This window comes from Rahnella bruchi (assembly GCF_003614975.1).
Taxonomy (GTDB): domain Bacteria; phylum Pseudomonadota; class Gammaproteobacteria; order Enterobacterales; family Enterobacteriaceae; genus Rahnella; species Rahnella bruchi.
In genome coordinates, this window is the sequence record NZ_QZWI01000002.1 from 171,537 (window position 1) to 286,879 (window position 115,343).

The 115,343-nt window shown below is 52.4% G+C and carries 100 protein-coding genes, 4 tRNA genes and 1 other RNA gene; 59 read left to right on the forward strand and 46 right to left on the reverse strand.

What is annotated here, in order from left to right; all coding sequences use genetic code 11:
- Positions 1-38 precede the first annotated feature (38 nt).
- A complete protein-coding gene (gene rssA, locus D5398_RS06240) occupies positions 39-950 on the reverse strand; it encodes a patatin-like phospholipase RssA (RefSeq protein ID WP_120506831.1) in 912 nt (303 codons plus the stop codon).
- A gap of 149 nt (positions 951-1,099) precedes the next feature.
- Between rssA and D5398_RS06245 the strand changes: the two genes are divergently transcribed.
- The 4 genes from D5398_RS06245 to D5398_RS06260 all read left to right on the forward strand — a co-directional run bounded on the left by D5398_RS06245 (position 1,100) and on the right by D5398_RS06260 (position 2,929).
- Positions 1,100-1,564: a YchJ family protein gene (locus D5398_RS06245; protein WP_120506832.1), complete on the forward strand. Its 465-nt coding sequence runs from the start codon at positions 1,100-1,102 to the stop codon at positions 1,562-1,564.
- A 44-nt stretch (positions 1,565-1,608) separates the two neighbouring features.
- Positions 1,609-2,457, forward strand: a complete 849-nt coding sequence (gene purU, locus D5398_RS06250; RefSeq protein WP_101076920.1) for a formyltetrahydrofolate deformylase — start codon at positions 1,609-1,611, stop codon at positions 2,455-2,457.
- A 213-nt stretch (positions 2,458-2,670) separates the two neighbouring features.
- A tRNA-Tyr gene (locus D5398_RS06255) sits at positions 2,671-2,755 on the forward strand.
- Between the two features lie 44 nt (positions 2,756-2,799).
- Positions 2,800-2,929, forward strand: a non-coding RNA gene (locus D5398_RS06260) — RtT sRNA.
- A 70-nt stretch (positions 2,930-2,999) separates the two neighbouring features.
- Here D5398_RS06260 and D5398_RS06265 read toward each other — a convergent pair.
- From D5398_RS06265 to D5398_RS06275, 3 genes are read right to left on the reverse strand one after another with little or no spacing between them, the layout of a single operon-like run.
- Entirely contained in the window at positions 3,000-4,832 is a 1,833-nt protein-coding gene (locus tag D5398_RS06265) for an ABC transporter ATP-binding protein (protein ID WP_120507004.1), read from the reverse strand.
- A 16-nt stretch (positions 4,833-4,848) separates the two neighbouring features.
- Complete coding sequence (locus D5398_RS06270) at positions 4,849-6,282, reverse strand: M81 family metallopeptidase (protein ID WP_120506833.1); 1,434 nt, start codon at positions 6,280-6,282, stop codon at positions 4,849-4,851.
- Positions 6,283-6,294: 12 nt separating this feature from the next.
- Positions 6,295-7,434, reverse strand: coding sequence for an ROK family transcriptional regulator (locus D5398_RS06275; protein ID WP_120506834.1), 1,140 nt, complete (start codon positions 7,432-7,434; stop codon positions 6,295-6,297).
- 235 nt (positions 7,435-7,669) lie between these two features.
- Here D5398_RS06275 and D5398_RS06280 point away from each other — a divergent pair, with 235 nt between their 5' ends.
- From D5398_RS06280 to D5398_RS06295, 4 genes are read left to right on the forward strand one after another with little or no spacing between them, the layout of a single operon-like run.
- On the forward strand, positions 7,670-9,214 hold the full coding sequence (locus tag D5398_RS06280) for an ABC transporter substrate-binding protein (RefSeq protein WP_120506835.1): 1,545 nt from the start codon (positions 7,670-7,672) through the stop codon (positions 9,212-9,214).
- A 27-nt stretch (positions 9,215-9,241) separates the two neighbouring features.
- Positions 9,242-10,162 carry an ABC transporter permease gene (locus tag D5398_RS06285; RefSeq protein WP_120506836.1) on the forward strand — a complete coding sequence of 307 codons (921 nt, stop codon included), beginning with the start codon at positions 9,242-9,244 and terminating at the stop codon, positions 10,160-10,162.
- Positions 10,162-11,028, forward strand: coding sequence for an ABC transporter permease (locus D5398_RS06290; protein ID WP_120506837.1), 867 nt, complete (start codon positions 10,162-10,164; stop codon positions 11,026-11,028). The genes D5398_RS06285 and D5398_RS06290 overlap by 1 nt, the downstream gene beginning before the upstream one ends.
- Positions 11,025-11,954: an ROK family protein gene (locus D5398_RS06295; protein WP_120506838.1), complete on the forward strand. Its 930-nt coding sequence runs from the start codon at positions 11,025-11,027 to the stop codon at positions 11,952-11,954. The genes D5398_RS06290 and D5398_RS06295 overlap by 4 nt, the downstream gene beginning before the upstream one ends.
- 40 nt (positions 11,955-11,994) lie before the next feature.
- Here the strand turns inward: D5398_RS06295 and nac are convergent, their stop codons facing one another.
- From nac to D5398_RS06310, 3 genes are all read right to left on the reverse strand, one after another.
- The gene (gene nac, locus D5398_RS06300) at positions 11,995-12,921 is read right to left on the reverse strand and encodes a nitrogen assimilation transcriptional regulator NAC (protein WP_120506839.1); all 927 of its coding nucleotides are present in this window, start codon (positions 12,919-12,921) and stop codon (positions 11,995-11,997) included.
- Positions 12,922-13,270: 349 nt separating this feature from the next.
- Complete coding sequence (locus D5398_RS25610; RefSeq protein ID WP_244216718.1) at positions 13,271-13,414, reverse strand: hypothetical protein; 144 nt, start codon at positions 13,412-13,414, stop codon at positions 13,271-13,273.
- Positions 13,415-13,490: 76 nt separating this feature from the next.
- Entirely contained in the window at positions 13,491-14,390 is a 900-nt protein-coding gene (locus tag D5398_RS06310) for a GntR family transcriptional regulator (protein ID WP_120506840.1), read from the reverse strand.
- A gap of 192 nt (positions 14,391-14,582) precedes the next feature.
- On the opposite strand from D5398_RS06310, the gene D5398_RS06315 reads away from it, so the two are divergent.
- From D5398_RS06315 to vapC, 9 genes are all read left to right on the forward strand, one after another.
- Positions 14,583-15,401: an ABC transporter substrate-binding protein gene (locus D5398_RS06315; protein ID WP_120506841.1), complete on the forward strand. Its 819-nt coding sequence runs from the start codon at positions 14,583-14,585 to the stop codon at positions 15,399-15,401.
- Between the two features lie 58 nt (positions 15,402-15,459).
- A complete protein-coding gene (locus tag D5398_RS06320; protein WP_120506842.1) occupies positions 15,460-16,173 on the forward strand; it encodes an amino acid ABC transporter permease in 714 nt (237 codons plus the stop codon).
- A 10-nt stretch (positions 16,174-16,183) separates the two neighbouring features.
- Entirely contained in the window at positions 16,184-16,927 is a 744-nt protein-coding gene (locus tag D5398_RS06325; RefSeq protein WP_120506843.1) for an amino acid ABC transporter ATP-binding protein, read from the forward strand.
- Between the two features lie 83 nt (positions 16,928-17,010).
- A complete protein-coding gene (locus D5398_RS06330) occupies positions 17,011-18,174 on the forward strand; it encodes a M20 family metallopeptidase (protein WP_120506844.1) in 1,164 nt (387 codons plus the stop codon).
- An 11-nt stretch (positions 18,175-18,185) separates the two neighbouring features.
- Complete coding sequence (locus tag D5398_RS06335; RefSeq protein WP_120506845.1) at positions 18,186-19,283, forward strand: mandelate racemase/muconate lactonizing enzyme family protein; 1,098 nt, start codon at positions 18,186-18,188, stop codon at positions 19,281-19,283.
- Positions 19,280-20,464 (forward strand): M24 family metallopeptidase, encoded by a 1,185-nt coding sequence (locus D5398_RS06340; protein WP_120506846.1) that lies wholly within the window; start codon positions 19,280-19,282, stop codon positions 20,462-20,464. The genes D5398_RS06335 and D5398_RS06340 overlap by 4 nt, the downstream gene beginning before the upstream one ends.
- Positions 20,465-20,498: 34 nt before the next feature.
- A complete protein-coding gene (locus D5398_RS06345) occupies positions 20,499-21,419 on the forward strand; it encodes a dihydrodipicolinate synthase family protein (RefSeq protein ID WP_120506847.1) in 921 nt (306 codons plus the stop codon).
- Between the two features lie 203 nt (positions 21,420-21,622).
- A complete protein-coding gene (gene vapB, locus D5398_RS06350) occupies positions 21,623-21,856 on the forward strand; it encodes a type II toxin-antitoxin system VapB family antitoxin (RefSeq protein WP_120506848.1) in 234 nt (77 codons plus the stop codon).
- Complete coding sequence (vapC, locus tag D5398_RS06355; protein ID WP_120506849.1) at positions 21,856-22,275, forward strand: type II toxin-antitoxin system tRNA(fMet)-specific endonuclease VapC; 420 nt, start codon at positions 21,856-21,858, stop codon at positions 22,273-22,275. The genes vapB and vapC overlap by 1 nt, the downstream gene beginning before the upstream one ends.
- On the opposite strand, the gene D5398_RS06360 is transcribed toward vapC, so the two are convergent.
- Positions 22,261-23,463, reverse strand: a complete 1,203-nt coding sequence (locus tag D5398_RS06360; RefSeq protein WP_120506850.1) for a glutamine amidotransferase-related protein — start codon at positions 23,461-23,463, stop codon at positions 22,261-22,263. The genes vapC and D5398_RS06360 overlap by 15 nt on opposite strands.
- A gap of 204 nt (positions 23,464-23,667) precedes the next feature.
- Here D5398_RS06360 and D5398_RS06365 point away from each other — a divergent pair, with 204 nt between their 5' ends.
- The 6 genes from D5398_RS06365 to D5398_RS06390 all read left to right on the forward strand — a co-directional run bounded on the left by D5398_RS06365 (position 23,668) and on the right by D5398_RS06390 (position 30,695).
- Positions 23,668-24,876: a pyridoxal phosphate-dependent aminotransferase gene (locus D5398_RS06365; RefSeq protein WP_120506851.1), complete on the forward strand. Its 1,209-nt coding sequence runs from the start codon at positions 23,668-23,670 to the stop codon at positions 24,874-24,876.
- A gap of 161 nt (positions 24,877-25,037) precedes the next feature.
- Positions 25,038-25,113, forward strand: a tRNA-Asn gene (locus tag D5398_RS06370).
- Between the two features lie 131 nt (positions 25,114-25,244).
- Positions 25,245-25,943 (forward strand): RluA family pseudouridine synthase, encoded by a 699-nt coding sequence (locus D5398_RS06375; RefSeq protein WP_120506852.1) that lies wholly within the window; start codon positions 25,245-25,247, stop codon positions 25,941-25,943.
- Positions 25,944-26,142: 199 nt separating this feature from the next.
- Positions 26,143-27,462, forward strand: a complete 1,320-nt coding sequence (gene shiA, locus D5398_RS06380) for a shikimate transporter (RefSeq protein ID WP_120506853.1) — start codon at positions 26,143-26,145, stop codon at positions 27,460-27,462.
- Positions 27,463-27,582: 120 nt separating this feature from the next.
- Positions 27,583-29,031, forward strand: coding sequence for an AMP nucleosidase (locus tag D5398_RS06385; RefSeq protein WP_120506854.1), 1,449 nt, complete (start codon positions 27,583-27,585; stop codon positions 29,029-29,031).
- A gap of 233 nt (positions 29,032-29,264) precedes the next feature.
- A complete protein-coding gene (locus D5398_RS06390; RefSeq protein WP_120130895.1) occupies positions 29,265-30,695 on the forward strand; it encodes an EmmdR/YeeO family multidrug/toxin efflux MATE transporter in 1,431 nt (476 codons plus the stop codon).
- Positions 30,696-30,814: 119 nt separating this feature from the next.
- Here D5398_RS06390 and D5398_RS06395 read toward each other — a convergent pair whose 3' ends face one another.
- On the reverse strand, positions 30,815-31,291 hold the full coding sequence (locus D5398_RS06395; protein WP_120506855.1) for a DUF805 domain-containing protein: 477 nt from the start codon (positions 31,289-31,291) through the stop codon (positions 30,815-30,817).
- A gap of 63 nt (positions 31,292-31,354) precedes the next feature.
- Positions 31,355-32,425 carry a LacI family DNA-binding transcriptional regulator gene (locus D5398_RS06400; protein ID WP_120506856.1) on the reverse strand — a complete coding sequence of 357 codons (1,071 nt, stop codon included), beginning with the start codon at positions 32,423-32,425 and terminating at the stop codon, positions 31,355-31,357.
- A 278-nt stretch (positions 32,426-32,703) separates the two neighbouring features.
- Here D5398_RS06400 and D5398_RS06405 point away from each other — a divergent pair, with 278 nt between their 5' ends.
- Positions 32,704-33,960, forward strand: a complete 1,257-nt coding sequence (locus tag D5398_RS06405; protein WP_120506857.1) for a maltoporin — start codon at positions 32,704-32,706, stop codon at positions 33,958-33,960.
- A gap of 255 nt (positions 33,961-34,215) precedes the next feature.
- On the opposite strand, the gene D5398_RS06410 is transcribed toward D5398_RS06405, so the two are convergent.
- The 6 genes from D5398_RS06410 to D5398_RS06435 all read right to left on the reverse strand — a co-directional run bounded on the left by D5398_RS06410 (position 34,216) and on the right by D5398_RS06435 (position 41,454).
- On the reverse strand, positions 34,216-34,533 hold the full coding sequence (locus tag D5398_RS06410) for a PTS sugar transporter subunit IIB (protein ID WP_120506858.1): 318 nt from the start codon (positions 34,531-34,533) through the stop codon (positions 34,216-34,218).
- 79 nt (positions 34,534-34,612) lie between these two features.
- A complete protein-coding gene (locus D5398_RS06415; RefSeq protein WP_120506859.1) occupies positions 34,613-36,682 on the reverse strand; it encodes a beta-galactosidase in 2,070 nt (689 codons plus the stop codon).
- A gap of 64 nt (positions 36,683-36,746) precedes the next feature.
- Positions 36,747-37,958, reverse strand: a complete 1,212-nt coding sequence (locus D5398_RS06420) for a glycoside hydrolase family 53 protein (RefSeq protein ID WP_120506860.1) — start codon at positions 37,956-37,958, stop codon at positions 36,747-36,749.
- A gap of 4 nt (positions 37,959-37,962) precedes the next feature.
- The gene (locus D5398_RS06425) at positions 37,963-38,814 is read right to left on the reverse strand and encodes a sugar ABC transporter permease (protein WP_120506861.1); all 852 of its coding nucleotides are present in this window, start codon (positions 38,812-38,814) and stop codon (positions 37,963-37,965) included.
- 14 nt (positions 38,815-38,828) lie between these two features.
- Positions 38,829-40,130 (reverse strand): carbohydrate ABC transporter permease, encoded by a 1,302-nt coding sequence (locus tag D5398_RS06430; RefSeq protein ID WP_162940732.1) that lies wholly within the window; start codon positions 40,128-40,130, stop codon positions 38,829-38,831.
- Positions 40,131-40,227: 97 nt separating this feature from the next.
- Positions 40,228-41,454 (reverse strand): extracellular solute-binding protein, encoded by a 1,227-nt coding sequence (locus tag D5398_RS06435; RefSeq protein ID WP_120506863.1) that lies wholly within the window; start codon positions 41,452-41,454, stop codon positions 40,228-40,230.
- A gap of 276 nt (positions 41,455-41,730) precedes the next feature.
- On the opposite strand from D5398_RS06435, the gene D5398_RS06440 reads away from it, so the two are divergent.
- The 4 genes from D5398_RS06440 (at position 41,731) to D5398_RS06455 (ending at position 47,208) form a co-directional block, all read left to right on the forward strand.
- Positions 41,731-42,834: an ABC transporter ATP-binding protein gene (locus D5398_RS06440; protein WP_120506864.1), complete on the forward strand. Its 1,104-nt coding sequence runs from the start codon at positions 41,731-41,733 to the stop codon at positions 42,832-42,834.
- Positions 42,835-42,987: 153 nt separating this feature from the next.
- On the forward strand, positions 42,988-44,139 hold the full coding sequence (locus tag D5398_RS06445) for an ABC transporter substrate-binding protein (protein ID WP_120506865.1): 1,152 nt from the start codon (positions 42,988-42,990) through the stop codon (positions 44,137-44,139).
- A 51-nt stretch (positions 44,140-44,190) separates the two neighbouring features.
- A complete protein-coding gene (cirA, locus tag D5398_RS06450) occupies positions 44,191-46,164 on the forward strand; it encodes a catecholate siderophore receptor CirA (protein WP_120506866.1) in 1,974 nt (657 codons plus the stop codon).
- 84 nt (positions 46,165-46,248) lie between these two features.
- Positions 46,249-47,208: a D-2-hydroxyacid dehydrogenase family protein gene (locus D5398_RS06455; protein WP_120506867.1), complete on the forward strand. Its 960-nt coding sequence runs from the start codon at positions 46,249-46,251 to the stop codon at positions 47,206-47,208.
- A 63-nt stretch (positions 47,209-47,271) separates the two neighbouring features.
- On the opposite strand, the gene tmaR is transcribed toward D5398_RS06455, so the two are convergent.
- A complete protein-coding gene (gene tmaR, locus D5398_RS06460) occupies positions 47,272-47,604 on the reverse strand; it encodes a PTS system regulator TmaR (protein ID WP_120506868.1) in 333 nt (110 codons plus the stop codon).
- Between the two features lie 157 nt (positions 47,605-47,761).
- Positions 47,762-48,859: an FUSC family protein gene (locus D5398_RS06465; protein ID WP_120506869.1), complete on the reverse strand. Its 1,098-nt coding sequence runs from the start codon at positions 48,857-48,859 to the stop codon at positions 47,762-47,764.
- A 75-nt stretch (positions 48,860-48,934) separates the two neighbouring features.
- On the opposite strand from D5398_RS06465, the gene D5398_RS25765 reads away from it, so the two are divergent.
- Together D5398_RS25765 and sbcB are read left to right on the forward strand one after the other, a co-directional pair.
- Positions 48,935-49,069 (forward strand): hypothetical protein, encoded by a 135-nt coding sequence (locus tag D5398_RS25765; protein WP_279634999.1) that lies wholly within the window; start codon positions 48,935-48,937, stop codon positions 49,067-49,069.
- Positions 49,070-49,086: 17 nt separating this feature from the next.
- Positions 49,087-50,514, forward strand: a complete 1,428-nt coding sequence (gene sbcB / locus D5398_RS06470; RefSeq protein WP_120506870.1) for an exodeoxyribonuclease I — start codon at positions 49,087-49,089, stop codon at positions 50,512-50,514.
- Between the two features lie 578 nt (positions 50,515-51,092).
- Here sbcB and D5398_RS06475 read toward each other — a convergent pair.
- Together D5398_RS06475 and D5398_RS06485 are read right to left on the reverse strand one after the other, a co-directional pair.
- Positions 51,093-52,469, reverse strand: a complete 1,377-nt coding sequence (locus D5398_RS06475) for an APC family permease (protein ID WP_120506871.1) — start codon at positions 52,467-52,469, stop codon at positions 51,093-51,095.
- Positions 52,470-52,931: 462 nt separating this feature from the next.
- On the reverse strand, positions 52,932-54,356 hold the full coding sequence (locus D5398_RS06485) for a glutamine synthetase family protein (protein WP_120507005.1): 1,425 nt from the start codon (positions 54,354-54,356) through the stop codon (positions 52,932-52,934).
- Between the two features lie 340 nt (positions 54,357-54,696).
- Between D5398_RS06485 and puuD the strand changes: the two genes are divergently transcribed.
- From puuD to D5398_RS06500, 3 genes are read left to right on the forward strand one after another with little or no spacing between them, the layout of a single operon-like run.
- Positions 54,697-55,500: a gamma-glutamyl-gamma-aminobutyrate hydrolase gene (gene puuD, locus D5398_RS06490; RefSeq protein ID WP_120506872.1), complete on the forward strand. Its 804-nt coding sequence runs from the start codon at positions 54,697-54,699 to the stop codon at positions 55,498-55,500.
- A gap of 4 nt (positions 55,501-55,504) precedes the next feature.
- The gene (gene puuR / locus D5398_RS06495; protein ID WP_120130865.1) at positions 55,505-56,062 is read left to right on the forward strand and encodes an HTH-type transcriptional regulator PuuR; all 558 of its coding nucleotides are present in this window, start codon (positions 55,505-55,507) and stop codon (positions 56,060-56,062) included.
- 50 nt (positions 56,063-56,112) lie between these two features.
- Positions 56,113-57,426 carry an NAD(P)/FAD-dependent oxidoreductase gene (locus tag D5398_RS06500; protein ID WP_120506873.1) on the forward strand — a complete coding sequence of 438 codons (1,314 nt, stop codon included), beginning with the start codon at positions 56,113-56,115 and terminating at the stop codon, positions 57,424-57,426.
- Between the two features lie 46 nt (positions 57,427-57,472).
- Here D5398_RS06500 and D5398_RS06505 read toward each other — a convergent pair whose 3' ends face one another.
- Positions 57,473-57,667 (reverse strand): hypothetical protein, encoded by a 195-nt coding sequence (locus D5398_RS06505; protein ID WP_120506874.1) that lies wholly within the window; start codon positions 57,665-57,667, stop codon positions 57,473-57,475.
- A gap of 194 nt (positions 57,668-57,861) precedes the next feature.
- On the opposite strand from D5398_RS06505, the gene D5398_RS06510 reads away from it, so the two are divergent.
- Positions 57,862-59,589: a potassium/proton antiporter gene (locus D5398_RS06510; RefSeq protein WP_120506875.1), complete on the forward strand. Its 1,728-nt coding sequence runs from the start codon at positions 57,862-57,864 to the stop codon at positions 59,587-59,589.
- A gap of 45 nt (positions 59,590-59,634) precedes the next feature.
- Here D5398_RS06510 and osmE read toward each other — a convergent pair whose 3' ends face one another.
- Positions 59,635-59,967 carry an osmotically-inducible lipoprotein OsmE gene (osmE, locus tag D5398_RS06515; RefSeq protein ID WP_120506876.1) on the reverse strand — a complete coding sequence of 111 codons (333 nt, stop codon included), beginning with the start codon at positions 59,965-59,967 and terminating at the stop codon, positions 59,635-59,637.
- 254 nt (positions 59,968-60,221) lie between these two features.
- Here osmE and D5398_RS06520 point away from each other — a divergent pair, with 254 nt between their 5' ends.
- On the forward strand, positions 60,222-60,821 hold the full coding sequence (locus tag D5398_RS06520; RefSeq protein WP_120506877.1) for a cupin: 600 nt from the start codon (positions 60,222-60,224) through the stop codon (positions 60,819-60,821).
- A 7-nt stretch (positions 60,822-60,828) separates the two neighbouring features.
- On the opposite strand, the gene D5398_RS06525 is transcribed toward D5398_RS06520, so the two are convergent.
- From D5398_RS06525 to D5398_RS06545, 5 genes are all read right to left on the reverse strand, one after another.
- A complete protein-coding gene (locus D5398_RS06525) occupies positions 60,829-62,388 on the reverse strand; it encodes a methyl-accepting chemotaxis protein (protein ID WP_415838464.1) in 1,560 nt (519 codons plus the stop codon).
- A gap of 163 nt (positions 62,389-62,551) precedes the next feature.
- The gene (locus D5398_RS06530) at positions 62,552-63,622 is read right to left on the reverse strand and encodes an ABC transporter ATP-binding protein (RefSeq protein WP_120506879.1); all 1,071 of its coding nucleotides are present in this window, start codon (positions 63,620-63,622) and stop codon (positions 62,552-62,554) included.
- Positions 63,615-65,384 carry an ABC transporter permease gene (locus D5398_RS06535; protein WP_120506880.1) on the reverse strand — a complete coding sequence of 590 codons (1,770 nt, stop codon included), beginning with the start codon at positions 65,382-65,384 and terminating at the stop codon, positions 63,615-63,617. Before D5398_RS06535 ends, D5398_RS06530 begins: the two co-directional genes overlap by 8 nt.
- 76 nt (positions 65,385-65,460) lie before the next feature.
- Positions 65,461-66,549 (reverse strand): ABC transporter substrate-binding protein, encoded by a 1,089-nt coding sequence (locus D5398_RS06540; RefSeq protein ID WP_120506881.1) that lies wholly within the window; start codon positions 66,547-66,549, stop codon positions 65,461-65,463.
- 198 nt (positions 66,550-66,747) lie between these two features.
- Positions 66,748-67,638 carry an SDR family oxidoreductase gene (locus D5398_RS06545; protein ID WP_120506882.1) on the reverse strand — a complete coding sequence of 297 codons (891 nt, stop codon included), beginning with the start codon at positions 67,636-67,638 and terminating at the stop codon, positions 66,748-66,750.
- Between the two features lie 118 nt (positions 67,639-67,756).
- On the opposite strand from D5398_RS06545, the gene D5398_RS06550 reads away from it, so the two are divergent.
- Entirely contained in the window at positions 67,757-68,701 is a 945-nt protein-coding gene (locus D5398_RS06550; protein WP_120506883.1) for an AraC family transcriptional regulator, read from the forward strand.
- 59 nt (positions 68,702-68,760) lie between these two features.
- Here D5398_RS06550 and D5398_RS06555 read toward each other — a convergent pair.
- Positions 68,761-68,848, reverse strand: a tRNA-Ser gene (locus tag D5398_RS06555).
- A gap of 195 nt (positions 68,849-69,043) precedes the next feature.
- Positions 69,044-69,131, reverse strand: a tRNA-Ser gene (locus tag D5398_RS06560).
- A gap of 269 nt (positions 69,132-69,400) precedes the next feature.
- Here D5398_RS06560 and yccA point away from each other — a divergent pair.
- Positions 69,401-70,066 (forward strand): FtsH protease modulator YccA, encoded by a 666-nt coding sequence (gene yccA / locus D5398_RS06565; protein ID WP_120507006.1) that lies wholly within the window; start codon positions 69,401-69,403, stop codon positions 70,064-70,066.
- Positions 70,067-70,173: 107 nt separating this feature from the next.
- Entirely contained in the window at positions 70,174-70,503 is a 330-nt protein-coding gene (gene tusE, locus D5398_RS06570; RefSeq protein WP_120506884.1) for a sulfurtransferase TusE, read from the forward strand.
- Between the two features lie 6 nt (positions 70,504-70,509).
- Here the strand turns inward: tusE and yccX are convergent, their stop codons facing one another.
- Positions 70,510-70,788, reverse strand: coding sequence for an acylphosphatase (yccX, locus tag D5398_RS06575; protein ID WP_120506885.1), 279 nt, complete (start codon positions 70,786-70,788; stop codon positions 70,510-70,512).
- 98 nt (positions 70,789-70,886) lie between these two features.
- On the opposite strand from yccX, the gene rlmI reads away from it, so the two are divergent.
- Together rlmI and hspQ are read left to right on the forward strand one after the other, a co-directional pair.
- Positions 70,887-72,080 (forward strand): 23S rRNA (cytosine(1962)-C(5))-methyltransferase RlmI, encoded by a 1,194-nt coding sequence (rlmI, locus tag D5398_RS06580; RefSeq protein ID WP_120506886.1) that lies wholly within the window; start codon positions 70,887-70,889, stop codon positions 72,078-72,080.
- A gap of 136 nt (positions 72,081-72,216) precedes the next feature.
- The gene (hspQ, locus tag D5398_RS06585; protein ID WP_120506887.1) at positions 72,217-72,534 is read left to right on the forward strand and encodes a heat shock protein HspQ; all 318 of its coding nucleotides are present in this window, start codon (positions 72,217-72,219) and stop codon (positions 72,532-72,534) included.
- A gap of 99 nt (positions 72,535-72,633) precedes the next feature.
- Here hspQ and D5398_RS06590 read toward each other — a convergent pair whose 3' ends face one another.
- Entirely contained in the window at positions 72,634-73,047 is a 414-nt protein-coding gene (locus D5398_RS06590; protein ID WP_120506888.1) for a CoA-binding protein, read from the reverse strand.
- Positions 73,048-73,236: 189 nt separating this feature from the next.
- Here D5398_RS06590 and D5398_RS06595 point away from each other — a divergent pair, with 189 nt between their 5' ends.
- Together D5398_RS06595 and D5398_RS06600 are read left to right on the forward strand one after the other, a co-directional pair.
- A complete protein-coding gene (locus D5398_RS06595; protein ID WP_120506889.1) occupies positions 73,237-73,887 on the forward strand; it encodes a DUF2057 family protein in 651 nt (216 codons plus the stop codon).
- 117 nt (positions 73,888-74,004) lie between these two features.
- Positions 74,005-74,466, forward strand: a complete 462-nt coding sequence (locus D5398_RS06600) for a methylglyoxal synthase (protein ID WP_120506890.1) — start codon at positions 74,005-74,007, stop codon at positions 74,464-74,466.
- 70 nt (positions 74,467-74,536) lie between these two features.
- On the opposite strand, the gene helD is transcribed toward D5398_RS06600, so the two are convergent.
- Positions 74,537-76,591: a DNA helicase IV gene (helD, locus tag D5398_RS06605; protein ID WP_120506891.1), complete on the reverse strand. Its 2,055-nt coding sequence runs from the start codon at positions 76,589-76,591 to the stop codon at positions 74,537-74,539.
- Positions 76,592-76,784: 193 nt separating this feature from the next.
- Here helD and D5398_RS06610 point away from each other — a divergent pair, with 193 nt between their 5' ends.
- Complete coding sequence (locus D5398_RS06610; RefSeq protein ID WP_120506892.1) at positions 76,785-77,246, forward strand: YccF domain-containing protein; 462 nt, start codon at positions 76,785-76,787, stop codon at positions 77,244-77,246.
- 36 nt (positions 77,247-77,282) lie between these two features.
- Positions 77,283-79,424 (forward strand): YccS family putative transporter, encoded by a 2,142-nt coding sequence (gene yccS / locus D5398_RS06615; protein WP_120506893.1) that lies wholly within the window; start codon positions 77,283-77,285, stop codon positions 79,422-79,424.
- A gap of 27 nt (positions 79,425-79,451) precedes the next feature.
- On the opposite strand, the gene D5398_RS06620 is transcribed toward yccS, so the two are convergent.
- The gene (locus tag D5398_RS06620) at positions 79,452-80,084 is read right to left on the reverse strand and encodes a TfoX/Sxy family DNA transformation protein (RefSeq protein WP_120506894.1); all 633 of its coding nucleotides are present in this window, start codon (positions 80,082-80,084) and stop codon (positions 79,452-79,454) included.
- A gap of 216 nt (positions 80,085-80,300) precedes the next feature.
- Here D5398_RS06620 and sulA point away from each other — a divergent pair, with 216 nt between their 5' ends.
- Together sulA and ompA are read left to right on the forward strand one after the other, a co-directional pair.
- Positions 80,301-80,807 (forward strand): SOS-induced cell division inhibitor SulA, encoded by a 507-nt coding sequence (sulA, locus tag D5398_RS06625; RefSeq protein ID WP_120506895.1) that lies wholly within the window; start codon positions 80,301-80,303, stop codon positions 80,805-80,807.
- A 357-nt stretch (positions 80,808-81,164) separates the two neighbouring features.
- On the forward strand, positions 81,165-82,241 hold the full coding sequence (gene ompA / locus D5398_RS06630) for a porin OmpA (protein WP_120506896.1): 1,077 nt from the start codon (positions 81,165-81,167) through the stop codon (positions 82,239-82,241).
- A gap of 122 nt (positions 82,242-82,363) precedes the next feature.
- Here the strand turns inward: ompA and matP are convergent, their stop codons facing one another.
- Positions 82,364-82,822: a macrodomain Ter protein MatP gene (gene matP, locus D5398_RS06635; RefSeq protein WP_120506897.1), complete on the reverse strand. Its 459-nt coding sequence runs from the start codon at positions 82,820-82,822 to the stop codon at positions 82,364-82,366.
- A 210-nt stretch (positions 82,823-83,032) separates the two neighbouring features.
- On the opposite strand from matP, the gene D5398_RS06640 reads away from it, so the two are divergent.
- Together D5398_RS06640 and fabA are read left to right on the forward strand one after the other, a co-directional pair.
- Entirely contained in the window at positions 83,033-84,799 is a 1,767-nt protein-coding gene (locus D5398_RS06640; protein WP_120506898.1) for an AAA family ATPase, read from the forward strand.
- 68 nt (positions 84,800-84,867) lie between these two features.
- Positions 84,868-85,386: a bifunctional 3-hydroxydecanoyl-ACP dehydratase/trans-2-decenoyl-ACP isomerase gene (gene fabA / locus D5398_RS06645; RefSeq protein WP_120130840.1), complete on the forward strand. Its 519-nt coding sequence runs from the start codon at positions 84,868-84,870 to the stop codon at positions 85,384-85,386.
- 188 nt (positions 85,387-85,574) lie between these two features.
- Here fabA and rmf read toward each other — a convergent pair whose 3' ends face one another.
- From rmf to rlmKL, 6 genes are all read right to left on the reverse strand, one after another.
- Positions 85,575-85,742, reverse strand: coding sequence for a ribosome modulation factor (gene rmf / locus D5398_RS06650; RefSeq protein ID WP_013574871.1), 168 nt, complete (start codon positions 85,740-85,742; stop codon positions 85,575-85,577).
- Positions 85,743-86,017: 275 nt separating this feature from the next.
- The gene (pqiC, locus tag D5398_RS06660; protein ID WP_120506899.1) at positions 86,018-86,587 is read right to left on the reverse strand and encodes a membrane integrity-associated transporter subunit PqiC; all 570 of its coding nucleotides are present in this window, start codon (positions 86,585-86,587) and stop codon (positions 86,018-86,020) included.
- Positions 86,587-88,239, reverse strand: a complete 1,653-nt coding sequence (gene pqiB, locus D5398_RS06665; protein ID WP_120506900.1) for an intermembrane transport protein PqiB — start codon at positions 88,237-88,239, stop codon at positions 86,587-86,589. The genes pqiC and pqiB overlap by 1 nt, the downstream gene beginning before the upstream one ends.
- Entirely contained in the window at positions 88,226-89,491 is a 1,266-nt protein-coding gene (gene pqiA / locus D5398_RS06670) for a membrane integrity-associated transporter subunit PqiA (RefSeq protein ID WP_120506901.1), read from the reverse strand. The genes pqiB and pqiA overlap by 14 nt, the downstream gene beginning before the upstream one ends.
- A gap of 83 nt (positions 89,492-89,574) precedes the next feature.
- Positions 89,575-91,479 (reverse strand): ABC transporter ATP-binding protein, encoded by a 1,905-nt coding sequence (locus D5398_RS06675; RefSeq protein ID WP_120506902.1) that lies wholly within the window; start codon positions 91,477-91,479, stop codon positions 89,575-89,577.
- A gap of 5 nt (positions 91,480-91,484) precedes the next feature.
- Complete coding sequence (gene rlmKL / locus D5398_RS06680) at positions 91,485-93,605, reverse strand: bifunctional 23S rRNA (guanine(2069)-N(7))-methyltransferase RlmK/23S rRNA (guanine(2445)-N(2))-methyltransferase RlmL (protein ID WP_120506903.1); 2,121 nt, start codon at positions 93,603-93,605, stop codon at positions 91,485-91,487.
- A gap of 110 nt (positions 93,606-93,715) precedes the next feature.
- Between rlmKL and D5398_RS06685 the strand changes: the two genes are divergently transcribed.
- Complete coding sequence (locus D5398_RS06685; protein WP_120506904.1) at positions 93,716-94,819, forward strand: YcbX family protein; 1,104 nt, start codon at positions 93,716-93,718, stop codon at positions 94,817-94,819.
- Between the two features lie 140 nt (positions 94,820-94,959).
- On the opposite strand, the gene D5398_RS06690 is transcribed toward D5398_RS06685, so the two are convergent.
- Positions 94,960-95,505, reverse strand: coding sequence for a cell division protein ZapC (locus D5398_RS06690; RefSeq protein WP_120130833.1), 546 nt, complete (start codon positions 95,503-95,505; stop codon positions 94,960-94,962).
- A 184-nt stretch (positions 95,506-95,689) separates the two neighbouring features.
- Positions 95,690-96,700, reverse strand: a complete 1,011-nt coding sequence (pyrD, locus tag D5398_RS06695; protein WP_120130832.1) for a quinone-dependent dihydroorotate dehydrogenase — start codon at positions 96,698-96,700, stop codon at positions 95,690-95,692.
- A gap of 314 nt (positions 96,701-97,014) precedes the next feature.
- On the opposite strand from pyrD, the gene ssuE reads away from it, so the two are divergent.
- The 5 genes from ssuE to ssuB are packed head-to-tail and all read left to right on the forward strand — an operon-like array spanning position 97,015 to position 101,385.
- Positions 97,015-97,596, forward strand: a complete 582-nt coding sequence (ssuE, locus tag D5398_RS06700; protein ID WP_120506905.1) for an NADPH-dependent FMN reductase — start codon at positions 97,015-97,017, stop codon at positions 97,594-97,596.
- Positions 97,597-97,614: 18 nt separating this feature from the next.
- The gene (locus D5398_RS06705) at positions 97,615-98,589 is read left to right on the forward strand and encodes a sulfonate ABC transporter substrate-binding protein (protein WP_120506906.1); all 975 of its coding nucleotides are present in this window, start codon (positions 97,615-97,617) and stop codon (positions 98,587-98,589) included.
- A gap of 59 nt (positions 98,590-98,648) precedes the next feature.
- Complete coding sequence (gene ssuD, locus D5398_RS06710; RefSeq protein ID WP_120506907.1) at positions 98,649-99,803, forward strand: FMNH2-dependent alkanesulfonate monooxygenase; 1,155 nt, start codon at positions 98,649-98,651, stop codon at positions 99,801-99,803.
- An 11-nt stretch (positions 99,804-99,814) separates the two neighbouring features.
- A complete protein-coding gene (ssuC, locus tag D5398_RS06715) occupies positions 99,815-100,606 on the forward strand; it encodes an aliphatic sulfonate ABC transporter permease SsuC (RefSeq protein WP_120506908.1) in 792 nt (263 codons plus the stop codon).
- The gene (gene ssuB, locus D5398_RS06720) at positions 100,603-101,385 is read left to right on the forward strand and encodes an aliphatic sulfonates ABC transporter ATP-binding protein (protein ID WP_120506909.1); all 783 of its coding nucleotides are present in this window, start codon (positions 100,603-100,605) and stop codon (positions 101,383-101,385) included. The genes ssuC and ssuB overlap by 4 nt, the downstream gene beginning before the upstream one ends.
- A gap of 85 nt (positions 101,386-101,470) precedes the next feature.
- Here the strand turns inward: ssuB and pepN are convergent, their stop codons facing one another.
- Positions 101,471-104,086, reverse strand: coding sequence for an aminopeptidase N (pepN, locus tag D5398_RS06725; RefSeq protein WP_120506910.1), 2,616 nt, complete (start codon positions 104,084-104,086; stop codon positions 101,471-101,473).
- Between the two features lie 434 nt (positions 104,087-104,520).
- On the opposite strand from pepN, the gene D5398_RS06730 reads away from it, so the two are divergent.
- From D5398_RS06730 to D5398_RS06750, 5 genes are all read left to right on the forward strand, one after another.
- The gene (locus D5398_RS06730; protein ID WP_120507007.1) at positions 104,521-105,909 is read left to right on the forward strand and encodes an MFS transporter; all 1,389 of its coding nucleotides are present in this window, start codon (positions 104,521-104,523) and stop codon (positions 105,907-105,909) included.
- Positions 105,910-106,245: 336 nt separating this feature from the next.
- A complete protein-coding gene (gene pncB / locus D5398_RS06735) occupies positions 106,246-107,451 on the forward strand; it encodes a nicotinate phosphoribosyltransferase (protein ID WP_120506911.1) in 1,206 nt (401 codons plus the stop codon).
- A gap of 276 nt (positions 107,452-107,727) precedes the next feature.
- Positions 107,728-109,128 carry an asparagine--tRNA ligase gene (gene asnS / locus D5398_RS06740; RefSeq protein ID WP_120506912.1) on the forward strand — a complete coding sequence of 467 codons (1,401 nt, stop codon included), beginning with the start codon at positions 107,728-107,730 and terminating at the stop codon, positions 109,126-109,128.
- A 299-nt stretch (positions 109,129-109,427) separates the two neighbouring features.
- Entirely contained in the window at positions 109,428-110,540 is a 1,113-nt protein-coding gene (gene ompC / locus D5398_RS06745; protein WP_279635000.1) for a porin OmpC, read from the forward strand.
- A 241-nt stretch (positions 110,541-110,781) separates the two neighbouring features.
- The gene (locus tag D5398_RS06750) at positions 110,782-111,972 is read left to right on the forward strand and encodes an amino acid aminotransferase (RefSeq protein ID WP_120506913.1); all 1,191 of its coding nucleotides are present in this window, start codon (positions 110,782-110,784) and stop codon (positions 111,970-111,972) included.
- Between the two features lie 75 nt (positions 111,973-112,047).
- On the opposite strand, the gene D5398_RS06755 is transcribed toward D5398_RS06750, so the two are convergent.
- The 3 genes from D5398_RS06755 to ldtD all read right to left on the reverse strand — a co-directional run bounded on the left by D5398_RS06755 (position 112,048) and on the right by ldtD (position 115,326).
- The gene (locus D5398_RS06755; protein WP_120506914.1) at positions 112,048-112,695 is read right to left on the reverse strand and encodes an MBL fold metallo-hydrolase; all 648 of its coding nucleotides are present in this window, start codon (positions 112,693-112,695) and stop codon (positions 112,048-112,050) included.
- A 49-nt stretch (positions 112,696-112,744) separates the two neighbouring features.
- Positions 112,745-113,296 (reverse strand): peptidoglycan L,D-endopeptidase MepK, encoded by a 552-nt coding sequence (mepK, locus tag D5398_RS06760; protein ID WP_120506915.1) that lies wholly within the window; start codon positions 113,294-113,296, stop codon positions 112,745-112,747.
- A 179-nt stretch (positions 113,297-113,475) separates the two neighbouring features.
- Positions 113,476-115,326 (reverse strand): L,D-transpeptidase, encoded by a 1,851-nt coding sequence (ldtD, locus tag D5398_RS06765; RefSeq protein ID WP_120506916.1) that lies wholly within the window; start codon positions 115,324-115,326, stop codon positions 113,476-113,478.
- Between the last annotated feature and the right edge of the window lie 17 nt (positions 115,327-115,343).

Below are 115,343 nucleotides of genomic sequence, written 5' to 3' on the forward strand. Positions count from 1 at the left end.
CAGAATTGTCAGATTCAACCAAAGACGTTTTAAGCCATTCAGAATTGACTATTTTTTATCAGGGGCAACAACTGCTCTCTTTGCTTTTCAACCGCAAGACGGCCCGCCTCTATCGCTTCTTCCGCGCGATGAAAATCCAGCGTCGAAATCTGCGGGCAATACGGCTGGATCACCACGTCCGGCGGATCGCCTGCCATACGGTTACGCTTAAGCCGGTTCTCCAGTACCTGAATAGAGGTAGACATAATCTCCATCGCCGAAGGGCTGACATTCGGCTTTCTGGCGTTTGGTCGGGTTAAGCGCTGACGGATTCTGTCACGCCAGCTGACTTCTTTCTCAGTATTTAGTGCTTCTCCGGTCGGTTGAACGGTAAGCAAATCTTGCTGCATTAGGTGCGCGTCATGCTGAAGATCGACTGCAATCACGATATCCGCCCCCAGAGCACGGGTCAGCGACACCGGAACCGGATTCACAACCGCACCGTCTACCAGCCAGTAACCGTTATGCCAGACCGGTGCCAGCAAGCCCGGCATACTGCACGAAGCACGAATAGCCTGATGCAGATCGCCTTTAGTCAGCCATAATTCGCGCCCGGTACTCAGATTGGTCGCCACGGCACCAAACTTCTTCGAGCATTTTTCAAATTCATCAATGCGGATCAACTGACCGACCGCATTGAAAACCCGCTCCCCACGCAGCAAACCGCCGCGTCGCCATGAAAAATCCATCAGCCGCAGCACATCCCAGTAACTGAATGAGCGCACCCAGCTTTCAATCGCTGGTAATCTGTTGCTCACATAGGCAGCGCCTACCAGCGCCCCGACCGAACAACCGGCCACCACATCGACTTCAATATCCATTTCTTTCAGGGCATTGATCACGCCAATATGCGCCCACCCTTTTGCCGCTCCCGACCCCAGGGCAAGACCAATGGTGACTTTTCTGCTCATCTGATGACCTTAATATTACGCATATCTTAAGAATGGGCCGGGAAGCGCGTTGTCACCCGGCGAGTTTGTTAGGTAACATATCACTTTGGTGCATTCAATAGCGCAGCCTGCGCATCGGATGCCGATGCCCTGCCTTTTCAGGAGTTTCCGTGTCAGAACTTTGCCCTTGCGGCAGCAGCCTTGCTTATGAAGAATGCTGCCAGCCCTACATTACTGAGAATAAAGTTGTGCCTTCTCCGGCAGCTTTGATGCGCTCGCGCTATACAGCCTATGTTTTGAAAAATGCGAGTTATCTGATCGCTACCTGGCACCCAGACTGTCAACCAGAAAGATGGCGTGACAGTTTACAGGAAGGCTTTACCAGCACACACTGGCAGGGACTTCAGGTGATCAGCGAAACCGGCGGACGTGACAATAATGAAGGTTTCGTCGAGTTTGCCGCGCGCTTCAAAGAAACCGGTGATGAGCACATTCACCTCATCCATGAACGCTCGCGATTTCTTCGTTTAAAAGAACGCTGGTACTATATCGATGGAATTAAGCCGCAGACAGGCCGCAATGACGCCTGCCCGTGCGGTTCCGGCAAAAAATATAAGAAGTGCTGCGGTAAATAATTCAACCGTAATATTTATAAGTCTTGGACAGGATCCACACCCTCATGCCGCAACAGAACGTACAAACCAAGGTATTACGCACCATTTGCCCTGACGCAAAAGGTCTGATCGCCAAAATTACTAACATTTGCTACAAGCACGAACTCAATATCGTGCAGAACAATGAATTTGTGGATCACCGCACCGGCCGCTTCTTTATGCGCACAGAGCTGGAAGGGATTTTCAATGACAACACCCTGCTGGCCGACCTCGACAGCGCACTGCCAGCCGGTTCCGTCCGTGAACTGAACAGCACCGGACGTCGTCGCATTGTCATTCTGGTCACTAAAGAGGCGCATTGCCTGGGCGACCTGCTGATGAAAGCGGCTTACGGTGGTCTGGATGTTGAGATTGCTGCGGTCATCGGTAACCACGACACCCTGCAGACGCTGGTTGAGCGTTTCGATATTCCGTTCCATCTGGTCAGCCATGACGGCCTGACCCGCGAACAGCACGACAGCGCGATGATTGCGCAAATTGACCAGTATCAGCCGGATTATGTGGTTCTCGCGAAATACATGCGCGTGCTGACACCGGGCTTTGTGCAGCATTATCCGCATCAGGTGATCAACATTCACCACTCATTCCTGCCTGCTTTTATTGGCGCACGTCCTTACCATCAGGCGTATGAGCGCGGCGTGAAACTGATTGGTGCCACGGCTCACTACGTCAATGACAATCTGGATGAAGGCCCGATCATCATGCAGGACGTCATCAACGTGGATCACACTTACACCGCTGAAGATATGATGCGTGCAGGACGTGACGTTGAGAAAAACGTCCTCAGCCGGGCGTTATACCGCGTGCTGGCGCAGCGCGTATTTGTTTACGGAAACCGTACGGTAATTCTGTAAACCGCATTCTGACGGTGCTTTTCGTTCAGAGAAGCACCGTTAAGAACAAAAAAGCCGCAAACGAACTTTATTATCGCTTTCAGCGCTTTACACCTTCGAATCATTTGGTATTATGCGCCCCGTTCGCAGCTAACCGCTGTAACGAGAAATCATCCATGTAGCGCATGATGATTTATGGCTAAGAAGTATGTAGTAAATACCACGAAAAATTGTGGTGGGGTTCCCGAGCGGCCAAAGGGAGCAGACTGTAAATCTGCCGTCATCGACTTCGAAGGTTCGAATCCTTCCCCCACCACCATCTTCCAGAAGCCCCTCCCTTTTCCGAAAACTCAAAAACTAAAATAAAAATGCAAATCGGGAAGGATAGAGAACCTTCGACCCGAAGGTTTGAGCCGAGCAAAGCGAGACAGCGTTGCGCAGCAACGACCCGCAGGGCGAGGCCGGAGGCCGAGTAATCCTTCCCCCACCACCCTCTTCCAGAAGTTCTTGCATCAGACTCATCCCTGAGTCACCTCCCAGAAACACCTTCTCTGTATTCCCAATCAAACCTGAACAAAATGTCCTGCTGATACTTCCTGATAATGTCTTTGCGGCGGAATATAACTGTTATCACGCACCGGACTTTTCAGCTCATCCACCTGCATTTGTCGTTTCAACATTCTGCGTGACGGATCCGGCACCGGAACTGACGCCATCAGTTTTTTAGTATAAGGATGCTGCGGATTATCAAATATCGCCGCGCGCGGGCCAATTTCCACGATTTCGCCCAGATACATCACCGCAACGCGATGACTCACCCGCTCGACCACCGCCATATCATGCGAAATAAACAGATACGACAGGTTCATGCTTTCCTGTAAATCGAGCAGCAGATTCACCACCTGCGCTTTCACTGACACATCCAGTGCGGAAACCGATTCATCGGCGACAATCACTTTGGGATCGAGCGTCAGGGCGCGCGCAATGCAGATCCGCTGGCGCTGACCGCCTGAAAACTCATGCGGAAAACGGCGCAGCATATCCGGCGATAACCCGACCTTTTGCAGCAGAGATGCCGCCTTCTCTTTCGCATCGCTGCGGTTATGCAGTTTGTGTTGCAACATCGGTTCGATCAGCGCGTCGCCAATGCGCATACGCGGATTCAGGCTGGCGAACGGATCCTGGAATATCATCTGAATGCGCTGACGCATTTGCAGAATGTCGCGTTTACCCAGGTTCGTGACATCAAAGCCGTCGAAATCAATCGCGCCGCTGTGTGGTTTTAGCAGCCTGGTTACCGCGCGGCCGGTGGTGGATTTTCCGCAGCCAGACTCACCGACCAGCGAAAGCGTTTCCCCCTGAAATAAATCAAAGCTGATGTTTTCCACTGCATGAACTGCGCCTACCTGACGGCTGAAAATACCGCCATACACCGGAAAACGCGCGCTGAGATTTTTCACCGATAACAACGGCGTCAGTCCGGAATCTATCGTTCCCGCCACTTCCTGCGGCACACTGGCTTCGCCGGTTTGCAGATTGATTTGCGGGAAACGCAGTGGCCAGTCGCGCCCCTGCATCGACCCTAATTTAGGCACTGCCGCCAGCAATGCGCGGGTATAGGGGTGCTGCGGACGATGGAAAATATCCTCCGTTGCCCCGCTTTCCACCGCTTCTCCGCGATACATCACCAGCGTCCGGTCGGCAATCTCCGCCACCACGCCCATATCGTGCGTGATGAACAGCACCGCCATCCCCTCTTCTTCCTGCAACGTTTTGATCAAATCCAGAATTTGTCCCTGAATCGTCACATCCAGCGCGGTCGTGGGTTCATCGGCAATCAGCAATTTAGGTTTCAGCGCCAGTGCCATCGCAATCATCACGCGCTGACGCATACCGCCGGAAAACTGATGCGGATATTCGTCAAAACGCGCTTTGGCATTGGGAATGCGTACCTTCTCCAGCAACCGCAGGGTTTCAGCCCGCGCTTGTGCAGAAGACATTCCGCGATGCCGCTTCAGGCTTTCGGCAATCTGGCGGCCAATACTGAAAGTGGGATTGAGCGACGTCATCGGTTCCTGAAAAATCATCGCCATCTCATTGCCGCGGATATCACGCATCTGCTTGTCCGACAGCCTCAATACATTGCGCTGATTGAGCCAGACCTCACCCTCAATCCGACTGCTTTGCGCTTTCAGCAACCGCATCACCGACAGCGACGTAACGCTCTTACCTGAACCGGATTCACCAACAATCGCCAGCGTTTCTCCGGCATAGACGTCAAACGACAAATCGCGCACTACCGGCAGCCAGTCGTCCTCGCCGAGAAATGAAGTGGTCAGATGCTTCACGCTCAGCACGGGCTGACGTTTTTCCTGCTGTCCGGCAGTCTGATTCATCATATTGGCTCCTGAATTATTTACTGCGGGCGGAAAGCTGCACCTGCGGCGTGTAACTGAAATCCCTGTCAAAAGGGAAAGTTTTGCGCGCTTTGCGGTTGCGCGGCAGGCGCTCAACAAACTGATCCACCACGCCGTTAGACAGCGCCATCAGGTTCGGACTGGCAATGGGTGCCAGTTCCGGTGAAAGATAGCCTGATTTCACCACCACGATATTGGCGGTATGCGGATCCAGTTCCAGCACGGTGAAATCGCTGATGTTGTGATACGGACGACGACGCGCTGACACCACCACATCAATTCCGCCTATGCGCAACACCGCCTGACGGTCAGCCGGTGTCAGTGCGTCGAGCAGGAACACCACCCCGAATTCACCTTTCACCTGCGGGCTGGAAGGATCCAGCGAAGCGCCGAGCGTCAGCGTCAGCGTTGAGCCCACGCCAGCATTGAATGCCGCGTCGGTCGCAGGCGCATCGGCAATCCCGGCCACAATCGTATTTTGCGCGTACTGTTTGATAAGTTCCTGCAACACGTCTGCACGGTCGCCCACACCGCCACCCGTCGGATTATCGCCGGAATCCGCCAGCACCACCGGCCGCGTTTCACAGGCAATCGCCTTTTTCACGCAGGCTTCGACGGTGTCCGTTTCACAGCCAAACACAAAATCTTCACGCGCGTCCCAGTAAGCCTGCGCCAGTTGCGTACCCTGCTGTTCCAGCGCAACGCGATCGGTGCCGGTCATGATCACCGCCGCCGTCGCTCGTGGCTCATCTGCCCACACATAACCCACCATCAGAGAACTGTCCCACACACCTTCCACTTCATCCATTGGTGGCAAACGGGCATAAAGACTTTTCGCCGGTTCATCTTCCGTGCTGGTGCGCTCGCCCGGTAACACCACCGGCACCGGCACCCACAGCAGCGTCGGTTTCACGCCGGTTTGCAGATGTTTCACCAGCATGGCGACCGAACGACGCATGGTTTCCTCGACATCAATATGCGGCGCGGTGCGGTAAGTTGAAAAAATGTCGATGGCGTCAATAATCCGCTGCGAGACATTGCCGTGCAAATCGTAACTGACGCTGATCGGGCAATCCGGCCCGACAGCTTTACGCGCTGCGGCTATCCAGTCACCTTCGGCATCTTCCAACCCTTCGACATACATCGCACCGTGCATCGCCAGATACAAACCATCAAACGGTTTTTGTGCTTCCAGGCCAGCCAGCATTTCCGCTTTGAATTTATCGTAAGTCGCACGCGCTACCGGACCACCGGCAATGGCGCGGGCGTGAATTGTCGGTAAAAACGTTGCCGGATAATCCTGCAAAAAACGAAATCGCGGGGACGCCAGTAGCTGGGCGTCGCGCACGACGGTGAAATCCTTTTCCTCATTCAGCACCGGATTATAAGTGCTGCATTCAATGTGGATACCGCTGACAGCTATACGCATGTTGATAATTCCTCAGACAGGCTTCAGACCGACCAGAAAGCGATGTGCAGCAATACTCGCCGCCGCGCGCGCCCAGGTGTCGTCGTTTAGGGTAAAAGTGCGAACCGGCGTTTTCCCGGCATTTCCCGGCAAAACATTCGCTTCGATAGACTGATGAACAACCGTGCCAAACAGCCCGGAAAAATCGGCGTCCTGATGAGCAATCAGGATCAGGTCCGGGTCATTAATCTGAATCAGATGGGATATCGCTAAGCCTAGCGCCGACCCGGCACGATGCAGAATACGCACCGCTTCGCTCACGCCCTGCATCGCCAGCTTTTCCAGGCCGCCGATGGTGGTCACTTCCAGCCCGCCATCTCTGGCCATTTCCGCAATGGCATTCAGGGAGGCCAGCGTATCCAGACAGCCGCGTTTACCGCAGCGGCACGGCAAACCATTCAGCTCCAGCGTGCAGTGGGCGATTTCCCCTGCGCCGCCATGCAAGCCGCGATGCAACTGACCTGCAACAAAGTGCGCGCTGCCAATCCCGGCACCGTGGCTGACCAGCGTGAAGCTGCTCAGATCCCGTGCCTGTCCGAAATTTTTCTCACTCACCGCCAGTGCCTTGGCGTCATTTTCGATTGCCACGTCCATGCCGGTTGCCTGCGAAATCAGACTGGCCAGCGGCACATCGCGCCAGCCGAGCAGCGCCGACTGCACGCAGGTGGACTGATGTTCATCGATAAGGCCGGATAGCGTCACGCCCAGTCCGACCAGCTTTTTCGCCGCTTCCGGATGGGGTTCCAGCAGTGCCGGTAACGCGCTGGCGATATTTTCTGCCAGCCGCTGCGGACTGGCATCTGCGTCGAAAGAAACCCGCGAAAGGATTTCGCCATGCAGATTGATCAGCGCCATCTGCGCCGGATTTTGCAGCAAAGAAACGCCTGCAAACCAAGCACCATCCGGATGAACCACCAGCCTCACCGACGGTCTTCCCTGTCCGTTTCCCGGCACGGTTTCCGCTTCGTGCAGGAAACCGGCGTCGAGCATTTCACGCACCACGCCGCCAATCGCTGCTTTGCTCATTCCTGAAAGCTGCGCCAGTTCCGTACGGCTCAGACCGCCGGATGCATTTACCGCACCCAATATCTGACGTTGCAAAGTTGTTAGCATATTCGTTCAGGCGCTCTCAGTTTTCGGTCATCTGCATTGACATTAAACGGTAGAAATGGATATATCAATACCAATTAGTTCACAAAATAAACTAAATGTTGGTATATAAGTATTTCATATGAACTATTTGTTAAATCTCTTTGTTAAAACAAACTGTCATTAAAACCGGCTTTTCACCGAACCGGCAGACGTAGCCAGAGCCAATTAATCCGATTTTTCACGCAGAGGGCAGAACATGAAGATTACCCGTTACATCCGGCGTCCCGTGCAGTTAACACTGCTGAGCAGCGCACTTCTGGCGGCGTTTTCGCTGCCGGTTTTCGCCGCCACACTGAACGTGATGCAAAACGAAGCGCCGCGCAGTATGGATCCGGGCAACCAGACCGCGACCTTTACCGGTACCGTGCTGGATCCGATGTATGAAGGCCTGTTGCGCATGTCGCCGCAGCTGAAACCTGAAGCCGCGCTTGCGACCTCGTGGAGCAGCGATGAAAGCGGGCTGGTGTGGACCTTCAAACTGCGCAGCGGCGTCACTTTCCATGACGGCACGCCGTTCAACGCCGATGCGGTTGTCGCCAACTTTGCCCGCCATCTCGATACCAAACGTGGTCTGGCAGCCAGCGGACGTCTGCGCACCTTCCTCGACAGCGTGACCAAAACCGACGATTCCACCGTTGTTTTCAAACTGAAAAAACCTTATCCGGCGTTCCTGAATTTACTGACGACCGGTGCCTGTCTGATGGTCAGCCCGACCGCCGATAAAACCGGGACGCTCGACAGCAAAGCTGTCGGTACCGGCCCGTACAAAATGGTGCAGTACAAAACCGGTGAATTCGTTCTGGAAGAAAAATATCCGGGCTACTGGGGCGACAAAGCCGCCGGGCCGGATGACATCAAATGGACGTGGAGCGCTGAGCCTTCAGTCATGAATATGGCTTTACAGGCTGGCGAAACTGACGTGATTAACCCGGTGCCACCGCAGTTTGCGCGCGTACTGAAAAACAATCCGAAGTTCGACCTGCATGAAAGTCCGGGTGCTTCCGTATTCTGGGTGGCGCTGAATACCGATCTCAAACCCCTCAGCGACGTTCGTGTGCGCCAGGCGCTGAACTACGCCACTGACCGCGACGGCCTGGTGCGCGCCATCATGTCCGGCTTCGCGCAACCGGCGAACTCTCCGCTCGCGCCGGTCACCGCCGGTTATGACAAAACCCTGAACCCGTATCCATTGGATCTGGCAAAAGCCAAGGCCCTGCTCAAAGAAGCCGGTGTCACTGACGGATTTACCATGTCGATTGCCGTGCAAGGTCAGGACGCCCGGATCGGTCAGGTACTGCAAAGCATGTGGGCGAAAATCGGCGTGAAGCTGGATGTGAAAATCATGGAAAGCGGCGTGTGGACCAAAGCGGCGTTTGCCGATCAGGCCGGGAAAAAAGCCGATAACACCGGTGCGGTTCTGGCCTCCTGGTCTTCCGGCGCGAACGGCGCAGACCTGCAACTTCGTCCGCTGTACTACAGCAAAAGTTTTGCTCCGGGCGGCGCAAATCTCGGTTTCTTCAATGATCCTAAACTTGATGAAATGTTAGACAAAGCCGCTTCGACGCTGGATGAAAATACCCGTAACACGATTTATGTCGATGCGCAGAAAGAAATTAACCAGCAGGCGCCACAGGTATTGTTGTATTACCAGAATGATTTGTATGCCACCGGCAAAAACATTTCCGGCGTCACGATGATCCCAGGCGGGCAAATTGTAGTGAAAGATGCACAGAAAAAATAACCGCAGCATTTACAGTGGAAAATAGCCATGAAAGCCTATCTTGCCAAAAAACTCATCGCCTTCCCGATCATTCTGATCGGGGTATCGATGCTGATTTTTGTGTCCATCCGCGCGCTGCCGGGCGATCCGGCACGTCTGATGGCCGGGCCTGAAGCCACGCAGGAAGCCGTTGATGCGATGCGCGTGCGCCTCGGGCTGGATCAGCCTCTGGTGACGCAGTATCTGCATTTTGCCGGTGACGTTCTGCATGGCAATCTCGGCGTCTCCTTGCAGTCGCAGCAGCCGGTGACGCAGGAAATCGGGGAGCGCATGCCTTACACGCTGATGCTGGCGGTGCTGTCGTATTTTCTGGCCGTGGCGGTTGGCGTTCCGGCGGGCATGATAGGCGCGGTGTACCGCAATCGCTGGCCGGATTTTGGCGTGATGTTGCTGGCGATTGCCGGTGCCTCCATCGCCAACTTCTGGCTGGGGCTGATGGCGATGAACACCTTCTCGGTCAATCTCGGCTGGCTGCCGTTACTCGGTGCAACGTCATGGAAAAGCTACATTTTGCCCTCCGTGACGCTGGCCGTTTTGCCGATGGCGGTGATGGCGCGCATGACGCGTTCCAGCATGCTGGATGTGCTCTCGGAAGATTATATCCGTACCGCCCGCGCTAAAGGATTGTCTGCCACGACCGTGTATTGCAGCCATGCATTTCGCAATGCGCTGATCCCGATTGTTACCATTGTGGCGCTAAATTTCGGCAGTCTGATTGGCGGCGCAGTGGTCACCGAATCCGTCTTTAACTGGCCGGGCATTGGCCGCCTGCTGGTGGATTCCGTGCGGTATCGCGACTATCCGGTCATTCAGGGCGTCGCGCTGGTGGCTGTCTGCGGTGTGGTGGTGATGAATCTGCTCGGTGAATTACTGATCGCTTTCCTGAATCCAAAAATAAGGTTCGATTAATGTCTGCCATTATCACGCAATTACCCCGTCGCAAACCGCGCACGCTGCGGTTTTTCCGCTGGTTGTGGCGACATCCGGCAGTCTCCATTGGCGGATTTATCGTCAGCCTGATCGTGCTGATGGGCCTGTTCGCCCCGCTGATTACCCGTCATGACCCTTACGCGCAAGACCTGATCGATACCCTGCTTTCGCCGGGTGCCGATCACTGGTTTGGCACGGACGATTACGGGCGCGATATTTTCGCCCGCGTCATTTACGGGGCGCGCATTTCAATCATGGAAGTGGTGCTGAGCGTCGGGCTGGCCATGATTATCGGTATTCCGCTGGGCATTATTGCCGGTATGGCCGGTCGTTATACCGACATGATCATCATGTGGTTTATGGATATGTTGTTTGCGTTTCCGGGCATCGTACTGGCGATTCTGGTGGTCAGTATTCTCGGCGGCGGTCTGGTGAATCTTCTGATTGCTATTTCGCTGTTCGCCATTCCGGTTTATGCGCGTTTGAGCCGTAACCTGACGCTCGGTTTAAAGCAGATGGAATATGTTGAAGCGGCGCAGGCGCTAGGGTTGTCGAATTACCGCATCATCGTGCATTACATTTTGCGCAATGCCATCGGACCCATCATCGTACAGTCGACGCTCACCGCCGGCACTGTTATTCTTGCCGCCGCCAGCCTGTCGTTTCTCGGTCTGGGTGTGCAGCCGCCGATGCCAGAATGGGGTACCATGATGAGCGATGGCCGCAACTTCCTCGGCATAAATATCTACCTTTCGCTGTTCCCGGGTCTGGCCATTATGCTGACCGTGCTTGGTTTTAACGTGCTGGGCGACGGGCTGCGAGATTTACTGGACACACGATCATGACTTCTGCTGTTTTTTGCGCCGATATCGGCGGTTCATTTATTAAGTTTGGTGTTTCGCGCCATCCGGGCGAAATGGAAGAATGCGGCAAAGTCCCGACGCCGGTTTCTTCATGGGACGATTTTGTACAGGCGATGCAAAATCTGATCGACAAATTTGGCGCGGACTTGCCTGCCGGTACACCGCTGGCGATTTCCACTGCCGGACTGGTTTCGCCACAAACCGGAGAAATGCTGGCGACCAATATTCCTGCCTTTACTGGCCATTCGCTGGCACGAGATCTCAGCGTTGCGCTTGCACGGCCGGTGACGGCGGCAAATGACGCTGACTGTTTTGCCCTCGCCGAAGCCCATGCCGGTAACGCGCAACATCAGCCGGTGGTGGTCGCCATTATTCTCGGCACCGGCGTCGGTGGCGGACTGGTGATCAACGGTCAACTGGTGCGCGGCCACGGCGGTGTCACCGGCGAATGGGGACATGGCGCCATCACCCGCACGGAGCTGATAATTAATGGCGAAAATTACTCCGTTCCGCGGCTTAAATGCGGTTGTGGTCAGACGGGTTGCCTGGACATGCTCGGCGGCGCACGCGGGATGGAGCGTTTGCATCAGCACTTCCACCATCAGGAATGCACCAGTCTGGAGATTGTGACCGGCTGGCTGAATGGCGATGCTGACGCGTCTCTCACCGTTAATGCCTGGCTGGAACTGGTCGCTGAACCGCTGGCACTCCTGGTTAATATTCTGGGGCCATCACGAATTGTCGCCGGTGGCGGACTGGCTTCTGCCAGAGAACTGATCGCCGCGCTGGATGAAAAAGTGCGCGGCGGGGTTCTACACACTTATGAACAAACGCTGCTGGTGCCGGGGAAATTCCTGACCGACGGCGGTCTGGTCGGCGCATCGGTGATGGGAAGACTGGAACGTTAATATGTTGCCCATTCCTTCGGGATAAGGGCAACGTCAGATTTCAGCTCGCAACCAGCATCGGCTCAAGCACAGGTGCTGTTTGCTCAAAGACCAGCGACAACAGAATTTTCTTCACCGCCATTGCCTCCTGCGATAACGCCAGCGTTTCAGAAACACAAAGTGAAAGCGGAACCTGAATCGCCGGACTGCTGATACATGACATCCAGGCTTTCGCCGGGCCGGTCATGGCGCGGGCAGCAGATTCCGGCAGAATGGTGACACCCAAACCGCTGGCAACGGCCGAAGTCAGTGTGGCGGAAGATTCAATTTCCCCGATGATATTTGCGCTCAGGCGTCGCAGAGCCAAGGCGTCATCCACCAGCCGGCGTGTCACGTTATGCGAGCGCGGCATGAACAAATTCATTCTCGCCACATCGCTCAGCTCAACATATTTTCCCGGATTCAGCACAGAGTGCGCCCCGACGAGATACAAATCCTCTTTCATCAGCGGCTGACTGCTGAGTCCGGCGGTCATATTGGTACCGTAAAATACTGCCATATCCATGCGTCCGTTGAGTACCAGATCACCCAGCGCCGTGCCAAAATTTTCATTCAGATACAACAAGATACCGGGATGTTGTTTGCGAACCGCTTGTAACAACGGCACCGCCAGCTGAGAAGCCGCTGTGCCCGGCGCAAGGCCTACGGAAACCTGCCCGTTCAACGACTGACCAGCATTGTTAACTGCACTGTGGATCTGGTCGCACTGGCGCAAAATCGCCTGCGCGTGTGAATACAAAATGTTACCGGCTTCGGTGGGAGTGACGCCGCGCTTGGTGCGAATCAGCAATTGTTGCTGCAATTCTCCTTCCAGTGTCGCCAGTTGCTGGCTCAGTGCCGGTTGGGCGATGTGCAGAACATCAGCGGCCTGCGTCAGGCTGCCAATATCGACGATTTTCACAAAGTACTTCAGACGTCTGAGATTCATCTCTGTCTCCATCTTGCGCGAAAAGGGATAACCCTGGATCGTTGTTATGAATGTAAGTTATCTACGCAAATTATTAGCGTGACTGATAAAAGCAAGATTTACGCCAATCTCCGGCATACCGGTTAAAAACCCCTGAGCCAGCCGCTAATGCCGCAAAATATAAGAGAAAACTATTACGCCGATGTATGGAAAATCGATGAGGGATAAAAATTACGAAGGGAATTAAATGCGCTGCCAAAGAGGGATGCACCAATATCATGCATTCTTATAGGTCACACTTATAAATTAGCAGGGTTAATAACAGATGCGGCACAGCCCCGACCGCGATCTTAGAATCAGACGGATGGGATCATGCCACCATCCACGCGCATGCGGCATCAAGCTGTCCCAGACGTTGAGTAGAAATACGCCCCGGCACCCTCACGTTAACCGTAATGCCTTCGCCCACCATCGCACGGCCTAAGCCGCCGCCTGCGCCATTGACCCGCGCCACAGGGTCCTTATACCAAAATCTATCACTTTTCCTCTGGTTAATGGTTAACGTAAATAATCAATTCCTTCTCAACAGGTTACCCAGCCTGACTGACTTTATTGAGCACCATCTGATAAGCCGATTGCAGGTGGCTGCGCATCATATCCGCCGCCGCCTCCATTCGTCCTTCCATCACGGCATCAATGATCGCGACATGTTCCTCGCACCATTCGCGCACGCGTTGTTTATTGGTGTAACTGCCAAATTCAAGCAAGCGACGCAGCCGGTTTTGCTGCTGAATCGCCTGTAAAACGAAAATGTTGCCGCTAAATTCCGCCAGCATTTCGTGGAAAGTGGCATCAGTTTCGAAAATCTGACGGCCATCCACAGCCAGAATATCCGGATGCGTAATCAGATAAATATGCTGCATCCGCAGACGGCGCAGCGCGCTTTTATCCGCGTGAAAACCGGCCGCCAGAATCGCGCCCGGCTCAATCATCAGACGGAATCCGTAACCGTTACTCAGCGCCACATCGGTATTGAGCGTCGGTAAAAATGACCAGCCGTGCCCCTTGTTGCGGGCAATTAGCCCGTCTTCCGCCAGACGCAACAACGTTCGCGCCAGCACACCGCGGTCAGCGTCATAGCGCTGGGCGATTTCAGTCTGCGTCAGGGAATCCGGTAATTTGCCGCCGATGCGGTCTTTCACCAGCTGTTCGTATAAATCCTGATCGTTGCTGGCGGGGATATCAATGCTGATGCGCTGGAGTTCGTCGAAGGCTTTAAGCAGGAAAAAACCCTGATTCCGTCTCGCCTCGATAATCCCTAATTCACACAGCAATTTCAGCGCCGTACGCACCGGCGTTCTTGAAACGCCGAGCATATCGGCTAATTGCTGCTCCCTGAGATGATGACCTGGCTCAAATTTTGCTTCACGTATCAGGTCAAGGATTTGGTTTGCCAGACGCCTTCCGCTGGCTGTCGTAGTTTGGGTCATGGAATAGCAACACCTGAAAGTATTTGTTGTTTAGGTTTGTACAATATCATAAGCCTTGAGGATGGTGAAGTCTGGTTGCAAAGCCCCCAAATCGTGCAATTAATGCACCAAAAAAGAGCCTTGACTCATAAGTTTAATTGTATTTAATGAGACACAAAGAGCAATCCTGCTCATGGGAAACAGGAGTCTGTCATGTCAAAAAAAACTTTTTTGCGCCGATATGCCGCCGTCTCTCTGGCCGCTATTTGCCTGAGTGCCCCGCTGTTCAGCCAGGCCGCCGCGCCAGCTCTGGTCAGCAAAGGTCAGCTGACATACGGCACCGCCGCCACGTTCATGCCGTTCGAATTTACCAAAGACGGCAAACTGACCGGTTTCGATATCGACCTGATCACCGCCCTGTCTGAAAAACTGGCGCTGAAGCCTGAACCGATGTCGATGGAATTCAAAGGCCTGATCCCGGCACTACAGGGGAAACGCCTCGATATCATCAATTCCGCGATGTACATCAATCCGACCCGTTCAGAACAGGTCGATTTCGTGCCTTACCTGAAAATCGGCAGCCGCGTAATTGTGGCAAAAGGAAATCCGGAAAAAATTACCGGCCGTGATTTGTCCCTCTGCGGCAAAAACATCGCCGTGACGCTGGGCGGTATCGAAGAAAGTCAGGCGCGTGCGGACAACCAAAAATGTCTGGATGCCAAAAAACCGGCGCTCACCGTGCTGACTTTCCCTGCTGCAACGGATTCCGCGGTCGCGGTGGCACAAAAACGTGCTGATGCTGAATTCCTGTCAACGCCTGGTGCAGTGGCGCTGCTGAGCGAAAAAGGCGACACCTTTGAAGCCGTCGGGGCTGAATTTGAAGCAGACACGCACATCGGTTTTGCCGTGCGTAAAGGCGATACCGAAATGAAAGCACTGCTGGAAAAAGGCCTTCAGGACGTCGTGAAAGACGGTACTTATCAGAAAATCATCAGCAAATGGCAGTTCCCTGCTTCCGTCTCTGTATTTTGAATCTGAGCCTGAATTTATGAAATGAAGTAACGCTTTGCCCTGACGTTGAGGAAAGTTCATGTCGCTTGATCTTGTTTGGCAATACCTGTTCTCACCGGCGTTCTTTCAGGGCGCATTAATGACCTTGTTGTTAACGGTGTGCTCGCTGTTCTTCGGCATTATTGCAGGGCTGATCCTGGCCCTGCTCCAGGAGTCTCGCTTCCGGGCGGGCTCTGTTCTGGCCTTCTTTTACCTGTGGTTGTTTCGCGGCACGCCGGTGCTGTTCCAGATTATTTTCGTTTACAACGTCCTGCCGACTTTCGGCCTGAGATTCTCGGCGTTTACCTGCGCGGTGATGGCGTTGTCCTTAAATGAAGGCGCGTATATGGCAGAGATTTTACGCTCCGGACTTCAGGCGGTGCGCAGCGGTCAGCGCACCGCTGGGATGGCGCTCGGCATGACCCAGAGCCAGATCATGCGCAAGATTGTCTTACCACAGGCTGCCCGGATTGTACTGCCGCCAATGGGAAATCAGATGATCAGCATGCTCAAATCCAGCGCTCTGGTGTCGGTGATTGCGGTACAGGAACTGCTGCTTATCGCCAACCAGACCGCCAGCGCCAGTTTCCGTTATTTCGAAGCACTGTGCGCCGCCGGGATTTACTACCTGGTGCTGACCTCGATTTTTATGGTCGGGCAGGCGTGGCTGGAACGTTCGCTGGATCCGAAAAAACGCAAGAAACCCACGCTGTCTTTAACTGAACGCCTGCTGCGCAGCAGCACGCCAAACTGAGGAGAAGCCTGTGAACAAATCCAAACCGGTTCTGGAGATCATCGGCGTCGATAAACATTTTGGCGCACAACACGTTCTTAAAAACTGCTCCCTGAATGTGGCTCAGGGCGAAACCGTGGTGCTGATCGGCCCGTCCGGTTCAGGCAAATCTACCCTGCTGCGCTGCATTAATTTGCTGGAACCGATCCAGGGCGGATCGATTTTCTTTCGCAATCAGGACATCACCCACGCCAGCATGGAGCCGCACAAACTGCGTCAGGATATCGGCATGGTGTTCCAGAACTACGAACTATTTTCACATCTGACCGCCGCAGAAAACATCATGCTCGCGCCGATGACCGTGCTTGGGGTCAGCCGCAGCGAGGCCGAAGCGCAGGCGCTGGAACTGCTCGGCAAAGTGCGTATTCCCGATAAAGCGGATTCTTTCCCCGATGAACTTTCCGGTGGCCAGCAGCAGCGCGTTGCCATTGCCCGTGCGCTGGCGATGAAACCGAAACTGATGCTGTTTGATGAGCCGACGTCAGCGCTGGATCCGGAGATGATCCGTGAAGTGCTCGACGTGATGGCCGACCTCAGTGCAGAAGGCATGACCAGCATTGTCGTCACCCATGAAATGGGCTTCGCGAAACGCGCGGCCAATCAAATCGTCTTTATGGAAAACGGCGAAATCATTGAAAACGCGACCGGCGAAAAATTCTTCGGCGGCGACGTCAGCCTGCGGGCGCAACGTTTTTTAGACCAAATTTTACATTGATCACTTTCAGCACATTCAAAACACCTATTGCGCCCTCACCAGGGGCCTGACTTTTGCCAAAAACTGTTTTTCAGGAGACACCGATGAGCCTTTCATCGCCCGATATCAGCAGAATGAAACGTGACCTTGCCGCACTGGTCGCGATTAACACCGAAAACCCGCCGGGACGCGAACGTGAAGCCGCGGAGCTAATCAGCACGATGCTCAGCGATATCGGTTTCGACATGACGCTCAGCGAATATTCGCCCGGTCGCACCAATGTGATTGGCCGTCTTGAAAACGGCAGCGGCCCGTGCTTTGCCTTTAATACCCATATCGACGTCGTGCCTGCCGGTGAAGGTTGGCAGCAGGATCCGTTCACCCTCACCGAGCGCGATGGCCGGTTGTATGGTCGCGGAGCCTGCGATGCCAAAGGGCCGCTGATCGCCATGATCGAAGCCATGCGCTGGCTCGCCGCCAACCGTAATGACTGGAGCGGCACGCTGATGGCGATTTTCGTTGCCGACGAAGAAGTCGCCAGCGAAGGCGCGAAGTTTTACGTCCGTGAAGCTCCCGCACATATCGATTACGTTGTGATCGGCGAACCGACGTCCAACACCACCTATTCGGCGCATAAAGGCAGCTTGCGTCCGCTGGTTCGCGTTTATGGCGTCACCGCGCATTCCGGCACACCGGAACTGGGCGAAAACGCCATTTTCCGCGCTGCGCAACTGCTCGGTCTGGTGGAAGAAACGCACGAACATACCGTTCGCTGCCGCTGCCATCCGCTGGTCGGCAACGCCAGTCTGACCGTCACCCGCATTAACGGCGGCCATGCCGACAACGTGCTGCCGGGTGCCTGCGAATTACTGCTCGACCGCCGCATGGTGCCGGGCGAAGACGAAGATGCCGTGAAACAGGAAATTCAGGATTTACTGCAACTTGCACAGCATAAATTCGGTGTGCGCAGTGAAATCATCACCTACAAACCGACCACCGGCGGCGCGACAGAAACCGACTCTGACGATCCTATTGTGCTGGCAGGCGTCGAGGCCTGCGCTGCACAAGGCAATCCGCAACCCGGACCGTTTGGTTTTCAGGGCGGATGTGACCTGGTGCATTTTCGCAGCCTCGGCACCAAAGGCATCATCATCGGCCCCGGATCGCTGGCGGTCGCGCATAAGCCTGATGAATTTATCCCAATCAACGAATTCGTCGCAGGCAGCAAAATTTACTGCGACGTCGCACTGAAAATGCTCAAACGCTGAGGGGGAAACCGGTGAAAGCTACGTTGTATCGTGCCGATCTGCGGTATCCGCATTTGCAACTTTATACCGCCTCTTCGGGCAGTGTGCCGGGGCTGGATCAGCTGTATCTGCTGCTGGAGGATAAAAATTTCAACGGGCTGGGTGAAGTGCGTATCAACATTGCGTATCTCAACGGCTACAGCGCAGAAGTGGTGCTGAGCGATGTTGTCCGTGCGCTGCGCCAGCTGGATCTCAGTCAGACAGCCAGCACGCTTTTAATGAATCTGCCGCAATCGCTGGCAGATTTTCTGGCACCAACGCGGATGCTGATTGATATCGCTTTGCATGATCTTATCGCCCGTCAGGAAGGCATCAGCGTGGCGAAACTTGCCGGTGCGCAAAACAGCGAAACGGTGAGCTATCACACTAATCAGACGCTGTTCTGGACGCCGATGGATCAGATGCTGCAACAGGCGACGGCCTATGTGGAACGCGGTTTTACCCAGCTCAAACTGCGGGTCGGCGTGGCGACCTTTGCAGAAGATGAAGCGCGACTCACCGCCCTGCGCCGCCGTTTTGGCAGCGAAATCAGTTTATCCGCAGACGCCAACGGGCAATGGCAGCCACAAGCCGCTCGCAGCCATTTAATGGCACTGGCGAAATTCGAAATGAGCTATCTCGAACAACCCGTTTCTGATGCCAATGCGCACTCTTATCCGGCGCTGGCAAATATCAGTCCGGTGCCGCTGATGCTGGATGAAAGCATGAGCAGTGAGGCGGATTTAGATCGTATTTTGCAGCTAAACGGCAAGATTATGGCCCATCTCAAACTGGTTAAAATGGGCGGAATAGCACCGACACTGGCTGCCGCACGGCGTCTGACCGCTGCTGGCGTACCGTTCATGATTGGTCAGATGAATGAAGGCGGCGCAGCCACGGCAGCGGCACTTCACGTCGCCCGCGCCTGCCAGCCCGCTTATGCCGAACTTTACGGTGCCGACGGACTGGGCAATGACCCGGTTCATGGCCTTTCCTATCATCAGGGGCTGCTCAGCAGCCAGCCGGGCGCGGGGCTCGGCATTCGCTTCACCCCCTCTCAGGCAGAATTTATTCAGGAGTTTGAACAATGACAGCAACATCATTGCCCGATCTGGGCCGCGTCGTTCCTGGCGCAGAATCCGCCTTTCGTGAAGAAGAATATGTGCAGCGTATGGCGAAAGCGCGTCAGTTACTGGTGAAAGCCGGTCTGGACGTGATGGTCATCACCGGTCCGGAAAACATCTTTTATCTGACAGGCCAGCAAACGCCGGGCTATTACACCTTCCAGACGCTGGTATTGCCGGTGGAAGGCGATCCGGTTTTTGTCATCCGTCAGCTGGAGTATTTCAACTTTATTTCCAACACCTTTATCCGCGACGCCGCAATTTATACCGATGGAGATAATCCGGTAAATTTCCTGCTCGATGTACTGAAAGCGCGCGGCTGGATGAAAAGCCGGATCGGTATCGATAAACGCGGCTGGTTCCTGCCCGTTGCGGTGTATGAAGCGTTGCAGGCTGAAATCGGCACTATTCACGATGCAGCCGGTGTTATCGAACAATTGCGTGCGGTGAAATCTGCCGCAGAGCTGGAGAAAATGGCGCACGCCGCCCGTTACGTGGATGCCGGTATGCTGGCTGGCCGCGCGGCGATTGCCGCCGGTGCGACCGAAAACGATCTGGTTTCCGCCATGATGGGCGCGGCTATCGCCGCCGGTTCTGAATACATGGGTATGGAACCTCTGGTTTCCAGCGGTCCCCGCACCGGCGTGCCGCACGGTACGTGGCGTCGCCGTAAAATCCTCGAAGGTGACCCGATTTTCCTCGAAATGGCTGCCACGCATGATCGTTATCACGCCGCTCTGATGCGCTCTGCCTGGCTCGGCAAACCGCCCGCCGTGGCACTGGAAATGGAAAAGGTGTGCCAGGAAGCGTTGCAGGCTGCACTCGATGCGATTCGTCCGGGAGCCACCTGCGAAGCGCCGCATCTGGCATGTCAGGCCGTAATTGACCGCGCGGGTTACACCGACAATTTCAAAAAACGCACCGGTTATTCGATTGGGATTTCGTTTGCACCGGACTGGGGCGAAGGCGCAATCCTCAGCCTTTACAGCGGTATCACCACGCAATTACAGCCAGGCATGACCTTCCACATCCCGCCAGCTCTGCGCATTTACGGCGAATTCACCGTCGGTGTCAGTGAAACCATAGTGGTAACCGAAACCGGCTACCGCGCCCTCGGCACGGTGGATCGTCCGCTAACCTTACTTTGATTTAGCTTTTAACAAGATTACGGGAATTGAATAAATGAAAGACATTAGTGAAAGTCAGGCGCGCCTGAAAGGTATTTTTAATATTTCCGTGACGCCTTTTACCGCCAGCGGCGAGTTTGATTTCGCGGGGCTGTCGCGCAATATCGAGCGCGTAATCAGCCTCGGTTACGACGGTATTTTGATTGGTGGCACTTACGGCGAATTCCCGGCAATGACCGCAGATGAGCGCGCTACGCTGTTTCGGCATGTGATGGAAATCGTCGGTGATCGCGTGCCGGTGATGTTATGCAGCGCCGGTTCTGACGCCCGTGTTGTCCGTGATTTAACTCAGCTGGCCGGTGATCTCGGCGGCCTGCCGATGGTGACACCTCCGTTTGTGTCGGAAGTGACAGATGCGCAAATCATCAGCTTCTTCAAACAGATGGCGCCGTTATCACGCACCGGTATTCTGGTGTACAACGCGCCGGGCATCGGCATTACTTTGCCGCCTGTGGTGCTGGAACAACTTGCCGATATCGAAGGCGTGGTGGGCATTAAACAAGGTGACCTGAACCCGACGGCCATTGACCAGATTGCCAACCGGCTCGGCGGACGACTGCGCCTGTTCTGCGCCTCTGATCTGGCTTTCTTAGGGCCGATGATGTGCGGTTTTGACGGCATCAGCACAACTAACAGCGGCGCGCTGCCGGAAATCATTCTGGCAACGTATCGTGCACTGGAAAACGGCGATGCGAATACCGCCCGTGAACTCCACCGCCTGTGGTATCCGTATCGTGCCCTCGCCCGCCGTTTCGGTCAGCCGCAACTGGTGAAAGCTGCCATGAACCTGCGCGGCTTCGATGGCCATCATGTGCGCGCCCCGCTGATTGATCTGGAGCCTGAAATCATCGGGCTGGTGGAACAGGAACTGTTGCGACTGGCTGCGGATCCGCGTTCCGGCGTCACTCTGAAGTAATTCGTGTCGTTAAAAATTCCCGTCCGTGGGGCGGGAATACTCTCTCGTTACATCCGCTTTCCCGAGACATGCCGCAAATCTGGCAATGACATTATTTATGTCCTTGCCATCTCCTTTTGACGTATATACCTTTGCACTATATTTTTCAGGCGAGTATTATTTAAGCAGGTTTCGGCTTAAGCAACTTACTGAGGAATAATGATATGCCTAAAGGCACGGTATTTTTAAACAACAGAACGCAGAGCGTACGTATTCCGGCAGAGTGCCGTTTTCCTGACGAGGTAAAAATCGTGACGATAAGAAAAGTAGGGAATTCACTGGTGTTAACGCCAGCTGATAACACATGGGATAATTTTTTCCTCAGCGAGCTGCGGGTGACCGACGATTTCATGGAAGATCGTGCTTCACAAGAGCAGCCTGAACGGGACACCTTTTAATGCTGACCTATCTGCTGGACACCAACATTGTTATTTATATCTTGAAACGCAGGCCGATGAGCGTGCTGGCTAAATTCAACCAGCACGCCGACCAGCTGGCCATTTCAATGATCACGTATGCTGAACTCCTGCATGGCATTGCGAAAAGCGCCAACCCGGCCAAAAATAAACTGGCGGTGGAGGAATTCGTCTCTCATTTACGTATCGTCGACTACGACCAGAAAGCTGCCGCGCATTACGGGCACATCCGTGCCTGCCTCGAAAAGTGTGGCAGCCTGATTGGAGTGAACGATATCCATATTGCCGCACAGGCCCGCAGCGCGGGTATGGTGATGGTTACCAACAATATGAATGAATTCATACGCGTTGACGGACTCCTGACGGAGAACTGGGTTGGCCCCTCCTTAACTGCGCTGTAAACCCGCCGCTTTTAAAAATGCTATAAGCAATGGATGCGGTTTTACGCGCAATGACGACAGCTCAGGATGCCCTTGCACCCCGAGATAAAACGGGTGATGCGTGAACTCAATGCCATCGGCAATTTTCCCGGTGGAATCCGTCCCGCTGATGCGCAGCCCATATTTTTCCAAATCGGGTTTCAGTTCAGGTTCGAGATGAAAGCGGTGGTTATAGCGCACGGTAAATTCATCGCCGAGGATGTCATTTAGCCTGCTGCCGGTGCGACAATGCATCTGATAATCCCCAAGGCGGTGAACCGGAAATGTCGGCGTATCCGTCAACGGCACAAAGGTTTTGATTTCGGCATCCGGATCAGCTTCTGCCAGATTGGCTTTCGTTGAACCTAACATTTTCTGCACGATGGCCGTGGTCATGGTTTGCATGCCCAGACAAAGCCCGAGAACAGGAATATTACGGTTCAGCGCATAATGCGCCGCACAGGTTTGTCCGGTTACATTGCACATGGCCGAACCACCCGGCAGCAATATCCCATCGACGTTTTCCATCACCTCATGCAGATGATCTTCCAGCGCCTGAGGTGCGGCATACACCATATCCAGAGATAACGACAGCGCATCTGCGGCGTCACCCAGAGCAGCCAGAGTGGCAGGATAAATACTGCATTGATCTGATTGAGTGCCGACCAGCGCAATGCGCAACGACGGTCCGGTCTGTGGCGGCATGTTCTGATTTATCCAGCGTCCGTAGCGATCGCGCCACCAGCATCCTGACGTTTCATCGGGCTGCCCGTGGCGGTTGAACAGATAACCCTGATTAGCGCGCTCAACCGTAACCAGTTCGTAATCCAGCGCGTTTTCCCGCACCTGTCTGGCGATTTGCGTGAACTGGATAATCTGCATCGGCCCGAGCGGAACAACCACATCCCCAGTGCCATAGGTATTGAGCAAGTCTTCCAGCTCCATGACTTTTCCGGCGCTTTGTGGATTCATTCGCTCAGTCCACAGCAAACCACTGGTCATCAGTTGTCCTTCGCCGATGACGTGCTGACAGGCATCAGGATAACGCGCGATATCCCAACTCACCGGCAGGTGGGCTAACGGTAAATGTTTTAGTGCTGCCAGTATTGCCGCCATCGCCCCGTACAGCGATGGCTCAGGTGTGTCATGTGCAACAAAAATAAAAGCCATAAGACAACCTTGATATATCAAAGGAAAGTGACGGCACCCGGCTGGCTCCGGATTCAGCCAAACAAGTTGCCCTGCCATTTCCGCCGGTAAAATGCTGCTCAGCACGAAGAAATTATGAGCAAAGCAAAAAGAAGAATGGTAAGTTTAAATTGGTTTTAATGATTCACATAATACAATTTTGTTATTGTTCAAACAGGGGAAACAATGTCAGCTGAATTTCTTGCACCTCGCTTACGTCGTGTGCGCCCTTCGCCGACAGCGGCGATTTCCGACCAGGTGCGTGCGTTTATTGCGTCTGGTTCAGATGTTATTAACCTCGGTGAAGGTGAGCTCGATTTTGATACACCCGCGCATATTAAGCAGGCGGGCATTGATGCGATTGTACAAGGTGATACAAAATACACCGCAGTTGCCGGTACCGCCGCACTCAAACAGGCCATCATTGCTAAGTTTACTCGCGAAAACGGGATCAGCTACCGTCCGGACCAAGTGATTGCAGGCAGCGGAGCCAAGCAATTGATCTTCAATGCACTTTTAGCCACTGTTTCTGCCGGTGATCAGGTCATTATTCCCGCGCCCTATTGGGTTTCTTACCCGGATATGGTGGCTCTGGCCGAAGGTGAGCCGAAAATTGTACCTTGCCTGGAAAGCCATGGCTGGAAGTTGCAGCCTGAAGATCTGGCGGCGGCCATCACTGCTCAAACCCGATGGGTTATCCTCAATTCTCCGAATAATCCAACGGGTGCCGTCTATTGTGCAAAAGAATTAAAATCGCTGGCTGCCGTTCTGCTGGAACATCCGCAGGTGCTGGTCATGGCGGATGATATTTATGAGCAAATCTGTTTTACCTCCGCTGAATTCGCCACTCTGGCACAGGTTGAACCGCGCCTGAAGGATCGTATCCTGACAGTCAACGGTGTTTCCAAAGGCTATTCGATGACCGGCTGGCGGTTGGGTTATGCCGGTGGCCCGGCGTGGCTGATTTCTGCAATGCAAATTTTGCAGTCGCAAAGCACATCCAATCCCAGCTCTGTTTCGCAGGCGGCAACTGTCGCTGCACTGGAACAAGGCAATGGCTTTATCCGTGAGTGGCTTGAGATACTGACTCGCCGCCGGGATATTGTGATGGCATGTGTGAATGCCATCGACGGCTTCAGTGCAGAAGTGCCGCCGGGCGCGTTTTATGTCTTCGCTAATTGCCAAAGCTTGTTGGGTAAAACGACGCCTTCCGGAGAGATACTGGACACAGACGAAGATTTCGCAGCTTATCTTCTGCAATCAGCCCATGTCGCCACGCTTCAGGGTTCAGCTTTTGGCGCACCGGGGTATTTACGCATCGCTTATGCCATTGATGATAACCGCTTACAGGAAGCCTGTGCCCGGATCACCCGCGCCTGCGCAGAATTACGCTAAGCAGTAAAAGGCCTGGCAACGGCCAAAAACAGGGCTTTGAAGCTCTTTTTTGACTCTATTGTCAACAACTTGACCAAAGTATCAGCAAACGAACACATTTATAGAGTTTCCCCTTTGACATGCCACGGGGCAGTCGCTATTATTCGCCCCGTTCCAACGATTCCTCTGTAGTTCAGTCGGTAGAACGGCGGACTGTTAATCCGTATGTCACTGGTTCGAGTCCAGTCAGAGGAGCCATATTAGAAACGCCCGCTTAAGGAAACTTAAGCGGGCGTTTTGCTTTTGTGTTTTAGCGTCTGCCCGGTTAACGTCGCCACCTGCTTTAAAATTGGTTATCATCCGCTCCCACTCTTCCTCCGGTTTTCCTGATGTCTGCGATTATTGATACCTTTATTGCTCCGCCTTGCCATGAAACGATCGAAATCCTCTTTCAGGACGAGCATCTGGTGCTTATCAATAAACCCTCCGGATTACTCAGTCTATCGGGGAAAAATCCGCTAAATCTGGATTCTGTTCATCACCGGTTGGTAAAGCTCTTCCCCGGTTGCACCCTGATACATCGTCTGGATTTCGGCACCTCCGGCCTGATGGTGCTCGCACGCAATAAAGCGATCAATGCCGCCCTCTGCCAGCAGTTCAGTCAGCGTGCAGTGACCAAAGTGTACAGCGCACTGCTCTGCGGACATCTTGATCAGGACGAAGGCACGATAGACGCACCGATAGCCAAAGACCCTGCGTTGTTCCCGCTGATGTCAATTTGTTCGGCCAACGGCAAGCCTGCGCGTTCCGGTTATCGGGTGATTGAGCGCTTTTATCACCAACTGGAAAACGGAACGTCACTGCCATTAACACGAGTCCGGCTGATGCCGGAAACCGGGCGCACTCACCAGCTTCGCATCCATTGTCAGTATCTTGGCCACCCTATTTTAGGTTGTGATCTGTATGGCGGACTCCTGCAACCCGGCACGGAGCTGACTTCAAGACTGATGCTGCACGCCAGTGAACTGCACTTTGTTCACCCCGTTAGTCGGGAGCGCATCGAGGCCCGCAATACCAGTCCGTTCTGAAAACGAAAGTTTCTGTAGTGCCCCCGCATACCCCACTCCCCTGCGTTAAATTCCCCCTCAATCAGCAAAAGCGTTTTTAACCTGGCGGTTGACGCTGTAGTCTCAGTAGCGGTTTTATTTTGCTGTGCGCCGGATAAAACTCAATTACCTATTTTAATAACTAAAAAGATTAGAAATTTTAGAAACGGACAGGACAATTATGGACTCTATGCTCACCGCCCCCCGCCCCGATCGGGAGACATCCTCCTATCAACGTGCCCGCCGGGCAGCCTGGGGCAGCTTCGTTGGAGCAGTCGTAGACTGGTTCGATTTTTTACTTTACGGCATCACCGCCGCGCTGGTGTTTAACAGCGAGTTCTTCCCACAAATCGACCCGGCAATGGGTACGCTCGCCGCATTTGCTACCTTCGGCGTCGGCTTTTTATTCCGCCCTCTCGGCGGCATTGTCTTCGGCCATTTCGGCGATCGTCTGGGTCGTAAAAGAATGCTGATGATGACTGTCTGGATCATGGGCATCGCTACCGCGTGCATCGGTATTCTTCCCTCTTTCGCAACGATTGGCTGGTGGGCCCCGGCGCTGCTGGTCACCCTGCGCGCTATTCAGGGATTTGCGGTCGGTGGTGAATGGGGCGGCGCAGCACTGCTGGCCGTTGAAAGCGCACCTTCCGGAAAAAAAGCCTTCTACAGCAGCGGCATCCAGATGGGTTATGGCGTCGGCCTGTTGCTCGCGACCGGCCTGGTCTCTCTGATAAGCAGCCTGACAACGGATGCGCAGTTTATGAGCTGGGGCTGGCGTTTACCGTTTCTGTTCAGCGTGTTACTGGTGCTTGGCGCACTGTGGGTGCGTAATGGCATGGAGGAATCGGTCGAATTTGAACGTGCTAAGCAGGCGCAGCCCGAAGAAGAAAAAAAACGCTTACCGGTATTCGAAGCGCTGTTTCGCCATCCCGGCGCATTTTTGAAGATCATCCTCCTGCGCCTGTGCGAATTGCTGACGATGTACATCGTCACTGCATTCGCACTCAATTACTCGACACACAATCTGGGAATGTCGCGTGAACTGTTTCTCAACATCGGGCTGCTGGTCGGCGGCATCAGTTGTGTGACGATCCCGCTGTTCGCCTGGATGGCAGATCGCTTCGGACGCCGCCGGATCTACATCACCGGCGCGTTAGTCGGCGCACTGAGCGCCTTTCCGTTCTTTATGGCGCTCGAAGCCCGGTCAATTGTCGGCATGGTGGTCTTCTCATTGCTGCTGGCAAATATCGCCCACGATATGGTGGTTTGCGTGCAACAGCCAATGTTCACAGAGATGTTCGGGGCAGGTTATCGCTACAGCGGCGCGGGTGTCGGTTATCAGGTCGCCAGCGTGGTAGGTGGCGGATTCACCCCCTTTATTGCCGCCGCATTACTGAATTTCTCAGGAGGTGCATGGCATTCTGTCGCCCTCTATCTGATGGCCGGTTGCGTACTCTCGGCTCTCACGGCGATGTTTATGAAAACGTCTCAGCCGCACTGAACAGCAAACCTGTTAAAAAAGCATCATCCGGCTGGTCTGTCCGAATAAAACATTGGCGGCACGTGTCAGACAAGCCATATTTAGAGTGACTGATGATGAACGAAGCACAAAGGAAAACGTATGGATAACAAGTCCCTCACCGCTTCACAGGCGATTGAGAAACTCGAAGAGATGTACAACAACTCTGTGGCCGCATTACGGGTGGCGATTAAAGACTTCATCGTTGAGGGGACGCTGCCTGAAAGTAATACGCGTGCCGCCGGTCTGTTTGTTTACCCGGAATTACGCGTTACCTGGGACGGCGTAACGCCGGCTAAAAATCCGACCCGTGCCTATGGCCGTTTTTCCCATCCCGGCCGTTATGCCAACACCATCACACACCCTGAATTGTTCCGTCACTATCTGCTTGAGCAGCTTTCCCTGCTGGAAGATGAATATGAAGCGGTAATTGAAGTTGTCCCTTCCCAACAGGAAATCCCCTATTCATACGTGATTGACGGTTCGGATCTGATGCTTGACCGCTCGATGAGTGCCGGACTGGCAAAGCATTTCCCGACCACTGAACTCTCGCAAATTGGTGATGAAACCGCAGACGGCCTCAGTTATCCGGGCGATATCTTCCCGCTGTCGCATTTCAATGCCCTGCGTGCTGATTTCTCGCTGGCGCGACTGCGTCATTACACCGGCACGCTGATCGAACACTTCCAGCCGTATGTGCTTTTCACCAACTACACCCGTTACGTCGATGAATTTGTCAGCTGGGCATGCGCGCAGATTGCCGATCCTGACAGTCCTTACGAGGCACTGGCGTGCGCGGGAAGCGTATTCATTACTGCTGAGACGCAAAACCCGGAACAGGCGGTGTCTGATCTGGCCTGGAAAAAACATCAGATGCCAGCCTATCACCTGATTGCCCGAGACGGAGCAGGCATTACGCTGGTCAATATCGGCGTCGGCCCGGCCAATGCCAAAACCATTTGCGATCACCTTGCCGTCTTACGCCCGCATGTCTGGCTGATGATTGGTCACTGCGGCGGATTACGTGAAACGCAGTCGATTGGTGATTATGTGCTGGCACACGCTTATCTGCGCGATGATCACGTTCTGGACGCCGTCCTGCCGCCGGATATCCCGATCCCAAGTATTGCCGAAGTGCAACGCGCGCTGTACGACGCCACGAAAAAGATGAGCGGAATGCCGGGTGAGGAAGTGAAGCAGCGGCTGCGTACCGGTACCGTTGTGACCACTGACGACCGAAACTGGGAACTGCGCTACGCTGCGTCGGCACTGCGCTTTAATCTCAGCCGCGCCGTCGCCGTCGATATGGAAAGCGCGACAATCGCCGCGCAGGGTTACCGGTTCCGCGTACCTTATGGCACTTTGCTGTGCGTATCGGATAAACCATTGCACGGTGAAATCAAACTGCCAGGCCAGGCGAACAAATTCTACGAAGGGGCTATCTCAGAACATCTGCAAATTGGTATCTGCGCTATCGACCTGCTGCGCGCCGAGGGTGATCACCTGCACTCACGTAAATTACGTACGTTTAATGAGCCGCCGTTCCGCTGAAAACTGCTCCGAACTCCCCTAAATAGTTCGGGTTGCAGGAAGGCGGCAAGTTTGATAATCGCGATGAGTTTACATTAAGTAAGTGATTCGGGTTATTAAACGTAGACAACGCATCTGCGGCACGAAATATGACGGGGAATTAAGGATTTCCCAAAAAAGACTTTGCATATTGCGAAGTCTTTTACCATCATAAATTAAAACGCTGTTCTACTTTCTTCCACACTGGAACTCTCTTGCAAAACGTCATCGTCTCTTTGCGCAAAGCCATCGAGCGCACGCCCTGGTATCCGAAACGGCGTTCTTACCGTACTTTGTTCTGGCGCGAAATCACGCCCCTCGCTGTTCCTATCTTCTTCGAAAATGCCTGCGTCCTGCTGATGGGCGTACTGAGTACTTTTCTGGTCAGCTGGCTGGGCAAGGAAGCGATGGCGGGGGTTGGCCTCGCTGACAGCTTTAACATGGTGGTGATTTCATTCTTTGCGGCGGTCGATCTGGGGACGACGGTTGTTGTGGCCTTCAGCCTGGGTAAACTGGATCACGAACGCGCCCGAGCAGCCGCACGTCAGTCGCTGGCCATCATGACCGTTTTCGCCGTGCTGCTCGCCATACTTCTGCAATTTTCCGGGCATGTCATCATCGACATGATTGCCGGCAATGCGGAGCCGGAAGTCAAAGAACTGGCGCTCTCTTATCTGCAAATGAGCAGCTGGAGTTATCCGGCAGCGGCTATCGCGCTGATCGGCTCCGGTGCTTTGCGGGGTGCCGGTAACACCAAAATCCCGATGTTGCTGAACGGGGGGATGAACATTCTCAATCTGGTGATCAGCAGCGTGCTGATTTATGGCTGCTTCGGCTGGCACGGTTTGGGCTTTATCGGTGCCGGTCTCGGGCTGACTATCGCCCGTTACATCGGGGCGATTGCGGTCATTTTCGTGCTGATGGTTGGGTTTAATCCGTCGCTGAAAATCTCGCTGAAAAGTTATTTCCTGCCGCTTAACACCAATATTTTGCGTGAAGTGCTCGGCATCGGTATTCCTGCCAGTATCGAATCTGTGCTGTTTAACGGCGGTAAATTACTGACGCAGGTTTTTGTCGCGGGTATGGGCACCAATGTCATTGCCGGTAACTTTATTGCCTTCTCGATTGCCGCACTCATCAACCTGCCGGGGAATGCACTGGGTTCCGCATCTACCATCATTGTCGGCACGCGTCTGGGCAAGGGACAAATTGCACAATCCGAGCGACAACTGCGCCATATTTTCTGGTTATCCACTTTCGGGCTGTGCGTGCTGGCGTCCCTTTCTGTGCCGTTTGCCGGTTTGCTGGCACGTTTTTACACTAACGAACAAGATGTCATCGACGTCGTAAAAATTCTCGTCTGGCTTAACGCCGCCTTTATGCCGTTCTGGGCGGCTTCCTGGGTATTACCTGCCGGACTAAAAGGCGCCCGTGATGCGCGCTTCACTATGTACGTATCGATGCTCGGCATGTGGGGTTGCCGTATTGTGGTCGGCTATTTCCTCGGAATTGTTCTCGGCTTTGGCGTGGTTGGCATCTGGCTGGGGATGTTCCTGGACTGGATCGTACGCGGGATATTCTTTTACTGGCGCATGGCAAGTGGCCGCTGGCTATGGAAATACCCAAAAACGAAAAGAACCGAATAGTTTTTTGATTTAGCGAATGCCGGCGGGGACTTATAAACGGGGGGAGTTTGCCGCGCAGCGGGTGACAAACTCCTCCGGTTATTCATAGCACAGACGTGCTATCACGCTGCTTTATCACATTACACAACAATGCGGGTCTGGGTTTCCGGCGCAGGCTGCGACTTCTGACAACACAAATAAATCATTCCCAGCAACGGGATCCACCCCAGTACAATCCCGAGTACCACCGTCATCCAGGCAAACGTTTCCGGGGACGCGTATTGCACCAGGATCATATTCAGCGACCGCGACAGCACGCCTGCCAGATAAACTCCGCCAAACCACCAGCCTGAGCGGTTGATGTCATGCATACGCCGGATACCTACCGCCAGCAGCGGTAAAGCCAGCGCCAGTGCAAACAGGGTGTAGGCCATTCCTGCATATAAAACGCTGTATGGATTACCCATCAGCGTGTACACAAAGGCCACGCCTGCCGTCAGTACGACCATCAGCAGAATATTCACCAGCGAGAAAACCCAAAACTCCTTGCGGGTCGCCCGGCCACTGAATTTCACATACCCTTTCCAGCCCTGCGCATAACACTGCCATACCGTCATCGCTTCACTTCCTTTTGCTGTTCATTCGTTTGCTTAAAATCTTTTGGGGATTTAACCGGTTTATCACTGACCGCGCAACTGCCGGGCCAGAATATCGAGCTGATCGGCTATCTGATTAAGGTCTTTATCCTGCACTCCCGGCGCGCTGGTCGAGTTTCGAACCACCAGTCGGGCAGGCAACACTTTCGAAGGCATCTCTTCTTTCTCCTCAGCCAGCAAATGCTCAACCGCTTCTTTGCTTTGCAAATCGAGATCCAGAGAAACGGTGGTCAGTGCCGGATGGAAGAATGCGCTGTCGTAGGTGTCATCGTAGCCGATGATCGATACCTGCTGCGGGATAGCCACATTATGCTGATGCAGTGCACTGATCACGCCAAGCGCCATCTGGTCGTTCCCGACCAATATGGCAGTAAATTGCGGCGTTTCGCGCAACATCTGCAACGCGCTGTAGTAACCACTTTTCGCACTCCAGTCGCCGTGAACCACAGTCACCGGCGCAATGCCCTTCTCTGCCAGCGTTTCCTGCCAGCTTTGCAGCCGCAAACGTGAAGAAACCGAATCATCCGGCCCCGCCAGTAAAGCGAATTCTTTGTGTCCCAGCCCCAGCAGATATTCCACGCTGGCACGAGAACCGTCCGCCGGATTGAAGCACACGTTGAAAACCGGACTGGTGGGATCGACATCCAGAAACAGGCACAGAATGTCGCGGTTGTTTTCGAAGATGCGTTCAGCTTCGGCACTTTCCAGCGGAATATTGATAATCACCTTTTCGACGCGCTGAGATTTCAACTCATTGATGGAATCCTGAATGCTCTGATTCACGTCCTCATCAATCATGGAGATCAGCACCTGATAACCCGCCTGATGCGCGTATTTTTTGACTGACGCGGCAATCTGAGAAGGCGCGTGCAGCGCCAGAGACGTCGTCACCAGTCCGAGCGTAAAGCTTTGTTTTCCCACCAGTTGCTGCGCCAGCCGGTTCGGCACATACCGCAGGACTTCAATTGCCTGCTCGACTTTTTGCCGCGTGGCGTCTGATACGTTGGCCGACTTGTTTAACACCCGCGAAACCGTCTGATAAGAAACACCGGCATAGCGGGCAACATCTTCTAATGTCGAACTTTTTGATTTCATTCTTTCCCCAGCGTGCAACCCGTGATGTAGCCCAATCTCATGATAATCCAGCCAAAGTAAGGGATCCCATTTAAAAGTTCAATCTGGAGCAGCATGTAGCCCATAAGTTATACGTTAACATTGCGAGTATTCGTGATTTATATCACCAGACGTTGATTTTAAACACACAACTTGTGGATCTAAATCACAATTCAGGATGTGTAAAATTGATCATTATTGTTTCCGGGTATCTTATAGGCCCCGTTAATGTGAACGTCATACAATTATAAGGATAACAAATGAAACACGATTTACGCACTCTGGCTGTGGCGGTTTCCCTCGCCCTCACGGCAGCTCCTGCAGTGGCAAACGATATTGATTTTCACGGGTATCTCCGTTCCGGACTTGGCGTTTCCGGTGGCGGCAGTCTGGAGCAATTCCAGAAAAACAAAGTCGGTCGCCTGGGCAACGAAAACGACACTTACGGCGAAGTGGAACTGGGCAGCGAAGTCTACAAAAAAGACGACGTCAGTTTTTATGTCGATTCGATGGTCAGCATGGTTTCAGACGGTTCAAATGATGATGAAAGTACCGTCAATGACGACGCACAGTTCGGCCTGCGTCAGCTGAATCTGCAAATCAAAGGGCTGGTGCCGTGGGACAAAGATGCGGTGATCTGGGGTGGTAAACGTTATTACCAGCGCCACGATTTGCACATCATTGATACCAAATACTGGAACATTTCCGGTGCCGGTGCAGGTATTGAAAACCTGAAAATGGGCGAAGGCGCACTGTCTCTGGCTTGGATCCGTGGCGATGCTAATGACGTGGATTACCGCGTCGACGGCAACAACGACGTGAACATCAACTACATTGACGTGCGTTATGCCGGCATCAAACCCTGGAGCGGCGCATGGATGGAAATCGGTGCCGACTACGCCATGCCAAACCTGTCGCATGACCAGAAAGAGTACGGCGGCCTTTACGACGCGGATAACGGCGTGATGCTGACCGGCGAAATCAGTCAGGACATGTGGGGCGGTTACAACAAACTGGTGTTGCAGTACGCCAACAAAGGCCTGGCGCAGAACATGATTTCGCAGGGCGGGGGCTGGTACGATATGTGGAACTACACCAATGACGCCACCGGGTATCGCGGCATCATCACCGGCCTTATCCCGATCACCAGCAAGTTCAGCCTTAACCATGTGCTGACCTACGGCCATGCCGAAAACATCACCGATTACACTGACACCACTGAGCTGGTTTCTCTGGTGGGTCGTGCGCAATACCAGTGGACGGATTATGTACGCACCATCGGTGAAGTCGGTACGTTCTATCAGAAAGACGATTACAAAAACGGTTCGAACTACAAGCAAGGGGGTCAGAAATATACGCTGGCGATGGGGCTGGCAGCGGGTCCTGAGTTTATGTCACGTCCTGAACTGCGTGTGTTTGCGTCCTATCTGAATGATTCTGAGCATGGCAATACGTTCGACGATCATACTAAATCAGATACGTGGAACTTTGGGGTACAAGTCGAAGCCTGGTGGTAAATTTCCTTCATTCTTGTAGCTGTTGCTGCGTTGGCTACAACTCCAATAATTTTGGAAATGTGAAGTAATATTGTACAAAAAGAAATATCCTCATTGTTATAAAGCGACTGACAAAAACTTAATTTCTCTTGTAGGGGATCGTTACGTTTTTTCTCCGCACAGCAGCATCATTATTATCCGCAATAAAAAGAAGAAATAATAAAGGCAGCCTTGTGTCGGGCTGCCTTTATTTTTTGCGTGAATTAAATAAAAACCTTAATTGCCTTTTAAGCCAAATTTCTCAGTCATTAATTTCTTCAGGCTGTCGGATTGCTTACCGAATATCGCATGTACTTCCTGACCGATGATCACCACGCCAATCGCGCCAGTCTGCTGGATAGCACCGGAGTTCACCCGCTTCAGCGCCTTTACTGTTACACGCAAACGGGTAATGCAGGCATCGACGGTAACGATATTATCGCGTCCGCCAAGCGCCTCAATTAATAATGCCACGTCAGTCGATGGCGGTACTTCGTTTTCAGGAGCTTTATTCTTCGCAGAGAATACATGCATAAAGTCTTTAATATTTACCATGATGAACACTCTCTTACAGGAATGAAAAAAAACGTGCAACCGGAAATCCTGATTGCACGTCGGTATTAAAAATATGGAATTAAGAAGTAATAGATAAACGACGTGTCAGGATCTGATAACCAAATGCCGGAAGCGTCAGTTTGCGCGGTAATATTCCGCCATGCACCATGTCGCTGTAATCCGCCTTTAAGGTGAGGGTCTGGCTCTGCGACGCGTAGTTTTGCAGGAAGATAAATTCACTTTCACCGTCAGTACGCCGTGCCGCCGTCATGCCTTCCGGCAACGTCGCTTCCACTGCCCTTGGCAGCTTCATTTCCTGCGCCAGCGCGGTATAAAAATCGGTGTGGAATTTCAGATCATTTCGGGAAGCCAGGTAATACGCCTGCCCTTTACCAAACAGATTGATGGTCACGGCAGGCGTTCCTGCGTAAAAATCATCGCCGTACGTTGCCAGCGCAGCCGCGCCTTCCAGATGAATGACTTCGCACAACTCAGAGGCGCGGTACGGACCATTTAATCCGAGCGCATTGCCTTCCACGCCGCTGACGCTGTTGTGCTGATCGTCGGTCAGGCTGTCGATTTCTTCCGACCAGATACCGAGTACCGGACGCAACGGGCCGGGGAATCCGCTCAGGAAACATAAATCGCTTTCGTTCACGATGCCGCTCCAGTACGTCGCGACAAACCGGCCACCGGCCTGGACGAACGCGGTGATACGTTCGCCGACACCAGCGCGCACCATATACAACATCGGTGCAATCACCAGATCGTAACCGCTTAAATCACAGTCGGCATTGATCACGTCCACCGCAATGCCTTGCGCCCACAGTGCGCGGTAATGTCCGGCAACAGTATTTTCATATTCCAGCCCCTGATTGCGGGGGCCGAGGGAATCGTCCATCGCCCAGCGGCTTTCCCAGTCGAAGATAATCGCCACTCTGGCTTCCACTCGGCTGCCTGCCACCGGCGAAAGTGCGGATAAAATCCCGCCCAGTTCAGACACTTCACGCCCGACGCGGGTATTAATATGCCCGACGTGATCGACCACCGCGCCGTGGAATTTCTCGGAAGAACCGCGACTTTTACGCCACTGGAAATATTGCACCGAATCCGAGCCGTGCGCGACCGCCTGCAAAGAAGACAGAATGTGCATACCCGGCTTTTTCAGTTTGCTGACCGGTTGCCAGTTGGTGAAACTCGGCGTCGATTCCATCAGCACAAACGGCTGGCCCTGTTTCAGCGTGCGCATCAGGTCGTGATACATCGCGGTATACGCCGCCAGACCGATATCGTCTTTGCGCGTGTGCCACATCGGATAGCTGTCCCACGAGATGAAATCCAGCACGCTGGCGAGTTTCCAGTAATCGTAATCGTAAAAATATTCCATGAAATTGGTGGTCGCCGGCAACGCCGGATTCTCCGCTTTCAGCGGACGAATTTCTTCGCTGCAAAAACGCGTAACCTGATCCGTGTTAAAGCGACGCCAGTCAAGATTCAGGCCATGAACGCCGCTTTCACCCTGCGGCGACGGTGATTCAATTTGCGCCCAGTCGGTATACGTGTGACTCCAGAAAGTGCTCCACCAGGCTTTGTTCAGCGCATCGAGCGTGACATAACGGGCTTTCAGCCAGTCGCGGAAACGGATCTGACAGTAGTTACAGTGGCACTCGCCGCCGTATTCATTGGAAATATGCCAGCCGATCACCGCCGGATGATGGGCGTAACGCTTCGCCAGCGCGCTGTTCATCAGCTGCACTTTTTCGGCATACACCGGCGAACTCATGCAGTGATTGTGACGCCCGCCGTGCAGCGCTTTTACGCGGTCTCGTCCGACGCGCAGGACTTCCGGGTATTTTTGCGACATCCACGCAGGTCGCGCGCCGCTTGGCGTGGCGAGAAATACCGAGATACCATTTTCATGTAATCTGTCCAGCACCTGATCCATCCAGCCAAACGAAAAATGACCTTCTTCAGGTTCCAGCGCCGACCAGCTGAAAATTCCGACAGACATGACATTACAGCGTGCCTCTTTCATCATTTCGACATCGCGGATCAGAACATCAGGGCTTTCCAGCCACTGTTCCGGGTTGTAATCCGCGCCATGCAACAGCCCGGAAATCTTACTACTCAGAAGAGGAAACTTCGTCATGTTGGGTCCTTAGAAACTTTAAGAAATATAAACTCCCCGGCCAATGAAACCGGGGAAAAATGAACTAATTGAAGACCTTGATGGAAGGAAGAACCTGGCCGTCACAGCTGAACAACGCCTGATTTTCACGGGCATTGCCCTCTTTCCAGTGGTCGTTGATGTAGGTCATACCAGCAGGTGTCGCCCAGCCTGCGCCATCGACGGCAATCCAGGTCGGCTCCCAATAGAACAACCCTTTGCCGCGATGGTCGGGTACCGCGACCAGGCTTTTGATCATGTCGCTGAGGAAATCGGCCTGCCCCTGCACCGTGGCCGGATAGCCGCCGTCTTTGGCTTCTTTTTCCGTAAAACTGTTTTCAGCCGCGTCGCAGTTTTGGGTGGTATAGCCATACGCCACTTCGACGACAATCACGTCTTTGTTGTAGCGTTTACTGATGTCGTCCATATTGGCCTGTAAGGCAGAAATCGGGCCATTCCAGTAGGTATAAAACGACAGGCCGATGACGTCGTAAGGCACCTTGCGCTGATCGATTTCATCAAACCACCAGCGGAAGGTATCATTCTTGGTGCCTTCAGCCAGATGCAGCATGATTTTGATGTCAGACGGATTTTTTTCATCAGCACGCACACCGGCAATCGCGGCATTCAGCAGCCCGGCCAGACGGTCAAACTCACCGCCGCCCGCGCCCCAGCTTTTGCCTTCCGGCCATAAAATTCCGCCATTCATTTCGTTGCCGACCTGCACCATATCCGGCACAGTGCCCTGCTCGCGGAATTTAGCGATCACCTCACGGCTGTAATCATGAATGGTGGTTTTCAGCTGCGCGTAATCCATTTTCTCCCAGTCTTTCGGCTTGAACTGTTTGCCGGGATCGGTCCAGAAATCGCTGTAATGGAAATCGAGCAGGATTTTAAAACCCTGCGCTTTGGCGCGCTTTGCCAGTTCCAGCGTGGTAGCCAGGTCGTTATTGCCGCCGCCGTACGGATGCCCCTGCGCGTCTTTCGGATCGACCCACAAGCGCAGGCGCACGTAGTTGAAACCGTTCTGTTTGAGGACAACCATCGCATCGGTCTGTTTGTGGTTCTCATCAAAAAATTTACCGCCATGCTTTTCCACATCAAGCAGCGTGGAAATATCGGCACCTTTGATGAAACCCGCCGGGACGTTGGTGACTTTTTTAATCACCACATCCTGCGCCACAACTGAAAATGACATCGCCAGCAACACGCAGGCCATTGCGCTTTTATTGAAAATCTTCCCAGAAAAGAAAGTCATCGGATTATCCTTTTGTACTGCCAGCCGTCAGGCCGGAAACGAAGTATTTTTGTAAGGCGAGATAGAAAATGGCGACCGGCACGGCAATCAGCACCGCGCCCGCGGCGTACAGGGTGTAATTGGCACCCATCTTCTGTGCGACCAGGTTGTAAAGGCCAATCGGCAGGGTGTATTTATCCGGCGTACGCAAAATGGTGCTGGAAAGAATGAAATCACCCAGCGGCCCGGTGAAGGAAAACAGCGCAATGACCGCCAGGATGGGTTTCGATAACGGCATGATAATCTCGATGAAAATGCGGAAATTCCCCGCACCGTCCATGCGCGCCGATTCATCCAGATCTTTCGGGATCGCGTCGAGATAACCTTTCATCAGATAGGTATTCATCGGGATCATGCCGCCGACGTAAATCAGCACCAGCGCCAGATGGCTGTTAATCAGGCCGAGTAACTGCGCCAGCACAAAGATGGCGATCAGCGCCGAAAACTGCGGGATCATCTGCAATAACAAAAACAGCATCAGCCCGTCTTTACGGCCTTTAAAACGAAAACGCGAGAAGGAATAGGCGGTGAAACTGACGCAAATCAGGGTCAGGATCATGGTCAGGAAACTGATTTTCATCGAGTTCCAGTACCAGCCAACGTAATTCACTTCGCCGTTAAACAGGTCTTTGTAATGCTGGAATGAAACGTTCTCCGGAATAATCGACGTACTGAGCAGGCTGTTACCGGCATTCAGCGACGCACCGACGGTCCAGATCAGCGGATAAATAATAATGACCGCCACAATCAGCAACAGGAAATAACTCAGTCCCAGGCGGATAAACCGGTTTCTTTTAATACTGCTGTTCTTACTCATTACCCTTCTCCCGGTTACGCCATATCATCTTGTTTAAATGAATTGGTTGAACGGAATTGCCACAGCGCAATACCGACCACAAATATCGACAGCAAAATCGTAATGGTTGCGGCAATGGCGTATTGTGAAGATGACATGGTGAGCTTATATATCCACGACACCAGAATATCCGTTCCGCCCGCATTCGAACCCGCCACTGCCGGGCCACCGTTATTAAACAGATAGATAATATTGAAGTTATTAAAGTTGAAGGTGTATTGCGTGATAATAATCGGCGCAATGGAATATAAGACCAGCGGCAGCGTAATGGTTTTCAGCTTCTTCCAGGTGCTCGCCCCGTCCATTGTCGCCGCTTCGTATAAATCGTTTGGAATAGCCTGCAATACGCCGGTGGTCATCGCAAACACAAACGGGAAGCCCAGCCAGGTCTGCATCATGATAAGCGCAGTTTTGGTCCAGAACGGATCGGTCAGCCAGGCTTTTGGCTCAATGCCCAAAGCGGCCAGAATACCGTTATTGATCACGCCAAATGAGTCATTGAACATGCCTGCGAAGACCAGAATGGTGACAAAACCCGGCACTGCCCACGGCAGAATCAGCACGGTGCGGATCAGCGCCTTGAAGCGCAAATCTTTCTGATTCACCAGGATCGCCAGCATCACGCCAACGGTACATTGCAGCGTGGTCGCCAGCACCGTCCAGACTACCGTCCATTGCAAGACGTCCAGCAAGGTCGAACGCCAGATATTAAGGGTGAAAATATTAATAAAGTTTTTGAACCCTACCCAGTCGACTAACTTAGCCGGCGGCGTGTGATACAAATTATAATTAGTAAATGCGATAGCGAAGCCGAATATAATTGGGAAGACCACTACAAACACCAGTAATATAAAGCCCGGCGTAATCATCAAATAAGGAAATCCTTCGCGCAGCAGCAAATGATATTGCTTACGCACGCTGGGTAATTCCATGCCTTTATCACGGCGTTTACCATTTGCCCACGCATCACGCAGACTCCAGTAATAAAATCCCACGCCAAACGCCCCGATTAATACGCTGATAATGCCTTTGGCTAACAGGAATATCGAGTTATCACGCGGCACTTCTTCGCCCAGCGTATATAACCCCCATAATCCCTGACGCAGGAAATCATAGAACACACCGGCGAAACAAATAAGAATGATAAAAAACAGTATTCCCTTGGCCCATTGCCGGTTATAGAACTGCCCAAAACCGGGGATCAGCGCCAGTCCCAGCGCCACCGGTGCATGGTGGCTGACGGAGAGTGACGCCTGGTTTTCCTCATGAAGACGCATAGACACAAAGATGTTCCTTTCACTGGTGAGGGCGTGAATTCACGCCCTCCTGTCAGACATACAAATTATTTAACAGGGTCAATCGTGTTTAACCGGATTACTCATTGCTGGCTTTCGCCGCCTCGATTTGCATCTGGATATTCTTCACCGCATCGTTGAGCGCGGCATCCACCGGTTGTTTGCCGGTCACACCCAGCTGGATACCGTTATTGGCCGGGCCCCAGACTTCCTGCATTTCCGGCACACCCGGCATCGCCGTTGCGCGGGTAGACTGTTCGGCCACCGCGTTGGCTTTCTCATCGTTTTTAATCATCGGATCGTTCACCAGTGCCGTCAGTGCCGGAATTTCTTTGGTCACTTCATAGCGCACCTTGGCGTATTTCGGCTGGTTGATGAAGGTGATGAATTTTTCAGCCAGAGGCTTTTGTTTGCTGTACGTCGAAACGGCATACCCTTTCACGCCAAGGAATGAGCTCATCGGTTTGCCGTTTGGCAGCAACGGCAGCGCTTTCACGCCGTAGTTAATGCCTGCCGCTTCATACGGCTGAAAAGCCCACGGGCCGGTGATGACCGCTGCGGCTTTCTTCTCGGTGAACAGCGAGTCGATGGCGTTCAGGCCGTTATCGCCGACAATCCCTGCCGGGAATAATCCGTCGGCATAGAATTTTTTCAGGTAAGTGATGGCTTCGACGCTGCCCGGTTTGTTCAGGCCGATATCTTCAACGTTGATTTCGCCTTTTGCGTCTTTCCCGAATATGTAACCTCCCATTGAAGCCATCGCGCCGTAGGCGTAATACACTTCGTCAAACTTGGCCAGCAGGCCATATTTGCCTTTCGCCCTTTCCGCTTTCGAGAAGGTGTAATACTCATCGAGCGTCGCCGGAGCCTCAGGCAGTAAGTCTTTGTTATAAATCAGCACCAGCGTTTCGACGGCTTTCGGCACGCCATAAGTCTGGCCTTTCAGCTGAAATGCATTGATAGCCGATGGCGTAAAGCTGTCGGTAAACGCTTTATCGAGCGTGAGCGGCGCCAGTAAACCCTGTACCACCGCCGTCCCTAGCTGATCATTGGGAATGACGACCACGTCCGGACCGATTCCCGCCGGACCATCCAGTCGTAGTTTCTCCGTTTGCTGTGCATAAGGCGTTTCCTGCACAACGACTTTGACGTTGTTCTCTTTCTCAAAATCTTTCACCGCGTCGGAAATACCGGAAGATTTCTTAATATCTTCCCAGATGAGTAACTGCCCCTCTGCTGCCCGAACGGCCTGGCTGCTAAGGCTTAAAGACATCATTACCAGGGCAGTAAGGTGTGTAATTTTCATTGTTGCTCCTGAATGTGAAGGTATAACATTTTTTGTAGAGTACTTAACGACAACCATCCTACCAATTACTGACAAACCCTTTAAATACTGAAGTAGTGATGATTAATGCCATAGCTAAAACTATGTTATACGTTAAACTTGCGAGTCATAAATCACTACAAAAAGATGCGCGTTGTGTGATCTTCTCTCCAAAATTAGAACCCGCCCGTGCAAACGCTTACACAAGGTGGTTATAGTCCGAAACATCAGCGGTATGAATTCTTTATGAGGTCAAACATGTCCAGCATCAGACTTAAAAATGTGGTCAAACGTTTCGATAAAACCGTGACGTTGCATGGCATCAATATTGATATTGAAGACGGTGAATTCACCGTTTTCGTCGGGCCATCGGGGTGCGGTAAATCCACCCTGCTGCGCATGATTGCCGGGCTGGAAGATATTACGGAAGGAGACGTTTACATTGGCGAGCAGCGGGTGAATGATGTCGACCCTTCCCGGCGCGGCGTGGCGATGGTGTTTCAGTCTTACGCGCTGTATCCGCACATGACCATTGCGGAAAACATGGGTTACGGGCTGAAAGTGAACGGCGTACCGAAAGACGAAATTCGCCATCAGGTCGAGATGGTCGCCAAAACGTTGCAGCTTTCTCATCTTCTGGACAGAAAACCAAAACAGCTTTCCGGCGGTCAGCGCCAGCGTACGGCTATCGGCCGCGCGATCGTGCGAAATCCGCAGGTATTTATGTTCGATGAGCCCCTGTCTAACCTCGATGCCGAACTGCGTGTGGATATGCGTTTACACATTTCCAAGCTGCATCAGGAACTGAAAACCACCATGGTGTACGTGACGCACGATCAGACCGAAGCCATGACGCTGGCCGATAAAATCGTGGTGATGAATTACGGCAAAATCGAGCAGATAGGTGCGCCAATGGACCTTTACTACAATCCGGTGAATCAGTTTGTTGCCGGTTTTATCGGTTCGCCGAAGATGAATTTCCTGCCTGCCGAAGTCATGAGCTGGCAACCGGACCGGCTCGAAGTGCGCCTGACGCCGGAGAAAACGCTAACGTTAGCGCTGAGCACCCGCGAGCTGGCGACAGGCGATAAAGTGACACTCGGCATCCGCCCTGAACATCTGCTGTCGCAGGAAACCGAAAACGTGCTGGAATTTAACTGCGAAGTGGTCGAGCGGCTGGGCAACAGCACGTATCTGTTCGGCCAGTGTTATGGTACCGACGGTTTCAAAATGCTGCTGCCGGGCGATATGGCGTTCAATCCTTATCAGAGCCTGACCACCTGGTTCGATGCCAAGCGCTGCATGGTATTTTGCGAAAACGGCCTGCGTATCAGCGCCCCAAGCCTTTCACATCTGCATTAATCCTCTTTATTAAAACAGGACCGCCCTTTCAGGGCGGTTTCCTTCCGCTTTTCATTCATACGCCGGATGTGAAATGTAAACAGCATTGATAATCGTTATCATTTCTTTTATTGTTTCCACCTCTTCAGGGATACGAAAAGGAATCGGAAGAAGATGAATTATCAGCAGAAAGTAGTGAGAACGCTTTGCGGCAAACGCATAGCTGCCGGATTCGCAGGATTAACCCTCGGTGTGTTGAGCTTCACCGCGCAGGCTGTCACGGTGACAGATGTTGCCGGGCGCACGGTCACCGTGCCGGATGATGTTCAGCGCATCGTGCTCGGAGAAGGCCGGTTGTTCTTCGCCCTTTCCCTGCTCGAAGGTCCGAAGCCTTTCGACCGCATTGTCGGCTGGCAGGGTGATTTCCGTAAGCTTGACCCGCAGACCTACGCCACCTATCAGGCAAAATTCCCGCAAATCGACAAAATCCCGCTGATTGGCAACACCAGCGCCGACAGTATCAGCCCGGAAAAAGTGCTGACGCTGAACCCGCAGCTGGCGATTTTTGGTTTATCTGGCCACGGGCCGGGCAAAGAAAGCGAGCTGGTGAAGCAACTCCAGAAAGCCGGTGTGCCGGTGGTGTTTGTCGATTTCCGAACTTCACCGCTGAAAAACACGCTGCCAAGTATGGAACTGCTGGGCAAAGTGCTGAACCGCGAAAAGCAGGCGCAGGATTATATCCGCTTCTATCAGGATAATATCCGACGCGTCACTGACGTCACCAAAGACATTCCCGAGCAGGATAAACCGAAAGTCTTTATCGAACTGCGCGCCTCGACGGCGGACGAATGCTGCCGCTCTGCCGGAAACGGCAACATGGGTGATTTTATCGATCAGGCGGGCGGCGTGAATATCGCCAAACCACTGCTGCCGGGCCCTCTCGGTCAGGTGAATCTGGAAAAAGTCATCGCCTCTCAGCCTGATGTGTATCTGGTCAGCGGTGGCGCCAAACCGCCGAAAGCCGGTGAGCCGCTGCCTGCCGGTTTAGTGCTTGGCGCGCAGACCACGCCGGAACAGGCGAGCGCCAGTCTGAAACCACTGCTGGCGCGCAAAGGTATCAGCACGCTGAAAGCTGTCGAAGATGGCCGCAGTTTTGGCATCTGGCACAACTATTACAATTCCCCGTATAACGTGCTGGCCGTACAGGTCTTCGCCAAAGCATTTTATCCGCAAAAGTTTGCCGATCTCGACCCGCAGCAAACACAAAAACAACTTTATAAACAGTTCCTCGCCGTCGAACCGACCGGCACTTACTGGACAGAGTAAAAGGGACATAGCCCCGCGCTGCCGGGGCTTTTTATCTCACGGAGAGAAGAAATGGCTAAGGTTAAATTTACACCGGCGGTCAAGGCCGGGCTGCTTGCACAACTTATTGCTGCCGCGATGCCGGTGATGGCAGAAGACGCCAGCGAAGTGAAAGAAAAAGAAGAACAGATGGTGGTGACCGCCTCCTCCATCGAGCAAAATCTTAAAGATGCCCCTGCCAGTATCAGCGTCATCACCCGCGAAGATCTGCAAAAGAAACCGGTACAAAACCTCAAAGACGTTCTGAAAGACGTCCCCGGCGTGCAGATCACCAATGAAAGCGACAACCGTCAGGGCGTCAGTATCCGCGGACTGGGCAGCGGCTACACGCTGATTTTAGTCGACGGCAAACGCGTGAATTCGCGCAACGCCGTGTTCCGCCATAACGATTTCGATTTAAGCTGGATACCCGCTGAATCTATCGAACGCATCGAAGTGGTGCGCGGGCCGATGTCATCGTTATACGGTTCCGACGCGCTGGGCGGCGTGGTCAATATCATCACCCGTAAAGTCGGCACTAACTGGCACGGCACGCTGAGCGCCGATACCACGGTTCAGGAACACCGTGATCGCGGTGACACCGGCAACGGCAACTTCTTTGCCAGCGGCCCGCTGGTTGACGATTTACTCGGCGTGAAAGTTTATGGTGCGCTCGGTAAACGCCAGAAAGATCAGGCCAGTTCCGCCAGCGGCAGCACTGGTCAGCCACGTATCGAAGGCTATACTTCACGCAACGCCAACGTCGAATTTTCACTGACTCCGACAGAAGATCAGGACATCACTTTCGGTTACGGCGCAGACCGTCAGGATCGCGATTCCGATACGCTGGATAAAAACCGCATCGAACGCGAAAACTACTCGGTCGGCCATAATGGGCGCTGGGGACTGGCGAACACTGAATTGCGTTTCTACGGTGAGAACATCGAAAACAAAAATGCCGAAACCATCACCTCGAAAAACAATTCTCTCGACGGCAAAGTTGTGGTTCCGCTGGGTGATTACAACCAGTTCCTGACGTTCGGCGGCGAATACCGCAACGACAAACTGGAAGACGGCGTGAACATGAAAAACGGCGGCAGCACGCAGGCCAATCAGTACGCGCTGTTTCTGGAAGATGAATGGCGGATCCTCGAAAGTCTTGCGCTGACTGGCGGCGTGCGTATGGATGACCACGAAAACTACGGCGTCAACTGGAGCCCGCGAGCCTATCTGGTCTACAACGCTACCGACACCGTCACGATGAAAGGCGGCTGGGCATCAGCCTTCAAAGCGCCGTCGCTTTTACAGCTCAGCCCGGACTGGCAAAGCGCCTCCTGCCGCGGCAGCTGTAACGTGGTGGGAAGTCAGGATCTGAAAGCCGAAACCAGCGAAAGCGTGGAATTTGGCCTGTATTACGCCGGGCAGGAAGGGTTGCTGGAAGACGTGACCGCCAGCGCGACGGTGTTTCAGAACGATATCGACGATATGATCACGGTTATCCGCACCGCTAACCGCAGTCTGGCACCGACGTATCAGAATTTTGTCGGTTTCGACGCCAGCGGCAATCCGATCTTTCAGTATTACAACGTCAACAAAGCGCGCATCCGCGGGCTGGAAACTGAACTTGGTTTACCGCTTTCTGACCAGCTGAATCTCAAGCTGAATTACACTTACAACGACGCGCGCGATCTGAGTAATGGCGGCAACAAACCATTATCTGAGCTGCCATTCCACACCAGTAACGCGACGCTTGACTGGAAACCGCTGGATGCCTGGAGCTTCTACCTTTCCGCTAACTACAAAGGCAAAAGCCGCACCGTCACTGACGGCAACACCACGCCGGGCGGATACACCATCTGGAACACCGGCGGTTCGTATGCGGTCAATAAAGCAGTGAAAATTCGCGCAGGGGTACTTAACCTGATGGATAAAGATCTCAACCGCGACGATTACAGCTATAACGAAGATGGCCGCAGATATTTCGCTGCCGTGGATTACAGTTTCTGACAATAACCTCCCGCCGGGACACTTCACGTTCCGGCAGTTTCAGTGCTATATCTCTTTATCATTATTTTCAGATAAGGGATTTCCATGCCACTGCAATGCCTCATTCTTGATGATTACCAGAATGTTTCCCTTTCGCTGGCTGACTGGCACTCACTGGCGCCGCAGGTGGAATGCCGCGTACTCACAGAACATATTGATGACGAAAACGTGCTGGCCGAAACCCTGAAAGACGCGACAATCCTGGTGATCATGCGTGAGCGCACGCCGTTCACCGCTGCGCTGTTTGCCCGTCTGCCAAAGTTAAAACTGCTGATCACTTCCGGTATGCGCAATGCTTCAATAGATCTCGCGGCAGCTAAAAAGCACGGTGTGACCGTTTGCGGCACCGGCAGCGGACAGGCCGCACCGGTGGAACTGACCTGGGCGCTGATCCTCGGACTGGCACGCCATCTGGTCACCGAAAATAATGCGTTACGCCATAACGGCCCGTGGCAAAGCACGCTCGGCGTTGGGCTGAACGGCAAACGTCTCGGGCTGCTGGGGCTGGGGAAAATCGGCCAGAAAGTGGCACAAATTGCGCAGGCATTTGGTATGAACGTTTGCGCCTGGAGCCAGAATCTGACAGCAGAACGCGCTGCTGAGCACGGCGTGACACTTTGCACATCGAAAGAAGAATTGCTGCAAACCAGCGACCTGATATCCATTCATCTGGTGCTCGGTGAACGCACGCGCGGCTTACTGGGTGCACAGGAGCTGGCACAGATGAAGCCTTCGGCTCTGCTGATTAATACCTCGCGCGCGGCGATAGTCGATCAGTCCGCCCTGCTCGATGCGTTGCAAAACGGTGTGATTGCCGGTGCCGGGCTGGATGTCTTTGACATCGAACCCTTGCCTGCTGACCACCCTTTCAGAACGCAACCCAACGTGCTGGCGACGCCGCATCTGGGCTACGTTTCCGACGGCAACTATCGGGTGTATTTCACTGAAGCCGTGGAAGATATTCAGGCTTATCTCGCAGATAATCCGCTGCGTGTTTTGCAATAGCCTGAATTACAGGCATAAAAAAACCGGGCATAAACCCGGTTTTTGCTTTGAGCGGCGACGAAATTACTTCGCTTCGTTGGCTTTGATTTCGCCCATCGCTTTTAGCTTTTTGGACATTTCACGACGTTCTTTCGACAGGTCTGCATTGCGGATGATGTAATCATCAACACGATCTTCATAGTCGCCGCGCATGCTGGCAATGATCGCCTGAATTTCGTCGATGCTCATACCCTGCTTGATGTAATCACTCAGGTTGTCGAGCAGCAGAACACGTTTCTGGTTGTCACGGATTTTCTTTTCGTTGTCAGCAATTTCACGTTGTAATTTGTTTTTACGACGGAAAATGCGCACAAACTCCAGAACGTCCTGGAAACTCGGCTTATTGATATTGTCCATTTAAACACCTTCGATTAAGTTACACAGATTCAGTGACTGACTTGTCGCGACCCGTTTTGCCAGCAGAAATAGTAGCGTAGCAAAGAATGGTCAGCGCGCTCAGATAATCGTCCAATGGCTCCATCTTACCCGTTTTAGGCCACAGACAAAAATCCCTTCATGCTTTCGTTGTTTTACCGCTGCTTATTTGAGCGTCTTCTTTGCGCATCGTCATGGTGATGAGGTCGCCTATAGATCTCAGCTGTTCCGCCACCTGCGAGCTTAGCCATACATAACCATAGACCTGCGCTTCCAGATGGTTTGCCGCATTCATTTCCGCCATCAGCGCTTTCAGTTCTTCAGCAGATTCGTTGAGCTGATGGTCGATGGTCAGTTCGTCACCTTTAGTGCCGTTAATCAGCATCAGGCTGAGCTTTTCCAGCGTTTCGAGCATCAGCAACTGCGCACTGCGTAACGTAGGGGCATTGAGCATCAGAAAGTGGCTTTCCCGCGAACTCCAGTAAGCATCCGCCAGCAGTTCAAGAGTACACAGCAAATTGCGGCTCAGCGTCTGGATCGCATCAAATACTTCGCGCGGTATATGAGATTCTTTACTGGCAGGCGCAAACAGAGAACGCATTTTGACGACCTGATTCATGGTCGACTTCATCTTACCGTGCAGATGCGGACGCTCGAGCATGTTCGGCGACAGCCACGCGCTGTAGAGTTTATTCAGCGACATCAGGCAATCGGCCATTTGCATGCGCCAGTGAATAAACGCGCGCTGCGGATAAATACTGGCAAAAAACAGCGCCAGCAGTGAACCAAAAATCACATCACCGGACCGCCAGAGTGCGGTTTTCATATCACCCGGCCCCGCCCCGCAGACCACCGCCAGTGTGATACCAATTAGCAGCGCCATATACGGACGTTTGCCGAGGGTCAGATAGCCGCTGACAAACATTACCACGGCGCACCACACCATCATCAGCGGCAAAGAGTACAGCTCAAGCCATAAGGCAATCAGCCCGGAAACCGAACCTAAAACGGTTCCGCTGATGCGTTCCAGTACCCTCTGAACGACGTTTCCCCAAAACGAAATCGGCCCCATCACCACCACCATCGTGATCAGCGGCCAGGTGCCTTCCGGGATTTCAGTCAGACGCACGATCAGGAAAGTCAGCAGAAACGCCACGGCGATACGCAAACCGTGAGTAATGCGGTAATTACGGTAAATGACGTTATCCAGCGGAGAAATTTTCTTGTCGAGACGCACGTTAGGCCTGCCGTAAGGCATAAATTCAGATTAGGCGGTAGTTTAGCCGAGTTATCACAGGCATTCACCCCGGTTATGTCAGGGTTTTGGCAGATTGGTGCCGGAGAATGTGCCGATTTTGACGATGTGTTCCATGACTGCGCATTTTGTCATGACATCATTGTGGCGGATGGTATCCTAGTCGCCGTCGATTTTATTATTCCGCACTGATAAAGGTTATCTTCGTAATGTCAGACAAGCCGCAAAAAACTTTTTATTTTCATGATTACGAGACCTTCGGTAAGAATCCGGCGCTGGACAGACCGGCGCAGTTTGCCGGAGTAAGAACCGACGAAGATTTCAATATCATTGAAGAACCGCTGGTGATTTATTGCCGCCCTTCAGACGATTATCTGCCAGAACCTGAAGCAGTGATGATCACCGGAATTACGCCACAAATTGCGCTGGAACGCGGTGTTATCGAAGCCGAATTTACAGCGCAGATCCATAAAGCGTTCAGCGTGCCGGGCACCTGCATTGTCGGATATAACAACATCCGTTTCGACGACGAAGTCAGCCGTAATATCCTTTATCGTAACTTTTACGACCCTTATGCCTACAGCTGGCAGAACGGCAATTCGCGCTGGGATTTGCTGGACGTGATGCGTGCCTGTTATGCGCTGCGCCCGGAAGGGATTAACTGGCCGGAAAACGACGACGGCTTCCCAAGTTTTCGTCTGGAACATCTGACCAAAGCCAACGGAATCGAACACGAAAATGCGCACGACGCGATGGCAGACGTGTACGCCACTATCGCGATGGCAAAACTGGTGAAACAGGCACAGCCGCGTCTTTTCAGTTTTCTGCTGGAACACCGCAGCAAGCATAAGCTGAATACGTTAATCGATATTCCTGCCATGGCACCGCTGGTGCATGTCTCCGGGATGTTCGGTGCTGCGCGCGGTAATACCGCATGGGTCGCGCCGCTGGCCTGGCATCCTGAGAATAAAAATGCCGTGATCCTGTGTGACCTTGCCGGTGATATGTCGACGTTGTTAGACCTCGATCCCGACCAGATGCGCGAGCGTCTTTACAGCCGCCGCGACACGTTGCAGGCCGGGCAATCTCCATTGCCCATTAAGCTGGTGCATATCAATAAATGCCCGGTTCTGGCTCCGGCAAAAACGCTGTTGCCGGAAAACGCCGAACGTCTGGGCATTGATCGTCAGCGTTGTCTTGAGAATTTGCAGTTACTGCGCCAGAACCCGCAGGTGCGCGAGAAAGTGGTGACGATGTTCGCCGAGGCTGAGCCATTTACGCCCTCCGATGACGTGGATGCGCGCCTTTACGACGGTTTCTTCAGCGATGCCGATCGCGCCGCGATGCGCATCATTCTGGAAACCCGTCCGGAGAATCTTCCAGCCCTGGATCTGACCTTTAACGATTCCCGCATCGAGCCGCTGCTGTTCCGTTTCCGTGCGCGCAACTACCCTGCCACGCTGACGGATGCCGAACAAAAACGCTGGATGGCGCATCGTCAGGACAAACTGACGGACGAACGTGTGCAGGCGTATATTTTAGAGCTGGAATCACTCTATAACTTGCATGAAGGGGATGTTGAGAAGATAGCACTGCTCGGGGCGCTGTTTGAATACGGGAAGAAACTGGTCGGGTGATTTTGGGGATTCCCCAAAGGCCCCTTTTTGAATAGTGCAAATTTCGGTTTTTCAAAAACGGTTTTCATAAGGCCTTCCGCGCCGAAACCGACGAGAGAGGAAAGTGCTTTTCCTCTCCCGACTCTCCTCGCTTTTTTCACTGCGCGCTTCGCTGGCTGCAATGTTTCAGGTGGCACAGCGACTGGCTGGAAATCTTGCACGATCTCAAATTCAAAGACGGATTGTTTTTCATCTTTTAGAAAAGTGAATTGGCGTGCTCAAAAATGGCACCGAATGAATGGTTCGAGACCTAAGGCTCGAAACCTGAAATGAGGGGATCGCGCAGCGATGACATTTTACGCCACTCACTATTGCCGGAAAATATGTCCGTCGTGCCTGCGGTAGCGCGGTGTAAAAAAGCGAGGAGGAATCCAAAGGAGGGAAAGCACTTCCCTCCTTTGGGCGGTTTCGGCATAGCGTATTAAGTGATCGCTGCACGTGAGAAACCGAAATTGTCTCGGTCTGCGGGAGCAGTGAAGGCCGCCATTGCAGCGGCCATCTGCAAAAAAAAGTTTCCTGCCCTTTCTAAAGGGCAAACATCACGCTTCCGGTGCAATCTCCCCGCTCATCTGCGGCGGCTGCTTACGGAATGCATTGGTGATAAACGCCAGATACCCGAGGCCAATCGCGCCCCAGACTAAGCCCAGCGTCATCGAACTCGCTTCCAGATTCAGCCACAGCGCACCGACGGTCAGGGCACCAATCACCGGCAGAACCAGATAGTTGATGTGATCTTTCAGCGTGCGGTTACGTTTTTCGCGAATGTAGAACTGTGAAATCACTGACAGGTTCACGAAGGTGAACGCCACCAGCGCACCGAAGTTAATCAGCGCCGTTGCAGTGACCAGATCAAAGGTGACGGCAGACATCGCCACAACGCCGACCAGCAAGACGTTAAACGTCGGGGTACGCCATTTCGGATGCACATAACCGAACAGTTTTTCCGGGAATACGCCATCACGCCCCATCACGTACAACAGACGGGAAACACCTGCGTGCGCGGCCATACCGGATGCCAGAACGGTCACACAGCTGAAGCATAAAATGACGGACTGGAAGAACTTACCTGCCACGTACAGCATGATTTCAGGCTGTGACGCATCCGGATCTTTAAAGCGCGAGATGTCCGGGAAATACAGTTGCAGGAAGTAAGACACCACGACGAAGATGACCCCGCCAATCAGTGCGGTCAGGAAAATCGCTTTCGGGATGACTTTGCCTGCGTTCGGGGTTTCTTCAGACAGCGAGCTGATGCCGTCGAAGCCGAGGAACGAGAAGCAGAGTATCGTCGCACCGGTGATCATCGGCACCACATGCGCATTTTCACTGAAGAATGGCTTGGTTGTCGCCAGCGTGCCCATGCCCTCGCCCATGTAAACGCCACGGACTAACAGACCCAGGAAAACCACCATGATCGCGACCTGAACCACAACGATAATGCTGTTGAGGTTAGCGACGACCTTGATACCCCGCAGGTTGAACGCGGTCATCATGCCGACCAGCGCCACCACAAAAATCCACGACGGCACGCCGGGGAAGATAGCTTCCAGGTAGATTTTCGCCAGCAGGATGTTGATCATCGGCATGAACAGGTAGTCCAACAATGAGGACCAACCGACCATAAAGCCGACATGCGGGCTGATGGCTTTTTGCGCGTAAGTATACGCTGAACCGGCAGACGGGAAACGCTGCACCAGTTTGCCGTAGCTCACGGCGGTAAACAGAACGGCGATCAGCGCGAAGATGTACGCGGTGGCGACGTGACCATCGGTCAGGCCGGAAACGATGCCGAACGTATCGAAAATGGTCATCGGTTGCAGATAGGCAAGCCCCATCATCACGACCTGAACCAGTGTCAACGTTTTACGCAGTTGTACGCGCTGAGTGGCCGGAGCGGCAGATGTATTAGCAGACATGGCTCAGCCCTCCCTGGATTGCAGACACCGGGCGCTTAAACGCCTCTGAAAGCAACGAACAGGGAAAACTTCGTGAGTTATTACCAGTAAACGGGGGATAGATCTTCACGTCGCTGATAGCGGAGGTGAAGGCTGTGCGAATGTGGCCGCAGCTGAAAGAAGCACCGGCGGGCACCGGTACAGGTTTGAAGTATTGCCCCATGTTACATTTCCTCATAGTGGCGACCGTTTTTAATTTGGGATCGCACACGAACCTTGTTATCTATCCGGATCTGGGTCCGGCCTCTGTTGAATTAGTTTGGGTACTGCAAATACAAAAAAAATAACCGGCGCCTTTAAGCGTCGGTTATCTGCAGTGCGGCGTATTTTGCACAAATCACGCATGAATGACAACATTCACAGGCGTCGAGTTACGAATTCTTTTCCAGTTTTAAACATCCGCGCATATGCATTAACCACTTACTACGCGTTTTTCAGCATCCAGTCTATTTCTGTCTCAGTTACGCGACGCTCGAACTGCAACAACTCGTCCGATTTACAGGTGTGATAGACCTGCGAGAAACGTTCGCCGAGGATTTTTTTCAGCGCAGGTTGATCGTCGAAATCATACAGCGCATCACTCTGGCGGATAGGCAGCGGAATGCCTTCCTGTTCCAGACCGTTACCGGTCACCGGCTCCGGTAATGGCAGGTCGTTATCCAGACCATGCAGCATGCCCGCCAGTACGGTGGCGACCACTAAATACGGGTTGGCATCGGCACCGGCCACGCGGTATTCCACACGGTGATCGGCGGTTCCGCTACATGGAACACGCAGTGCCACGGTGCGGTTATTGTGGCCCCATGACGCCTGCGTCGGCACATACATGCCCGGCTGGAAGCGACGGAACGCATTCACGTTCGGCGCTAACACCGCCATCGAAGCTGGCATCAAAGCAATCATTCCGGCGAGAGAGCGTTTCATCAGCTCAGAATCTTCGCCACCGGCACCGGCACCGGCAAACAGGTTTTTACCGTTGTCGTCGAGCACGCTGAGATGGATGTGCATCCCGCTGCCCGCATATTCATCGTACGGTTTCGCCATAAATGTGGCATCCATATCGTGATTTTCGGCCACCAGACGCACCAGACGTTTGAGCATCAGCGCGTAATCGCAGGCGCGCAGAATATTTTCGCTGTGATGCAGATTGATTTCGAATTGTCCCGGCGAGGACTCCGCCACCGCGCCATCCGCAGGTAATCCCTGTATGTGCGCCAGACGGTCGATATCACTGAGCACATCGGCAAAGTGATCGAGATTATCGACGGAGTAGACCTGGGTATGCATGCTGCGTTCCTGCGTCCCCGGCGTACACGGCGGCTGAATATAGCCTTCCGCATCGCGCTGCCTGTCGAGCAGATAGAACTCCAGCTCTACCGCTACCACCGGGAACAAGCCCCGCTGGCGCAATGTTTGCCAGATATGATTCAGCACATTGCGTGGTTCAACGTTAAAGGGAGTGCCATCTTCGTCAAGCATGGTCAGAAGCAGCTGGCCGATATGTTCAGGGTCGGAGGCCGAAGGCGTTAAGGTGCCGGGAACAGGAATACAGGTGCGATCGGGTTCGCCCAGTTCCTGACCTAAGCCGGCTTCTTCCACGACATTACCGAGAATGTCCATGGCGAAAACCGAGGCTGGGAAATAACAGCCTTTTTCGAGTTTACGGAGCGCTGAGACGGGGATGCGTTTGCCGCGGAAGGAGCCATTGAGATCGGTGAGCAGGACGTCGACGTGAAGGGTTTGCGGGTGACGCTCCAGGTACTGAGTTACTTCATCCTGGAACGCGCTACTTCGCTCTTCAGCGTGCTTAGCGAGGGGTTCGCTAATCTCTTTCTTGATTTCATTCATCAGTTCAGTCGCTTGCATAGGTTTTCCGCCATTTGCTGGTTTCCGGCATATCAGGCACCACGATGATGCCAGCCGGTCATGCTTTACCGGGTCATTAGTCTGTTCAACGCAGTGCTCTCATGTTGTCGGGATCCTCTCGTTTATTGCTCAAAATAACGGCCATATGATTAACCCTAGCCTTAACATTAATTATTTGCAACATCTACATTAGCGCAACATATCCGTTTGAAAAGCGACCTGTGCGCTGCTAAATTGGTCAATGTAAGGTCAATATTCTGAGCAGTAACGTGCGGGGAGGTGCGTGCTGTCAGCAAATTCATCTACTCAGCGAGGCGGTATTATGGGCAATATATTTTCCACGGCATCTGCGGGAAAAGAGATGCACTACAGACCGATCATTGGGGTAGTGATGTGTGAGAACACGGTCGATGAAAATCCTGCCCTGACAGTCCACGAAAAGTATCTGGACGCCATCTTTAACGCCAACGCCCTTCCCGTCTGTCTGCCGCATGAACTGGCAGCACGCGAAGGCGCGATAGACCAGATTCTGCGCGGTCTGGACGGCATCTTCCTCACCGGTAGTCCCAGCAATATTGAGCCACATCAGTACGGTGAAGAAGGTGTCGAGGAGCTGGCCGATCCCGGCCGCGACCGCCTGAGTTTGCAGCTGATCCGAGCCACGCTGGATAAGAAGATCCCGCTGTTCGCCGCCTGTCGTGGTTTGCAGGAACTGGTGGTCGCCACCGGCGGCAGTTTGCACCGCAAAGTGCAGGAGGTGCCGGGTTATAGGGATCACCGTGAAGACACCAGCTTGCCGCATGACGAGCAATACGCCCTGGTGCATCCGGTGCATATCGAACCCGGAGGCTTACTTTCAGAATTATTACCCGATTATCAGCAATTTCAGGTGAATTCCCTTCATGGTCAGGGAGCGAACCGTCTGGGAGCAGAACTGACCGTGGAAGCGCGCGCACCGGACAATCTGGTGGAAGCCGTGAGTGTCCGCAATCATCCGTTTGCCCTTGGTGTGCAGTGGCATCCGGAATGGCACAGTCTGACGGATCCGGTATCCCGCCAGCTGTTTGAGGCTTTTATCGCTGCCTGTCGCAAAGGCCATCAGGCCCGGAGCGCAGAAGAGGAATAAACGGATGAGCGAAGTCAGTCTGGCGCCTGGTCGCCGGCTTTCTGAAATTCGCCAGCAACTCGGTATGTCCCAACGCAAAGCTGCCGAGTTGTCTGGCCTGACGCACAGCGCCATCAGTACCATCGAACAGGACAAAGTCAGCCCCGCCGTCAGTACGTTGCAAAAGTTATTGCGGGTTTACGGGTTGTCGCTCTCAGAGTTTTTCGCCGAAGAGCATAAAAGTGATGAGCCGCGAATTGTCATTAACGCGGCAGATTTAATTGAGATCGGCAGTCGCGGTGTGTCCATGCGCATGGTGCATAACGGCACGCCAAACCACACCGTCGCCATGCTGCTGGAAACCTATCAGCCCGGCAGCACCACCGGCGACAAAATCAAACATCAGGGCGAGGAGGTCGGCACCCTGTTAGAAGGAGAGATCATCTTAACCGTCAACGGTCAGAGTTACCCGCTGCGAGCGGGCCAAAGTTATGCCATTAACACCGCGAACCCTCACAGTTTCAGTAATATTTCGACGCGGATTTGCAGGATTGTTAGCGCACATACCCCTAATACCTTCTAGTTGTCATCGATTCTGGGCGAGGCAACGGAAACCCAAAGAAGGATGTCACCATGAGTGCTCAAACAGGAAGTCCCCGCGCTGTCGGTGTGCCTCACACCGACAGCTATTACGCCAGTTCCGTCAACCACCACGCGCCGTGGCCGGAGCTGACTGACAATATTGAGTGCGATGTCTGTATTGTCGGTGCCGGTTACACCGGTATTTCTTCTGCTTTATATCTGTGCGAAGCCGGTTACGACGTGGTGGTGCTGGAAGCCGCCCGCGTCGGCTGGGGCGCCAGTGGGCGCAATGGCGGACAGGTCGTTAATTCCTACAGCCGCGATATTGATGTGATTGAAGAACGCTACGGACGTCAGACCGCCGATATGCTCGGCAGCATGATGTTTGAAGGCGCCCGTATTATCCGTCAGCGCATCGACCAGTACGCCATTGACTGCGACTATCGCCCCGGCTGCATTTTTGCCGCGCTCAGTGCGCGCCAGCTGACAAAACTGCGCGATCAGCAAAAGCTGTGGAACCGCTATGGTCACACCGAGCTGACGCTGCTCAATGAAAGCGCGGTGCGTCGTGAAATTGCCACTGACCGTTATGTCGGCGGCCTGCTGGATAAGAACGGCGGCCATCTCCACCCGCTTAATCTGGTGCTGGGTGAGGCCGAAGCGGTAAGGCGTCACGGCGGACGGATTTTTGAAGGCTCGGCGGTGACGCGTATTGAACATGGCGAACCGGCACGGGTTCACACGGCTAAAGGTCAGGTGAAAGCGAAGTATGTGATTCTGGCAGGCAATGCATATCTGAGTCAGCAGCTGGCGCCGCGTCTCACGCGTCTCAGCATGCCGTGCGGCTCGCAGATTGTCGCCACGGAACCGCTGTCGGATGACATGGCACTATCACTGCTGCCGAACAATTACTGCGTGGAAGACTGCAATTACCTGCTCGATTATTTCCGCCTGACTGCCGACAACCGCATGCTGTATGGCGGCGGTGTCACCTATGGCGGCAAAAATCCGCCGAATATTGATTCGGTGATCCTGCCCAAACTCAACCGCACTTTCCCGCAGCTGAAAGGCGTGAAAATTGATTACCGCTGGGGCGGCAATTTCCTGCTGACGTTATCCCGCCTGCCGCAATTCGGGCGGCTGGAAAATAATATCTATTACATGCAGGGCGACAGCGGGCACGGCGTAACGCTGACCCATCTGGCGGGAAAGCTCATCACCGAAATGTTGCGCGGTGATGCCGAACGGTTCGATGCCTTCGCGCGCTTACCGCACATGCCCTTCTTTGGAGGCCGCAATTTCCAGGTGCCGTTTACCATGCTGGGCGCGGCGTACTATTCCCTGCGTGACCGTTTAGGCGTCTGATCCGGCGCGTTCCCCGCAGGCATTCTGCGGGGAGTTTTGCTTTTTTTCAGCCTTTGCCCGCGACGGGGAATTCGCTGTCAGTGCCGACTTCGGGCAACTCGTTCAGATCGGGTTCGATCCCTTGTGAAATGTAATCTTTTGCTGCAATCGACTGTTCGTTGCCCGCCGCATCACGGATAAGCACATGTTTGATCGCCCCATCTTTCATCACCTCGCGGTGTACACCGGTATATTCACTCATTATGGTTTCCTTTTTTATGAACTGCGCATAGACATCGCTCACCTCTAAGCATAGTTTTTTATTCTTAAGTGCAACTAATAAAAATCTTAAATGAGCCCAGCAACGCGCTCATTTTCCTGATAAATTAGAGGGATTGTCACTGATGACGAAACCGCACGCCCCCGCACCACTCATGCCTTACAAGGAGAACGCTCTTGGACGCCAGCACGATTAATACTCTTTTCTTCATTGGCGCCCTGTTAGTCGCAGCAAGCATTTTGCTCAGTTCGTTCTCTTCGAAGCTTGGCATCCCTATTTTGGTCATTTTCCTCGCCATCGGTATGCTGGCGGGCGTCGACGGAATTGGCGGCATTGCCTTCGATAATTACACCGCGGCGTATCTGGTCAGTAACCTGGCGCTGGCAGTCATTTTGCTCGACGGCGGGATGCGCACCCGCGCCTCCTCCTTTCGTGTGGCCCTGTGGCCCGCGTTGTCGCTGGCCACTGTCGGCGTGCTCATCACTGCCGGTCTGACCGGACTGGCAGCCGCGTGGCTGTTCAATATCAATCTGATGCAGGGTTTGCTGATTGGCGCGATTATCGGCTCGACCGATGCCGCTGCCGTTTTCTCACTGATTGGCGGTAAAGGCCTGAACGAACGTGTCAGCGCCACACTGGAAATTGAATCCGGCAGTAACGACCCGATGGCGGTATTCCTGACCATCACCCTGATCGACATGATTTCAAAAGGCCAGCACGGCCTGAGCCTGATGTTTGTGGTTGATGTGGTGCGACAGTTTGGTCTCGGCATCGTGTTCGGTGTCGGCGGCGGCTGGCTGCTGCACAAGCTGATTAACAAAATTACGCTGGCCAGCGGGTTATATCCTTTGCTGGCGTTCAGCGGCGGTTTGCTGGTTTACGCAGCGACGATGGCACTGGAAGGCAGCGGTATTCTGGCGGTATATCTGTGCGGTCTGATGCTCGGCAATATGCCAATCCGTAACCGTCACGGTATTTTGCAAACTTTCGACGGACTGGCGTGGCTCAGTCAGATCGGTATGTTCCTGGTGCTTGGTTTGCTGCTGACGCCGAGCGATCTGCTGCCAATTGCCATCGCGGCGCTGGCGTTGTCCCTGTGGATGATCCTGCTGGCACGTCCGCTGTCAGTATTCGTCAGCCTGATCCCCTTTAAAAACTTTACCCTGCGCGAACGCTTCTTTATCTCCTGGGTTGGTCTGCGCGGTGCAGTGCCTATCATTCTGGCGGTATTCCCGATGATGGCCGGACTGCCTAACGCCACGCTCTATTTCAATGTCGCGTTCTTTATCGTGCTGGTTTCCCTGCTGCTGCAGGGTACATCTCTGGGATTTGCGGCGAAAAAAGCCAAAGTGCTGGTCCCGCCGCAGCCGACGCCGATCTCCCGCGTCGGGCTGGATATTGACGTTTATAACGACTGGGAGCAGTTCATCTATCAGCTCGGTTCGGATAAATGGTGTGTCGGCGCGGCGCTGCGTGACTTGCAAATGCCGCAGGCGACGCGCATCGCGGCGTTGTTCCGTGGCAAAGAGATGCTTCATCCGACCGGCAGTACGCGGCTCAAAGAGGGCGACATTCTGTGCGTGATCGGGCAGGAAAAGGATTTGCCTGAGCTGGGTAAACTGTTCAGCGACAGCAATAAAGTGGTGCTGGATGACCGCTTCTTCGGTGATTTTATTTTGCAGGCGGATGCGCCGCTGGATGCCATTTCACAGCTGTATGGCCTGAATCTGGAAGAGTCTGTTGACCAGTCGCAAACCCTGGGACATTTCGTGATCAGACTGCTCGGTGGCGAGCCGGTTATCGGTGACCATATCGAATGGGACGGGCTGACGTGGACAATTGCGGAAATGGACGGGAATCAGGTGAGTAAAGTCGGCGTGAGGATTGTGACACAGAAGGCTTAAATGACGAGCGCCTTCCCCTCTAACAAGGAGAAGGCGCAACGAAGATTACTGACCAGCCTGCGGGTCTTTATCGTAGTCTGAACAGGTCTGATAACCTTTGTTCATGACATGACCGGTGTCGTTATAGCTAACGAAGTAGGTCTGAGCTTTACCGTCACGCGGAGCAACTGCATAAGTCTGGCAAGTCCCTTTCGCATGGATAAGCGTGGCTTCAGTCGATGGTGGTCCTGCAATCGCACGAACCTGAGATTTGGTCATACCGACCTTAACATCGCTGACGACCGGCTCTTTAACGTAACTCGCCGCACGATCGTAAGTCTGACACCCTGCCAGTACAGAAACTGCTGTAGCAACCACAAGTAACATTTTCTTGTTCATAAACTTCTCCTCCTGAGTACTTTTTGTATTGATAAGCATAGAGGACATAAAGGATTTCGCCAGCCAATATGACTTTTATATGTTGATTGCTACAGATTTTCAGTTTTTTCTGATAAACACCGCACTTCTCTGCTCGCGCATTTCATCATCCTTTCCCAAATCTTTTTATGTTTCCAAAAAGAGGATTTTCAGGTTTTTTTGTTCTATACATGAAAGAGGTAAGCCATTGATTGCGCGATAAGGAGCCATGCCTGATGCTTTTGGATCGACGCCGGTTTGTTACTTTGCTGGGCGTGCTCGCCCTGATGCCGATGCCACGTATGGCCTTCGCGACTGCCAGAGAGGTTGCTATGGATACTCTGCTGATTGATAAACCCGACGGCGGTGTGCCGAATAACAAATTACCGGTACTGATTTATCACCGCGTCATTCCGCCCGATACCGCTGATAATGCCGACTATCTCGAACACCTTTTCCGCACTAACGGATGGCCGCCGCAGTGGCGCTATCCGGTGTATACCTTTACGCATTTTCACTCCAACACGCCTGAAGTGCTGGGCGTTTATGCCGGTACGGCGAAGCTGCAACTCGGCGGCGAGCACGGCAATGTTATCGAGGTGAAAGTCGGAGATGTGTTATTGCTTCCGGCCGGGATCGGCCACAAACAGATTTCCGCCGATGAAGATTTCATGCTGGTCGGCGCGTATCCGCCGGACGTAAAAGCCGACATCTGTCATGACGAACTGCCGCAGCTGGCAGCACGTACCAAAGCGGTGAATGCCGTGCCGCTGCCCGCGACGGATCCGGTGACCGGACACACCGAAGGCAGCATGCTGGCGTGGCACAAAAAATAAAAGCCGTTTACGCCGCCGTCAGGGCAAAGCGCGACACGGCCTTTTCCAGCCGCTGCGACTGATCCAGAAGCTGCTGGGAAGAGGCCGCCGCGTGATCGGCCAGTTTTCCATTTTGCAGCGTGACCTGATTAAGTGCGGTGATGCGTTCGGAGACATCGTGAACACTTTGCCCCTGATATAACGTCGCTTCTGAAATCTCACTGACCAGCGCACTCAGGCCGTTGAATATGTGGATAATCTCTTCCAGGCTCTGGCTCAGCACCGACACAGACGCCGAACCACGACTAATCTGCTGCACGGAATCATCAATCAGCTGATGGATACCGCGCGTCGAATGGCTGCTCTTTTGCGCCAGCAGGCCAATCTCTTTGGCTACCACCGCAAAACCGCGTCCGTGCTGACCGGCGTGCGCCGCTTCAATCGCCGCGTTCAGCGCCAGAATGTTAGTCTGAAATGCCACGCCGTCAATCATCGACACGATGCTGCTCATTTCTGAGGACTGGCTGACAATCTCTTTCATCGCCATATCTACCTGCCCCATGACTTCGCCGCCACGGGTCGCCACGCCTTTCGCCTGCTCAGCCTGTCGGGTGGCCTGTTGCGCATGGGCGGCATTTTCTTTCACGCGTTCATTGAGATGGGTGATGTGTTCAGTGGCCGCTCGAAGTTCTTCACTCTGAATCGCCGCCTGAGCGGATAATTCTTCATTACCCTTCGCCATCTGGTCGATGTTCAGCATGATATGCGCCGAGGCATCTCGGACTTCGCTGACCAGCTTTTGCAGACCGTGCTGCATGTTGCGCAGACTCACACCCAGTTCGCGGACTTCAATCACCCGCGCATTGTCGCCTTCCACATCACGCGACAAATCCCCGGCGGCCAGCACGCTGATATGCCCAATCATGCGTTGCAGCGGGCGAATAATCCACGCCGACACGCCGCGCCAGACCAGCACCGCAATCACCGCCAGAATGACCAGCGCGCCCGTAAACAATGTTTTCGCCTGCGTCAGTGCGCTCAGCAAACGATCACTAAGGGAAACCGCCGTATGCTCGTTAACCGCGAGATAAGCATAATATTTCTGACTGAAGTCATCCTGAAACGCCTGAATCGGCACTTCAAAGAAAGAATCGATATTGTTGTTTTTTTGCAGGCCATTCGCCTGCTCCCGCAGCCCGTCAAAAAACATCTGATAGCTGGCTTTCAGTTCCGTCGCCGCCTGGCTGCTGTCTCTGGTCATCTCCTCAAACTGAGTAAACGCTTTCCGGGAGGCTGTCAGCGACCCGAGCGATTCTTCCATCAGACTGTTCCAGCTGCCGACCGAACCGGTTTCTTTATCCTGCATGTAATAAATTCCGGCGCGGTTGAGTTTGTCACTGGCCATCAGCAACTCCATGCGGGCTTTATCCATCACGGCTTGTTGCTGGCGCAAATTTTCGGTGGCGATCACGTTGTTACGGGCATCCTGAAGGATGCTGGTGAGTACGACGGTGGAGAAAATCTGTAAAGCAGAAAACAGGGCGATAACACAAATTACCCCAAAAAGTATTCCCCGTGGACGTTTCATGAAACCAGATCGAAACAATCTGTTGAATGGCGTCTTACCAATAAGTGAACGAGTAGTTAATATCATGATTATTCTGCATTATTTAAATAAGAAGCAGAATTTTACGCGCGGGAAATGACAGAAATATTTCAGGGAGCGGCACGGACCCGCTCCCTGCGATCAGTTACTGCTTAGGAAAAATCCACACATGCTGCTCTGGTAACTTCAGATGACAATGCTGCGGATCGCGCACATCGGTGCCGTACGCGCGAATGACAAAATCATCGCCGGAAGTGCGGAACAGATATTCCCAGCGATCACCGAGATACATGCTGGTCAGCAGCGGTAATTCCAGCTGATTCTCGCCTGGCCCGTCGGCAAGTACCACGCGTTCTACGCGGATCACCGCCGTGCCTTCCTGCCCGGCCAGCACGCCTTCGCCAGCTTGTCCCCACAGCACCCAGCCGCTGCCTTCGATGCGTGCTTTACCGTCGCGCACTTCGGTGACTTTGCCATGCAGACGGTTGTTGCTGCCCATAAATTCTGCCGTAAACAGGGTTTTCGGCGAGCCGTACATTTCCTGCGGCGTGCCCTGCTGTTCAATTTTGCCGTTGTTGAGCAGCAGGATGCGGTCAGAAATCGCCATCGCTTCGTTCTGGTCGTGTGTCACCATCAGCGCCGATAGCCCGAGCTTGATGATCAGCTCGCGCAGGAACACGCGGGCTTCCTCACGCAATTTGGCATCCAGATTCGACAGCGGTTCATCAAGCAGAATTACCGGCGGGTTATAAACCAGCGCACGTCCAATCGCCACACGCTGTTGCTGACCACCGGAAAGCTGATGGGGATGGCGTTTGCCCAGATGCCCCAGCCCCAGCTGATTCAGTACGTCCTGCACGCGCTGAGTGATTTCACCGGCGGAGACTTTGCGCAATTTCAGCGGATACGCCACGTTCTCGAAAACGGTTTTGTGCGGCCACAGGGCATAAGACTGAAACACCAGCCCGAGATTGCGCTCTTCAGCCGGAATTTCACTGCGCGGGGTGCCGTCGTAAACTTTGTTTTTGCCGATGACGATGGTGCCTTTGACCGGTTTTTCTAGCCCGGCGACCGCACGCAGTAAGGTGGTTTTTCCGCTGCCTGAAGGCCCGAGCAGTGATACCACTTCCCCACGTTTCAGATCCATCGAAACGCCTTTCAACACCGGGTTGTCGCCGTAGGTTAAGTGCAGATTGTCGACCGATAATTCAATCATGTAATTTCACTCCAAAACGAAGGGCAATACCCAAACCTAACACCACCAGCAGGATGTTAATAAAGGAGAGCGCGGCCACGATATCAATGGCGCCTGCTGCCCACAGAGAAACCAGCATCGAACCGATAGTTTCCGTGCCAGGCGAAAGCAGATACACACCGGTGGAGTATTCGCGTTCGAAAATCAGGAACATAAGCAGCCACGAGCCAATCAGGCCGAAACGTGATAACGGGATCGTGACGTGACGGGTGATCTGGCCGCGCGTTGCGCCGGTGCTGCGCGCCGCCTCTTCCAGCTCCGGCCCGACCTGTAACAGCGTCGAGGAAATCAGCCGCAGGCCATACGCCATCCACACCACGGTATACGCCAGCCAGACGCTGAAAATCGTACTGCGCAGCGATCGCAGCCAGACCACCAGGTTATCGCGCAGCCACTGCGACCACGGCATACCTGAAAGCCAGCCGGATTTGAGCGCGTTATCAAGCCACATCGGCAGGAACAGAAACACCCACAGGAACGCCAGACCCGCCAGCAGCCCCGGCACCGCACGCGGCACCAGTACGCTGTAATCGAGGAAGCGGGTGACGCCGTCCGGTTTACGGTGCATCGCGATGCCGATAAACAGATAACAGGCAACGGCGAGCGCACCACCGATCACCCCAATCGCCATAGAGTTGACGATGGCGCGCAGCAGATTCGGCTGTTCCCAAATAGTGCGGAAAGTATTAAGCGACAGCTCATCCCAGATGGACACACCGACGCCCCAGTTAGAGATAAAAGCACGCAGCATCACCCCAACCAGCGGAACACCAATGGTCACCGTCAGCCAGAATGCCACCACGGCACCGGCTACCCAGCGCCATTTGCCGAGCGGCAAGGCGCGCGCCTGTGACGCTTTACCTTTCACCGTCACGAAGCGGTTAGCAGTGCGCATCAGACGGCGCTGCAACATCACCAGCGGGATAGTGATACAAATCAGCACTACCGCTACCGCAGCCATCAGGTGATACGACGGCGTGCCGAGTTTATTGGTCAGCTGATACAGATAGGTCGCCAGCACCATGTTGCCTTCCGGGTCGCCCAGTACCAGCATCAGCCCGAAGACTTCCAGCCCGAGGAAGAACAACAGCACGGTGGCGTAAAGAATCGACGGGCGCACCATCGGCAGGCTGACGGCAGTCATCACCTGTAACGGCGAGGCTCCAGCCGTTCGCGCGGCTTCTTCAACATCCGACCCGACGCTGCGCAGCGCCGAGGAGATATAAAGATACGCGTGCGGAACGTGCGTCAGCCCGGCGATCACCACGATGCTCGACATGTCGTAGATATTCCACGGCACGAACCCGATGATGTCCTGCGCCCACAGCGAGAAGAAGCCCACCGGACCGGCCGCCACCACGTAGCCGAAGCCTAATACCATGGGCGAGACAAAAATCGGCACCAGGATCAGTGGTTCAATCAGGCGTCTGCCTGGTAAATCCGTGCGCACCATCAGGAACGCCAGAATACCGCCGAGCGGAATAGCAATAACGACCAGCCCGAAAGCCAGAATAAAGCCGCTTCTCAGCGCTTTGTAGAAATCCGGATCGGTAAAGATGAATCCAAAGGATTCGAGGCTCCATTCTTTTGACGGGGAAAAGAACGGGGCGGAGAGGAAACTTTGTATCACGATGAACGACAATGGAATGTAGATAACCAGCGCCGTTATCAACACCACAATGCCGCGCGGCAGGCTCTGCCACTTTCTGCGCAATGCATTCATGTTACTTCCCTTCGGTTAGCAGCAAAAATCAGGCAAGAGAAAGGGAGGCGCGCAAAGTTGATGCGCGCCCCAACTGCTATTTTTGGGCAGCGGCGCGCCACTGTTTGATGTAATCCAGACGTTTTTTCTGTTGCAGATATTCCAGCAGGGTTTCATCTACCGGGATTGGCTTGAGCGCGGTGCCTAACATTTTGGTCATGCCGTCGATGTCGTTTTTACCTTCGATATCGTTGCGGATGGACGGAATGTCAGCCTGATTGGCCAGAATGCTCTGCCCTTTCTCAGACAGCACGTAGTCCAGCCACAGTTTGGCGGCATTGCTGTTTTTCGATTCCTGACTGATGAAGGAAACGCGGGAAAGTACCAGGGTGTAATCCTTCGGATAGGAAATGCCGAGTGACGGATCCGTTTTGGCGCGGGCTTCGGCGTAGGAACCGAGGATGTTGAAGCCGATCAGGTTTTCGCCGGAAGAAACACGTTCCATCATGGTGCCGGTGGACGACTGCACCGCTAAGCCGCCTTTGGCGACGTCAGCCAGCGTTTTGAAATAGTTCGGGTCGGCTTTGAAATCCTGCACGGACAACATAAAGCCGAGGCCGGATTTCTCGATATCATACGTGGTGACTTTCTTGTTGAATTTTTCGGTCTGACTGGAAATCAGTTTTGCCAGTGCCGCGTGTGAATCTGGCACGTCACCGGCCGCGATCAGACGCTTGTTATAGATAAACACCACCGGCTCATATGTCGTGCCGTAAGCTTTGTCTTTCCACACCGCCCATTTTGGTAACTGACCCTGTTCAGGCGATTTATATTCCTGCGCATAGTCGGTCGCCAGCTTCAGCGCGGTATCCATAGAGGAGCTCCAGACCACGTCGCCGCTGGTGCCGCCCGCCGCCTGTTCGCTGATATAACGGTTGTACAGCTCGGTGCTGTTCATGTCGTTATATTCGACTTTGATACCCGGATAAGTGGCCTCGAAGCCCTGAATCAGCGGGCCTGCGGCTTTGGTATCGGTGGTGGAATACACCACGACTTTGCCTTCTTTGGTCGCGGCATCGACGATTTTTTGATAGTCGGCAGGATAGCCCTGAGGTAATGCAGACATTGCAGAGGAAGACATCATTACAGCCACAGCAATCAGAGAGATACGTAATTTATTCGACATTATTGTTAACCTCTAGTTACATTTGGGAAACTAAAAATCAACATAACGCATAACATCGGACAGGCAATAGGGTAACGTTTTTATCTTCCCGATTTGTGATTCGGGGCGTTTTTTAGGCAATTAACACCATTAAAACCACGGTGCAAAACGCAAACAGGCCATCTGAATGACCTGTTTTTTAAGCTCAGAAAACGGGAATTATTTAAAGTATCCGGCGACATCAATATCGGTCAGTAAATCCTGATGCTCCGGTTTCCAGCCCAAAATATCGCGGGTGATCTGACTGGATGTCGGGTTGTTAAGCGAGGCAAAATGCGTAAACCAGCCAAAATGTGCGGCTGCATTTTCCGCAGTTTTACTGACCACCGGCAGATTCAGGTGTTTGCCAATCAGCGTGGCAATTTCGCGAAATGGCACGCCTTCCTCCGAGTTTGCGTGATATATCGCGTTCGGCGCGCCCTTCTCCAGCGCCAGCACAAACACCTTAGCGGCATCAAAACGGTTCACTGCTGGCCAGAGATTTTCGCCATTCCCCGGATACGCTGATTCACCTTTTTCACGTGCCATCGCAATAATCATTGGCACAAATCCGTGATCGCCCGCGCCATGCACGGAAGGCGGCAGACGCACCAGCGAAACGTGCACACCTTCCTCCGCAAGCTTCGCCACGGCGAGATCTGAAGCCACGCGCGGGTTATGTCCCTGCGGATCGGGTAAATCATTTTCTGTCGCCAGCTTCCCGCCACCCACCAGTGCCGTGCCGGAAGTCACGATCAGCGGTTTATTTGTACCTTTCAGCGCCGCGCCTAACGCGCCAATTGCCAGCCGGTCTTTTTCACAATTTTCCAGAAACTTCGAAAAATCATGGATAAAGGCGGTGTGGATCACGCCGTCGGCCTGCGCAGCGCCGGACGCCAGACTCTCGAGATCTTCAATACTGCCGCGAAGCACGTCGGCACCGGCATCCGTCAGCGCCTGCGCCGAGGCATCTGAACGCGCTAAACCGAGCACCTGATGGCCTGCGCGCAGCAACTCCTGCACCACCGCAGAACCGACAAAACCTGTTGCACCTGTCACGAATACACGCATTTCGAATTCCTCTGTTGTTGGCTCAATCTGCTGCTTAGGAAACAAAATATAGGCGCTGGAGAAAAGACGATCTATGCGCTAATGTCCGTATTATCTTTGCAATCGTCCGGAGTCGCTGATGGATCCTCTTTCTGATGTGTTGTCGCTGCTCAAACCGCGCAGCTATATGTCCAAAGGTTTTGAAGCCGGTGGCGAATGGTCAGTGCAATTTCCTGATCATTATCAGTCGATAAAATGTAATGCGATTATCACCGGCGAATGCTGGCTGGCGGTTGATGGCGTGCCCGCAGCGGTCCATCTGCAAGCCGGTGACTGTTTTGTATTACCGAGCGGTCGCCCGTTCCGGCTGGCCAGTGATTTAAGTATTCCTCCGGTCGATGCCGTGCCGATTTTCGAGCAGGCGCGTGATGGCGGAACCGTGTCCTGCAACGGCGGCAAAGATTTCTTTCTCACCGGCAGCCGTTTTGCAGTCAGCGGTGCAAACGCGCCAACCCTGCTGGCAATGTTGCCGCCGGTGGTGCATATCTCGAAAGAATCTGACAGGCAAAGTTTGCGCTGGGCAGTGGAATGTATGATGCAGGAACTGCGTGATGAACGGCCTGGCGGATTACTGATCGCTCAGCATATGGCGCACATGATGCTGGTTCAGGCGCTGCGGATGCACGCCGATAATGTGCAGGACGATGAAGGCAGTGGCTGGTTTGCTGCGCTGGCCGATAAGCAGCTCTCAAAAGCCCTGAATGCGATGCATGAAAATCCGTCTCACCGCTGGACAGTCCAGACACTTGCTGAACGGGCGGGCATGTCGCGTTCTGTCTTCTCGCAGAAATTTAAGCTGGCCGTCGGCAGCGCGCCGCTGGAATACCTCACACGCTGGCGAATGTTGCTGGCCGGAGACCGGCTGGCAAACAGTAAAGAATCGGTATCGGCCGTGGCCCTTTCGCTGGGCTATGAATCAGAAAGTGCTTTCAGTACGGCATTCAAACGCACATTAGGATGCTCGCCAAGGCAATACGGGCATAAAGATGAGGCGGACGTAGAAAATACAGCAATCGCGGAGTGAGTCGAATTTCAGACACAAAAAAAGCCGCTAATTGCTTAGCAGCTTTAATGTGTTGTTTATGGCGGAGGAGAAGAGATTCGAACTCTTGAATGGTTTCCCATCGCCGGTTTTCAAGACCGGTGCCTTCAGCCGCTCGGCCACCCCTCCGTAAACAACAAGTACTTTGCGACATCAGTCGTTCAGTACGGGGCGTAGTATACAAGACAGAAAAAAAGATGCAAACATTATTTTCAGTCTAGTTTGTTGATTTTATGAGCATTTAAATCACGTTCGCAAACATACGCATAAATTGCAGACACAAAAAAAGCCGCTAATGACTTAGCAGCTTTCTTGTGTTGTTTATGGCGGAGGAGAAGAGATTCGAACTCTTGAATGGTTTCCCATCGCCGGTTTTCAAGACCGGTGCCTTCAGCCGCTCGGCCACCCCTCCGCAACGAAGCGAACTATAAACAGTGCCGATCCGCTTGTAAAGTCTGATTCGGTTTGTTTGCCTGAAAAACAGTCATTCGGCTTGCAAGCGGCGATTTAAGCATCATTTCGGTGATTTTGAAGTCAGGAAACCGCGCCCTGCCCGCCCTGAGCAGGTAAAGAAGGGTAAAACGTCTTTAATGACGCTCCGCAACTACTTACACTGCAACCTGTTTCTATTTTCACCGACTCCAACTTTTTGTTAAGAGTGAGAATTTTATTATGAACCGCATGGATCGTATCGTTGCATCTTCGTCATCATCACGCGCTGGCTCGCTGCTAAGCACGCACCGGGTGCTGCGTAATACTTATTTCCTGCTTGCGCTGACTTTGGGCGTTTCCGCGATCACTGCGACGGCAAGTACGGTTCTGAGATTGCCGTCTCCGGGCTTTCTGCTGACGATCGTCGGGTTTTATGGCCTGATGTTCCTGACCTACCGCACGGCGAACAGTCCGGCGGGTATTTTGTCTGCTTTCGCGCTGACCGGTTTTATGGGTTATACGCTCGGGCCGTTGCTGAGTTCACTCCTTTCTGTCGGCGCCGGTGACATCATTATGCTGGCGCTGGGCGGTACCGCGCTGGTGTTCTTCTGCTGTTCAGCCTACGTGCTGACCACGCGCAAAGACATGTCGTTCCTGTCCGGCATGATGATGGCAGGTTTTGTGGTGTTGCTGGTCGCGGTGATCGCTAACCTTTTCCTGCAAATTCCGGCGCTGTCACTGGCCATCAGTTGCCTGTTTATTTTGTTCTCTGCGGGCGCGATTTTGTGGGAAACCAGCAACATTATCCATGGCGGCGAAACCAACTATATTCGTGCGACCGTGAGCCTGTATGTCTCGCTGTACAACATCTTTGTCAGCCTGCTGAGCATTCTGGGTCTGTCATCACGTACCTGATAATACGTGAAATGAATTGCAGCCCCGCCATCGTGCGGGGCTTTTTATTTTGTCTGACCGCTGTTTTTGTTAAACTGATCCCCGCATTTTTACGGGTTTGAGGTTGTATGCTGGAGTTTGAAGGACAGATTATTGAAACCGACGCTCAGGGTTACCTGAAAAACAGTCAGGAGTGGCGGGAAGGTATGGCGCCCCTGCTGGCAGAAGAAGAAGGTATTGATCTCACCGACGCCCACTGGGAAGTCGTACGCTTTGTGCGCGAGTTTTATCTCGAATTTAATACGTCGCCTGCCGTGCGCATGCTGGTAAAAGCGATGGCGCAAAAATATGGCGAAGAGAAAGGCAACAGCCGCTATCTGTTCCGGCTGTTCCCGAAAGGCCCGGCCAAACAGGCAACCAAAATTGCCGGTCTGCCAAAGCCGGTGAAGTGTTTGTAAACACCTTCAGTATTTGATTTTAAAATCGCTGTAGTGGCCGGGTGCGGTCGGCTCACTGAGCACGCGATCCACCCGTGCATGCTTTGGCCCGCCCTGTTTTAACCAGGCCAGAAGCTGATCGACTTTCTCCTGTTCCCCGCACGCCACGACTTCAACGCTGCCATCCTCGAGATTTCTCGCGTAACCGGTCAAACCTAAACCGGTTGCCTGATGTTGGGTCGCAAAACGAAAACCCACGCCCTGCACCATGCCGTACACATAGGCGGCTATACTGACTGTTGCCATAATTTTCTCTCCGTTAGCGGTATGGTTCGTTGCAATTTCACCTGCATGACCGGACAATGTCGCTCTTTTTTGTCTCCGAACCGACAGAACCTAATTTTATGACTGCACGTTTAATTCTGGCCAAAGGCCGTGAAAAATCTCTTCTCCGCCGCCACCCGTGGGTATTTTCCGGCGCGGTACACCGTGTCGAAGGTAAAGCCAATTCCGGCGAGACTATAGATATTGTAGACAGTCAGGGAAAATGGCTGGCACGCGGTGCTTATTCACCGTCTTCTCAGATCCGTGCGCGTGTCTGGACGTTTAAGCAAGATGAAGACATCGACATCGAATTCTTCATCCGCCGTCTGCAACAGGCACAAAACTGGCGTGATTATATCTCTAAGCGCGACGGGCTTGATGGTTACCGCCTGATTGCCGGTGAATCTGACTGTCTGCCGGGTATCACCATCGACCGTTTCCAGAATTTCCTGGTGCTGCAGTTGCTTTCTGCCGGTGCCGAATATCAGCGAGCGCCGCTGATTGCTGCGCTGCAACATTGCTATCCGGAATGCGCAATCTGGGACCGTTCCGACGTTGCCGTGCGTAAAAAAGAAGGTCTGGAGCTGACTCAGGGACATGTGGTCGGCGATGAGCCGCCAGCCCTGCTGCCAATTCAGGAACACGGCATGAGCCTGCTGGTGGATATTAAAGAAGGCCATAAAACCGGTTTCTATCTCGACCAGCGTGACAGCCGCCTTGCCGCACGCAATTACGCCGCTGGCCGTAATGTATTGAACTGTTTCTCTTATACCGGCGCTTTCGCGGTGTCTGCACTGATGGGCGGTTGTACCAAAGTCACCAACGTGGATACCTCACAGGCGGCGCTTGACGTGGCACGTCAGAACGTTGAGCTGAATAAGCTGGATCTGTCTAAAACCGAGTTCGTGCGTGAAGACGTGTTCCAGCTGCTGCGCAAATACCGCACTGAAGGCAAGCAGTTCGACATGATTGTGATGGATCCGCCGAAATTCGTTGAGAATAAAAATCAGCTGGCGAGCGCCTGTCGTGGCTACAAAGATATCAATATGCTGGCGCTGCAACTGCTGCGTCCGGGCGGGATCCTGCTGAGCTTCTCCTGTTCCGGCTTGCTGCCCACTGACTTGTTCCAGAAAATTCTGGCCGATGCCGCGCTTGATGCCGGTCGCGAAATTCAGTTCGTTGAGCAGTTCCGTCAGGCCGCCGACCATCCGGTGACCGGCGCTTATCCGGAAGGCCTGTATCTGAAAGGTTTCGCTTGTCTGGTGATGAACTGAAAATGGTCTGACTGAGTAAGCACGGCGTGCTGCGATGCGATACGCCGTCGAATTTTTAGCAGAAAGAGCGGTCATAACTTGAAATAGCGCGTTTTATCTCCATATAGAGATCAATGAATTATTTTGGGAGGTGACTATGATTGCCAGTAAATTCGGTATCGGCCAGCAGGTTCGCCACAGACTGTTAGGTTACTTAGGTGTGGTGATTGATGTCGATGCGGAGTATTCGCTCGAAAAGCCCGGTGTTGATGATGTCGCCGCTGACGATATCATGCGCACCGCTCCCTGGTATCACGTTGTGATGGAAGACGAAGAAGGCCAGCCGGTGCATACCTATCTGGCAGAGATTCAGATTGATCACGAAGCCGCGCGTTCTCATCCGGAACAAACGTCTCTGGATGACCTGGCCGAATCTATCCGCAGCCAGCTTCAGGCGCCGCGTCTGCGTAACTGAGTCAAATCCCGCAGGACGCCTTTAAACATTAAAAACCGGCTTCGATGGCCGGTTTTTTTATTACCTGATTTTGACGCAGATAGCTGTTTGGGATCCCGATTACTTTTCCATTCCCAAACGCGGAATTTCAATTTTCGGACAACGATCCATCACCACTTTTAATCCGGCCTCTTTCGCCAGCACGGCCGCCTGTTCATTGATTATGTCTAACTGGAGCCACAGCACTTTGGCTTTAATGGCAATCGCTTCCTGCGCCACACCATAAGCGGCATCGACATTACGAAATACATCGACCATATCCACCGGATGAGGAATTTCAGCCAGTGAACCATAAGCTTTTTGTCCCAGTAATTCCTTCCCAGCGAGCTTCGGACTGACCGGGATCACCTCATAGCCCTGAGAAAGTAAATACGCCATTACGCCGTAGCTCGGACGGCCCGGATTGTCACTGGCACCTACCAATGCGATGGTTTTCACTTCCTCAAGAATCTTGCGAATATCATTATCTTGCACGGGATTATCTCCTTTTACCTGTATTCGTTAAGTGTAACGCAGGCTGGCTATTCCGACAGCCTGTGGTTCAAAAAGGCGACATACCTCACCCGGATAGTGTTAATTAAAAACATTTTGTAAAACTTTGACACATTATCACCATTGCTGAATAATAGACGATGAGCAATTTGGTATCCGGGGAGAAGAAGAATGAAAGTCTGTCATGCGCTGGTCGCATTAGCGAGTCTCAGCCTGATGGCGTCAGCTTCGGCGACCTCACTTAAACTGTCCCCAGACGTTGACGTTCTGGTGATCGACGGTAAACAAATGTCTGGCGCAATTCTTAAAGGCGCGGACAGCCTCGAGCTCGACGGCGGTCAGCATCAGATCCTGTTTCAGGTCAGCAAGAATCTCCGTAGCGGCGTAACGCCGATGTATCACTCCCCTGCCCTTATCGTAACGTTCAATGCCAAAAGCAATCGCTCCGTTTCCTTCGTCCTGCCCAAACTGAGCAACGAAACCGAGGCGACACAATTTAACAAGCAGATGAACTATCAGCTGGTTGATGAACAGGGTCGGCAGATACCGACGCAGCGTGATGTTCTGAATATGTTTAATCCCGTGCACACCGCTGACGCTGAAAAATTGATGATGACGTACAATTTGTCCGGCGCACGTGCGGCAGTTCCTTCATTTGCAAAAGGGGCGACGGATAAAAAATCGGCACTTGCCCAGGGTACACCATCGCAAATTTCAATCGCTTATCTCCACCCGCTCTGGACTCGCCTGGCAGCAAACGCCAGCTTCGAACAATTTCTGCTCTGGTTTAAACTGCCCGGTGAACAAGAGCAGACCTCGTAATTTAATCTGCGTCACGCATTCTTTCTCTTAACGCCGAATTATTGCCCCCGCTCTATGCAGTAAAACGGAGTTTCAGTATTCTGTGATCCACTCTTACTTCGCGTTGAAGGGAATTTGATGGAATACACGACCCGTACGATCGCAAAACAAAAACATATTGCTTTGGTCGCGCATGACCACTGTAAAAATACCCTGATGAAATGGGTCGACAAAAATATCGCCGAACTCTCAAAACATACTCTCTACGCCACCGGTACCACCGGTAATCTGGTGCAGCGAAATACCGGCATCAATGTAAAAAGTATGCTGAGCGGCCCGATGGGTGGTGATCAGCAGGTGGGTGCGATGATTGCCGAAGGCAAAATCGATTTACTGATTTTCCTGTGGGATCCCCTGAATGCGGTTCCGCATGATCCTGATGTTAAAGCCCTGCTGCGTCTGGCAACCGTGTGGAATATTCCGGTGGCGACTAACGTGGCAACCGCGGATTTCCTGATCAACTCCCCGATGTTCCAGTCTGAAATCGAAATCGTTATTCCCGACTATCAACGCTATTTATGGTCGCGCCTGAAAGAGTGATTTAAAGACTCGCACTGTTAAATGTTAATTAGCAGAAAAGTAAAACCCGGCCATTGCCGGGTTTGTCATTTCAGGGTTTACGCTGCGCCGGAACGCCAATGTCTTCCAGCTGCTCCACAAATACCGACGGACGCTCTTTATCCTGCATCAGCCAGACCTGATGCTTTGCCCGCGTCATGGCCACATACAGTAAACGCCGTTCCTCAGCATCCATAAAGTCCTCCGGTTCCGGAAGCAGAACTTCTTCCAGCAGGGACTCCCGCGCTGCAGCAGGGAAACCATCATTCCCTTCATGCAGACCGACGATAATCACGTATTCCGCCTGCTGCCCTTTGCTGGCATGAATGGTCATGAATTCGAGATTGAGTTTTGGCCAACGCGTTGCGGCTTTTTCCAGAATTTGCGGTCTCAGATGGTGATAACGCGCCAGTACCAAAATTCGCTCGTCAGAAGTGACATATCCGCTGAGCTTATCCAGCAGTTTTTCCATCTGATCCTCAGGCAGGATCACCACGTTCTTCTTATTGCCTTTGGTCAGACTGTTCAGCGGTTTTTTTAGCTGATAAGGGTTTTGCTGGACAAACTTATTGGCAATCTCACCGATGCGATCGTTGAACCGGTAAGTAGTATCCAGCTCGCATTGCGCCCCTTCGCCAAAGTTTGTGGCAAAAGCGGTGGTCAGCGAAAGTTCCGCCCCGCTGAATCGGTAAATCGCCTGCCAGTCATCCCCTACAGCGAATAAACTGGTGTGCTTATTAAGCTTACGTAACGCCGAGAGCAGAAGCGCGCGCTGTGGCGAGATATCCTGAAATTCATCAACCAGAATGTGTTTCCACGGACTGACGAAACGGCCTTTTTCCAGAATATTGACCGCCTGATGAATAAGCCCCGAAAAATCCACTGCGCCTTCATCTTTGAGCGCGATTTTCCAGGCTTTCAATAGCGGTGCCATCAGACGAATGCGTTTCGTGAACAGATCTTTGACTTCTTCAGGCGCACTTTCAATCATTTCTGCCTGACTGCCACCGTGCATGCGCATCAGGCTGAGCCAGCGCTCAAGACGGCTGCCCAGCCGTTCAGCCAGCGATTTGTTTTTCCAGTAATCACCGTCAGGCACCGTCCATTCCAGCTCGTCGGTCATCCATTGCCGCCAACCGCTGGCCTGTACTTTTTTCTCCGCACACTGTTGCTGCCAGGTTTTGATCAGCAGACTGCGGCGCGCTTTTGCATCCGTTTCGAGTTTGCTTATCTTCGGCGCTTTCTTGCTGCCTTCCTGAATGATTTGAAGCGCCAGCGCATGGAAAGTTTTAGCTTTAATTCCGTCAGTATGCAGCCGTTCTTTGATGCGGGTATTCATTTCATCCGCAGCCTGGCGCCCGAATGCCAGCAAAAGAATTTGCTCAGGAAGCGCCTCCTGACGGCGTAACAACCAGCCTGCACGTGCCACCAGTACGGATGTTTTACCGCTACCGGCACCCGCCAGAACCAGAACGGAATCTTCACCGTTGACCACGGCGCGACACTGACTCTCGTTAAGTGGCGAGACTTCGACGGTATCGAAAAAATCGCGATTGTCTGCGATCACCCGTTCGGTCCAGGTAAGATTACGCTGCGTCACGCTGCGCTTGCCCTGCTCCAGCCAGCGAAGGCAGGTCTGGTAATCGTCACGGCAATTGTCAAAATCATTGAGGCGTTCTACAGGCACCGGAACCGCTGAAAAGGCTTCCTGAATATCTTTTTGTACATCCGCTAAATCAACCCGTTTGAACCATTTATCCTGCTGCTCAATCTGAGTGATCTTCTCGATTTGTCCATGCAATACACCGGCGCTGACCCCGCTCATCTCCTGACTCCAGGTCTGCCAGATATTGAGGAGGTAGTGATAAAACCGCTGAGTTTCCTGCCATTCGGTGCCGTGAAGCCGCACAACTTTCTGTTCCGGCAACTCAAACTCAAGCTCGCCCCAGACGATGCCGCGCTTACAGCGGATCTGGATAAGCTGATTAAAAGGGATCAGGTAGTGATGTTTATCGCCACTGACTTCCACGCCCGCATTAAGCAGACGCACCCGGTTATAAGGATGCTGCGCCAGATGTTTCCCGAATGAGGTCGATTTCAATTCCATATCATCACACCGTGTTTTCTCTAAATTCCTGACGGAAAGGTAATGTTTATTATTTTACATGCAAGTGTATTTCAGAGTTTACCTTTGATAAGCGCAGGCGATCCACGTTACAAAACAGAGTAGAATAAGAGGTATGTTTCATTTAGGGAAACATGAAATCTTTTAACTTTTAATACCTTCGGGAAGATCAGACATGCGCACAGTTCTTAATATTCTCAACTTTGTTTTAGGTGGTTTCTTTACCACTCTCGCCTGGCTGTTTGCCACGCTGGTGAGCATCGTACTGATTTTCACCCTGCCCCTGACCCGCTCCTGCTGGGAAATCACCCGTCTGTCTTTGATGCCGTTTGGCAACGAAGCCGTTCATGTTGATGAATTGTATCCTGAAAAACGCAATGCGTTGATGTCCGGTGGTGGTACTCTGTTGAATATATTCTGGTTTATTTTCTTCGGCTGGTGGTTATGCTTGTCCCACATCATGGCGGGTATCGCTCAATGTATCAGTATTATCGGTATTCCGGTGGGCATCGCGAATTTTAAAATCGCGGTGATTGCACTCTGGCCGGTAGGACGTCGCGTAGTTTCTGTTGAACTCGCCAAACAAGTTCGTGAAGCTAATGCCAGCCGTCTGATGAAAGATGGTCGTATTCGCTGATTTTCATCATTTTTGATTTTTACGTGGGGTTTTTTAGTGCTTTCGATTGCACCGGGTTTAAGGCGCTATGCCTATAACAGCAATGTTCTTTATCACATCAGAATTTTCATTGCTCTGGCAGGCGCGGCCGCCTTTCCATGGTGGCTGGGTCAGATTACGCTGACTATTCCCCTTACGCTCGGTGTCGTCGCCGCTGCACTGGCTGATCTTGACGACCGTCTGGCGGGCAGGCTGCGCAACCTACTGATCACCCTGGTGTGTTTTTTCATCGCATCTGCGTCAATCGAACTGCTTTTCCCCTATCCATGGCTGTTTGCCCCCGGACTGATGCTGTCTACCTGCGGATTTATTCTGCTCGGCGCACTAGGCCAGCGTTATGCCACCATTGCTTTCGGCGCGTTGCTGATTGCCATCTATACCATGCTGGGTACCAGCATGTATCACATCTGGTATCAGCAACCGCTGATCCTGCTGGCCGGTGCCATCTGGTACAACCTGCTGACGCTGGCCGGGCATATTATCTTTCCCATCCGGCCATTGCAGGATCAGATTTCACGCTGCTTTACGCAACTCGCGGCTTATCTCGAAGCCAAAGCGACGCTGTTCGACCCCGATCAGGAAGACAATAATCAGCAACTGGTTGAGCTGGCGATGGCCAACGGACAGCTGGTTTCTACGCTCAATCAGACTAAAAATACGCTGCAAACTCGTCTGAAAGGCGACCGGGGACAGAAAGGAACGCGCCGGACGTTGCATTATTATTTCGTGGTGCAGGATATTCATGAGCGCGCCAGTTCATCGCATGTGAAGTACCTTAAGCTGAGTGAACAATTCCATCACAGCGATATCTTGTTTCGTTTCCAGCGTTTAATGAGTATGCAGGCACGCGCCTGTTCGCAATTGTCACAATGCATCCTGTATCGTCAGAAATATCAACATAACAGCCAGTTTGAGCGCGCATTCGCCAGGCTCGACGAGGCGCTGAAACGTCTGGAGTCGCAGGGCGAGCATCGGGAAATGTTGCAGGCATTGCGCCATCTTTTACGCAATCTGCACGCCATTGATGCACAACTGGCCAATATTGAATCCGAGCAATCTCTGCCTGAAAATAATGAGACAGGCAAAAACACCTTCGCCGAAGACCGCCTTACCGGGCTCGATGATATCTGGTTGCGTATATCTCGCCATTTCACGCCACAATCGGTGTTGTTTCGCCACGCGGTGCGAATGTCTGTTGTGCTGTTTGTCGGCTACGTATTTCTTCAGGTCAGCGGTTTGAACCACGGCTACTGGATTTTGCTCACCAGTTTATTTGTCTGTCAGCCTAACTACAGCGCCACACGACGCCGTCTGGCCCTGAGGATCATCGGCACCCTTGCCGGTATTGCACTGGGTATTCCAATACTGTATTTCGTTCCTTCTATTGACGGACAAATGATCCTGATCGTTATCAGCGGGTTATTGTTCTTTGCCTTTCGCACGGTGCAATACGCGCAGGCCACGATGTTCATCACCCTCCTGGTGCTGTTGTGCTTTAACTTACTGGGCGAAGGTTTTGAAATCGCTATTCCCCGTATCATCGATACGCTGATTGGCTGTGGTATTGCCTGGGCGGCGGTGACCTTTATCTGGCCGGACTGGAAATTCAGGCAAATCGACCGCGTCGTCAGCAAAACCTTCGATGCGAACTGCCGTTACCTTGACGCAATTCTGGTGCAATACCATCAGGGGAAAGACAACAGTCTCGATTACCGTCTGGCGCGCCGTGATGCACATAACTGCGATGCGGAGCTGGCGTCCGTTGTCTCGAATATGAGTTCTGAGAAGAATAACGATACAGCGACACTGGATGCCGCCTTCCGACTGCTTTGCCTGAACCATACGATGTTGAGCTATATCTCTGCGCTGGGCGCACATCGTGAGAAAATTAACGATGCAGAAACTCTGAGTTTGCTGGATGACGCGGTCTGCTGCGTGGAAGGGGCACTGCACCATCTGCCCTCTGAAGCGGATCGCATTCAGCAGGCTCTTGAAAATCTGACTGCCCGTATTCAGATGAGAACCACGGATTCCGACAGTAAAGAACAACTGGTATTGCAGCAAATTGGATTACTGGTGGCTCATTTACCTGAACTCACCAGTCTTAATAGTAAAATTCTGCCCGTTCAGAGTTCCTGACTATCCACAGCCGTCAAACGCTGCGGCTTAGTGCATCGTCAGGGGATATTGATCTTGCTGATGGTTGAACCATTGAGTTAATAACTCTCTGGACGCCACCGGCAAGGCAGCTTCATGAAAACCCAAAATAGCCCCCTCCAGCGCCATCAGTAAGTTAATGCCCAAATTCTTTTTTTTTATTGCGCACAATTTCAGGTATGCCCTGCGTGCGCCCTGCATCCTAAGGTCACCTGAATTTTCAATCCCCACCTGCCACAGCATCCGCTCAAGTGCCAACGTGAGATTGGGCAAGTCTTTTAAACGCAGGGCTTCACTATTTTTCTTTGATTCAATTTCACGCCGCATGCCTTTTAGCGCCACTTTCGCCAGCCTCAGGAGTATCTGAGGATCACTCCATTGGTCATGACTGACTTTGAAATAACGTAAATGCACATCCATCCCCCGCTTGCGGTAAATCAGTCGCTCCATTTTTTTACGGCAAAAGTGAGCTTCATTGTCATCGTTCGCCCGCAGATATAACTCCCCGTCAGAGACCAGACCGAACATGGCGCTATCAGCAGATAAACTGAACCCGCCAAACTGCGTACGCGAGCGTATATTGCCCAAAGGGGCAAAAAGTTCCAGACATTCAAGCACTCTTTTTTTTGATTGATTTATCATTGCGTTATCCTTTTCACATTCATTCCTTACGACCAGTTTGAATTACCACAACTGCTAAAAGCAAAATACGCAATGTCGTGTGTGGCAACAAACATAAAATGCAGTTGCAGGGTATTGCCTTCAAAATTTGCGAGATGTCTTGGAAAAATTGGGTTGATCTTTGCTCATCGCCAGAGTACTGTACATCCATACAGTAACTCACTGGGGTACATCTCTATGCGAACTCAACACCTTGCAAATCATCATTTTAGTCAGCTTGCTTTGCCCGTTTCCCGTGCACAGGTAAATACGTCTGCATCCTTGAATAATGGTCTGATCACCGAGTTCGTCTATAGTGCGAGCCAGCCTGCTTTTGCCCAGTTACTGCTGCCCCTGCTGCAACATCTCGGCATGCAATCACGCTGGTTGTTGTGGCTGACACCTCAGCAAAAATTGAGTCGCCACTGGTTATCACAATCAGGTTTACCGGTGGATAAAATGGTTCAGGTTAATCAGATAACCGCGATGTCGACCGTCGATGCAATGGAGAAAGCATTACAGACCGGTAACTACAGTGTAGTGCTCGGATGGCTGCCAGATTTGAATGATGCAGAGAGGGAAAGATTGCAAATTGCTGCACGTCAGGGGGGAGCTTACGGCTTCATCATGAAGCCAACAAATGAACAGAATTCAGCTTGTGGACATCACTCAACAGTAAAAATTCACTCTTCCGTATACCATTAGTTCAAAATAGGAATGTTCCTACGAAAATAATGCGGAACTTAGTGATTTGTGCTGAGAAAGGTTCAGAACCCAGTAAAAATGGGCTTCCTGAATGTAGATTGCCTTCACAAATTGTCAGCAATTAGTCAAAGCCGTTAAGAAATGTGTACGTTTTTCCCTTTTTTTCCACGGTGTTAACACATCAAGCTTGTAAGTTTCGCGCCACGTTGTAGACTTTACAACGCCAAGGTTGCTCAATAATGCCAACGTAAAGTGGCAAGTTCTGAAATGAAGCAATAATCTTGGCGTAAGGATTTTAACCAAGGGCTTAAAAAGCATAAAGCTCAATTGCCTATTTGGATGATAACGAGGCGCAAAATGAAAAAGACAGCTATCGCATTAGCAGTGGCACTGGCAGGTTTCGCTACCGTAGCGCAAGCCGCCCCTAAAGATAACACCTGGTACACCGGTGCTAAATTGGGCTGGTCCCAATACCATGACACTGGTTTCGCAAATGCTTACAACGGTATCGGCAATGGCCCTACCCACGAAAGCCAACTGGGTGCAGGTGCGTTCTTGGGTTACCAAGCGAACCAATACCTGGGCTTTGAAATGGGATATGACTGGCTTGGCCGTATGCCTTACAAAGGCAGCGTAAACAATGGCGCGTTCAAAGCACAAGGCGTTCAGCTGGCTGCTAAATTGAGCTACCCACTGACTGACGATCTGGACATCTACACCCGTCTGGGTGGTATGGTCTGGCGTGCAGATGCCAATGGTAACTTCAACAACGGTGCTAACGGCCGCGTAAGCGATCACGACACCGGCGTTTCTCCACTGGCAGCAGTTGGTTTTGAATACGCAGTGACCAAAAACTGGGCTACCCGTCTGGATTACCAGTGGGTTAACAACATTGGTGACGCTGCTACCGTTGGTGCACGTCCTGATAACGCAATGCTGTCTGTAGGTGTTTCTTACCGTTTCGGTCAAGATGAAGCAGCTGCACCAGTTGTTGCTCCAGCACCAGCTCCGGCTCCAGTTGTAGAGACTAAGAAATTCACTCTGAAATCTGATGTCCTCTTCAACTTCAACAAAGCGACTCTGAAACCAGAAGGCCAACAGGCTCTGGATCAGCTGTACAGCCAGTTGAGCTCAATCGATCCTAAAGACGGTTCTGTTATCGTTCTGGGTTACACCGACCGTATCGGTTCAGAACAATACAACCAGAAACTGTCTGAGCAACGTGCTCAGAGCGTAGTAGATTACCTGGTATCTAAAGGTATCCCTGCTAACAAAATCTCTGCACAAGGCCAGGGTAAATCTAACCCAGTTACTGGTTCTACCTGTGACTCCGTTAAAGGCCGCGCTGCTCTGATCGACTGCCTGGCACCAGACCGTCGTGTAGAAATCGAAGTTAAAGGCTACAAAGATACTGTTACTCAGCCACAGGCTTAATAACACTCTTTAGCTTTTGCTACAGATATCAAAAACCCCGCCTCGGCGGGGTTTTTTTATGTCTTCTTTAATACCTGCTAAAAGGGAAATCTGAGCATAAACAAAGGAAGGAGAAGAGAGACTCAGCTCTCTTTTTTACCGAGGATTTGTTCCAGATCTTCTTTGAGTGAAGACATCTGATTTGCGTATTTCTCTTTACGTTCTGCGTCTTCAAGCAACTGAATGATCGTGTCAGACAGCGTTGCTTCGCGCCTTTGTGCCAGCCCGGCCAGACGCTGCCAGACAAGAAATTCCAAATCGATCGACTTCTTACGCGTATGTTGATGTTCAGCGTTGAAGTGACGCTTACGTCGGGCACGGATCGTTTGTTTCAACCGATTTTCCAGCGACGGATTCATATTATTAACAATCCAATCCGCCACTTTCACCGGCTCGTTTTCCAGCCTGAGAAGTTGATTCACAGATTCTTCAGCAGCGCTGTTTTCCAAATGGCGAGTGATCCGCTCACCTTCCCGGTGTTTTTTCACCAGATACTTCCATTTCCAACCGCTTTCGAGATTTTCCAGTTGCTGATATTTCATCGTGAACTCTTCGGTGACCACGTAACTTTACTAAGCATAACAGCTTTAATTCAATTTTCACCCCAAATAAACCGGCTTATTTCGCCTGTTTTTTAAGCACCCGTTCAGCAATGTGCGCTAAGACCAATTGTGCTACGACTCTGATTGTATGCAGCCGGATATATTCTTGTATAATCGCTCTTTCCCTTTTTATAGAAAACAGCTAACACATTGACCAATAACCGACTTGACTGGCAGCTTTTACTGCCCGATACCGCGCCTTACGAGGCAATTTTTGCAACGGCTGCCCAGTTAGCCCCTGTCGATTTCGCAGGCACTCAGCCCCGGCTGGAAAATGGTTTAACGCTGTTTTGTCATCCCCGTTCCCGTCCGCGTTTTATGACGCTTAAGGCGCAGGAAAATCGCGAGTACTTGTCACGTATTACTGACGTGGTCAGCAGCCTGCTGCCGGAACAAACCGAAGTGATCGGCAACCGCTACCATATTGATGGTAATAAGGTGACGCTGCTGGCAGCCAAAACTGCCGAAGATACTTTCGCGGCAAGCTTTACCTGCCAGTACCGCGAATGGATTGAGCCAGAACAGTTGTTTGGCTGTGTTCGCCTGTACAAAGATCAGATTCAGCTCGAGCCGGGTCTGGTGCATCAGGTCAATGGCGGCGTGTTAGTGCTGTCAATCCGCACACTCATCGCTCAGCCACTGATGTGGTTGCGCCTCAAGCAGATGATCACTGAAGGCCAGTATCACTGGGTTTCCCCCGATGAAACAAAACCTTTACCGGTTACTGTGCCTCCCATGCCGCTTGACCTGCGTCTGATCCTGGTGGGTGACCGCCTTTCGCTGGGTGACCTCAGCGATATGGAACCTGAACTGATGGATTCTGCTATTTATGGCGAATTCGAAGCAGATCTGCCGCTGACCGAAGAAAGCGACATGGAAACCTGGTGTGGTTACGTGAACACGCTGGCTGATGAGCTTGAGATCCCACGTCTTGCTGCCGATGCCTGGCCAGAGTTTTTGAAAATAGCCATCCGCCACAGCACCGATCAGGGAAGCCTGACTCTCGATCCTGTCTGGTTAAATGCCCAACTTAGCGAAGCCGCACTCTACAACGAAGATGAGTTGCTCAGTGCCAAATCTCTTGAAGCGGCCGCTAATGCACGCGCCTGGCGCGAAAGCTACCTGCAGGAACGTATGCAGGACGAAATTGAGCTGGGGCAAATCCGTATTGAAACCGAAGGTGAAGTGGTCGGGCAGATTAACGGCCTTTCGGTTCTGGAATACCCAGGTCATCCACGCGCTTTAGGTGAACCTTCGCGTATTAGTTGTGTCGTACACACCGGCGACGGTGAATTTACCGACGTTGAACGCAAAGCAGAATTAGGTGGCAATCTGCATGCCAAAGGCATGATGATTATGCAGGCCTTTTTGATTTCCGAGTTAGAACTCGACCAGCCTCTGCCCTTCTCCGCCTCGATTGTGTTTGAGCAGTCTTACGGAGAAGTGGACGGCGACAGCGCATCCCTCGCTGAACTCTGCGCACTGATCAGTGCGTTGTCGATGCAGCCGATTAACCAGCAAATTGCGGTCACCGGCTCTGTCGATCAGTTTGGGAATGTGCAACCTATTGGTGGCGTGAACGAGAAAATCGAAGGTTTCTTCGAAGTTTGTCAGCGTCGCGGTTTGACCGGTAAGCAAGGGGTCATTCTGCCAACCAGCAACGTGCGTAATCTTTGCCTGCATCCGCAGGTTCTGGACGCCGTTCGCGAAGGCCAGTTTCACTTATGGGCAGTTGATAACGCAGCCGAAGCGCTGCCTATCCTGACCGGACTGATTTACACAAACGAAGAAGAAGCTGAAGAAGAGCGTCCGAGCCTGCTGGGATTGATTCAGCAGCGTATAGCACTGGTCACATCGCAAGGTGGCCCGCGTTATCCGTGGCCTCTTCGCTGGCTGAACTGGTTCAGCCGCAGCTGATCGGAGTTGTTCAGCTTACAGCTGTAAGCTAAGCTTCGCCCTTCATTAAAATAAGGCTTACATAGAACATGGTAGATAAACGCGATTCCTATACGAAAGAAGACCTCGTAGCTTCTGGCCGCAGTGAACTGTTCGGCGCTGGCGGCCCTCCATTACCATCAGGCAATATGCTGATGATGGATCGCATCGTTAAGATGCAAGAAGATGGCGGCACCCATGGCAAAGGTTATGTTGAAGCTGAGTTAGATATCAATCCTGACCTATGGTTCTTTGGCTGTCACTTTATCGGTGATCCGGTGATGCCAGGCTGTCTGGGTCTGGACGCAATGTGGCAGTTAGTCGGTTTCTATCTTGGCTGGCTCGGTGGCGAAGGCAAAGGCCGCGCGCTGGGTGTGGGTGAAGTTAAATTCACCGGTCAGGTTCTTCCAACCGCAAAAGTGGTTACCTACCGCCTGAATTTCAAACGTGTTATCAACCGTAAACTGATCATGGGCGTGGCCGATGGTGAAGTGCTGGTTGATGGTGTGGTGATTTATACCGCAACTGACCTGAAAGTCGGTTTGTTCAAAGACGCGGCTGCTTTCTAAGAAAGCGGATTGCTGAGTCTGATAAAACGGTGAGTCTGATGGCTCGCCGTTTTTTATGCGCAGTATTCAGCGCACATGACAGTTTTTGACGAAGCGTGACACTTTTTAGCGCTGTATGATGACAGTTGCTACAAACAAAAACCTCCGCGCGCAGCGGAGGTTGTTCCTTATTCTGACAGGGGAGCCGCTTAAGCGGTTACAGCCCTGTCCTCCATGGCTTGTCGCCAACCCCCGAGCCAGTGTGATCGGGCATCTAACGATTGGTACGGACAAATCTCTTTAGAGCGTCCGCCAATACCTGCTTGATATCCACGTGATTGTGCCCGTTCCAGGCGATCGCGTTTTTGTCTCTTCATGCCTTATATCCCTCATTATTCAGGTCAGGTGGAAAGAAAACAGTGGCCCGCTTCTGCGTCCACACCTAACAAATAGCTGCAATTGGCAGAGAGGTCAATGCGCAAAATTCACGCCAATGTCATATTTGTGAGTTATATTATTCGATTGCGCGCAAGATAATCGTGCCGATAAAAACCTCATCTGGCTGATCGCCATAAAAAAATCCCGGGGTCTGAAAACTAAGAAACCGGGATTTTTTATGTTTTACTTAAAAAATATTAAGCTTAAAAAAACATCATCTGATTTGTGAAGCTATCTGGCCCGCCTCTTGCTGCCATCCGGTAGCCAGCGTTTTAACCAGCGCATCGTAACCATCTTCGTTCTGTTTCAGGTTCAGCGTGAAATCACGCTGAAGCATCTGTCCGCTGCGGCTCAGTGTCCAGCTTCCGCTGATAACCACCGAGCCATCGTAGCGACCGTGGAATCCGGTCACATTGACGTTCAGCACGTCCTGGTCGTCTGCATTGACTGCCTGTGTGGAAACCAGAGTCCCCGGCAAATCGCGGCGCAGGTAAGTTACCAGCGATTGCTGAAGTTGTTGATCCAGCGGACTGGCCCAGAGATTATTCTGGGTCAGCGTGTACTGCACATCGTTGGTCTGATAAACCAGTCCGTTACCTGACAGATAATCCGCCACACTGACCCTTTCAACCCACAGATGGTGCTGCGATGTCATGCCAGATGACATCGCGCTGCCCGTTGCCGGAGCGCTGTTGAGCACCGGCAACTGGTAGTAGGTTTTTTGATCACTGCTGCTACAGGCAGTCAGGAATAATGCTAAGACGACAGGTATCCATTTCATCATTATTTGGCCTTCTTCGGCTGAGGATCATCTTGCCCTGGGGCGGCGAAAATCAGTGCATTACTTTTCTGGTTCAGCGTTTTCAGTACAGGTTGCAGTTCACGCAGGGTCTTATCCAGACTTTGCATGTCATTTACCATATGTCCGTAGGCCGGAGAACCTGGCTGGAAACCTTTCAGGCTGCGGTTAAGCTGAAGCAGAGTTTGCTGCATGTTCTGCGGCAGATCTTTCATTTCCTTGCTGGTAACGATCGCATTCAGGGAATCGATGGTTCTCTGCGTCGCTTTCATGGTCTTCTGACTTTCCGCCAGCGTGCTGGTGGCTTCACGCATCATCGGTTCGATCGGGAGGTTATTGATCTTATCGAGCGTGGTCATCAGTTTCTGTTGGATCTGCGCAAAACCGCCACTTACCGTAGGCAACAGTTTATGACCGGCAATTTCAAGAGGACCTTTCCACGGTTTCTCGTTTGGATAGAAGTCCAGATCGATATACATCGCACCCGTTAACAGATTGGCGGATTTCATCGAGGCCCTCAGGCCATGAGCGATACCGTCACGGATATGATCTTCGATATTGAAATTACTGCCCAGCAGTTGAGCAAAGCGATCAGGCTCTATGCGGATCAGCACCGGAATGCGGTAATCATCAGAAATCTGCTGCTTGAGGACGTTCAGCGGATAAGGCACTTCAGCAACGGTACCCAGACGAATGCCGCGGAATTCAACCGGCGCGCCAGGTTGTAGCCCGCGAACAGAATCCGAGAAGAACATCACGTAATCCATATGACGGGTATACAGCGATTCCTGAATACTTTTCTGATCGTCGAAAAGCCTGTAATCGTCGCCGTTTTTAGCAGCATCGCCTTGCGTCCAGCCATTAGGAATATCGAAGCTGACGCCACCGCTGAATAACGTGGTCAGTGAGCCCATTTCCACACGCATACCGGCGGCCGACATATCGAAATTCACACCGCTGTCTTTCCAGAAGCGCACATTATCAGTGACCAGAGTGTCGTAAGGTGCACGGATAAAGAGCTGATATTTGATATTACGGGCTTTTGGATCAAAGTGGCTGGTTTCCACCGTACCGACCTGGAAGCCGCGGAACAGCACCGGATCGCCTGGGCTTAGCTGGCCAGAACGCTCACTTTCGAGGATCACGCGGATCCCTTTCGCATCAGGCGATGCCAGTGGTGGCGAATCGTCCAATGTGTATTGTTCTTTTTCTTCGCCTTTGTTACCCGGCTGCAACTGAATATACGCCCCGGATAATAATGTGCTCAGGCCGGACACTCCTTCGCGACCGATTTGAGGTTTCACGACCCAGAATACGGAATCACCACGCAGCATTTTTTCCATGCCGGTGTTCAGACGGGCTTTGATGATAACCTGCTGCAAATTTTCACTGAGCGTAACAGATTCGACCTTACCGACATCAACGTTACGGCTTTTAATAGTGGTCTTCCCACCCTCAATACCTTCAGCCGTGGTGGTGATTAATGTCACTTCCGGACCCTGATGGCTGTAGTGGTAGAACAGTATCCATGCGCCGATCAATGCCGTGACAATCGGCACAATCCACACTGGCGACCAGCGTTTAATTTTTTCTACTTTGGCAGTTCCGTCTTGCTCTGCCATATTATTTCCCGCCATCTTGTGGCTCCTTTGCAGACTTCATTACAGCGCGATCCCAAATGAGCCTTGGGTCAAACGTCATTGCAGCGAACATTGTGAGAATGACAACACTGGCAAAAAGCAGCGCGCCAATGTCCGGATAAATACTCATCAGTTGCCCCATCCTTACCAGAGCCGAAAGCACCGCAATCACGAAAACGTCAATCATTGACCAGCGGCCAACGAATTCCACCACTTCGTAAATTACGTGCAATCTTTCCCTGTCGATTTGCTTATTACTGTTTGCATCCCAGCAAAGCCAGCCAATCGCAATCATTTTCAGCGTCGGCACCATGATACTGGCTATCAGAATCACCATGGCAACGGGATAAGAACCTTCACTCCAAAGCAACACAACGCCAGCCATGATGGTGGATGGCATCGGCGAACCCAACACCTGAGTTATCATGATTGGCATCAGATTCGCGGGGATATACAAGAATATAGACGTAATGAGCAGTGCCATCGTCCATTGCAAACTGTTTTTGCGGCGTGCATAGCCGGAAGTCTCACAACGCCCGCACGTTTTCTGATCGACTGGCAAAATCGCCATACAGCAATGGCAGGAACGTAACCCCTGCGACAAGCCACTCTCACCGACACGGAGCGGTCTTTCCAGTTTCGGCGCGGGGGCAACCTGCTGCCAGATCCAGTAGCGGTCAGTACATTGAAAAGCCCTGAGCTGTAAAATACAAAACAGCACAAAAGGATAGAAACTGGTGCCAACGCCAACATCACCATATGCCATCAGCTTGACGAAACTGACCAGCACACCCGCCAGGAAAATCTCGACCATGCACCAGGCTTTCAGGCGAAAATACGTACGGGCGATACTGATTTGCCAGTGACTGGGCATTGATGTGCCCTGACATAGAATGATGATGGACAGCATGCAGATTGCAGGCATCAGCTGAACCAGAATCATAAATAGTGACGCCATACTGGCGTAATCGTCAGAGACTAAAACCTGGGGAATTTGAATCAGCGTGACTTCACTGCCGAGACCGGCAACTTTCATGTTCACGAAAGGGAAAAGATTAGACAACAGCAACATGAATAATGCGCTGACAGCATAGGCAATAGGTCGGCGACGCGGCTCTTTCCAACGCGACGTCAATGTCGTGTGGCAGCGCGGGCATTTTGCTTTTTGCCCGACAGCAATCTCAGGGATTGCCACCAGCAAATCGCATTGGGGACATAAAATGTGCGGATCGTGGACATGAGAACACACAAGCCAACTCCTCAATTGCGGAACGTGCAATAGCATGTGCCGCAGGAACAATCCTTCATTCCGCGGCACATGACGGGGCAGTGTTAGCCGTTTTTCTGCGCTTCCAGCGCTTCCCAACGTTCAAACGCCTGCTCTAACTCCTGCTCTGCAGCAGCAAGAGCGGTGATAACCTGCTGAGTTTCTTCATGAGGAAGTGTGAAGAAATTCGCATCACTCATTTGCTTTTGCAAAGCTTCAATTTTTTCTTCCAGTGAGCTGATTTGCGCAGGCAATTGTTCCAGCTCACGTTGTTGATTATAGCTGAGCTTATTCGCTGTGCGTTTGGCCGGTTCTGCTTTTGGTTGTGCAGCCGGTTTATCTTCCACGACCGCAGTCTGGCGGATTGGCCGCTGATTACGGCGCTGATGCTGCGCATCATGGTAACCGCCCACATAGCTGTTGATTACGCCGTTGCCTTCGTAAATCCAGCATTCAGTAGCTGAATTATCAACAAATTCACGGTCATGGCTCACCAACATCACGGTACCCTGATAGCTGTCGATCATCTCTTCCAGCAGCTCAAGCGTTTCCACATCCAGGTCGTTGGTTGGTTCATCGAGGATCAGCAGGTTGCTTGGTCGCAGGAACAGTTTTGCCAGCAGCAGGCGGTTACGTTCCCCGCCAGACAGTGCTTTGACTGGTGTCATTGCACGTTTTGGATGGAACAGGAAGTCCTGCAGGTAGCCCAGCACGTGACGGGCACGGCCGTTAACCATCACTTCCTGTTTACCTTCTGCCAGGTTATCCATCACAGTACGTTCAGGATCCAGCTCGGCACGGTGCTGGTCGAAGTAAGCGACTTCCAGCTTGGTACCGCAGTGAACCCGACCACTGTCTGCCTGAATCTGACTTAACATCAGTTTCAGTAACGTCGTTTTGCCACAACCGTTCGGGCCAATCAGCGCAATTTTGTCGCCGCGCATAACCTGCGAGGAGAAATTGCTGACCAGTTGTTTACCCGCAATGCTGTAGTAGACGTCTTCCATTTCAAAGACAATCTTGCCGGAGCTTGAGGCTTCAACCACCTGCATTTTGGCAGTGCCCATCACTTCGCGGCGATCGGAACGTTCTTTACGCAAGGCTTTCAGGGCGCGTACGCGGCCTTCGTTACGGGTACGACGGGCTTTAATACCCTGACGGATCCACACTTCTTCCTGCGCCAGTTTTTTGTCGAACTCAGCATTTTGCAGTTCTTCAACGCGCAGCGCTTCTTCTTTCGCCAGCAGATACTCTTCGTAATTGCCCGGATAAGAAACCAGTTTGCCGCGGTCGAGGTCAACAATACGGGTGGCCATATTGCGGATGAAAGAACGGTCATGCGAAATGAAGATAATGCTGCCCTGGAACTCTTTCAGGAAATCTTCCAGCCACGCGATACTTTCGATATCCAGGTGGTTCGTCGGTTCATCAAGCAGCAGAATGTGCGGCGCGCTGACCAGCGCACGGCCCAGCGCGGCTTTACGCAACCAGCCACCGGACAGAGATTTCAGTTCGGTATCGGCATCCAGACCCAGCTTCAGCAGCACTTCGTTAATACGGCTGTCGAGTTGCCATAGACCCTGGTGATCAAGAATTTCCATCACCTGCGCCAGTTTGTTCATATTCTTTTCGCTCGGATCGGTTTCGACCAGATGCGAAATAGCGTGATACGCCTTCAGATGTTCTGCCTGCTCGAACACGCCTTCAGAAACGAAATCAAACACCGTGCCTTCAACATTACGCGGCGGATCTTGTTGCAGACGTGCCACAATCAAATCCTGCTCGTACACGATGCGACCGTCATCCAGCGGCACTTCGCGGTTCAGGATTTTCATCAGCGTCGATTTACCGGCGCCGTTACGGCCAACCAGACAGACGCGCTCATTCGGCTCGATGTGTAATTCGGTGTTATCCAACAGCGGCGAGTCACTGAATGACAGCCAGGCACCTGACATACTAATTAACGACATAAACTTTATTTTTCCTCGCCGGCATGGGACAGCAGCCAGCAGTTATGAATCTGACGATTACGGGCGAAATCCTGTGACAGGGTTTGGCTGGTGATTTCTTTCGCGCTCAGTCCCAGCTTACTCAATCCTTCGAGATCCATCTGGAAACCGCGCTTGTTATTGGAAAACATAATGGTGCCGTTACGACGTAAAATGCGTTTCAGATCTTTCATCAAAGCCAGATGATCACGCTGTACGTCAAAACTTTCGGCCATACGTTTTGAGTTGGAGAACGTCGGCGGATCGATAAAGATCACATCGAACTGTTCGTCGCACATCCCCAGATACGACAGGCAATCCGCCTGGATCAGGCGATGCTGGCGGCCGGTCAGACCGTTAGCACGCAGGTTCTTTTCTGCCCATTCCAGATATGTACGGGACATATCTACTGTAGTGGTGCTGCGCGCGCCGCCCAGACCTGCATGAACACTGGCGGTGCCGGTGTATGCAAACAGGTTGAGGAAGTCTTTACCCTTGCTCATTTCACCGAGCATTTTGCGGGCGATACGGTGGTCAAGGAACAAACCGGTATCAAGATAATCCGTCAGGTTAACCCACAGTTTAGCGTTGAATTCCTCAACCAGCAGGAACTCACCTTTCTGAGCCAGTTTCTCATACTGACTGGTGCCCTTCTGGCGCTCACGGGTTTTCAGGATCAGCTGGCTGGATGAAATATCCAGCACAGACATGGTGGCGTTTATCACGTCAAACAAGCGCTGACGGGCTTTTTGTGCATCGACGGTTTTTGGCGGCGCATATTCCTGCACCACTACTTTGCTGCCGTAGCGATCAACCGCGACATTGTAATCGGGCAAATCGGCGTCATACAGGCGATAACATTCAATGCCCTGCTGTTTGGCCCATTTTTCCAGTTTTTTGACATTCTTACGCAGGCGGTTAGCGTAATCATCCGCCAGTTGCGCACCGGCAGCACCGGTCGGGTTTTCTGCCAGCTGATAGTTTTTCTGCACACATTCCAGCGGGCCGTTCTTGGCTTTGAACTGGCGCTCAGCGCGCAGTTGCAGACAGCTCAGCAATTCAGGTGATGCACTGAAAAGCGACAGCTGCCAGCCGCCAAATTTGGTCTTCATGATGCGGCCAAGCATATTGTGCAGCGCAATCAGAGCCGGTTCGCTTTCCAGACGTTCACCGTATGGCGGGTTGCTGATAACCGTACCCACCGGGCCTTCCGGCAGCGGATTCACCAGTTTACCGACTTCTGCGGCTTCGAAACTAATCAGCTCCGCCACACCGGCGCGACGGGCGTTTGCACGCGCCATCTCAATCACGCGACGATCGATATCAGAACCGAAGAAACGGGAAGTGGTTTCCTGCACCGCACGGCGGGTACGAACCTGTGCTTCTGCGGTCAGTTCGCGCCAGAGTTCAGCATCAAATTTGTTCCAGCCGGTAAAGCCCCAGTGCTGGCGATGTAATCCCGGTGCGCGATCGGCAGCGATCATTGCCGCTTCAATCAGCAAAGTACCGGAACCACACATCGGATCGACCATCGGCGTGCCTGCCTGCCAGCCGGAACGCATAACAATCGCCGCCGCCAGGTTTTCTTTCAGCGGCGCCTGACCGGTCAGATCACGATAGCCACGCTGATGCAGGCCTTCGCCGCTCAGATCCAGCGCGACGCTGGCGGTATCACGTTGCAGGAAGACGTTTACACGAATATCGGGCTGCTGTTTCGCCACATTCGGACGTTCATCCATTTTGCGGGTAAAGCTGTCGACGATGGCGTCTTTCACTTTCAGCGCGCCGTACTGGCTGTTACGGATTTCGTCATTCAGGCCGCTGAAATGCACGGCGAAGGTTTTTTCAACGCCAAATACGGATGGCCAGTCAATCGCCATCACGCCAAGATAAAGATCCAGATCGCTGTGAACTTTAAATTCGTTCAGCGGCAACAGGATGCGCGAAGCCAGGCGGCTCCACAATAAGCTACGGTACAGCAGGCGATCGTCACCTTCAAAATGCACCCCTCCCTGCACAACTTTGCAGGCTTGCGCGCCCAGCGTTTCCAGTTCGCTTTTTAACAGTTCTTCCAGTCCACGCGCCGTGCTGGCAAACAAAGAGTTCATATCGACATATCACCAAAAATAAAATTGTTGCGCATTATAGCTAATCCCCGCCGCTTGTCATAAAGTCTCTGGTTCTTCTTAAGACTTTATCCTCTGAGAGGCAGTGTTCAGTGCCCATTCTTTCACGTTTATTTGTTCATCCGGTTAAATCAATGCGTGGCCTGCAGGTTTCTCACTCGCTGGTCACACCTACAGGTCTGGCGTTCGATCGTCAGTTCATGATTACCGATCCGCAAGGCATGTTTATTACTGCCCGTCAGTATCCGAATCTGGTCCTGTTAACTCCGATTTTATTACCTGATGGCCTGATGATCTCAGCCCCGGAAGGCGAGAATATCAGCGTCAAATTCCGCGATTTCGCCAGTGATAACGCACCGACAGAAGTCTGGGGGAATCAGTTTACCTCACTCATCGCGCCGGAACCGGTAAATCGCTGGTTAAGTGTGTATTTAAAACGCGATGTGCAGCTGCGTTGGGTGGGTGAAGAGCCGACTCGCCGGGTGAAAAAATATCCGGAAGTGCCGTTGTCTTTCGCCGACGGGTTCCCGTATCTGTTGATCAACGAAGCGTCGATGCAGGATTTGCAACGCCGTTGTCCGGGCGGCGTCAGGGTTGAGCAGTTCCGGCCCAATATTGTGGTCAGCGGCGCGGACGCTTACGCAGAAGACAGCTGGCAGACCATCCGCATCGGGGAAGTCATTTTCGATCTGGTGAAACCCTGCAGTCGCTGCATTTTCACTACGGTCAGCATTGAAAAAGGCCGCAAGCATCCGGGTGGCGAACCACTGAAAACCTTGCAGAGTTATCGAACTGCCAGCGATGGCGACGTCGATTTCGGTCAGAATATGATTGCCCGCAACAGCGGCGTTATCCGCGCCGGCGACGGCGTTCAGGTGCTGGCGACCAAACCACCCCGCCCTTACAGCGCAGGTGAAGTGGTCGAAAATGTCGAAGCGCCAAAGAACACCGCTCAGGAAGTCCGCATTAATTATCAGGGCACGGAGTTTACCGGCAACAATCAGCAGATTTTGCTCGAACAACTGGAGTTGCAGGGATTACGTATCCCCTATTCCTGCCGTGCGGGAATTTGCGGTGCCTGTAAAATGACATTAAAAGAAGGGAACGTCGCGCCACTAAAAGAAAGCGCAGTGGGCAAAGACGGAACGATTTTGTCGTGCAGTTGTATTCCAGCAACGGATATCGTACTCGGTTAAAGAAAGCTTCCGACAGTTACCCAATAATTCAAGTGGCAGGATGGCGACAAGAGATGGGATCCCGATGAGCTTACACAGGTAAGTGATTCGGGGGACTAAGCGCAGCCAACGCAGGTGCAACGTGAAGTAAGAAGAGTAATTTACACAGCCTGATCGTACACATCACTATCAACGCGAAAGGCCGCAGGCATTAACCGGTCGTGCATCACTTTGATTGCATCGCCGAGTACCATGCCGCGTCCTGCTACCGTCAGTCGTTCCTGCGCCAGCAGGCACAGACTGGCGTTATCGCCCGATTCCACCACCAGCAATGTCGCCTGTTCGCCGCTGTCCATCACCTGAACCTGAGCAAGCTGGCCATTCTCTGGCTGGAAAGGACGCATCTGCTGACTGAAATGCCAGCTCTTAGGCATCAGAGGTTTTAAAAAGCGGAAAGCGACTAAGGCATTTAAAACTAATTCAGCGCGTTGTTCAGCAGCGAGACGAATATTTTTGCACTGTTCTTCATAATCAAAATACAAAGCAGCATCATCGACGCAAAATGACATATTTCCAAAAGCATCAGGAGTTAACATTTTAGCCGGGAAGCGGGAACGAAAAATCATGCCATTGGCGAGATCCAACATAAGCCGGTCATGCTCTGCATCAAAATACCAACGCCAATTATCATCTGGTTTGATTTTCATTTCGTCATCCTGTTTGCCCTCATGCCCCTTGCCTGAATGCATTATCCACTCAACTACCATAATAGAGTTTTCGATAATGAAACGATATCAGACAAATCCTGAGCCTGAATTATGGTCAGTGGACAAAATATAGACGAGCCGGGTTAATAAATAAACCCCTGACTCGCCTTAAGGATGAAAAATATTAGATGTGGGTAACAATATCTTTGATCAAACCCGGTCCTTTGAAGATAAAGCCGGAATAGATTTGAATTAAAGAGGCACCCGCCGCCATTTTTTCACGCGCTGCCGTTAATGAATCAATGCCACCGACGCCAATAATAGGCAGACGTCCCTGTAGTTCATTTGACAACATACGGATGATTTCTGTACTGCGCAGCTGCACCGGACGTCCGCTCAGACCACCGACCTGCTCACAATAATTCAGACCCTGAACCAGTTTACGATCGAGCGTGGTATTGGTGGCGATAACGCCGTCCATATTATGCCGAACCAGACTGTCGGCTATTTGGATCAATTCTTCCTCAGAAAGATCCGGCGCGATCTTCACAGCAACCGGCACATATTTCTGATGACGCTGCTGAAGTTCGAGCTGCTTATTCTTAATCGCCGCCAGTAAATCATCCAGCGCTTCACCGTATTGCAGTGAACGTAAACCGGGGGTATTAGGCGAAGAAATATTCACCGCGATATAACCTGCATACGGATATACCTTTTCCATACAGGTCAGATAATCGTCTGCGCCGTGCTCAACAGGCGTATCTTTATTCTTGCCAATATTAATCCCCAGAATGCCGCCAAAATGTGATTTTTTGACATTATTCACCAGATTATCCACGCCATGGTTATTAAAGCCCATGCGGTTAATCAGGCCTTCTGCTTCAACGATGCGGAATAAACGCGGCTTATCATTACCTGCCTGCGCACGCGGTGTGACTGTGCCGACTTCAATAAAACCAAAGCCCATTGCACCGAGTGCATCAATACATTCGCCGTTTTTATCCAGGCCTGCGGCCAGTCCCAAAGGGTTCTTAAAGGATAATCCCATGCAGTTTACCGGTTTAGTTGGCACTGACTGGCGGATCAAGAATTCAAAAGGGGTGCCGGAAATACGGCTCAACTGACGAAAGGTTAACTCGTGGGCGCGCTCTGGGTCGAGCTGAAACAGTGCTTTCCTGACAAGAGGATAATACATGGAGACTCCTGGATTCCCGGTGGCTAGACGGGGCGGTATTATCGACTAAGCGCCGCTTAATTGGAAATGATAACCGGCATATTGGTCGATTAATTGACTCTGAGCGCAAACGATTACCTTTTCGTTACTTTTAATTCACTTTTCCTTCTTAACCCGCCTGCGCCTCAACCCGCCGTAAAAAGTGCTTTATCTGATTTGAAACTTTCCATAGCCAAAATTGAGATTTCCGCTGTGCCGCCTCTGCCTGCTAGGTTTACTTCACTTCGTTAATAAAAATGATAGTTCTATAACAGATTGTTATAAGGAATAAGCAAATGCGTGTAGTCACCCTGGCAGGCAGCCCGCGACAACCTTCCCGCTCCTCTTCCCTGCTGGCGCTCAGCCATCAATGGCTGGCGAGCCGCGGTGTTGAAGTCTTTACCTACAATATTCAGGATTTCTCAGCAGACGATCTGTTGTTCGCTAATTTCGGCAGCCCGCAATTAAAGCAACTCAATGCCGAACTGGCGAGTGCGGATGGTCTGATTGTCGCCACGCCGGTGTACAAAGCTTCTTTCTCCGGCGCGCTGAAGACCTTGCTGGATTTGCTGCCTGAGCGCGCGCTCGACCATAAAGTCGTGTTACCACTGGCAACGGCCGGGTCGATCGGGCACATGCTGGCCGTCGATTATGCGCTGAAACCGGTTCTGGCCTCGCTGAAAGCGCAGGAAGTTTTACAGGGCGTTTTCGCCGATGACAGCCTGATCTCTGATTATCAAACGTTCCCGGCAAAACTTGATCCGGCACTGGAAGAACGCCTGACTGAATCACTGGAGAACTTTTATCTGGCGCTGAGCCGCCGCCGTCCGCAAATTCCGTCTGTCGCTTCCCTTTCCGCGCAAGCTTTGCGCGTCTGAAATTAAAAGGAATTAATCATGCCTGCGTCTTTGTCTTTATTACGCCAGCTACCCGTAATTGCCGGGCTGGTTACCAGCCTGATATTCAGTGCCACAGCCTCTGCGCAGGAAAAAGATCCTGCGCAATTACGTATCGCTTATCAGAAAGGCTCCGTCGGTCTGGTGCTGGCGAAATCACATCAGCTGCTGGAAAAGCGGTTCCCGGACACCAAAATCAGCTGGGTGGAATTCCCCGCAGGTCCGCAAATCCTTGAAGCGCTGAACGTCGGCAGCATTGATTTGGGTGGCACAGGCGATTTGCCACCCCTGTTTGCACAAGCGGCCGGGGCGGATCTTCTTTATATAGGTTCAGAACCGCCGAAACCGAAAGCGGAAGTCATTCTGGTCGACAGCAACAGTCCCATCAAGACAGTGGCAGACCTTAAAGGTCACAAAGTTGCTTTCCAAAAGGGTTCGAGCTCGCACAATTTATTGCTCCGTGCGCTGCAACAGGCAGGCCTTAAATTCAGTGATATCCAGCCGGTTTATCTGACGCCTGCCGATGCGCGCGCCGCGTTTCAACAACATGATGTCGACGCCTGGGCTATCTGGGATCCGTACTACTCCGCCGCAGAAGTTCAGGGGGATGTCCGCGTGCTGACTGACGGCTCGACGTTGCATCAGACGGGTTCCTTCTATCTGGCTCCGAAAAAATATACCGAGGCTAATCCTCAGTTCATCAGTCAGGTTCTGGATGTGTTAACGCAGGCGAATGCGCTGACCAAAACTGACCGCGAACAGAGCATCAAACTGCTTTCCCAGTCGATGGGATTACCGGAAAAAGTGGTCGCCTCGTATCTGGATCATTTGCCGGATATGCCTATCACCCCGGTCAATGCCGAAACAGAAAAGCGCCAGCAGCAAACCGCCGACCTGTTCTATCAGAATCATATTTTACCCAAGCCGGTCGAAATCAAAGACCGCATCTGGAAACCGGCTGTACAAGCCAACTGAACCCTAATTTAGCCGCCGCTGAGCGGTAACGAATCGCAAACTTTGAGAGGAACAATACTATGAGTCTGAACGTATTCTGGTTTTTACCCACCCATGGCGATGGCCGTTATTTAGGAACTGAAGAAGGTGCCCGTGTGGTTGACCACGGTTATCTCCAGCAGATTGCTCAGGCCGCAGATCGCTTAGGTTTCGGTGGCGTATTGCTGCCGACCGGCCGTTCATGCGAAGACTCATGGCTGGTGGCGGCTTCCCTGATTTCTGTGACGCAACGCCTGAAATTCCTGGTGGCGCTGCGTCCGGGAATTATCTCCCCGACACTGGCCGCCCGTCAGGCGGCGACACTCGACCGGCTTTCCGGTGGTCGTGCCTTGTTTAATCTGGTCACCGGTGGCGACCCGTCTGAACTGGCGGCGGAAGGGTTACATCTCAACCATAAAGAACGTTATGAAGCCTCGGCTGAATTTACCCGCATCTGGCGCCGCGTGCTGGAAGGCGAAACGGTAGATTACGAAGGTAAACATATTCAGGTAAAAGGCGCGAGCCTGATGCATCCGCCGGTTCAGTACCCTCGCCCGCCACTGTATTTCGGCGGCTCTTCCGACGAAGCGCAGGATCTGGCCGCCGAGCAGGTTGAACTGTATCTGACCTGGGGCGAGCCGCCAGCGTTAGTGAAAGAGAAAATTGAACAGGTGCGTGCCAAAGCGGCTGCGAAAGGACGTACCGTGCGTTTCGGTATCCGTCTGCACGTGATTGTGCGTGAAACCAACGAAGAAGCGTGGCGTGCTGCCGACAAACTGATTGCCCACGTGGATGACGAAACTATCCAGCGCGCGCAGGCCGCTTTCGCCAAAACGGATTCCGTGGGCCAGCACCGCATGGCGGCATTGCATGGCGGCGACCGTAACAAGCTGGAAATCTATCCGAATCTCTGGGCCGGTATCGGTCTGGTGCGCACCGGGGCCGGAACCGCACTGGTTGGCGACGGGCCGACCGTTGCTGCACGCATGCAGGAATATGCCGATCTGGGCATCGACACTTTTATCTTCTCCGGCTATCCGCATCTCGAAGAAGCGTACCGCGTCAGTGAGTTGTTGTTCCCGCATCTGGATCTGGCCAAACCTGAAGATGACAACATTGTGAAGAAAGCCATTTTGCCACGTGGCGAGCTGGTCGCTCATGACTTTGTGAACAAACGCACCGCCAGCCAGCATTAAGGAGAAGACAGATGACAACGACACAACGCTGGCTGAACCGCATTGCCCCATGGGTTGTGCCGGTGGTACTCATCGGCGGCTGGCAGCTGGCGGTCGAAGCCGGCTGGTTATCCAACCGGATTCTGCCAGCACCGAGCGCCGTGGTAGAAGCCTTCTGGACACTGGCAAAAAGCGGCGACCTCTGGCAAAACCTGAAAATCAGTACTTTCCGCGCACTGATTGGTTTTGCCATCGGCGGCAGTCTCGGGTTACTGCTTGGCTTTATCACCGGGCTTTCCCGCTGGGGCGAGCGCCTGCTGGACAGTTCGCTGCAAATGCTACGTAACATTCCGCACCTGGCGCTGATCCCGCTGGTAATTCTGTGGTTCGGCATTGATGAATCCGCCAAGATTTTCCTGGTGGCGCTGGGAACGCTGTTCCCGATTTATCTCAATACTTATCACGGCATTCGTAACATTGACCGCGGCCTGCTGGAGATGTCGCGCAGCTACGGACTTTCCGGTTTCCCGCTGTTTATTCAGGTGGTGTTACCGGGCGCGTTGCCGTCGATTATGGTCGGCGTGCGATTTGCGCTGGGATTCATGTGGCTGACGCTGATTGTGGCAGAAACCATTTCCGCCAACTCAGGTATTGGTTATCTGGCGATGAATGCCCGTGAATTTTTGCAAACTGATGTCGTGGTCGTTGCCATCGTGCTTTACGCCATTCTTGGCAAACTGGCCGATGTTCTCGCCCGCCTGCTGGAAAGTGTCTGGCTGCGCTGGCACCCTGCTTATCAGAAAAAACAAGGAGATGCCGCATGAGCGCACCCGCACGTATCCCGCAAGGCACGCCGGTGACACTCTCCGGCATCACTAAAAAGTACGGCAACCGCGCCGTGCTGAACGATATCAATCTGCGCATTCCGCCCGGCCAGTTTGTGGCCGTGGTCGGCCGCAGCGGTTGTGGTAAAAGTACCCTGCTGCGTTTGCTCGCCGGACTGGAAAAAACCACGCAGGGCGAACTGCTCAGCGCCAGCGCGCCGCTGAGTCAGGTGCGAGATGATACACGCCTGATGTTTCAGGATGACCGCCTTCTGCCATGGAAAAAAGTCATTGATAATGTCGGGCTGGGCCTGAAAGGCAAATGGCGTGAAGCTGCGCTGGCCGCGCTGGAAGAAGTCGGACTGGCCGACCGCGCCGACGACTGGCCATCCGCATTATCCGGCGGACAAAAACAACGCGTGGCGCTGGCACGCGCATTGATCCATCGTCCCCGTCTGCTATTGCTCGATGAACCGCTGGGTGCGCTGGATGCCCTGACGCGTATTGAGATGCAAAGCCTGATCGAGCGCTTATGGCAGCAGCATGATTTCACCGTCCTGCTGGTGACACATGATGTCAGCGAAGCGGTGACCGTGGCTGACCGGGTGATCCTTATTGATCAGGGGCAGATTGGTATGGATTTGACGGTAGATTTGCCGCGTCCGCGCCGTAAAGGTTCAGCGAGACTGGCGGAACTGGAAGCTGAAGTGCTGGAACGTGTGCTGACGCCGCAGCCATTGCAAAATATCGCGCAGGAAGCGAAACGCGCGCAAAACTGATTGCCGCATTCTGTGTATTCAAAACCTAAAAAGGGCGATGTTTCCATCGCCCTTTTGCTTTGCTGCTATTTACTCGCAGAGGCGATTACGCATCTAACGCTTTAGTAATTTTCTCGAACAAATCACCGGACAGATTTTCCAGCCCTTTCAGCTGTTCAAGGGCCTGACGCATCAGCGCCTGACGATTCTGGTCGTAGCGTTTCAGGCGGATCAGCGGCTCAATCATACGCGCTGCAACCTGCGGGTTACGGGTGTTAAGATCGGTAAGCATTTCCGTCAGGAACTGATAACCGCTGCCGTCTGCGGCGTGGAATGCCGAAGGATTAGCAGAGGCGAAGGCACCGACTAATGAACGAACACGGTTCGGGTTGCCCATGCTGAATGAACGGTGGTTCAGCAGTGAACGGACTTTCTGCAACACATCGGCTGCCGGGCTGGTCGCCTGCTGGATAAACCATTTATCCATGACCAGACCGTCGTGATGCCAGCGCTCATCGTAAGCCGCCATCAGTGATTCACGGCAAGGCAGCTGTGCGGAAACAGCTGCAGACATCGCCGCCAGAGAATCTGTCATGTTATCAGCCTGTTCAAACTGCGCTTTCACCAGCTGGTCAGCCAGAGTCACATCGGCAAAGGCCAGATAATGCAGGCAGGTGTTACGCAGTGAACGTTTACCAATGTCTTCATGCACTACACGATAAGCTGGCAGACGGTTAGCGTTGTAAACCGCCAGGAATTCATCGGCCATTTCTATCGCCAGACAGCGGGTAATTGCATCGTGAACGGCGCTGATCGCTTCAGGATCGATGATTTCAAACAGTTCAGCAATTTCGTTTTCAGACGGCAGGGCCAGGATCTGCGCCGCCAGTGCCGGATCAATACTTTCATCCAGCAATACAGCACGGAACGCATCCGCCACATGCAGCGGCAGAGACAGAGGCTGTTTCTGCTGATGACGTGCCACGTTCAGTTTGATGTAAATCGCCAGCAGGCTTTGCGCCGCATCCCAGCGGGCGAAATCGTTGCGCGCGTATTTCATCAGGAAAGTCAGCTGATGATCGCCCCACTTGTAATCGAGTTTCACCGGCGCAGAGAATTCACGTAATAGAGAAGGCACCGGCTGATATTCCACGTCGTCGAAGACAAACGTCTGCTCGGCTTCGGTCACATTCAACACGTTGCTGACTGTCTGACCGTTTTGTTTCAGTGCAATCACGTTGCCCTGCGGATCATACAGTTCGATATCCAGCGGAATATGCAGTGGCAGCTTTTCAGTTTGATCAGGCGTCGCCGGCGTTTTCTGGCTGACGGTCAGAGTGTATTGCTGTTTTTCCACGTCATAGTCGTCGCGCACAGTCAGTACCGGCGTACCGGACTGGCTATACCAGCGGCGGAACAATGACAGGTCAACGTTTGACGCATCTTCCATCGCCTGCACAAAATCGTCACAGGTAGCTGCGCTGCCGTCATGACGCTCAAAGTACAGCTGCATCCCGGTCTGGAATTTCTCTTCGCCGAGCAAAGTGTGCAGCATACGGATGACTTCTGAACCTTTCTCATACACCGTCAGGGTGTAGAAGTTGTTCATTTCGATGACTTTTTCCGGACGGATCGGGTGCGCCATCGGGCTGGCATCTTCAGAGAACTGCGCGCCACGCATCACGCGGACATTGTCGATACGGTTGACTGAACGCGAACCCAGATCAGAACTGAATTCCTGATCACGGAATACGGTCAGGCCCTCTTTCAGACTCAGCTGGAACCAGTCGCGACAGGTCACGCGGTTACCGGTCCAGTTATGGAAATATTCATGGCCGATCACTGCTTCGATACCGAGGTAATCTTTGTCAGTCGCGGTTTCTGCTTTTGCCAGCACGTATTTGGAGTTAAAGACGTTCAGTCCTTTATTTTCCATCGCGCCCATGTTGAAGAAATCAACGGCGACAATCATAAAGATGTCGAGATCGTATTCCAGATTGAAACGGGTTTCGTCCCATTTCATGGATTGCTTCAGGGATTCCATCGCCCAGCCCGCGCGATCCAGATTTCCGCGATCGACAAACAGCTCCAGCGCCACATCGCGACCGGAACGGGTTTTGAAGGAATCGCGCAGAACGTCGAAATCGCCCGCGACCAGCGCAAACAGGTAGCAAGGTTTCGGGAACGGATCTTCCCATTTGATCCAATGTTTACCGCCTTCGAGCTCCCCTTGGTCGATACGGTTACCGTTGGAAAGCAAATAAGGATAACGCGCTTTGTCGGCCACGATGCGGGTCGTGAAACGCGCCAGGACGTCCGGGCGATCCAGATAATAGGTAATGTGGCGGAAACCTTCAGCTTCACACTGGGTACACAGCGCTTCACCAGAAAGATACAGCCCTTCCAGCGCAGTATTTTTCGCCGGGTGAATTTCGTTAACAATGGCCAGTTCAAACGCTTCCGGCAGGCCGGTAATTTCCAGCACACCTTCTTTTAACTGATATTTCGGCCAGTCCTGACCGTTAATTTTCAGGCTGATCAGGCTCAGATCTTCACCATTCAGCACCAGCGGCGCGCCTTCTGCGCCCTGTCGTTTAATCTGACTGACGGCAGTCACGATGGTTTTCTGTGCATCAAGCTCGAAATTAAGGTCAATATCCGTGATGGTATAGTCCGGCGCACGATAGTCATGGCGGAACTTGGCTTGTGGCAGTTGAGTCATAAAAAACCTTTTGGCGTTTTCATTGTTTATGGTGATGACGATTCATGGCATTTAAGCGGGCGCTTTTCATCAGCGATTCGCTGCGCAGAGCCCTGCCGGCCTTCATACTTTTCTCTCTAAACTCTAACACAGGCATCAGAAAATCCCAGATTGTTGCCAGTTTGTGAGTGCGTATGCGCACCTTTCAACCAAAACACAGAAATTTGTCTTAAAGGGCGTTTCCGGGGTGAAAAGTGGAAGTCAGATCCACGTCACATTCTGAACCGATAAAACTGTACTTTTCTCAATGCGTTTTTGCGCAGTTTTTTATGCTCTATTTTCTAATTCGTAACATAAATTCAATATTTAAATCCGATCGGGAGTCATTAGCATGATCATGAATACGATGAATCACTAAGGCTAATAATAAAATGAGTGACACCTGCGCCCCTGAAATGGGGAGAACTAACAAAAAAACATTAAATAACAAGACATTATCAGCCCGCATTGACGCGCTTCCAGCCTCCGCCGGACTCTGGCGCTTCATCATATTGTTGTCACTGGGTGGATTCTTCGAACTGTATGATCTTTTCGAAACCGGATACATTAGTTCAGGTTTACTGGCAGAGAACATATTTCATATCGGCTCTGCGGGTGTTTTTGGCATATCCGATCAGGCTGCCTTCGCTTCCTCCACATTTTTAGGTCTTTTTTTCGGCGCGAGCCTGCTGGCACCGAATGCAGACCGCTTTGGCCGCCGTATGACATTTATGTTTGCGTTGGCGTGGTACGGCTGTTTTTCTCTGCTCATGTCGTTCCAGAACAGCGCTGAAGGCGTCATTGCGTGCCGTTTTCTGGTCGGAATTGGTCTGGGCCTTGAGCTGGTGACTATCGATACCTATCTGACCGAATGGGTGCCGAGCCATATGCGCAGCCGTGCGTTCGCATTCGCGTTCTTTATCCAGTTTCTTTCCGTACCGGCTGTGGCGCTGATGTCCTGGTGGCTGGTGCCGCAAACCTTTTTCGGGCTGACAGGCTGGCGTTACGTGGTGATTGCAGGTGCTCTGTGTTCACTGGTGGTGTGGATTGTGCGTAAAAATCTGCCGGAATCCGCCCGCTGGCTGGCGCAGCAAGGGCGCCATGAGGATGCGCATAATGTGGTGAGTGCGATGGAAAAACGCTGCGGGGTCGCTAACAGCCCGGCGTATATCGCGCAAGAAAGCACAGCGGAATTACCGCGAAAAGGTACGTTCAGGGAAATCTGGTCACCGGAATACCGCAAACGTACGCTGATGCTGACTGTCATGAACTTTTTCCAGGCCATTGGTTTCTTCGGCTTTGGTAACTGGTTGCCTGCCCTGCTCTCCGGCAAAGGCACGACCGTCACTCACAGTTTGCTGTATGCCTTCTTTATTACGCTGGCCTACCCGCTGGGATCGCTGATTTGCAGCCGGTATGCCGATAAAATTGAAAACAAATGGCAGATCGTTCTCTCGTCATTAATGACGGTGGTATTCGGTACCTTATTCGCCCTGCAAACCAATCCGGTGATGCTGGTGGTTTGCGGATTCCTGATCACCTACTCCAACGCCTGGCTGACGTTCAGCTATCATGCCTACCAGACTGAAGTATTCCCGACGCATATCCGCGCCCGCGCCGTCGGCTTTTGCTATTCATTCAGCCGCCTGTCGACTGTCTTTAGCAGCATTTTGATCGGCCTGATCTTGCAATACGCCGGAACCCAAGGGGTAATTGCTTTCATTGTTGTCAGCATGATTATTGTGATGCTGGTCATCGGTATTTTCGGGCCAAAAACGCGGGGCATTAATCTGGAAAACATCTGATCGTTTACTATCGTGAACAAACGAAGCGGAATGAACATACAAAAATCGGGGTAAAATAGCCCCGATTTTTCTTTTCTGATTGTCAGGTTGATTAAATTTATGTAATCAATTTGTGCTTTTTTTAAGCCGGAAAATCGCCTGTTTGCCCATATTCCCTATGTTTAAGCACAATTAAGCCTCGACCATTCGCAGACAATTATGATGTGATGTGGGTTCTTTGACAGGATAATACGGTATACTTCACAGACTTTGCTGTTTTATCCCGAACGTTTTTTTTACGGAACGGTTGTTTGTGTTCAAACACTCAGTTTCTGACGAGGATGCTGTAAACGCGCTATGACTTCATACGCCTCCCCGATTTTGACTTCGCTGTTAGATACCGATGCCTACAAGCTTCACATGCAGCAAGCGGTTTACCATCGCTATCGCAATATCAGCGTAGTAGCCGAGTTCCGTTGCCGCGGCGATGAACTGCTGGGTGAATATGCCAGCGAAATTCGCGAGCAAGTCCGGATGATGAGTCAGCTGGCACTCACGGATGATGAGTTCACATATCTTTCCGGCCTGCCCTTCTTCACTCAGGACTACCTGAACTGGCTGAAAGCGTTCCGCTACAATCCTGAACATGTCACTGTTTCCGATCGCAACGGGCATTTGCACGTACGCATTGAAGGTCCGTGGCGCGAAGTGATTATGTGGGAAGTGCCGCTGCTGGCGGTGATCAGCGAAGTGGTGCATCGTCAGCGCTCGCCTCACGTGACCGCGCAAATGGCAGTGGATCAACTGCGTAAAAATCTCGCCAGCTTCAAAGAGCAGGCGGCAGATATTGACCTTTCCGCTTTCCGTCTGATGGATTTCGGCACACGACGTCGTTTCTCTGGCGAAGTTCAGGAAGCTATCGTCAGCACGCTTAAAAATGAATTCCCTTATCTGGTCGGTACCAGCAATTACGATTTAGCACATAAATTGCAGCTGGCGCCGGTCGGGACTCAGGCACACGAATGGTTCCAGGCGCATCAGCAAATCAGTCCAGTTCTGGCCAACAGCCAGCGCGCGGCATTACAGGCCTGGCTGGATGAATATCCCGACCAGCTCGGGATTGCGCTGACCGACTGTATTACGATGGATGCTTTCCTGCGTGATTTCGGCAGCAAATTCGCCAATGCCTATCAGGGGCTGCGCCATGACTCCGGGGATCCATTTGAATGGGGCGAAAAAGCGATCGCGCATTACCACGCGCTGGATATCGATCCGATGACTAAAACGCTGGTATTTTCCGATAATCTGGATCTGGATAAAGCACTGCATCTTTATCGTCATTTCCACCAACGGGTAAATCTGGTGTTTGGTATTGGTACACGCCTGACCTGTAATATTCCCGGTGTAAAACCGCTGAATATTGTGATCAAGCTGGTTCAGTGCAACGGGAAGCCTGTCGCCAAGCTGTCTGATAGTCCGGGCAAAACTATTTGTCAGGACAAAGCCTTCGTGAAAGCGCTGCGTAAAGCCTTCGATTTGCCGCTGGTAAAAAAAGCGTCCTGACTGTCCATAAAGCGCCGGAATGTATTTCGGCGCTTTATCAGAATTTTCTTTCCTTTCCTTACTTTCTTTCCTTTATATACCTGCAATCTGATTCCGCTCGGCTTTTATTCGTTATCTCAATGTTTCCTGATAATCCGCGCCTTTGCCTGACAATTCTTCCTCACCAACGGTGATTTCTGCTTGTGTCCTGAGAAAGGCTAAGTAACATAGCAAAATCCCTTTTTACAGGGTGTCGAATATTTCTTAGCCAACATATATAAAGAAAGAGAGAAATCTATGAGCGTTGTGCCTGTAGTCGACGTACTGCAAGGCCGTGCTGCGGTTGACAGTGAAGTCACCGTACGCGGTTGGGTACGTACCCGGAGAGATTCTAAAGCTGGTATCTCATTCGTCGCCGTTTATGACGGCTCCTGCTTTAATCCTTTACAGGCCGTCATCAATAATTCTCTGCCCAATTATCAGGAAGACGTTCTGCGTCTGACGACGGGTTGTTCAGTAGAAGTGACTGGTACTGTTGTCGCATCTCCTGGCGAAGGTCAGAGTTTCGAATTGCAGGCAACCGCCGTGAACGTTATTGGCTGGGTGGATGACCCTGATACCTACCCGATGGCGGCAAAACGCCACAGTATCGAATACCTGCGTGAAGTGGCTCACCTTCGCCCGCGCACCAACCTGATAGGTGCCGTTGCCCGTGTGCGCAATACCCTGTCTCAGGCGATTCACCGCTTCTATCACGAAAACGGCTACTTCTGGGTGTCTACCCCGCTGATCACTGCGTCAGATACCGAAGGTGCCGGCGAAATGTTCCGCGTTTCAACGCTGGATCTGCAAAACCTGCCGCGTACCGACAAAGGCGACGTTGACTTCAGCGAAGACTTCTTCGGTAAAGAAGCATTCCTTACTGTTTCCGGTCAGCTTAACGGTGAAGCTTACGCATGTGCGCTGTCTAAGGTTTACACCTTCGGCCCGACGTTCCGTGCGGAAAATTCTAACACCAGCCGTCATCTCGCTGAGTTCTGGATGGTTGAACCGGAAGTGGCATTTGCTACGCTCGATGATATCGCCTCACTGGCAGAAAACATGCTGAAGTATGTTTTCCAGGCAGTTTTGAACGAACGTTCAGACGATATGGCCTTTTTTGCTGAACGCGTAGACAAAGATGCGGTTGCCCGCCTTGAACGTTTTGTAACCTCTGATTTCGCGCAGGTGGATTACACTGAAGCAGTAGAAATCCTAATGAATTGCGGCCAGAAATTTGAAAATGCCGTTTCCTGGGGTGTGGATCTCTCTTCAGAGCATGAACGCTATCTTGCTGAGCAACATTTCAAAGCCCCGGTAGTGGTTAAAAACTATCCCAAAGATATCAAGTCCTTCTACATGCGTTTGAACGACGATGGCAAAACTGTAGCAGCGATGGACGTACTGGCACCAGGTATTGGTGAGATTATCGGCGGTTCACAGCGTGAAGAACGTCTGGATGTATTGGATGCAAGAATGGTCGAGATGGGACTTAAAACTGAAGATTATTGGTGGTATCGCGATCTTCGTCGTTACGGCACAGTACCACACTCCGGCTTCGGGTTGGGCTTTGAACGTTTAGTGGCCTATGTCACTGGTGTACAGAACGTTCGCGACGTGATTCCGTTCCCACGCACACCACGTAATGCAACCTTCTAATTAATTAAACTATTTCTAATTAACAAAATAGTTACAAAACTAAGGCCAGCATTGCTGGCCTTAGTCATTTTGAAAGATAGATCCCTGTCACAAAGTTCCGTAAAATACACATTTTGTAATACAATTTTTCCAACTGAAACATATTTAGTAATTTAGTAGCATTTTCGCTATGGATTAAGCTCACCACGGATGGAATAGTGCGTTCAGACACAGGAGACACCAAACTTTCACGAATAGTTCCGTAAAGAATTATTTAAGGCAGTGGCAGGTGTCCAATAAAACCAATGAGGGTAATAATAATGATGAAGCGCAATATTCTTGCAGTGGTAATCCCTGCTCTGTTAGTTGCTGGTGCAGCTAATGCGGCTGAGATCTATAACAAAGACGGCAACAAACTGGATCTGTACGGTAAAGTTGACGCGCGTCACACCTTCTCTGACAACGCTGGCGACGATGGCGACCAGACTTACGTTCGTTTCGGCTTCAAAGGCGAAACTCAAATTACTGACCAACTGACCGGTTACGGCCAGTGGGAATACAACGTTCAGGCTAACCACGCAGAAAGCGCTGGCGACGAAGGTAACAAAACTCGTCTGGGCTTCGCAGGTCTGAAATTTGGCGATGCAGGTTCATTCGACTACGGTCGTAACTACGGCGTAATCTACGACGTAATGTCCTACACTGACCAATTGCCAATCTTCGGCGATGACACTATGTACCAGAACAACGACAACTTCATGGTTGGTCGTGGTAATGGCATGGCAACTTACCGTAACAGCAACTTCTTCGGTCTGGTTGACGGCCTGAGCTTCGCTGTACAGTACCAGGGCAAAAACGACGAAGGTCGTGACAACCGTGGTCCAGTTGATTCCAATGGCGACGGCTGGGGTACTTCTGCCGCTTACGCTATCGGCAACTCCGGTGTTAGCCTGACTGGTGCTTACTTCTCTTCTAACCGTACCTCTACTCAGAAAGCAGACGGTAACGGCGACAAAGCTGACGCATACGCATTCGGCGCGAAATACGACGCTAACAACCTGTACCTGGCAACCTTCTACGGTGAATCACGTAACACCACCGATTACGGCAACCCAGATGCAATTGCTAACAAAACTCAGAACTTCGAAGTGGTTGCTCAGTACCAGTTCGATTTCGGTCTGCGCCCATCTATCGCATACCTGCAGTCTAAAGGTAAGAGCCTGAACGGTTTCTCCAACAACGGTTCTACCTACGCTGGCGGCGATGCTGACCTGGTTAAATACGTAGAAGTGGGTACCTACTACTACTTCAACAAAAACATGTCTACCTATGTTGACTATAAAATCAACCTGCTGGACGACAACAGCTACACCAAAGCATCTGGCCGTAGCACAGACGACATCGTTGGTGTTGGTCTGCAATACCAGTTCTAATATCGCTTAATGATGCGCTTCTGGGCGCATCAAAGTGGATATCAAGGCAGAGCTTCGGCTCTGCTTTTTGCATTTAAGCATTTCAAAAACCGAACTTTGCTACCCCCTCCCATAAAAAATTTTAATCTCACACGCCTTCTCACAACTCTGCTTTCTTTTTGCCGCAAACGGTTGGCAAACGGTAGCGCTGGCGGTACCCTGAAGCCCTCTTTCGTCATATCAGGCTATGGAATTTTCCGACATGTTTGAAAAAATCACTGCAGCACCTGCTGACCCTATTCTGGGACTTACCGATCTTTTCCGCGCGGATGGTCGCTCGAATAAAATCAATCTTGGGATTGGTGTTTATAAAGATGAAACGGGTAAAACGCCGGTTTTGGCCAGCGTGAAGAAAGCCGAACAGTTTTTGTTGGAAAATGAAACCACTAAAACCTATCTGAGCATCGACGGGTTGCCTGATTTTGCACATTGCACGCAGGAATTGCTGTTCGGTAAAGACAGCGCAGTGATTGCAGACAAACGTGCCCGCACGGCACAAACTCCGGGCGGCACCGGTGCCCTGCGCATTGCAGCAGATTTTATTGCAAATCAGACCACCGCGACGCGCGTGTGGGTCAGTAATCCAAGCTGGCCGAACCATAAAGGTGTATTTTCTGCCTCCGGTCTGGAAGTTGCAGAATACAACTATTACGACGCAGCCAGTCACAGCCTGGATTTCGACGGCATGCTGAAAAGCCTGAGCGAAGCGAAAGCCGGCGACGTAGTGCTCTTCCACGGTTGCTGCCATAACCCGACGGGTATCGACCCGACGCAGGAACAATGGGCTAAGCTGGCGGAACTGTCACTGGCAAACGGCTGGTTACCGCTGTTTGATTTTGCTTATCAGGGCTTTGCTAAAGGTCTGGAAGAAGATGCAGCTGGCCTGCGCCTGTTCGTCGCCAGCCATAAAGAATTACTGGTCGCCAGTTCTTACTCGAAAAACTTCGGTTTATACAATGAACGTGTCGGCGCTTGTACTTTAGTCACCGCCGACGCTGAAACTGCCGATCGTGCATTCAGCCAGATAAAATCAGTTATCCGTACAAACTACTCTAACCCACCAGCACACGGCGCAGCAGTTGTAGCCACCATTCTGGGTAACGAAGCATTGCGCACACTGTGGGAGCAGGAACTGAGCGATATGCGCCAGCGTATCCACCGTATGCGTCAGCTGTTTGTCAGCACCCTACAGGAAAAAGGGGCACAGCAGGATTTCAGCTTCATTATCAATCAGAACGGAATGTTTTCATTTAGCGGCCTGACCAAAGATCAGGTACTGCGTCTGCGAGATGAGTTCGGCGTTTACGCGGTGAATTCTGGCCGTATTAACGTCGCAGGCATTACGCTGGAAAATATGGCTCCGCTGTGTGAAGCGATTGTCGCCGTGCTGTAAAAAGCCAGCGCGGCTGTCGCATTAAAAAAGCCCGTCAGGAAACTGACGGGCTTTTTGTTTTCCGGCAAACAAACATTACCAGACCGGCATTTCGTCCTGCAGGAAGGGATTGTTTTTACGCTCGTAACCAAAATCAGACATCGGGCCATGGCCTGGAATAAAGACCATGTCATCGCCCAGAGGCAACAGTTTGGTTTTAATCGAGCTAATAAGCGCCTGATGATCGCCGCGTGGGAAATCACTACGCCCGACGCCGCCTTTGAAAATCACGTCACCGGAAACGGCAATACGTGCTTTATCATTGATGAAAACGATGTGCCCCGGCGTATGACCCGGACAATGTAATACGGATAAGATTTCTTCGCCCACGTTTACCGTGTCGCCTTCTTCAAGCCAGGTATCGGGTGTCAGCGGGTCACAATGGTCAAGGCCAAACATCTGACTCTGGGTCGGCAAAGCATCAAGCAGGAATTGATCTTCCTTCTGCGGCCCGATAACAGGCACCTGATAATGTGCAGCCAGTTCAGCTGCGGCACCCACGTGATCAAGATGACCGTGAGTCAGCAAAATTTGGGTGACCAAAACGCCTTTGGCAGACACTTCCTGAATGATCCGCGCGGCTTCGCCACCGGGATCAACAATGGCGGCCTGATTGGTCTTGGTACACCAAATCAGAGAGCAGTTTTGGCTGAAAGCCGTAACGGTAATAAGATGGATTTTCATAAGACTCCACAAAATGGCCTGCACAGCGGCAGGCCATTAATTACACACATCACCAGGTCCGTGCAGGCCCGGTATCGATGTGCACAAAGTTACTTCGTGGATAATATCCTACACCACCCATCCGCATTTTTAACGCAGCTTTGCGGATATTACTCAACTCGATCCCCTGAATGTGGAAATCCATTGCCTGTCCGAGCGTGTGATAGCTGTGTTTTGCCACGCCATTTCCCGGTTCACGCATACTGTTATTGGTTGCCAGTGAGCGATAGCCAGAAATCAGCTGAACAGGTTTACTGGTGCCGCCGAGCATAACTTGCAGACGATAGAGGTGGTCGAACAAGGCAGGATCGATAGATTTTACCTTTTCCGCCCGATAGTCTCTGAACAAATGATTCAACCGAGCCAACTCATCCTTGTTGTAACGCTTTCCATCAAAGAACTCAGTTTTGAGGGTTTCGCCGGTATTTAAGTTATTAACGACTAAAACACGCGGACGAGGAGTGGAAAGAGTGGCGAATGCACGACTCGGAAGTAATGCAATCCCCATAGCGGCACTGCCCAGTGCCAGCCATTTACGGCGATGTTTGTCGATTTCATTCATGAACAGTTTACTATCCGATAAGAGAGTCAAAAATATGTGCGATTTATGCACCGTTTCGAACCTTAACTGCCAACTATCAGCGAGTCAAGAGACCCTGATATGCAAAACGAGCGTGCCAGTAGCTCACGCTCGTTGTGTGGCCAATTACTCTGACCCTTATCAGATTAGTTTTACTGCATTTATTGGAGCAAAATTTCTGCCTGAGGCAAAATTTGGGCGCCAGATCTCACTGTTGAATCATAATTGTAAATGTCTGTGCGGAATTGCGGCTTACCATCATCAGCAACCCACGCCGTCAGATAAAACAGTTTTACCGGTATATGATGCCTTATTGCCACGTAAGTGGTGTTCCCGCCCTGCAACGCTGAAGAGATACGCGTGTCATTCCAGCCAGCATCCTGCAACAGCATATTCGCCAGTTCAGACGCTTTATTCACCCTCACGCACCCCGAACTTAGCGCGCGAATATCCCTGCTGAAAAGATTATGGTTCGGCGTGTCGTGCAGATAAATCGCGTCCGAACTCGGCATATTGAATTTATACCGGCCAAGGGAGTTGCTCACGCCCGGCGCCTGACGGATACGGTACGGGAAATGGTTAGGTGACACCATTGCCCAGTCGATCATAGAAGGGTCGATGACTTCCGCATCATTGCTCCAGCCTGACAAGACCTGATAGCCGTGTTGCTGGAAGTAGCCCGGATTATTCATGGCTTTCGGTACGATATCTTCGCGCACTAATGTTGTTGGCACATTCCACGGTGGATTCACCACAACATTATTTAGCGCACTGCTCATCAGTGGCGTTTTCCGGCTCGGGCGCCCGACAATGACCCGCGATGACAGCACTTCATTACCATTGAGATAGTAGGTGAGCTGGTAGTTGGGAATGTTCACCATAATTCCGGTATTCACATTCCCGGGCAGGATCCGCAAACGCTGGATATTCAGCGCCAGAAGTGTCGCACGCAGCTGCGGCGATGCATTCAACCACTGACGCGTGCGTCCGCCGATGATGCCATCGGCTTCCAGCCCCTGCCATTTCTGGAAGCGTTTCACTGCGTCCACTAAGTCAGGTGTGTACTGGTTATTCGAAACGGCAACAGGCGCAGCCGGTGCGGGGGTTTCTGCCGACTGAACCGAAGGCAGAACATCCTGAACTGATGTCGCTGAAGGACTAACCGCTGGCGTCGCGGGCTGAGCTTTATCTGCGCTTTCGTCAACAGACAAGTCATCATTCGCCGCACTCCCCGGAGTATTCGGGGCGATGGTTTCATCCGTCGGCTTCGGAGCGGTGGTTTCCTGAGGCGAGGCGATCATCATGCCGGTTCTGGTAAGGATCTCTCGCAGTGCAGGAACATCGTCACTGATTTGATCAGGACGCAGACTTGCTGAACCGCGCATTGCGGGCCACGGACGATTGTCCGCCAGCATCGTTTTCAGCGCATCATGCATTTTGGCGTAATAAGGATGTTGTGGCGTCAGTGTCGACAGATAGCGCGCGGTATCACCCTGTCGCACCGCCAGTTGCCACTGGTTAATCACCGTCAGCGATGGCGTCGTCATCTTGTAAGGTGTTGTGCTGTAAAGCCACTTATCGCCATTGGCTTCCACGCTGCTGGTAAACTGTAAATATCCCAGCATCGCATCAGACAGCACCACGTCGCGCGCCATACCGGTCACTTCAGGATCAGTCAGCCATTTCACCCACTGGGTAAACTGGGGCTGGATCCCGGAAATGGCAAGCTCAGCTAGCTGCTGCTGGAATATTTGTACCGTTTGCCGATCTTTCCACATCGGCTGCATATGGTTAGCGGCATAAAGCGATGAGAGAGATGACAGATAGAGAGGACGGATACCTCTTGGCATTAATTCTGCCTGCAACTGGCTCATGCTCTGCACGCTGGATAGCGTGGTCTTCCCTACCGGCATGGTGGGAACTGCCGCCCAGGCAGCAAACCACGGAGACAGACCGCTCGCCAGCAAGCAGCTGGCGACTAAAAACCTGAGAGACCTTTGATTCATTAACATCTTCCCTTGCCTCCCGA

Coding starts and splice junctions, on each gene's coding strand:
- rssA (WP_120506831.1), bottom strand. CDS start 950: ATGAGCAGAAAAGTCACCATTGGTCTTGCCCTGGGGTCGGGAGCGGCA.
- purU (WP_101076920.1), top strand. CDS start 1,609: ATGCCGCAACAGAACGTACAAACCAAGGTATTACGCACCATTTGCCCT.
- D5398_RS06265 (WP_120507004.1), bottom strand. CDS start 4,832: ATGAATCAGACTGCCGGACAGCAGGAAAAACGTCAGCCCGTGCTGAGC.
- D5398_RS06270 (WP_120506833.1), bottom strand. CDS start 6,282: ATGCGTATAGCTGTCAGCGGTATCCACATTGAATGCAGCACTTATAAT.
- D5398_RS06275 (WP_120506834.1), bottom strand. CDS start 7,434: ATGCTAACAACTTTGCAACGTCAGATATTGGGTGCGGTAAATGCATCC.
- D5398_RS06280 (WP_120506835.1), top strand. CDS start 7,670: ATGAAGATTACCCGTTACATCCGGCGTCCCGTGCAGTTAACACTGCTG.
- D5398_RS06285 (WP_120506836.1), top strand. CDS start 9,242: ATGAAAGCCTATCTTGCCAAAAAACTCATCGCCTTCCCGATCATTCTG.
- D5398_RS06290 (WP_120506837.1), top strand. CDS start 10,162: ATGTCTGCCATTATCACGCAATTACCCCGTCGCAAACCGCGCACGCTG.
- D5398_RS06295 (WP_120506838.1), top strand. CDS start 11,025: ATGACTTCTGCTGTTTTTTGCGCCGATATCGGCGGTTCATTTATTAAG.
- nac (WP_120506839.1), bottom strand. CDS start 12,921: ATGAATCTCAGACGTCTGAAGTACTTTGTGAAAATCGTCGATATTGGC.
- D5398_RS06310 (WP_120506840.1), bottom strand. CDS start 14,390: ATGACCCAAACTACGACAGCCAGCGGAAGGCGTCTGGCAAACCAAATC.
- D5398_RS06315 (WP_120506841.1), top strand. CDS start 14,583: ATGTCAAAAAAAACTTTTTTGCGCCGATATGCCGCCGTCTCTCTGGCC.
- D5398_RS06320 (WP_120506842.1), top strand. CDS start 15,460: ATGTCGCTTGATCTTGTTTGGCAATACCTGTTCTCACCGGCGTTCTTT.
- D5398_RS06330 (WP_120506844.1), top strand. CDS start 17,011: ATGAGCCTTTCATCGCCCGATATCAGCAGAATGAAACGTGACCTTGCC.
- D5398_RS06340 (WP_120506846.1), top strand. CDS start 19,280: ATGACAGCAACATCATTGCCCGATCTGGGCCGCGTCGTTCCTGGCGCA.
- D5398_RS06345 (WP_120506847.1), top strand. CDS start 20,499: ATGAAAGACATTAGTGAAAGTCAGGCGCGCCTGAAAGGTATTTTTAAT.
- vapB (WP_120506848.1), top strand. CDS start 21,623: ATGCCTAAAGGCACGGTATTTTTAAACAACAGAACGCAGAGCGTACGT.
- vapC (WP_120506849.1), top strand. CDS start 21,856: ATGCTGACCTATCTGCTGGACACCAACATTGTTATTTATATCTTGAAA.
- D5398_RS06360 (WP_120506850.1), bottom strand. CDS start 23,463: ATGGCTTTTATTTTTGTTGCACATGACACACCTGAGCCATCGCTGTAC.
- D5398_RS06365 (WP_120506851.1), top strand. CDS start 23,668: ATGTCAGCTGAATTTCTTGCACCTCGCTTACGTCGTGTGCGCCCTTCG.
- D5398_RS06375 (WP_120506852.1), top strand. CDS start 25,245: ATGTCTGCGATTATTGATACCTTTATTGCTCCGCCTTGCCATGAAACG.
- shiA (WP_120506853.1), top strand. CDS start 26,143: ATGGACTCTATGCTCACCGCCCCCCGCCCCGATCGGGAGACATCCTCC.
- D5398_RS06385 (WP_120506854.1), top strand. CDS start 27,583: ATGGATAACAAGTCCCTCACCGCTTCACAGGCGATTGAGAAACTCGAA.
- D5398_RS06395 (WP_120506855.1), bottom strand. CDS start 31,291: ATGACGGTATGGCAGTGTTATGCGCAGGGCTGGAAAGGGTATGTGAAA.
- D5398_RS06400 (WP_120506856.1), bottom strand. CDS start 32,425: ATGAAATCAAAAAGTTCGACATTAGAAGATGTTGCCCGCTATGCCGGT.
- D5398_RS06405 (WP_120506857.1), top strand. CDS start 32,704: ATGAAACACGATTTACGCACTCTGGCTGTGGCGGTTTCCCTCGCCCTC.
- D5398_RS06410 (WP_120506858.1), bottom strand. CDS start 34,533: ATGGTAAATATTAAAGACTTTATGCATGTATTCTCTGCGAAGAATAAA.
- D5398_RS06415 (WP_120506859.1), bottom strand. CDS start 36,682: ATGACGAAGTTTCCTCTTCTGAGTAGTAAGATTTCCGGGCTGTTGCAT.
- D5398_RS06420 (WP_120506860.1), bottom strand. CDS start 37,958: ATGACTTTCTTTTCTGGGAAGATTTTCAATAAAAGCGCAATGGCCTGC.
- D5398_RS06425 (WP_120506861.1), bottom strand. CDS start 38,814: ATGAGTAAGAACAGCAGTATTAAAAGAAACCGGTTTATCCGCCTGGGA.
- D5398_RS06430 (WP_162940732.1), bottom strand. CDS start 40,130: ATGCGTCTTCATGAGGAAAACCAGGCGTCACTCTCCGTCAGCCACCAT.
- D5398_RS06435 (WP_120506863.1), bottom strand. CDS start 41,454: ATGAAAATTACACACCTTACTGCCCTGGTAATGATGTCTTTAAGCCTT.
- D5398_RS06440 (WP_120506864.1), top strand. CDS start 41,731: ATGTCCAGCATCAGACTTAAAAATGTGGTCAAACGTTTCGATAAAACC.
- D5398_RS06445 (WP_120506865.1), top strand. CDS start 42,988: ATGAATTATCAGCAGAAAGTAGTGAGAACGCTTTGCGGCAAACGCATA.
- cirA (WP_120506866.1), top strand. CDS start 44,191: ATGGCTAAGGTTAAATTTACACCGGCGGTCAAGGCCGGGCTGCTTGCA.
- D5398_RS06455 (WP_120506867.1), top strand. CDS start 46,249: ATGCCACTGCAATGCCTCATTCTTGATGATTACCAGAATGTTTCCCTT.
- tmaR (WP_120506868.1), bottom strand. CDS start 47,604: ATGGACAATATCAATAAGCCGAGTTTCCAGGACGTTCTGGAGTTTGTG.
- D5398_RS25765 (WP_279634999.1), top strand. CDS start 48,935: ATGTCAGGGTTTTGGCAGATTGGTGCCGGAGAATGTGCCGATTTTGAC.
- sbcB (WP_120506870.1), top strand. CDS start 49,087: ATGTCAGACAAGCCGCAAAAAACTTTTTATTTTCATGATTACGAGACC.
- D5398_RS06475 (WP_120506871.1), bottom strand. CDS start 52,469: ATGTCTGCTAATACATCTGCCGCTCCGGCCACTCAGCGCGTACAACTG.
- D5398_RS06485 (WP_120507005.1), bottom strand. CDS start 54,356: ATGAATGAAATCAAGAAAGAGATTAGCGAACCCCTCGCTAAGCACGCT.
- puuD (WP_120506872.1), top strand. CDS start 54,697: ATGGGCAATATATTTTCCACGGCATCTGCGGGAAAAGAGATGCACTAC.
- puuR (WP_120130865.1), top strand. CDS start 55,505: ATGAGCGAAGTCAGTCTGGCGCCTGGTCGCCGGCTTTCTGAAATTCGC.
- D5398_RS06500 (WP_120506873.1), top strand. CDS start 56,113: ATGAGTGCTCAAACAGGAAGTCCCCGCGCTGTCGGTGTGCCTCACACC.
- D5398_RS06505 (WP_120506874.1), bottom strand. CDS start 57,667: ATGAGTGAATATACCGGTGTACACCGCGAGGTGATGAAAGATGGGGCG.
- osmE (WP_120506876.1), bottom strand. CDS start 59,967: ATGAACAAGAAAATGTTACTTGTGGTTGCTACAGCAGTTTCTGTACTG.
- D5398_RS06520 (WP_120506877.1), top strand. CDS start 60,222: ATGCTTTTGGATCGACGCCGGTTTGTTACTTTGCTGGGCGTGCTCGCC.
- D5398_RS06525 (WP_415838464.1), bottom strand. CDS start 62,388: ATGAAACGTCCACGGGGAATACTTTTTGGGGTAATTTGTGTTATCGCC.
- D5398_RS06530 (WP_120506879.1), bottom strand. CDS start 63,622: ATGATTGAATTATCGGTCGACAATCTGCACTTAACCTACGGCGACAAC.
- D5398_RS06535 (WP_120506880.1), bottom strand. CDS start 65,384: ATGAATGCATTGCGCAGAAAGTGGCAGAGCCTGCCGCGCGGCATTGTG.
- D5398_RS06540 (WP_120506881.1), bottom strand. CDS start 66,549: ATGTCGAATAAATTACGTATCTCTCTGATTGCTGTGGCTGTAATGATG.
- D5398_RS06545 (WP_120506882.1), bottom strand. CDS start 67,638: ATGCGTGTATTCGTGACAGGTGCAACAGGTTTTGTCGGTTCTGCGGTG.
- D5398_RS06550 (WP_120506883.1), top strand. CDS start 67,757: ATGGATCCTCTTTCTGATGTGTTGTCGCTGCTCAAACCGCGCAGCTAT.
- yccA (WP_120507006.1), top strand. CDS start 69,401: ATGGATCGTATCGTTGCATCTTCGTCATCATCACGCGCTGGCTCGCTG.
- tusE (WP_120506884.1), top strand. CDS start 70,174: ATGCTGGAGTTTGAAGGACAGATTATTGAAACCGACGCTCAGGGTTAC.
- yccX (WP_120506885.1), bottom strand. CDS start 70,788: ATGGCAACAGTCAGTATAGCCGCCTATGTGTACGGCATGGTGCAGGGC.
- rlmI (WP_120506886.1), top strand. CDS start 70,887: ATGACTGCACGTTTAATTCTGGCCAAAGGCCGTGAAAAATCTCTTCTC.
- hspQ (WP_120506887.1), top strand. CDS start 72,217: ATGATTGCCAGTAAATTCGGTATCGGCCAGCAGGTTCGCCACAGACTG.
- D5398_RS06595 (WP_120506889.1), top strand. CDS start 73,237: ATGAAAGTCTGTCATGCGCTGGTCGCATTAGCGAGTCTCAGCCTGATG.
- D5398_RS06600 (WP_120506890.1), top strand. CDS start 74,005: ATGGAATACACGACCCGTACGATCGCAAAACAAAAACATATTGCTTTG.
- helD (WP_120506891.1), bottom strand. CDS start 76,591: ATGGAATTGAAATCGACCTCATTCGGGAAACATCTGGCGCAGCATCCT.
- D5398_RS06610 (WP_120506892.1), top strand. CDS start 76,785: ATGCGCACAGTTCTTAATATTCTCAACTTTGTTTTAGGTGGTTTCTTT.
- D5398_RS06620 (WP_120506894.1), bottom strand. CDS start 80,084: ATGATAAATCAATCAAAAAAAAGAGTGCTTGAATGTCTGGAACTTTTT.
- sulA (WP_120506895.1), top strand. CDS start 80,301: ATGCGAACTCAACACCTTGCAAATCATCATTTTAGTCAGCTTGCTTTG.
- ompA (WP_120506896.1), top strand. CDS start 81,165: ATGAAAAAGACAGCTATCGCATTAGCAGTGGCACTGGCAGGTTTCGCT.
- matP (WP_120506897.1), bottom strand. CDS start 82,822: ATGAAATATCAGCAACTGGAAAATCTCGAAAGCGGTTGGAAATGGAAG.
- fabA (WP_120130840.1), top strand. CDS start 84,868: ATGGTAGATAAACGCGATTCCTATACGAAAGAAGACCTCGTAGCTTCT.
- rmf (WP_013574871.1), bottom strand. CDS start 85,742: ATGAAGAGACAAAAACGCGATCGCCTGGAACGGGCACAATCACGTGGA.
- pqiC (WP_120506899.1), bottom strand. CDS start 86,587: ATGATGAAATGGATACCTGTCGTCTTAGCATTATTCCTGACTGCCTGT.
- pqiB (WP_120506900.1), bottom strand. CDS start 88,239: ATGGCGGGAAATAATATGGCAGAGCAAGACGGAACTGCCAAAGTAGAA.
- D5398_RS06675 (WP_120506902.1), bottom strand. CDS start 91,479: ATGTCGTTAATTAGTATGTCAGGTGCCTGGCTGTCATTCAGTGACTCG.
- rlmKL (WP_120506903.1), bottom strand. CDS start 93,605: ATGAACTCTTTGTTTGCCAGCACGGCGCGTGGACTGGAAGAACTGTTA.
- D5398_RS06690 (WP_120130833.1), bottom strand. CDS start 95,505: ATGAAAATCAAACCAGATGATAATTGGCGTTGGTATTTTGATGCAGAG.
- pyrD (WP_120130832.1), bottom strand. CDS start 96,700: ATGTATTATCCTCTTGTCAGGAAAGCACTGTTTCAGCTCGACCCAGAG.
- ssuE (WP_120506905.1), top strand. CDS start 97,015: ATGCGTGTAGTCACCCTGGCAGGCAGCCCGCGACAACCTTCCCGCTCC.
- D5398_RS06705 (WP_120506906.1), top strand. CDS start 97,615: ATGCCTGCGTCTTTGTCTTTATTACGCCAGCTACCCGTAATTGCCGGG.
- ssuD (WP_120506907.1), top strand. CDS start 98,649: ATGAGTCTGAACGTATTCTGGTTTTTACCCACCCATGGCGATGGCCGT.
- ssuC (WP_120506908.1), top strand. CDS start 99,815: ATGACAACGACACAACGCTGGCTGAACCGCATTGCCCCATGGGTTGTG.
- ssuB (WP_120506909.1), top strand. CDS start 100,603: ATGAGCGCACCCGCACGTATCCCGCAAGGCACGCCGGTGACACTCTCC.
- pepN (WP_120506910.1), bottom strand. CDS start 104,086: ATGACTCAACTGCCACAAGCCAAGTTCCGCCATGACTATCGTGCGCCG.
- D5398_RS06730 (WP_120507007.1), top strand. CDS start 104,521: ATGGGGAGAACTAACAAAAAAACATTAAATAACAAGACATTATCAGCC.
- pncB (WP_120506911.1), top strand. CDS start 106,246: ATGACTTCATACGCCTCCCCGATTTTGACTTCGCTGTTAGATACCGAT.
- asnS (WP_120506912.1), top strand. CDS start 107,728: ATGAGCGTTGTGCCTGTAGTCGACGTACTGCAAGGCCGTGCTGCGGTT.
- ompC (WP_279635000.1), top strand. CDS start 109,428: ATGATGAAGCGCAATATTCTTGCAGTGGTAATCCCTGCTCTGTTAGTT.
- D5398_RS06750 (WP_120506913.1), top strand. CDS start 110,782: ATGTTTGAAAAAATCACTGCAGCACCTGCTGACCCTATTCTGGGACTT.
- D5398_RS06755 (WP_120506914.1), bottom strand. CDS start 112,695: ATGAAAATCCATCTTATTACCGTTACGGCTTTCAGCCAAAACTGCTCT.
- mepK (WP_120506915.1), bottom strand. CDS start 113,296: ATGAATGAAATCGACAAACATCGCCGTAAATGGCTGGCACTGGGCAGT.
- ldtD (WP_120506916.1), bottom strand. CDS start 115,326: ATGTTAATGAATCAAAGGTCTCTCAGGTTTTTAGTCGCCAGCTGCTTG.